The following is a 115,343-nucleotide window of genomic DNA, read 5'->3' on the forward strand; positions in this document are numbered from 1 at the left end:
TTGCCGCGGATCGCGGCGACCTGCACCATCCGGCCGAAGACGTGTGCGAGCGGCAGGAACAGCAGCGTCGCCGCCTCGTCGCCCTTCTTGGAGTGGAACACCGGCTCCCAGCGCTCGATGACGGTGTCCGCCTCGTACATGAAGTTGCCGTGCGAGATGACACAGCCCTTGGGGCGGCCCGTCGTCCCCGAGGTGTAGATGATCGTCGCGACGGAGTCGGGGGTGACCGCCTGCCGGTGGCGGTGGACCACCTCGTCGTCGAGGTGGGCGCCGGCGTCGTACAACTCCTGCACGGCGCCCGAGTCCACCTGCCACAGCTGATGCAGCCGCGGCAGCCGGTCGATGACCGTGGCGATCGTCATCGCGTGGTCCTCGTGCTCCACGATCGCCGCCGAGCACTCGGCGTCGTGCAGCATCCAGAAGCACTGCTCGGCCGAGGACGTGGGATAGACCGGCACCACCTGGGCGCCGATCGTCCACAGGGCGAAGTCGAAGAGCGTCCACTCGTACCGCGTACGGGACATGATCGCGACCCGGTCGCCGAACCGGATGCCCCGGGCGAGCAGGCCCTTGGCCAGGGCGAGCACCTCGTCCCGGAACTCGGCGGCGGTGACGTCCCGCCACTGCCCGCCCTCGTCCTTGCGGCCGAGGGCGACATACAGCGGGTCCTCCTGGGCATGCTGGAAGACGACGTCGGCCAGGCCGCCCACCGGCGGTGCCAATGCCAACGGAGGGTTGGTGAACTCGCGCAAACCCCGCTCCCCGCTCCCCGTCCCGATGCCTCGCTGACGCTCCTCTCAGCGCCGTGAAAGCTACCCCAACCGCGTTTCGGACGGGAGGGGGCCGGAAATCGACGGGCGCTGATGTATGCACAGGTCAGCGCGGGAAAATGCGCTCACATGGGGAAGGGTCGGACAGAAAACTGACGGTTGAGTAAGTTTCGGGACCGTAATCTCCACCGAATCTGTACGACGCGACTGCCCGGTCCGGGCCCGGTGGATCATGCCGTCCCCGGCGCACCGCGTCTCCTGTGTCAGCGTGTGAGGGGGCCAAGTTGTCACTCCCGCCCCGTCTGCCTACCGCCGGTGCAACCGGTCCCCGCCCGCCAGGATCGCCGCCGCGAGCGCGTCCGCCGCTCCCTGCGCGGCCGTCCGGCGCGGGCCGTGTACCAGTACGAAGTCGACCCGCCCCAGTTCCGGCAGCCCGGCCCGCTCCGGCACCCGCACCAGCCCCGGCGGGATCAGTCCCCGTGAGTGCGCCATCACCCCGAGCCCGGCCCGCGCGGCGGCGATCAGCCCGTTGAGGCTGCCGCTGGTGCACACGATCCGCCACTCACGCCCCTGCCGCTCCAGCGCCTCCAACGCAAGGGCCCTGGTGATGCCCGGCGGCGGATAGACGATCAACGGCACCGCACGCTCCGGCTCCAGGCGGAGCCGCTCCGCGCCGATCCACACCAGCCGGTCGTGCCAGACCAGCTCGCCACGCGGTTCCTCCGGGCGTCGCTTGGCCAGCACCAGGTCCAGCTTTCCGGCCGCCAGCTGCTCGTGCAGCGTGCCCGAGAGCTCGACCGTCAGCTCCAGGTCGACCTCGGGGTGGTCGTGGCGGAAGCCCTCCAGGATCTCCGGCAGCCGGGTCAGGACGAAGTCCTCGGACGCGCCGAAGCGGAGCCGGCCGCGCAGCCGGGTGCCGGTGAAGAACGCCGACGCCTGCTCGTGCACCTCCAGGATGCGGCGGGCGAAACCGAGCATCGCCTCGCCGTCCTCGGTCAGCTCCACGGAGTGGGTGTCCCGGGAGAACAGCGGCCGCCCGGCGGCATCCTCCAGCCGCCGTACGTGCTGGCTGACGGTCGACTGGCGCAGGCCGAGGCGGCGGGCGGCCTGGGTGAAGCTCAGGGTCTGCGCCACCGCCAGGAACGTACGCAGATGGGAGGGGTCGTACACGCCGCCCAGGCTACCCATGGTTATCGCGGAACGTGATGACAGTCAGAGTGGTATGCCGGATTCCCGATCGCTGGTCGCCGGAGGACGATGGAGAGGGCACGTCCGTGCCGGGAACCCGAAGTTCAGCGAACGACAGCCGCGTACGACAGCGAAGTAGTGGAGCACAGTGAAACGCCTGGAATGGCCGCGTTGGATGCCGATCGACCCGTACATACTGCTGCTGCTCGGGACCGTGGGCCTCGCGGCTCTCCTCCCGGCGCGCGGGACGGCCTCCGACGTGGCGTCCGGTGCCTCCACTGCCGCCATCGCCTTCCTCTTCTTCCTCTACGGCGCCCGGCTGTCCACCCGTGAGGCGATGGACGGACTGAAGCACTGGCGGCTCCACGCCACCGTCCTGGCCTGCACCTTCGTCATCTTCCCGCTCCTGGGCCTCGCCGCCCGCGGACTGGTCCCGGTGCTGCTGACCCATCCCCTCTACCAGGGCCTGCTCTTCCTCACCCTCGTCCCGTCGACCATTCAGTCGTCGATCGCCTTCACCTCGATGGCCCGCGGCAACGTGCCCGCCGCGATCTGCGCCGGCTCCTTCTCCTCCCTCGTCGGCATCGTCGTCACCCCGCTCCTCGCGGCGGCCGTGCTCGGCAGCGGCGCGGGCGGCTTCTCGGCCGACTCGGTCGTCGAGATCGTGCTCCAGCTGCTGGTGCCGTTCCTCGCCGGGCAGCTCCTGCGGCGCTGGATCGGCGGCTTCGTCGCCCGGCACAAGAAGGTCCTCGGGCTCGTCGACCGCGGCTCGATCCTGCTGGTCGTCTACACCGCGTTCAGCGAGGGCATGGTCCAGGGCATCTGGCACCAGGTGAGCCCGGCCCGGCTGGCCGGACTGCTCGCCGTCGAGGTGGTGCTGCTGGCCGTGATGCTCGCCCTGACCTGGTACGGCGCCAAGGCGCTGCGCTTCAACCGCGAGGACCGCATCGCGATCCAGTTCGCCGGCTCGAAGAAGTCCCTCGCCGCAGGCCTGCCCATGGCCAGCGTCCTGTTCGGCGCGCACGCCTCGCTGGCCGTGCTGCCGCTGATGCTCTTCCACCAGATGCAGCTGATGGTCTGCGCGGTCATCGCCAAGCGCCGCGCCCAGGACGCCGACATCGACGCCGACGCCGCCGCCGAGCCGGTCACCGCGTCGGAGCCACCCGTAGCGTCACGAACCGCGGCCGGTACAGGGACACGTTCCGGTTGAGCTGCGCCGCCGCGCCGCCCGTCTCCAGCCAGTTGACGTCGTAGCTCAGCACGAGCCGCCCGTCGCCGCTCAGTTCGGGATGCGTCTGCGGGTTGTAGGCGGCTACCTGGCCGCCCGCAGGCAGCGCCGGGCTGAAGTCCTTCGTCGGCCCGTGCCACGGGCCCACGGGGGAGCAGGCCCAGTACGACGTCACGGTCGTCAGCCCCTCGGTCCCGGCCGCCATCGTGAACAGCACGTACGTCCCCCGCATCCGCGCCACCGAGAACGCGCTGCCCACTCCCTTGCGCCGCCCGTCCCCGAGCACCGCGCGCGGCTCGGCCCCCGGCCCCGCCCACTTTGAGCCGTTCCAGTACCGCCAGGCCCCCGGCTCGGCGAGCCTGCCCTCCGGCACGCGCGCGACATAGGCGTGCGAGGCCGGCCGGGAGGCGGCCTGACCGTCGTCGCCGCCGAAGACGTACGTCCAGCCGTCCTCCTCCACCAGCGTCGTCCCGAACAGCACACGCCGGGACGGATCCGGCACCAGCTGCTGGTCGAGCACCTTGACGACCGACTCGACCCGCAGATCGGGCAGCGAGAGCGTGGCGACCTCGGTCGCGGCGGGCACGCCGTAGATCCACGGGGGCTGCCCGGCCGTACGCACCCACAGCAGCACCCGGACGACCCGCTCGTCCGAGCCGGGGGAGCGGGGCTCGACGCGCGCCGCGACCGGCCAGCGCCACTGGTGGGGAGCGGGGTCCGGGAACAGGGGAGCGGCGAGCGTGCGCTCCAGACGTCCGTCGCGCATGACGACCGCAGAGTTGCGCACCAGGGGAGCGGTGGTGTCCCGCCAGGTCGAGGACTCGCCGTAGGGGTTGGGCGGGGCGTACACCTGGCCGAGGTAGGTGTCCGAGAACAGCCACAGCAGCCGGCCGTCCGGCAGCCGCACCGAGTGCGTGCCGTCGCCGCCGGTCCAGTCGTCGGTGCGCGACGGGTCGTCGCCGTACCGGGCGAACTCACCGGTCAGGTCGCCGTCGGCCGACCAGGACGCCACCGAGTGCGGCCGGCACGCGGCACCGCCCTCCCGTTCGCCGTCGTCCGGGAGGGCGGTGAGCAGTACGGCCGCGAGAACCAGGGCCAGCAGGAGGCCGAGCCCGGTTCCCGTGCGCTGTCGTGCTCGTGTGTCGTCGGGCACGCCTGGGACGTTAGTGGTCTCAGCCCACCTGGTCCATGGGGAGCCACAGGACGGTGTCCGACGTGGCCGAACCCTTACGGGCGCCGACCCGCGTCGCGGCGCTGAGCTCCGCGTCGCCGAGCGCCCGGTTCCACACATGGACGTCGTCGATCGCGCCGGTGAGGTAGGCCCGGCTGTCCATGCGCTGCCCGACGTGCACGCCGAACGGCGAGTTCCGGCTGACCGAACCGGTCACGTCCGTGCTCCTGATCGCCCTGCCGTCGAGGAACAGCGTCAGCTCTCCGCCGCCGCGCCGTAGCGCGAGGTGGTGCCACTCGTCGTCGTTGTGGGCGTCCCCGGCCCACACGGACGAGGTGCGTACCGTCCCGGACCCCTCCCGTGTGGTGATCAGGGCACGCACCCGGTCGTTGTCGGGCTCACCGCGCAGCCACACCTGAGGCTGGGTGGAGCCTATCCCGCCCATCCACAGGAACGGCTGCTCACCGGACGCGGCGGAGTACCGGAAGAACAGCGAAACCGTGAACTCCCCTGTCCCGAGCGGCAGTCGGGACCGATACGGCAGCCGTACGGCGTCGTCGTCGCCGTCGAACTCCATGGCCCTGCCCAGCACGCCGTCCGTCACCCTGGCGCCCCCGAGGACGGTCGCCCGGGGTGCGCCCGGGGCGAGGTCGGCGGTGGTCGGGTCGGGGCCACGACGCGGCCCGAGCCAGCTCTCGGTGAAGCGGACGAAGCGGATCTCGTCCCGCGCGTCCACGGCGCCGCCCTCGTACAGCAGGCCGACCGTGGACGCGTCGATGCCCACCATGTCGGAGTAGCCCGACCAGTCCGTGGTGACGACCTTGCCGCGGTCCACGCTGTCCCAGGTGGTGCCGCCGTTCCAGGAGGACCGGATCATCATGGTCCGTCGACGGTCGGGGTCGCCGGGCGCGGACAGCAGCAGCCGCTTGCCCAGGCGGAGAGTGGCGCCCTGCACCTGGGGCGTGTAGAGGTCCGGAACATTCCGGAACGGGCCGGTGAAGGTGGTGCCGCCGTCAAGGCTGTACGTCTGGGAGCGATGCCCGAGGTCGGTGCCGTCCTGCTCCCGCCCGCTGATGAGGATCGTGCCGTCCGTACGCTCGGCGAGGGTCACTTCGGACGGCTTCTGCCGGAAGGTGCCGTCGGCCTCGGCGATGGGCCAGGAGTCGGTGGCGCCGATCCGCCAGTGGTCACCGCCGTCGTCACTGACGATGAGGGCGGCGTGGTTGGCGGTGACCCGACTGCCGTCCCAGGTCTCGGAGTTGACGCCGAAGACCAGCCGCCCCGCGTGCCTGCCCCGGGTGAGCTGGATGCCGTGCACGGGCCCTGTGGCGTACCAGGAATTCCAGTCCGCGGGCAGTATGTCGGCGCTCAGGTCACGTGGCGCGGACCAGGTCCGGCCGTCATCGTCGCTGTACTGGAGATGAGGTGTGCGGTCACAGGGCACCGAGCAAGGGCCGCTGTCCGTACGGCCGGTGTTGTACGTCTCCGCCAGCAGGACCCGCCCGGTCTCATGGTCCACGAGGGGCGCCGGGTTGCCGTGCGTGTCGCCGTTGCCCTCGTTGACGACCTGGAGCGGCCCCCAGGTGCGGCCACCGTCCGTCGACCGCTTGAGAACGAGGTCGATGTCGGCGGCGTCTCCGCAGTTGAGCACCCGCCCCTCGGCGAACGCCAGCAGCGTGCCGGCCTTGGTCTGCACGATCGCCGGGATACGGAAGCAGGCGTACCCGGGATCCTGGTCGGCCCTGAAGAGGGCCTGCTGCTCGAACGACGGTGCCGTGCTGCTCGGTTGGGACGGTGCCGAACCTAATGTCGCGGCCGTCGCCGTGAGGGCGACGGCCGCGACCAGGGCAGCTCTGAGACGTGCGCGAACTCTTGACGGCATGGTGCGGCCCGCCCTTCATCGTCTGGTCGGTGTCCAGGCATCCGAACATTCGGACATCCCACGTCCAAAGTGCGCATCACAGACGTTAGTTGGGCTATCGCACACATCACAAGAACCGTGCAGGTGTCACTTCACGGATGGAGTACTGCTTTCCCTCGATTGGCCCGCGCTCGAATGAAGCGGACCCTCGCCGCCTTCCAGGACACGGCCCGGAGAACCTGCTCCCGCCAACGCGGCATCATCACCGGGCTGTTCGGCGGCAGCACCATCGATCTGGGCGTAGGACGTGTGCTGCAAAGCCACCTGAGCGCGGCCGACCAGCCCACACGGACGCCGGGTGAGTGCCCACCAACCTGCACTGTCCGCCGGACACCGGCATGTGGCGCCCGCAGGCGACCGAGCCATCGAACAGCGGGGCCCCTACAGGCGCAGGGGGCGCTCCCCGCCGTTCAGGGCCCCGCCGGCGTGCCGCGGGGGAACCGTCTTCAGCCCTGGGCGGCCGCGGCCCGCAGGGCGATGCGGTCCTCACCCGCGTACACGTTCATGGAGCTGCCCCGCAGGAAGCCCACCAGCGTCAGCCCCGTCTCCGCGGCCAGGTCCACCGCGAGCGACGAGGGCGCCGAGACGGCCGCGAGGACGGGGATGCCCGCCATCACGGCCTTCTGGGCGAGCTCGAAGCTGGCCCGGCCGGAGACGAGAAGCACCGTGCGGGACAGCGGCAGGTCGCCGTTCTGAAGGGCGCGGCCGACCAGTTTGTCGACCGCGTTGTGCCGGCCGACGTCCTCCCGTATGTCGAGCAGCTCGCCGTCCTCGGTGAACAGGGCCGCCGCGTGCAGCCCCCCGGTCCGGTCGAAGACCCGCTGGGCCGCGCGGAGCCGGTCGGGGAGGCTCGCGAGCAGGTCGGGGTCGAGCCGGACCGGGGGAGTGTCGCCGCCGTGCGTGTCGTCGATGGGCCAGCGAGCTGTCGTACGGACCGCGTCCAGCGACGCCTTGCCGCACAGCCCGCAGGACGACGTCGTGTAGACGTTCCGTTCGAGGGTGATGTCGGGGACGGCCACGCCCGGCGCGGTCCGCACGTCCACCACGTTGTAGGTGTTCGAGCCGTCCACCGTGGCGCCCGCGCAGTAGACGATGTTCCGCAGGTCGGAGCCCTCGGCGAGCACGCCCTCGCTCACCAGGAACCCGGCGGCGAGCGCGAAGTCGTCGCCGGGTGTGCGCATGGTGATCGCCAGCGGCTTGCCGTTGAGGCGGATCTCCAGGGGTTCCTCGGCGACGAGTGTGTCCGGGCGGGTGGAGACCACCCCGTCCCGGATCCGGATCACCTTGCGTCGTTCCGTGACTCGTCCCATTTTCCCGTCCCCACCAGTCCTGATCAGTCCCGGTTCTGTACGTGCTGATAGCCGAAGCGGCCCTTGATGCACAGATTGCCGTGGGTCACCGGATTGTCGTGCGGCGAGGTGACCTTCACGATCTCATTGTCCTGCACGTGCAGGGTGAGGTTGCAGCCCACACCGCAGTACGCGCACACCGTGGTCGTCTCGGTCTGCGCCGACTCGTCCCACGTACCCGCCGCCCGCATGTCGAACTCGGACTTGAAGGACAGCGCCCCGGTCGGGCACACCTCGATGCAGTTCCCGCAGTACACGCACGCCGAGTCGGTCAGCGGGGCGTCGTGCTCCACGGCGATCCGGGCGTCGAACCCACGCCCGGCCACCGAGATCGCGAAGCTGTTCTGCCACTGGTCCCCGCACGCGTCCACGCACTTGTAGCAGAGGATGCACTTGCCGTAGTCGCGCACATACAGCTCGTTGTCGACTTTTGGCTCCTCGTCGAGCCGCGCCGCGTCCGGGCCGAACCGGTCCGGTTTCGCCTCGTACTCCTTGATCCACCCGGCGACCTGCGGGGTGGTCGACAGGTCGACCGACGACGCGAGCAGCTCAAGGACGATTCGGCGACTGTGCCGGGCGCGCTCGGTGTCGGTCCTCACCTCCATCCCGGCCTCGGCCTTGCGCGAGCAGGCCGGGACGAGCGTCCGCGAGCCCTCGACCTCGACGACACACACGCGGCAGGCGTTCTTGGGCCGCAGTGTGTCCCCCTCGCACAGGGTCGGGATGTCCTTCCCGGCCGCCCGGCAGGCGTCGAGGATCGTCGAGCCCTCCGCCCCGCGCACGGGCTCCCCGTCGATGGTGAACTCCAGCAGCCGGCGCGGGATCCCCAGCGGTACCACGGTCATTCGTACGCCCCCAGACGGTCGATGGCGGATTCCACGGCGTTCCACGCGGTCTGCCCCAGACCGCAGATCGAGGCGTCCCGCATCGCGCGGCCGACCTCCCTGAGCAGGGCGATGTCATCGGAGGCCGCCGCACCCGTGCGCTGAAGGATCCGGTGCAGCGCCTCCTGCTGCCGTACGGTCCCGACCCGGCACGGCACGCACTGCCCGCACGACTCGTCCCGGAAGAACTCGGCGATCCGCAGCAGCAGCCGCGGCAGCGGGACCGTGTCGTCGAAGGCCATGACCACACCCGAGCCGAGCGTCGTGCCCGCCTCCCGCGTGCCCTCGAAGGTGAGCGGGATGTCCAGCTCGTCGGGACGTACGAAGCCGCCCGCCGCGCCGCCCAGCAGCACCGCCCGCAGCCCGTCGCGGACCCCGGCCCGCTCCAGCAGCTCGCCGAGCGTCGCGCCGAAGGGCAGCTCGTAGATGCCGGGCCGCTCCACGCTCCCGGACACACAGAACAGCTTCGGCCCGGTGGACCGGTCCGTGCCGATCGCCGCGTACGCCCGGGCTCCCATCGTCAGGACGGGCAGCACATTGACCAGGGTCTCGACGTTGTTCTCCACCGTCGGCTTCCCGAACAGCCCCTTCTCCACCGGGAACGGCGGCTTGGAGCGCGGCTCGCCACGGTAGCCCTCGATGGAGTTGAAGAGAGCCGTCTCCTCACCGCAGATGTACGCCCCCGCGCCTCGCCGGATCTCGATGTCGAAGGCGTACCCCTGACCGAGGATGTCCTCCCCGAGCAGCCCACGCGCGCGTGCCTGCGCGACGGCGTGCTCCAGACGCCCCAGCGCTCGCGGGTACTCGCCCCGCAGATACAGGTAGCCCTTGTGGGCGCCGGTCGCGTACGCCGCGATCGTCATCGCCTCGACGAGCGCGTACGGATCGCCCTCCATGAGCACGCGGTCCTTGAAGGTGCCCGGCTCGGATTCGTCGGCGTTGCAGACGACGTAGTGCGGGTGGTCGGGCTGCGACGCCGTGGCCTGCCATTTGCGGCCGGTGGGGAAGGCGGCGCCGCCACGCCCGACCAGGCCGGAGTCGGTGACCTCGCGGATGACTCCGGCGGGGCCCAGCTCGAAGGCCCGGCGCAGTGCGGTGTAGCCACCGTGGGCGCGGTAGTCGTCGAGACTCAAGGGGTCCACGACACCGACACGGCCCAGCAGCACCAGCGACGGGTCCCCTGCCTGGGGAACCGCCATCGCCGCCGCCGGCTCCTCCGGCGCCGAGTCCGGCGCGCTCGCGGCGAGTACGGCGTCGTGCACGGTCGTCGGCGCCGACACCGCCGTACGCACCGGATCCCCGGCCTTGATCGCGAGCACGGCAGGAGCCCGCTCGCACAGCCCGAGACAGGGGCTGCGCTCGACACTCACCCCGCTGCCGAGGCCGAGCCCGGCCTCGATCCCGGCACACAGTTCGCTCGCCCCGGCCGCCGCGCACGCGAGGTCCGTGCACACGTGGAGGACGGTCGCCGGGCGGGGCTTGACCGAGAACATGGCGTAGAAGGTGGCCACGCCGTACGCCTCCGACGGCGGCACCGTCAGCCGTCGGCACAGGTAGTCGAGGGCGCCCTCGCTGATCCAGCCGATCCGGTCGTTGAGGGCGTGCAGCCCCGGCAACAGCAGGTCACGTCGGTCCCGGGCCGCGCGGCCGCCGCGTGCCCACCTCAGGTCGGCGTCGGTTCGGTCGGCGCCCTCCCAGGACGACTCGGGCGGGCCGAGCAGGGCGTCGACGGCGGCCCGTTCGTCGTCCGTCGGTTTGCTGTCGCCGAAGTGCAGGTCCACTGACGTCACCTCACGATGGTCGCGACGGGGAGCTTCTCGATCCGGATCGCCGACGCCTTGAACTCCGCCGTGCCCGCGATCGGGCAGTTCGCCTCGATCGTCAGCTGGTTGGTGTCCACCTCGTCGGGAAAGTGCATGGTCATGAAGGCGAGCCCGGGCCGCAGCGCGGTGTCGACCCACACCGGCGCGACGACCGAACCGCGCCGCGAGGTCACCTGGACCTCCTCGCCGACCACGACCCCGTACCGCTCGGCGTCCTCCGGGCACAGCTCGACGAACTCGCCGCGCCGCAGCGGGGAGGCGAAACTCCCGCTCTGCACCCCGGTGTTGTAGGAGTCGAGCCGCCGCCCCGTGGTGAGCCGGATCGGGTACTCCTCGTCGGTGAGATCGACCGGCGGATCGTGCTGGACGAGCCCGAACGGCGCCGGCATCCCGCGCTCGGCCGGGTTCTTCTCCCACAACCGGCTATGGAGGTAGGTCGGTTCGAGCTGCTCCGTGCTCGGGCAGGGCCACTGGATGCCCTGGTGTTCCTCCAGGCGTTCGTACGTCATCCCGTGGTGGTCCGGGGAGACCGACCTGAGCTCGTTCCAGACGGCCTCGGCGTCCGCGTACTTCCAGTCGTGGCCGAGCCGCGCCGCCAGCTCGCAGATGATGTCGATGTCCTCGCGCGCCTCGCCGGGCGGAGTGACCGCGCGCCGCACCCGCTGCACGCGCCGTTCGCTGTTGGTGGTGGTGCCGTCGGTCTCGGCCCACCCGGCGGTCGCGGGGAGGACGACGTCCGCGAGCTGGGCGGTCTTCGTCAGGAAGATGTCCTGGACGACGAGGAAGTCCAGCTGCCGCATCCGCCGTACGGCCTGCTCGCTGTCCGCCTCCGACTGCGCCGGGTTCTCGCCGATGCAGTACACGGCCTTGAGCGTGCCCTCCTCCATCGCCTCGAACATCTCCGTGAGGTTGAGGCCGTAGTGCGGCTGGATGACGGTGCCCCAGGCCGACTCGAACTTCAGGCGGGTGCTCGTGTCCAGGATGTCGTGGAAACCCGGCAGGCGGTTGGGGATGGCGCCCATGTCGCCGCCGCCCTGCACGTTGTTCTGCCCGCGCAGGGGCTGCAACCCGCTGCCGTAGCGGCCCACATGCCCCGTCAGCAGGGAGAGGTTGATCAGCGCGCGGACGTTGTCGGTGCCGTTGTGGTGCTCGGTGATGCCGAGGGTCCAGCACAGCTGGGCGCGCTCGGCGCGGGCGTAGGCGTGGGCCAACTCCCTTATGGCGGCGGCCGGTACGCCCGTCACCTTTTCGGCCAGCGACAGCGTCCACGGCTCGACCAGCGCCTTGTACTCCTCGAAGCCGCTGGTGGCCCGCTCGATGAACGCCTCGTTCGCGAGGCCCGCGTGGATGATCTCGCGGCCGATCGCGTGCGCCATCGGGATGTCGGTGCCGACGTTCAGCCCCATCCAGCTCTCCGCCCACTCGGCGGTGGAGGTGCGGCGCGGGTCGACGGCGTACATCCGGGCGCCGCGTCGGATCCCCTTCAGCACGTGCTGGAAGAAGATCGGGTGAGCGAAGCGGGCGTTGGAGCCCCACATCACGATGACGTCGGTGTGCTCGATCTCCTCGTAGGAGGACGTGCCCCCGCCCGACCCGAAGGCCGCGGAGAGGCCGGCGACGCTCGGGGCGTGACACGTCCGGTTGCAGGAGTCGACGTTGTTGGTGCCCATGACGACCCGGGCGAACTTCTGGGCCACGTAGTTCATCTCGTTCGTGGCGCGGGCGCAGGAGAACATGCCGAAGGCGCCGCGGTTGCGGGCCAGGCCCTCGGCCGCCCGGGTCAGGGCTTCCTCCCAGGTGGCCTGCCGGAACGGTTCGTCGCGGGAGTCGCGTACGAGCGGGTGCGTCAGCCGTGTGTAGTTCTTCGGTTGCCGTTTCCTCATGCGGCGCTCCTCAGCGCGAGCAGGTCCGAGATGGCGTGCACGGTGCGCAGGGTGGGCACTTGGACGCCGGTGATCTCCGCCAGCTCGACGACCGCCGCGAGGAGTACGTCGAGTTCGAGCGGCTTGCCGCGCTCCAGGTCCTGGAGCGTGGAGGTGCGGTGGTCGCCGACGCGTTCGGCGCCCGCGAGACGGCGCTCGATGGAGACGCCGACCTCGCAGCCGAGGGCCTCGGCGACCGCGAGCGTCTCGGTCATCATGATCTCGATGACCTTGCGGGTGCCGCCGTGCAGACACATCTGCCGCATGGTGGCGCGGGCCAGCGCGCTGATCGGGTTGAAGGAGATGTTGCCGAGCAGTTTGAGCCAGATGTCGTTGCGCAGGTCCGGCTCCACCGGGCACTTCAGGCCGCCGGCCACCATGGCCTCGCTGAGCGCGAGACAGCGCCGGGAGACGCTGCGGTCGGGTTCGCCGATGGAGAACCGGGTGCCTTCCAAGTGCCGTACGACACCGGGTCCTTCGAGTTCGGTGGCGGCGTAGACCACGCAGCCGACGGCCCGTTCGGGCGTGAGCACCGCACTGACGGCGCCGCCCGGGTCCACGCTCTCGACGCGGTGGCCGTCGTGCGGGCCGCCGTGCCGGTGGAAGTACCACCAGGGGATGCCGTTCTGGGCGGCCACGACCGCCGTGCCGTCGTCCAGAAGGGGCTCGATGAGCGGCCCGCACGCCGCGTACGAGTTGGCCTTCAGGCCCAGGAAGACGTAGTCGGCCGGGCCGACTTCGGCCGGGTCGTCGGTCGCGTGGGCGCGGGCGGTGAAGTCGCCGCGCGGACTGAGCACCCGCACCCCGTGCCGCCTCATGGCCGCGAGATGCGGTCCACGGGCGATGAGGTGCACGTCGGCGCCGGCGCGATGCAGTGCGGCTCCGACGTAGGCGCCGATCGCACCGGCGCCGAGGACTGCAACTTTCACTTCGGAACGCTCCGTTCGGTCGAGGGAGTACCGCGGAGGTGGCTGGGAAGTAACGCCCGATCAGGGTCGAATTTCGTCGACTGAATATTGTCTACAGTATGGATGAGGGGTCAGCAAGGGGTCGCGCACGCCGTTCGGCAGGGTCGTCCGCCCGGCGCTCGACGTGGTGTTCCGGACACTGTTCGACCGTTCGTCGCGCCCTGCATACCGCTCACCGCATACGGTCGACGCGCCGACTTCTCAACTCCGCGCTCGGTCCCTACCGTTCGGGATCATGAGTCCCCCTGTCGCTCCCCCGGGATGGAGCCGCTGGCTGGTTCCGCCCGCCGCTCTGTCGGTTCATCTGTCCATCGGCCAGGCCTACGCCTGGAGCGTGTTCAAGCCGCCGCTCGAATCCGCCCTCGATCTGAGCGGCACACAGAGCGCGCTGCCGTTCCAGCTCGGCATCGTCATGCTCGGCCTGTCGGCCGCGTTCGGCGGCACGCTGGTGGAGCGCAACGGGCCGCGCTGGGCCATGACGGTCGCCCTGATCTGCTTCTCGTCCGGCTTCCTGCTCTCCGCGCTGGGCGCCGCCACCGAGCAGTACTGGCTGATCGTCCTCGGTTACGGCTTCGTCGGCGGCATCGGCCTCGGCATCGGCTACATCTCGCCCGTGTCGACGCTCATCAAGTGGTTCCCGGACCGGCCCGGCATGGCCACCGGCATCGCCATCATGGGCTTCGGCGGCGGTGCGCTCATCGCCTCGCCCTGGTCGGCGCAGATGCTGGAGTCGTTCGGCAGCGACAGCTCCGGGATCGCGCTGGCGTTCCTGGTGCACGGACTCTCGTACGCCGTCTTCATGCTGCTGGGCGTGCTGCTGGTCCGCGTGCCGCGCACCGAGAAGCCCGCCGGCGACGGACCCAGTGCGGTCGACGGGCCGCAGGTGTCCGCCCGCAGCGCCGTGCGCACCCCGCAGTTCTGGTGCCTGTGGGTCGTGCTCTGCATGAACGTGACCGCGGGAATCGGCATCCTGGAGAAGGCCGTGCCGATGATCACGGACTTCTTCACGAACACCTCCACACCGGTGTCGGTGTCGGCCGCGGCCGGCTTCGTCGCGCTCCTGTCCGCCGCCAACATGGCCGGCCGGATCGGCTGGTCGTCGACGTCCGACCTGATCGGACGCAAGAACATCTACCGGCTGTACCTGGGCGCGGGCGCGCTGATGTACGGCCTGATCGCGCTGGCCGGCGATTCGTCGAAGCCGCTGTTCATCCTGTGCGCACTGGTGATCCTCTCCTTCTACGGCGGCGGCTTCGCGACGATCCCCGCCTATCTGAAGGACCTCTTCGGCACCTACCAGGTCGGCGCCATCCACGGGCGGCTGCTCACCGCCTGGTCCACGGCCGGCGTCCTCGGGCCGCTGATCGTGAACTGGATCGCCGACCGGCAGGAGGAGGCGGGCAAGGACGGCGCCTCCCTCTACACGATGTCCCTGTTCATCATGATCGGGCTGCTCGCCGTCGGCTTCGTCGCCAACGAACTCGTCCGGCCCGTCCACCCGCGCCATCACGTTCCCGTTCCGGCGTCGGAGGAGAAGCCGAAGGAGAAGGAGGCCGCCGATGTCCAGCAGCAGTAGCACTCCGCCGGGCCGACGGGGGCTGATCGCCTTTGCCTGGGTATGGGTGGGGGTACCGCTCGCGTACGGGCTCTACGAACTCGTACAGAAGGCGGCCCAGCTGTTCACCAGGTAGGTGCGGGGTAGGTGTTCGGAAGTTGTCCGGGCGTCCGATGGTCTGAGGGAAGCTGACAAGACGGGCGCCTGTTTCCTGTGGCATCACCTGCACCCGTACCCGTGAGTCACTGATCAGACTGGTGAATCCCGCTACCCAAGGCCCGAGGGGATCACCAAGCATGAACGGCTCGCGCATCGCCGCAGTCGGCCACTATCAGCCCGCCAAGGTACTCACCAACGAGGACCTGGCGGGCATGGTCGACACCAGTGACGAGTGGATCACATCCCGGGTGGGCATCCGTACGCGCCACATCGCCGGGCCCGACGAGCCGGTCGACGAGCTGGCCGCGCACGCCGCCGCGAAGGCGCTCGCCGCCGCGGGACTCGCGCCCGGCGACATCGACCTGGTCCTGGTCGCCACCTCCACCGCGATCGACCGCTCCCCGAACATGGCCGCCCGGGTCGCGGCCCGGATCGGCATCCCCTCGCCGGCCGCGATGGACGTCAACGTCGTCTGCGCCGGTTTCACCCACGCGCTGGCCACCGCCGACCACGCCGTCCGGGCGGGGGCCGCGGCCCGGGCGCTGGTGATCGGCGCGGACAAGATGTCCGACGTGACCGACTGGAGCGACCGTACGACCTGTGTGCTGGTCGGCGACGGAGCAGGCGCGGCCGTCGTGGAGGCCTCCGAGGAGGCCGGCATCGGGCCGGTGCTGTGGGGGTCGGTGCCCGAGATGGGGCACGCGGTGCGCATCGAGGGGCAGCCGGCGCGGTTCGCCCAGGAGGGACAGAGCGTCTACCGCTGGGCGACCACGCAGCTTCCGGCCATCGCCCGCCGGGCCTGCGAACGCGCCGGCCTCGCGCCCGAGGACCTCGCCGGGGTCGTCCTGCACCAGGCCAACCTGCGCATCATCGAGCCCCTCGCGCTCAAGCTCGGCGCGGTCAACGCCGTCGTCGCGCGCGATGTCTCCGAGTCCGGGAACACCTCGGCGGCGAGCATTCCGCTGGCGTTCTCCAAGCTCGTGGAACAAGGGAGGATCTCGTCCGGGGACCCGGTGCTGCTGTTCGGGTTCGGCGGAAACCTGTCGTACGCCGGGCAGGTCGTGCGCTGCCCCTGACGTCGCCGCCGTCGGCCTCCGGCGGTCCCTGACGCGGATGTGACGTGGCCGACTCCACGGTTCCCTGGCCTTTGTGCGCCGTAGACTGTAGACGAAAGACAATCGATACTGGCCTTCCGTGACGGTCGGCTACCGGATGCAGTCGCCCGGCGTTCGCCCAGGAGGGGGACCGATGTTGTCGACAGGACTGCCGCAGGGTGCGGTGCCCAAGCTCGAACGGCCCGGCCCGCTGCGCGACCGTGTCTACGAGGCGCTGCTCGAACTCATCACCACCCGCGCCCTCCAGCCGGGCCAGCATCTGGTCGAGAGCGAACTGGCAGGTCACCTCGGTGTGTCGCGGCAGCCGGTGCGCGAGGCGCTCCAGCGGTTGAACACCGAGGGCTGGGTCGATCTGCGGCCCGCGCAGGGCGCGTTCGTGCACGAGCCGACGGAGGAGGAGGCCGACCAGCTCCTCACCGTGCGTACGCTGCTGGAGGCCGAGGCCGCCCGGCTCGCCGCCGCCCATGCCGACAAGGCCGGCATCGCGGCCCTGGAGGAGCTGTGCGCGGAGGGCGAGAAGGCCGTCGCCGCCGATGACGTGGACGCCGCCGTCGCCCTCAACGCCCGCTTCCACGCGAAGATCATGGACCTCGCGGGCAACACGGTCCTCGCCGAGCTGGCCACCCAGGTCGACCGCCGCGTCCGCTGGTACTACACGCCGGTCGCCCGCCGGCGCGGGCAGCAGTCCTGGATCGAACACCGGGGCATGATCGCCGCGATCACCGACCGGGACGAGCGGCGCGCCACCGAGCTGATGCGGGAACACACCGAGCACACGCGACGGTCGTACCACGCACGGGCCAAGTCCTGAGATCCGCAGCGGTGTTCAGGACCGCAGCGGTGTTCAGGACCGCAGCGGAGCTGTGTTGCACAGCCCTCTGCGTCTGAGCCTGGCCCCCTGCGTCTGAGCCTGCATCCGTGCCCGCGCCCTACCGGTTCGTCGGACGGGCTCGATCTCGCCTTTGTCCTGTGAGTGGAGAAAGTTGACGGCAATCTCTGCGCAACTTCTTCCCACTCCGTGCGGCCGCTGCTACGTTCCCCTCGAAAGCAGGCCACCGAGGTGGCCGAAACCCGGCGCGCACAGGCCGAATGAGGCGGGGAGGGGCTCGTGAGACGTATGACCGCGCGACCCGCGAACGCCCATCAGGCACGACTGCTCAAGCTGTTGCGCGACGGCGGACCCAACTCCCGGGCCCAGCTGGGCGATCAGATCGACCTCTCACGGTCCAAGCTGGCCGTGGAGGTGGACCGGCTGCTGGAGACGGGCCTGGTCGTGGCCGACGGACTCGCCGCCTCGCGCGGCGGGCGCCGCTCCCACAACGTCCGGCTCAACCCCGGGCTGCGTTTCCTCGGCGTCGACATCGGCGCGACCTCGGTCGACGTCGCCGTCACCAACGCCGAACTGGAGATCCTCGGACACCTCAACCAGCCCATGGACGTCCGCGAGGGCCCGGTCGCGGTCTTCGAGCAAGTCCTGTCCATGGCAGCGAAGTTGAGGGCCTCCGGGCTCGTGGAAGGGTTCGACGGCGCCGGCATCGGCGTCCCCGGCCCTGTCCGCTTCCCCGAGGGCGTCCCCGTGGCGCCGCCGATCATGCCGGGCTGGGACGGCTTCCCCGTGCGGGAGGCGCTCAGCCAGGAGCTCGGCTGCCCGGTCATGGTCGACAACGACGTGAACCTCATGGCGATGGGGGAGCAGCACGCGGGCGTCGCACGCTCCGTGGGCGACTTCCTCTGCGTCAAGATCGGCACCGGCATCGGCTGCGGCATCGTCGCGGGCGGTGACGTCCACCGCGGTGTCACCGGCAGCGCGGGCGACATCGGGCACATCCAGGCCGTGTCCGACGGACGGCCCTGCGCCTGCGGCAACCGGGGCTGTCTGGAGGCCCACTTCAGCGGGGCGGCCCTCGCCCGGGACGCCGTGGAGGCGGCCCAGCAGGGGCTGTCGGAGGAACTCGCCTCGCGACTGGAGGCGAACGGCACCCTCACCGGCGTCGACGTCGCCGCCGCGGCCGCCGCCGGTGACGCCACCGCGCTCGACCTGATCCGAGAGGGCGGCAACCGCGTCGGCCAGGTCATCGCCGGACTCGTCAGTTTCTTCAACCCCGGCCTGGTGGTGATCGGCGGCGGGGTGACCGGCCTCGGCCACAACCTGCTCGCCGCGATCCGCACCCAGGTCTACCGCCAGTCGCTGCCTCTGGCGACCGGCAACCTCCCCATTGTCCTGGGCGAGTTGGGCCCCACCGCCGGCGTCATCGGCGCGGCCCGGCTCATCAGCGACCACCTGTTCTCACCCGCGTAAGCCACCCGTTCGGCACGGCTCACCCGCACCACCCGCTGCTCCGCCCTGCCCTGCTCTGCTCCGCTCTGCTCTGCTCTGCACCGCTCTGCTCTGTCTCGTCCTGCTCTGCCTCGCCCTGCCCTGAACCGGCCCGCACGCCCGCCAAGGGGACCTCATGGCACCAGAACCAACGCTGCTCAGCATGAACGGCATCACCAAGTCGTTCCCCGGAGTCCGCGCCCTCGACGGCGTCGATCTCGACGTCCAGGCCGGTGAAGTGCACTGCCTGCTCGGCCAGAACGGCGCCGGCAAGTCCACCCTCATCAAGGTCCTGGCCGGCGCCCACCAGCCCGACACCGGCACCATCCGCTGGCGCGGCGAGGAGGTCACCCTCCGCTCGCCGATCGCCGCGATGCGCCTCGGTATCGCCACCATCTACCAGGAACTCGACCTGGTCGAGCACCTGTCGGTGGCCGAGAACGTCCACCTCGGCCATGAACCCACGGCCGCCGGCTTCGTCGTACGCGGAAAGGTCGCGCGAGAATCAACCGCCGCGCTGCTCAAGCGACTTGGGCATCCCGAGATCGACCCCGCACGCCTGGTCGGGGACCTGTCGGCGGCCCAGCAGCAGATCGTGTCGATGGCCCGGGCGCTCTCCCACGACGTACGGCTGATCGTGATGGACGAGCCGTCCGCCGCCCTGGACCCGGACGAGGTCGACAACCTCTTTCGCATCGTCGGCGACCTCACCTCCGCCGGCGTCGCCGTCGTCTACATCTCCCACCGCCTCGAGGAGATCCGCCGGATCGGCGACCGGGTGACGGTGCTGAAGGACGGGCGGGCCGTGGCGGGCGGGCTTCCGGCGAAGACGACGCCGACACGGGACGTCGTGGCGATGATGACGGGACGCAACGTCGAGTACGTCTTCCCCGAGCGGCCGAAGAAGGACGCGACGGGCGGCAAGACGCTGCTGGAGGTGCGGGGACTCGCCCGGCACGGGGAGTTCGAGCCCCTCGACCTGAGCGTGCGACCCGGGGAGATCGTCGGTCTCGCGGGCCTGGTCGGCTCGGGGCGTTCCGAGATCCTGGAGACGATCTACGGGGCCAGGAAACCCAGCGCCGGTCAAGTCCTCGTGGACGGACGGGCGTTGAAGCCCGGCAGCGTGCGGGCCGCCGTGCGCGCCGGACTCGGGCTCGCCCCCGAGGAACGCAAGGCGCAGGCGCTGCTGATGCTGGAGTCCGTCACCCGCAACGTCTCCGTCTCCTCCATGTCCCGCTTCTCACACGGCGGCTGGGTCGACCGGGCCGCCGAACTGGGAGCCGCACGGGCCGCGACCCGCGAGCTGTCGCTGCGGCCCGACAACCCGAACGTGCCCGTGCGCACGCTCTCCGGCGGCAACCAGCAGAAAGCCGTCCTGGCCCGCTGGCTGCTGCGCGGCTGCCGCGTCCTGTTGCTCGACGAACCCACCCGCGGGGTCGACGTCGGCGCCCGTGCCGAGCTGTACGCGGTCGTCCGACGACTGGCCGACGAAGGCCTCGCCGTCCTCCTGGTCTCCAGCGAGGTGCCCGAAGTGCTGGGCCTCGCCGACCGCGTCCTGGTCCTGCGCGAAGGCCGCGTCGTCCACACGGCACCGGCCCGCGAACTCGACGAACACCGCGTACTCGACCTCGTCATGGAAGGAAGCCCGGCGTCATGACGCAGCACGCCTCCCCGCCCCGGGACAGCACCGGCAAGGTGCCGTCGGCCGGAGCGCCGCCCGCCTGGCGGGGCCTGATGGCCCGCGCCGACGTGCGCACCCTCTCCCTGCTCGGCGTCCTCGCCGCGCTGATCGTCATTGGCGGCATCACCAAGCCGGACCAGTTCCTGGACACCCGCAACCTCCAACTCGTCCTCACCCAGGCCTCCGTGATCGGCGTAGTCACCGTCGGCATGACCTTCGTCATCATCTCCGGCGGCATCGACCTGTCCGTCGGCGCGATCGTCGCACTGGCCTCGGTGTGGGCGACGACGGTGGCCACCCAGGAGTACGGCTTCGCCGGCATCCTCTTCACCGCGGTGATCGTCGGCGTGGGATGCGGCCTGGTGAACGGAGTGCTGATCGCGTACGGCGCGATGGTCCCGTTCATCGCCACGCTCGCCATGCTGGCCTCCGCGCGCGGCCTGGCGCTCCAGATCACCGACGGCAAGACACAGATCGTCAGTGTGCCCTCGGTGCTGGACCTCGGCGAGCGCGACGCGTATGTGCTCGGCATTCCGCCGCTGGTCATGGTGTTCGCGGTCGTGACGATCATCGGCTGGCTCGTCCTGAACCGCACGACCTTCGGACGGCGCTCGGTCGCCGTCGGCGGCAACGCGGAGGCGGCCCGGCTCGCCGGTATCGACGTCCGCCGCCAGCGGCTCTACCTCTATCTGCTGTCCGGCCTGTGCTGCGGCATCGCGGCCTTCATGCTGATCATCCTGTCCGGCTCGGGCCAGAACACCAACGGCAACCTCTACGAACTCGACGCCATCGCGGCCGCGATCATCGGCGGCACCCTGCTCAGCGGGGGCCGCGGCACCATCACCGGCTCGGTGCTCGGCGTCCTGATCTTCACCACGATCACCAACATCTTCGCCCTGAACAACCTGCAGAGCGACGTCCAGCAGATCGCCAAGGGCGCGATCATCGTCGCCGCCGTGCTGGTCCAGCGCCGTACCGCGAGCACGACCTGAGGAAAGGGTTCACCGTCATGCCAGAGCTCACCAGTCGCAGAGGGCTGCTGTTCGGAACCGCCGCGATAGGCGCCGGTGCCCTCCTCACAGGTTGCACCAGCAACGAGTCCGGCGACGAGCCGGCCGCCAACGACCAGTCGGCCGCCGACGACAAGCCCGGCAAGGCCGTCACCATCGGCTTCGCCGGCCCGCAGGCCGACCACGGCTGGCTCAACGCCATCAACGACAACGCCAAGAGCCGGGCCAAGAAGTACTCGGACGTCACCCTGGAGATCACCGAGGGGTCGAACGACACCGCCGCGCAGATCGGCCAGATCGAGACGCTGATCAACAAGAAGGTCGACGTGCTGGTGGTGCTGCCCGCCGACGGCAAGGCGCTCACCCAGGTCGGCCTGAAGGCGATGCGCGCGGACATCCCGGTCATCAACCTCGACCGGATCTTCAACACCCCGCAGGCCTACCGCTGCTGGATCGGCGGCGACAACTACGGCATGGGCCTCAACGCCGGCCACTACATCGGCGAGAAGCTCAAGGGGAAGTCCAACGCCACGGTCATCGAACTGGCCGGCCTGGACAACCTCGAACTGACCCAGCAGCGTACCCAGGGCTTCGACGACGCCCTGAAGAACTACCCGAACATCAAGAAGGTGGCCCGGCAGGCGGCCGAGTTCACGGTCGAGTCCGGGCAGGCCAAGATGGCCCAGCTCCTCCAGGCCCAGTCTAAGTTCGACGCCCTGTGGAACCACGACGACGACCAGGGCGTGGGCGCGCTGCGGGCCATCGAGCAGGCAGGGCGCGACGACTTCCTCATGGTCGGCGGCGCGGGCGCGCTGTCCGCCTTCCAGGCGATCAAGAGGGACGACGGCGTCCTCAAGGCCACCGTCCTGTACCCGCCGACCATGGCGGCGTCCGCGATCGACCTGGCCCGTGCGCTGGGTCAGAGCAAGGGCGTCGGCGGGATGGCCGAGTTCGAGATCCCGGCTTCGATCACGCTCTACTCGGCGGTGGTCGACAAGGACAACGTCGACCAGTACATGGCCACCGGCTTCAAGTGAGGCGCACCCTGCCCGACGGGGGCGACGCGTCTGTCGGGCAGGGCCGGGAGCGTTCAGGGGATCGAGCCTGCCTGGGCTCGGCAGGTGGATGCGGAGCACGCGGGTGGATGTGGATGCCGGGGCCTTCGTGCGGTGGGGGTCGTGGGGCCGTGCGGCCGGGGGCAGTTCGGGAGCCCGGACGCCGTGGCACGGGGGGTCACGGCGGACGGGGCCGCGGAGTCGAGGTGGACAGTGCCTCGGCGCCGGGGCGGCCGAAGTGGCCGGGATCCGGAAGCCGGAGTGGCGCGGCGGTCTGGGAACCCGGGCGGCCGCTGGGAAGCCGGGGCGGCCGGGTCTCGAGGGCTCAGGTACCCGAGTCGGCAACTCGGGCGCCGAGCCTGGGGGCCTCAGATGGCCGGCCCCGCGGGCCTCGGATGCCCGAGCTTGGCCACCTCGAGTGGCCGCCCCGGGAGCCGTTGGCCTGCGACGGCCATCGCCGTGGGCCAAGCGGCGGCGGACCCCGCACAACCCACCCGACGACGACCACCACACCGCCAGGGACTACAGCCGCAGACCCACAGACCCACAGACCCACAGCCCCGCAGACCTGTAGACCCACAGGCCCACCGGTCCGCAGACCCGCAGACCCGCAGATCCGCAGACCCGCGAGCCAGAGCCAACAGGACGGCAGACGATCCGCTGAACGCGCCCGCAACCCCCCACCGCTGCACGACGACGAGGAGGACTATCGCATGGGACAGCCGCAGCAGCCCGACGAGGCCGAGGCGCAGGCAGGGGCCATGGCCGACGGGGCGGGCGTGTCCGGACCAGTGACCGGGACCGGGACCGGCCCCGAGGTGTCCCCGCCCGGCACGGCAGCAGGAAGGCCACCGCTGCGCGTCGGCATGGTCGGCTACGCCTTCATGGGCGCCGCGCACTCGCAGGGCTGGCGCACCGCGGGCCGGGTCTTCGACCTGCCCCGCACCCCGGTCCTGGCCGCGATCTGCGGACGGGACGCCACCGCCGTGCGCGCGGCGGCCGAGCGGCACGGCTGGGCGTCGGCCGAGACCGACTGGCGTGCCCTGATCGCGCGGGACGACATCGACCTCGTCGACATCTGCACCCCCGGCGACAGCCACGCCGAGATCGCGCTCGCCGCGCTGGCCGCCGGCAAGCACGTCCTGTGCGAGAAGCCCCTCGCGAACAGCGTCGAGGAAGCCGAGGCGATGACGCATACGGCCGAACAGGCGTATCAGCGCGGCCAGTTGGCCATGGTCGGCTTCAACTACCGGCGAGTGCCGGCCGCCGCCCTCGCCCGCAGCATGGTCGCCGAGGGCCGCCTCGGCCGCCTGCGCCACGTACGGGTGACGTATCTTCAGGACTGGCTCGTGGACCCGCAGTTCCCCCTGACCTGGCGGCTGCGCAAGGAGCTGGCGGGCTCGGGCGCGCTCGGCGACCTGGGCGCGCACATCATCGACCTCGCGCAGTACCTGACGGGGGAACGGCTGAGCGGTGTGTCCGCGCTGACGGAGACCTTCGTACGGGAGCGCCCGCTGCCCGGCGGAGCCGTGAAGGGACTGTCCGCGGTGGCGGCCGAGACCGCCACGGGACAGGTCACCGTCGACGACGCCGCCGTGTTCACCGGCCGCTTCCCCTCCGGCGCCCTCGCCTCCTTCGAGGCGACCCGCTACGCCACCGGCCGCAAGAACGCCCTGCGGATCGAACTCAACGGCGAGCGCGGCTCGATCGCCTTCGACCTGGAGCGTCTCAACGAACTCTCCTACCACGACGGCACCGAACCGGGCGCGCACGCCGGCTTCCGCCGCATCCTCGTCACCGAACCCGACCACCCCTACCTGGACGCCTGGTGGCCCCCGGGCCACGGCCTCGGCTATGAGCACACCTTCGTCCACCAGGCCCGCGACCTGGTCCACGCCATCGCCGCGGGCCGGCGGCCCGAACCCTCCTTCGCGGACGGGCTGCATGTGCAGCGCGTGCTCGCGGCGGTGGAGGAGAGCGCCGAGAAGAACTCCGTCTACACCCCGATCGCGGTCTGAGGAGGCTGACGCGCAATGCCGCGTACGTTCACGCTGTTCACCGGCCAGTGGGCCGACCTGCCGCTGGAAGAGGTCTGCCGGCTCGCCCGCGACTTCGGCTACGACGGTCTCGAACTCGCCTGCTGGGGCGACCACTTCGAGGTCGACAAGGCCCTCGCGGACCCGTCCTACATCGACTCCAGGAAGGCCCTGCTCGACAAGTACGGACTCAAGTGCTGGGCGATCTCCAACCATCTGGTCGGCCAGGCGGTCTGCGACGCCATCATCGACGAGCGCCACCAGGCCATCCTGCCGGGCGAGGTGTGGGCCGACGGCGACCCGGAGGGGGTCCGGCAGCGGGCTGCTGCCCGGATGAAGGACACCGCCCGGGCCGCGGCCGCCTTCGGCGTCGACACGGTGATCGGCTTCACCGGCTCCGCGATCTGGCACCTCGTCGCGATGTTCCCGCCCGCGCCCGAGTCGATGATCGAACGCGGCTACGAGGACTTCGCGACCCGCTGGAACCCCATCCTGGACGTCTTCGACGAGGAGGGCGTGCGGTTCGCACACGAGGTCCATCCCAGTGAGATCGCCTACGACTACTGGACGACCTGGCGGGCACTGGAGGCGGTCGGGGGGCGGCCGGCCTTCGGCCTGAACTTCGACCCGTCGCACTTCGTCTGGCAGGACCTCGACCCGGTCGGGTTCCTCTGGGACTTCCGCGACCGCATCTACCACGTCGACTGCAAGGAGGCCCGCAAGCGCCTGGACGGCCGCAACGGCCGCCTCGGCTCCCATCTGCCGTGGGGCGACCCGCGCCGGGGCTGGGACTTCGTGTCGGCCGGGCACGGAGACGTCCCCTGGGAGGACGTCTTCCGGATGCTGCGTTCCATCGACTACAAGGGCCCGATCTCCGTGGAGTGGGAGGACGCCGGCATGGACCGGCTCCAAGGTGCCCCGGAGGCTCTCACTCGTCTCAAGGCATTCGACTTCGAGCCGCCCACCGCGTCCTTCGACTCCGCGTTCAACAGCTGAATCGGACACCCGGCGCAGGTCGGGGACGGGGGCCGGCCGCACCCGCCGGTCCGTCCCCCCTCCGACCTGCACGGATCCCGCTTTGTCCTGCGCTGAGGGAAAGTTCGGCCGAGTCCGACGCAAGGGGTGTTCGCCCCGGACGGACGCGGTTACCTTCCCTGAAGTGTTCAGGACACACACGAAAGTGTTCATGACATACACGCCTCCGGGGTGACGGCGCACCCCGGCGCCCGCACCGCACGTCTACGCATCCACCCTGTACGGCCCACCCGTTCCCGGAGGGACTTCGTGCACAGAACCAGATCCCGCAGCGCCCGCACCCCCAGACGTCCCGGACTGCGCGCCACTCTCGCCTTGTTCACCGGCCTGCTCCTGACCGTGGGCGCCCCGGCCACCGTCGCCGGCGCCCAGCCGGAACAGGCCGAACCGGCCGCCGCCGAAGGGCAGTTCCAGCAGGTGCCGCTCGCCAAGGGCGAACCCGAGACGGGCGAGCCGATGTCGCTCGCCGTGCTCCCGGACCGCAGCGTCCTGCACACCTCGCGCGACGGCACCCTGCGCCTCACCGACCAGGGCGGCGTCACCAAGGTCGCCGGCAAGCTCGACGTCTACAGCCACGACGAGGAGGGCCTCCAGGGCGTAGGCATCGACCCGGACTTCAAGAACAACCGGGCGATCTACCTCTACTACGCCCCGCCGCTCGACACCCCGGCGGGCGACGCCCCGGAGTCCGGCACCGCCGAGGAGTTCGCCAAGTTCGACGGCGTCAACCGCCTCTCCCGCTTCACCCTGAACGCCAACGGCACGCTCAACATGGCCAGCGAGAAGAAGGTCATCGACGTCGCGGCCTCCCGCGGCACCTGCTGCCACGTCGGCGGCGACATCGACTTCGACGCGGCCGGCAACCTCTACCTGTCGACCGGCGACGACACCAACCCCTTCTCCTCCGACGGCTACACCCCGATCGACGACCGGCCGAACCGCAACCCGGCCTTCGACGCCCGCCGCAGCTCCGGCAACACCAACGACCTGCGCGGCAAGATCCTGCGCATCAAGGTCGCCGAGGACGGCTCGTACACGGTCCCGGAGGGCAACCTCTTCGCCCCGGGCACCGACAAGACCCGGCCCGAGATCTACGCGATGGGCTTCCGCAACCCCTTCCGGATGAGCGTCGACGACAAGACCGGCATCATCTACGTCGGCGACTACGGCCCCGACGCGGGCGCTGCCGACCCGAAGCGCGGCCCGGGGGGACAGGTCGAGTTCGCCAAGGTGACCAAGGCCGCCAACTTCGGCTGGCCGTTCTGCACCGGGAACAACGACGCTTACGTCGACTACGACTTCGCCACCGGCACCTCCGGCGAGAAGTTCGACTGCGCTGCCCCGAGGAACACCTCCCCGTACAACACGGGCCTCACCGACCTGCCGCCCGCGCAGGCCGCCTGGATCCCGTACGACGGCGGCTCCCTGCCCGAGTTCGGCAGTGGATCCGAATCCCCGATGGCCGGGCCGGTCTACCGCTACGACCCCGAACTCGACTCCAAGGTGAAGTTCCCCGAGGCCTACGACGGCGACTTCTTCGCCGGTGAGTTCGGCCGCCGCTGGATCAAGCGGATCGAGCAGAACCAGGACGGCTCCGTCGCGAAGATCAACGACTTCCCGTGGACCGGCACCCAGATCATGGACATGGAGTTCGGCCCCGACGGCGCGCTCTATGTCCTCGACTACGGCATCTCCTGGTTCCAGGGCGACGAGCACTCCGCGCTGTACCGGATCGAGAACGCCGAGGACGGCTTCTCCCCGATCGCCGAGGTCAGCGCCGACAAGACGTCCGGAAAGGCCGGTCTGAACGTCAAGTTCACCGCATCCGCCAAGGACGCCGACTCCCCGAACCTCACCTACAGCTGGGACTTCGGCGACGGCACCAAGGGAGAGGGCCTCAACCCCACCCACCGGTACAAGAAGGTCGGCACCTACACCGCCACCTTCACCGCCAAGGACCCCGAGGGCAACACCGGCAACGCCAGCACCCGGATCGTGGTCGGCAACACCGAGCCCAAGGTGCGCATCGACGTCCCGGGCAACGGCACCCTGGCCGAGTTCGGCAAGCCCGTGCCGTTCAAGGTGACCGTCACCGACCCCGAGGAGACGGTCGACTGCTCCAAGGTCAAGGTCGCCTACAGCCTTGGCCACGACTCCCACGCCCACGAACTGACCAGCGAGATGGGCTGTGAGGGCACGCTGACGCCGCCCGCCGGTGACGGCGGCCACGACCCCAACGCCAACATCTACGGTGTCGTCGGCGCCAGCTACACCGACGGCGGGGCAAACGGCCAGGAGGCCCTGACCGGCACCGCCCGCACCGTGCTCCAGCCCCTGCACCGCCAGGGCGAGCACTTCACCACCCAGTCGGGCGTGTCGGTCATCGAGAAGACCGGCGCCAACGGCGGCAAGACCATCGGCAACGTCAACGACGGTGACTGGATCTCCTTCACCCCCTACCGGTTCGACGGCCAGAAGAAGATGACCGTGCGGGCCTCCTCCGGCGGCGCGGGCGGCTTCATCGAACTGCGCACCGGCTCGCCCGACGGACCACTGCACGGCTCGGCATACATCCCGCCCACCGGCGGCTGGGAGACCTTCCAGAACGTCGACGTGCCGCTGCGGGCGCTGCCCAAGCGCACCACGGAGATCTACCTGGTCTTCAAGGGCGGTGAGGGCGCGCTCTACGACGTGGACGACTTCGAGTTCTCCACCCAGCCGTTCAAGGGCGGCAAGAAGGTCCTGGTCTTCTCCAAGACCGCCGGATTCCGCCATGACTCCATCCCGGCCGGCATCGCGGCCCTGAAGGAGCTCGGTGGTCCGGCCGGCATCACGGTCGACGCGACCGAGGAGGCCCGCCAGTTCACCACGACCAACCTCGCCAAGTACGACGCGGTGGCCTTCCTGTCCACCACCGGTGACGTGCTCAACGCCGAGCAGCAGAAGGCGTTCGAGGACTACGTCGCGGGCGGCGGTGGCTACATGGGCATCCACGCCGCGGCCGACACCGAGTACGACTGGGCCTTCTACGGCGGCCTCGTCGGCGCCTACTTCGACTCGCACCCGGCCATCCAGAAGGCCACCGTCCGCGTCGAGGACCACGACCACCCGTCCACCGCCCACCTCGGCGACGCCTGGGAGCGCACCGACGAGTGGTACAACTACCGCACCAACCCGCGCGAGCAGGCCAAGGTCCTGGCCACCCTGGACGAGACCACCTACCAGGGCGGGAACATGAAGGGCGACCACCCGATCGCCTGGTGCCAGAGCTACGGCGGCGGCCGGTCCTTCTACACGGGCGGCGGCCACACCAAGGAGTCCTACGCCGAGGAAGCCTTCCGCGCCCACCTGCTCGGCGGCCTGCGGTACGCCACCGGCCAGGTCAAGGCGGACTGCAAGCCGAGCAAGGACTACCGGAAGATCTTCAACGGCCAGACCCTGGACGGCTGGAAGCAGGCCGGCCCCGGCAAGTTCAACGTCAAGGACGGCACCCTGGAGACCGAGGGCGGCATGGGTCTGCTCTGGTACCAGGCCAAGGAGCTGAAGTCGTACTCGCTCAAGCTCGACTGGAAGATGCGGGGCGACGACAACTCCGGGATCTTCGTGGGCTTCCCGGCCTCCGACGACCCCTGGTCCGCCGTGAACAAGGGCTACGAGATCCAGATCGACGCCACGGACGCGCCCGAGCGCACCACGGGATCCGTCTACTCGTTCAAGTCGGCGAACATCAAGGCCCGTGACCAGGTCCTGCGGCCGCCCGGCCAGTGGAACTCCTACGAGATCAAGGTCCAGGGCGAACGCCTCCAGGTGTTCCTCAACGGAGTCAAGATCAACGACTTCACCAACAAGGACCCCGAGCGGAGCCTGACCGACGGCTACATCGGCCTTCAGAACCATGGCGCCGAAGACCAGGTCTCCTTCCGCAACATCCAGTTGAAGGAACTGCCCACCACGGGCGGCTGAGCGGCGGCGGGCGGGGGACGCCGGACCCCCGCCCGCCGTCTTTGTCCCTCCCCCAAGGGTTCGCGCACGACAAGGAGGCTGCCCATGTCCGCGTCCCTCTCCCGACCGCGTGTGGGAGTGTGGCTGATCGGAGCCCGAGGCTCCGTCGCCACCACCGTCGTCACGGGGTGCGCCGCCATCACCGCGGGACTCCACCCGCCCACCGGCATGGTCACCGAGACCCCGGCGTTCACCGACAGCGCCCTGCCCGCCCTTTCGGACCTCGTCTTCGGCGGCCACGACACCGTCGACTGCCCCCTGCCCAAACGCGCCGAGACCCTGACCGCCGGCGGCGTCCTCCCACCGGGCACCGCCACTGCCGTCGCCGCCGAACTCGCCGCCGCCGACCGGGAGATCAGACCGGGCGGCCCTACCCCGGGGGACACCAGGAGCGAGGCCGAACTGATCACCGCGTTCGCCGACGACATACGCGACTTCATGCACCGCCACGAGCTGGAGCGAGCCGTGGTCGTGAACGTCGCATCCACCGAACCCGCGTCCCACGGGCCCGACGCCCCACTCCCGGCGAGCACCCTGTACGCACTGGCGGCCCTGCGCACTGGCTGCCCCTACGTCAACTTCACCCCCTCCGAGGGCATGCACCATCCCGTCGCCGCCCGCGAGGCCGAGCGCAGCGGCCTGCCCTACGCCGGCCGTGACGGCAAGACCGGACAGACCCTGCTGCGGGCCGTGCTGGGTCCGATGTTCGCGCAGCGGGCGCTGAACGTACGGGCCTGGTCCGGCACGAACCTGCTGGGCGGCGGCGACGGCGCCGCCCTCGCCGACCCGGCCGCCGCGGCGGCGAAGAACGCCGGCAAGGAACGCGTCCTCGCCGACACCCTGGGCACGGTCCCCGAGGGCGAGGTACACATCGACGACGTCCCCGCCCTCGGCGACTGGAAGACCGCCTGGGACCACATCGCCTTCGACGGCTTCCTTGGCACCCGCATGATCCTCCAGACCATCTGGCAGGGCTGCGACTCCACGCTCGCGGCACCCCTGGTCCTGGACCTGGCCCGGCTCACCGCCCGCGCCCACGAGGCCGGCCTGACCGGCCCGCTCGGCGAACTCGGCTTCTACTTCAAGGACCCGGTGGGAGAGGGCCCGGCGGCACTCGGAGAGCAGTACGCGACCCTGACCGGATTCGCCGAACGACTGGCATCGGCGAACCCCGACGACTCCGCACCACGCCCGGGTCCCGACGAGGAGACACAGTGAACCGGCGCCGGGCAACCCACACATCGCCCACCGGCGTACGTCACCGGAGCCGCCCCACTGCCGTCCCACCCCGGCCGACCGGCTCACCGAGGCCCGGCGGTAGCCCGCACGGCACCAGCACCGAGCACGCCACGCCCGTCTCCGAAACGCCCTTCGCCCATCCGCTCCGCTTCGGCTACGGCACCAACGGCCTCGCCGACCTCCGCCTCGACGACGCCCTGGCTCTGCTCGCCGACCTCGGCTACGCCGGCGTCGGCCTGACGCTCGACCACATGCACCTCGACCCGTACGCCCCCGACCTCAGTGCCCGCACCGAACGCCTGGCCCAACGACTCGACACACTCGGCCTGGACGTCACCGTGGAGACCGGCGCCCGCTATGTCCTCGACCCGCGCCGCAAGCACGGCCCCTCCCTCCTCGACCCCGACCCGGACGACCGCGCCCGCCGCATCGACCTGCTGATCCGCGCCGTCCGCGTGGCGGCCGACCTCGGCGCCCACGCCGTCCACTGCTTCAGCGGAACCACGCCGCCGGGAACCGCCCCGGACACGGCCTGGCCCCGCCTGGCCGACGCCCTCACCCCGGTCCTGGACGCCGCCGCCACCGCAGGCGTCCCCCTCGCCGTCGAACCCGAACCCGGCCACCTCCTCGCCACCCTCTCCGACTTCCACCGCCTCCGCCGCACCCTCGGCGACCCGGACCTTCTCGGACTGACCCTCGACATCGGCCACTGCCAGTGCCTCGAACCCCTCCCTCCCGCCGACTGCGTACGTGCCGCCGCGCCCTGGCTGCGCCACGTCCAGATCGAGGACATGCGCCGCGGCGTCCATGAACACCTTCCCTTCGGCGACGGCGAGATCGACTTCCCACCCGTCCTCGCCGCCCTCTCCGCCACCGGCTATCAGGGTCTGACCGTCGTCGAACTGCCCCGTCACTCCCACGCGGGCCCTCACTTCGCCGAACTCTCCCTCCCGTTCCTCCGCACGGCCGAGGCCGCGGGCACGCGCTCACCCAGACCTGTCCCACCACATGGCGATCCCTCCGCCACCCCCGAAGGGAGCACCTCATGAGCCAACCCCGCACCAACCCGGCACCCCCGGGCGCGGCCACGGAGAACCGAACGGGCGCCGAAACCCGGACCGGCGCCGAGTCCCGAACGGGCGAGGAGAGCCCAGCCGGGACCGGAGCCGACGCCGGTGGCAGAGCGGACCTCGAAGCACTGGCCGGCAGCGACGGCCGGATGGGCGCCGAGAGCCGAGCGGGCAGTGCGGGCCGAGCCGACGCCGGGTCCGGAGCCGACGCCGAAGACCGAGACCGCGCCGAGCACGGACCGGGCGTCGAAGGCCACGCAGATGCCGCGAACCCGTCCATCGCCCCAGGAACCCCCCTCGCCCTCGTCCCGCCGCCCGCCCTGCGTGCCCACCTCACCGCCCGCCTCGACCCAGCCCCCCGCGCCTGGCTCCACCGCGCCCTCCACGAGGCCGCCGCCCACCCCGGCACCCACGGCCCCATCTCCGTCTGGGAGCTGCGCATCGCCGAGGCCGGCCGCCGCTGTGGGTCCGAGTACGCCGATGCCGCCCGCGTCCTCATCCTGCACGCGGCCCGTGCCGACGCGGACGCCGTCACCCGCGTCTACTCCCAGGGCACCGCCGCCGAACGCCGCGCCGTCCTGCACGCGCTGCCCCATCTCGTGCCCGGCCCCGACGCCCTCCCGCTCGTCGAGGACGCCCTGCGGACCAACGACACCCGCCTCCTCTCCGCCGCCGTCGGCCCTTACGCCGCCCGGCACCTCGACCCCCACCAGTGGCGCCACGCCGTACTGAAGTGCCTGTTCACCGGTGTGCCGGTCGACGCCGTGGCCGAGCTGGACCGCCGCGCCCACCGAGACGCCGAACTCGCCCGCATGCTCGGCGACTACGCCGCCGAACGCGCCGCCGCGGGCCGCCCCGTACCCGAAGACCTGCACCGCGTCCTGACCCTGACCGACCCCACAGCCACTCCGCCGGCCCCCGACGGCCCCCGCGGCACCGACGGCAAGGAGTCCTGATGCGCCTCTTCGACCCCCACATCCACATGACCTCTCGGACCACCGACGACTACGAGGCCATGCACGCAGTCGGCATCCGCGCCGTCGTCGAGCCCTCCTTCTGGCTCGGCCAGCCCCGCACCTCGGTCACCTCCTTCCTCGACTACTTCGACTCCCTTCTCGGCTGGGAGCCCTTCCGTGCCGCCCAGCACGGCATCACCCATCACTGCACGCTCGCCCTCAACCCCAAGGAGGCGAACGACCCACGCTGTGTCCCCGTCCTCGACGAACTGCCCCGGTATCTCGTCAAGGACCAGGTCGTCGCCGTCGGCGAGATCGGCTATGACTCGATGACCGCCGCCGAGGACATCGCGCTCGCCGCCCAGCTCCAGCTGGCCGCCGCCCACGAACTGCCGGCGCTCGTGCACACCCCGCATCGTGACAAGCTCGCGGGCCTGCGCCGCACCCTCGATGTCGTCCGGGAGTCCGCGCTGCCCCCGGACCACGTCCTGGTCGACCACCTCAACGAGACGACCGTCAAGGAGGCCAAGGACAGCGGCTGCTGGCTCGGCTTCTCCGTCTATCCCGACACCAAGATGGACGAGGAACGGATGGTCGCGATCCTCCGCGAGTACGGGACCGAGCAGGTACTGGTGAACTCCGCCGCCGACTGGGGCAGGAGCGATCCCCTGAAGACCCGCCGGGTCGCCGACCTGATGCTGGCCGAGGGCTTCGACGCGGACGACGTCGATCTCGTGCTGTGGCGCAACCCGGTCGCCTTCTACGGGCTCAGCGGCCGCCTCGACCTCGACATCACGACCCCGGAAGCCACCCACGAGGGCAACTCCATCCTCCGCGGCGCCCCGAAGGACCCTGACGGGCCGGCAGGCACACCGAGCGAGGGGCACGACCCCGCCGGCGCCCCGGCCACGGGGGCGTGAGCCATGCGCTTCCGCCACCCCGACGGCTCCACCGTCCACCTCGCCTACTGCACCAACGTCCACCCGGCCGAGACCCTCGACGGTGTCCTCGCCCAACTCCGCGACCACTGCGAGCCCGTCCGCCGACGGCTCGGCCGCGACCGCCTCGGCATCGGCCTGTGGCTCGCCAAGGACGCCGCTCACGCCCTCGTCAGCGACCCGTCCGCCCTGCGCGGACTGCGCACCGAACTCGACCGGCGAGGCCTCGAGGTCGTCACCCTCAACGGCTTCCCGTATGAAGGCTTCGGTGCCGAAGAGGTCAAGTACCGCGTGTACAAACCGGACTGGGCCGACCCCGAGCGTCTCGACCACACCACTTCCCTGGCCCGTGTCCTCGCAGGACTCCTCCCCGACGACGTCACCCAGGGCAGCATCTCCACCCTGCCCCTCGCCTGGCGCACCGCCTACGACGAGCACCGCGCCGAGACCGCCCGCACCGCGCTGCTCACCCTTGCCGAACGCCTCGACGCACTCCAGGAGCTGACCGGCCGCGACATCCGCGTCGGCCTCGAACCCGAACCCGGCTGCACCGTCGAGACCACGGCCGATGCCATCACCCCACTCGGCGCGATCGCTGACGACCGCATCGGCATCTGCGTCGACACCTGTCACCTCGCCACCTCCTTCGAAGATCCGCACGCCGCCCTGGACGCACTCGCCCAAGCCCGCGTCCCCGTCGTCAAGTCCCAGCTCTCAGCCGCTCTGCACGCCGAACACCCTCATCTCCCCGAAGTCCGCGAGGCCCTTGCCGCCTTCGACGAACCCCGCTTCCTGCACCAGACCCGCACCGCCACCGCCGCCGGCCTGCGCGGCACCGACGACCTCGGCGAGGCCCTCAAGGGCGACGCCCTGCCCGATGCCTCGCCATGGCGGGCCCACTTCCACGTGCCGCTCCACGCGGCTCCCGCCGCACCCCTCACCTCCACACTCCCCGTCCTCAAGACCGCGCTGACCCGCCTCGTCGGCGGGCCGCACCCGCTCACCCGCCACCTCGAGGTCGAGACCTACACCTGGCAGGCCCTCCCACCCGAACTGCGGCCCCGGGCCCGTAGCCAGCTCGCCGACGGCATCGCGGCAGAACTCACCCTCGCCCGCGATCTGCTGACCGACCTCGGCCTGAAGGAGCTGCCATGACCGAGCCACTCGACCCGGCGGACCCTACAGCCCCAGCAGCCCCGGCCACCTCGCCCCGAGGCCGCCCAGCACCCCGACCGGACGCCACCGCCAAGCGCCGACCCACCCCGCTCCTCGTCCTCGACGTCGTCGGCCTCACCCCCCGTCTCCTCGACCACATGCCCCACCTCAAGAGACTGGCCCAGTCGGGCTCCCACGCCCCGCTCGGTACCGTTCTGCCCGCCGTCACCTGCGCCGCCCAGTCCACCTTCCTCACCGGCACCCACCCCTCGGAGCACGGCATCGTCGGCAACGGCTGGTACTTCCGCGACCTCGGCGACGTACTCCTGTGGCGCCAGCACAACGGCCTGGTCGCCGGCGACAAGCTCTGGGACGCCGCCCGCCGCGCCCACCCCGGCTACACCGTCGCCAACATCTGCTGGTGGTACGCCATGGGCGCCGACACCGACATCACCGTCACCCCCCGTCCGATCTACTACTCCGACGGCCGCAAGGAACCCGACTGCTACACCCGGCCGCCCGCCCTGCACGACGAACTCACCGGGAAACTAGGCACCTTCCCGCTCTTCCACTTCTGGGGCCCCGGCGCCGACCTCGTGTCCAGCCGCTGGATCATCGACGCGACCCGCCACATCATCCGCACTCGCCACCCCGACCTGGCCCTGTGCTACCTCCCTCATCTCGACTACGATTTGCAGCGCTTCGGCCCCGACGACCCGCGCTCCCTGAAGGCGGCCGCAGACCTCGACGCCGCCATGGCCCCGCTACTGGACGACGCGCGCTCCGAGGGCCGTACCGTCGTCGCACTGTCCGAGTACGGCATCACACGCGTAAGCCGCCCCGTCGACATCAACCGCGCCCTGCGGCGGGCAGACCTGCTCGAGGTACACACCCAGGACGGCATGGAGTACCTGGACCCGATGGCGTCACGTGCCTTCGCGGTCGCCGATCACCAGATCGCCCATGTCTATGTACGCCGGCCGGAAGACCTCGACGCGACCCGGGCCGCCCTGGACGGTCTGCCCGGCATCGAGCAACTCCTCGACGACGAGGGGAAGAAGGCCCACCACCTCGACCATCCGCGCTCCGGCGAACTCGTCGCCGTCGCGGAGCCGGATGCCTGGTTCACGTACTACTACTGGCTCGACGACGCCCACGCGCCCGACTTCGCGCGACTCGTCGAGATCCATCGCAAACCCGGCTACGACCCGGTCGAACTTTTCATGGATCCCCTCGACCCCTACGTCAAGGTCAAGGCGGCGACCGCGCTCGCCCGCAAGAAACTCGGCATGCGCTACCGCATGGCGGTCGTGCCCCTGGATCCGTCACCTATTCGCGGCAGCCATGGCCGCATACCAGCGAGCGACGACGACGGTCCGCTCCTCATTTGCTCCACCCCCCGCGCTGTCGGTGACCGCGTCGCGGCCATCGATGTGAAGTCACTTCTGCTCCAACTCGCCGGTCTCGGCTGAGTGGTTCAGCCGCTCAGCTCCGACTGGTCACCAGTGAAGCACTCACCACTGACAACGGCCTTCGACCACAGGGAGTTCCAGGCATGAGCCGTTTTTCCCAGACCGACCCCGAACTCACGCACCGCCTCAGCAGACGAGGCATGCTCGGCGTCGCCGCGGGCAGCACGGCCGCCGCGCTGCTGGGTGCCGCCGCTGCCCCCGCGACCGCCACGTCGAGCACCGCCTCCACCACCGACGCGGCCTCCCGCGGCGCCGGCCGCGGCCGTCCCGTCCTGCCGCCCGGCCGCCTCGGCATCCAGCTCTACAGCCTGCGTGACAAGGTCTCCACGCTCGGTTTCGCCCCCGTGTTCGCCGAGTTGAAGAAGTACGGTTACGACGAGGTCGAGTTCGCCGGATACACCCAGGGCTCGGCCGGACCCATCACCTTCGCCCAGCTCAAGCGGCTGGCGAGGAACCACGGCCTGAACCCGATCGGCAGCCACGTCGGCTACTACTCCGACGACCCGAACGCCTACACCTTCGCCCAGAACCTCACCAAGGTCCTCGACGACGCCCAGGCCCTCGGCCTGAAGCACATAGGCACCGCCTCCGGTCCGTTCCGCTACGGCGCAACCGTCGATGCCTGGAAGCGTGCCGCCGAGGAGTTCAACACCTACGGCGCCGCGGCGAAGGCGCGCGGCATGAAGTTCTACCAGCACAACCACTCCGAGGAGTTCTCCTTCGCCACCGACAACCCCAATGTCCGCCTCTACGACGTGCTGCTCGCGGAGACCGACCCCGACCTCGTCTACCTGGAGATGGACATCTTCTGGGCGTACTCGGGCCAGTTCCGCTTCTCGAAGCGGCCCGACGGATCGGCTGCCCCCTTCGAGCCACTGGACTACGTACTCAAGCAGCCGCACCGCTATCCGCTCTTCCACGTCAAGGACGGCGTGAGCGATCCGACCAACCAGTACGGCTACGACATGGTCGACGTGGGTGACGGCGACATCGACTACAAGCGGTTCATCTCCGCCGTGACCAGGCTGCGCGGACAGCGGTTCGCCCACCACTGGCAGGCGGAGCACGACAACCCGACCGAGTCCTTCACCTTCGCACGTCGTTCGAGCGCGCACCTGCACTCCCTGCGGGAGAAGTGCTGACAGCCCTCGAACCGACATGAGGAGGCCCTCCCGAAGCGGGGAGGGCCTCCTCAGATGCGCGACCTGTCAGTGCGCGGGTTGCGGGAGCGCCGCACTCCGCCCCGGCTGTCGTAGCAGCAACGCGATGACCGCGGCCACCATGGAGCCCAGTCCGTCGCCGAAACCGGAGAGGCAGGCGAAGAACAGGAACGGCCACTGGCTCCTGAGGTCGCCCGCCCAGAGTCCTTGGCGAAGCCGACCCTGCCGCGTTCTTCCGGTTACCCGTGTGGGTCAGCGGATCGACGTCCGCGCGCCCCCAGTTCTTCGGGGCCCCTGAAGAAGAACGCGCATCCGAGGACGACGACCATGACGTAGCAGCCGATCAGGTCCAGCACCCGGTGGTAGTTCGCGGTGTCGAACCGTAGATGAAGATGAAGATGAACGGCAGTGATCCGTACGCGAATCCGCCGTTGACGAACCCGGCCCGGGCGCCGCGCCGCTCGGGGAACCACTGGCCGACCACGTTGATGCAGGTCGCGTAGACCAGGCCGGCCCCGAGGCCGCCGATGACGCCGAAGCCGAGGATCGCCAGCAGGACGTTGTTCAGGTGCGAGAGGGCGAGAAACCCCAGCAGGTACATGCCCGAGCCCAGGTACATGGCCCTGCGGGCCGTCAGGATGCCCCTCTCAGGCAGCCAGCCCGGGAGATACACCATGATCTTGCGGGAGTGGCCGAGGATGTCGCGGTCGGTCTCGCCGATGCGACAGACCCGCCCGCGCGCGTCGGTCACCTCATGGTAGGGACGGTGTGCGGCGTCGGATGGTGCGGACGAACTGCTTGCTGCGTACGGATCTGCCGTCATGTCAGGCCATGTCCTCGCCGAGCGGCCGTGGGTTGGGAGCGATGCGCGGGGTGTCCTTGTCGCGTCCCGGTGGGCTGAGGAACAGCGCCACGCAGCCGGCGAAGAGCGAGATGGAGCCGGCCAGGATGAAGGCACCGGAGTGTCCCCAGGCGCTGACGACCACGGCGCCCATACCCGCGCCCAGACCGGAGACGAGCTTGGCGCTGTAGACCATGCCGTAGTTGGACGCGTTGTTGTTCTCGCCGAAGTAGTCGGCGGTGAGCGCCGCGAACATCGGGAAGATGGCGCCGCCGCCGAAGCCGGAGATCGCGGAGAAGATCAGGAACAGGGTGAGGTTCTTGCTGTCCGCCGACCAGAGGATGCCGAACTGGGCGAGACCCAGGATGACGCATACGGCGAGCAGGCACCGCTTGCGGCCGTAGAGGTCGGAGAGCCAGCCGATGACGCCACGGCCGGTACCGTTGACGATCGCCTTGAGGGACATGGCCGTGGCCACGATCCCGCCCGCGAATCCGGCCTCCTCGCCGATGTCCACCTGGAAGGCGATACCGAAGATGTTCACGCCGGACGTGCACGCCAGACAGAACCACATCAGCGCCACCCGGCCGGTCTTCCACGCCTCCTTGGGGGAGTACTGGCGGACCGCCGGCGGGTTCATCCTCAGCGAGCGGGCCGCGCGCGGGTCCTTCGGCGGGTTGAGCGGGTCGATCGAGGCGGGCCACCAGTTCTTCGGCGGGTCCTTGAAGAAGTAGCCGGAGCACGCGACGATTCCGGCCAGGAACACACCGACCGAGACCAGGACCCAGCGGAAGTTGGTCAGGTCCATGTAGCCGTTGAAGATGAAGACGAAGGGGACCGAGCCGTAGGCGAAACCGCCGTTGACGAACCCGGTCTTGCCGCCCTTGCGCTCCGGATACCACTTGCCGACCATGTTGACGCAGGTGGCGTACACCATGCCCGCGCCCATGCCGCTGAACATGCTGAAGCCGAGGTAGGCGAAGACGACATGCGGCGCGAAGGCGAGCGACAGATAGCCGAGCAAGGTTCCCGTCGCGCCGCACATCATGGCCCAGCGGGCCGGCAGTTTTCCGCTCTCACGCAGTTTGCCCGCGGGGAAGGCCACCGCGGCCTGGAAGAAGACCCACACGGTCATCATCCAGAAGATGTGCATGCTGTTCCAGTGATGCGCCGTGTGCAGGGTGTCCTCGGCGGACGCGAACGCGTACTCGGCGGAGGAGATGCCCATCATGCCGATCCAGGGCAGGATGACCATCCACTTGCGTTTGCGCCCCATGATGTCGATGTCGGACTCACCGACGCGGTAGACGCGTCCGTTCTTGTCGGTCACCTCCCGACAGGCGGCGACCCTTGGAACGTCGGTTGTGGTCACGTTAGTTGCACCCCTTGCGTCGAAAGTTCTGGCCAGCGCCCCCTGTCCAATGCCTTTCGTGTGCGCACGGGTCCCGGGGCCGGCCGACGCGCACCGTCGGCCGACCCGTGCTGCCTCACCTCATGAACCGCCCCCCAACAACCCCGCCGCCCGCGCCCACCGGTACTTGGCACCCAGCACGGCCACCGGCTTCTCGGTCGTGTACGGATACGCCACGACCCCCCGCTCGTACAGGTACTGGCAGGCCTCCTCGACCTCGACGTCACCCGCGAGCGAGGCGACGACGGGCTTCTCGATACCGCGCTCCCGGAACTCGGCCACCACGCGCGCGGTGAGCTCCGCGAAGACCATCGGGGGAGTGACGATCGTGTGCCAGTAGCCCAGGACCAACGCGTGGATCCGCGGGTCCTCCAGACCGAGACGGATCGTCGCCTCGTACGTCGACGGCGGCTCGCCTCCGGTGATGTCCACGGGGTTGCCCGCAGCCCCGAAGGGCGGGATGAACTCCCGGAAGGCCTCGTCGAGGTCCGGCGGGATCTCCATCAGGGACAGGCCGTTGTCGGTCACGGCGTCCGACAGCAGCACACCGCTGCCGCCCGCCCCTGTGATGATCACGATGTTGTCGCCCTTGGGGCTGGGAAGCGCCGGCAACGCGCGCGCGTACTCCAGCATCTCGTTCAGCCCGGGTGCCCGGATGACCCCGGCCTGCCTGAGGATGTCGTCGTACACGGCGTCGTCGCCGGCGAGGGCTCCGGTGTGCGAGCCCGCGGCCTTCGCGCCCGCCGCCGTACGGCCCGCCTTAAGGACGACGACCGGCTTCTTCGGCACCGTCGCCCGCGCGGCCTCGACGAAGGCGCGCCCGTCCTTGAGGTCCTCCAGGTGCATCGCGATGCACTCGGTGTGCGGGTCCTCACCGAACCAGGTCAACAGGTCGTCCTCGTCCAGGTCCGACTTGTTGCCGAGGCCGACGATCGCCGACACGCCCGTCTTGGTCGTGCGGGCGAAGCCCAGGATGGCCATGCCGATGCCGCCGGACTGCGAGGTCAGCGCCACCCCGCCCTTGACGTCGTACGGTGTGCAGAACGTGGCGCACAGGTCCTGCCACGTCGAGTAGTAGCCGTAGATGTTCGGCCCGAGCAGCCGGACGCCGTGCCGCTCGGCGATCTCCACGATCTCCGCCTGGAGTTCGTGCTCACCTGTCTCCGCGAACCCTGAGGGGATCAGGACGGCGTTCGGGATCTTCTTGCGTCCCACCTCCTGAAGGGCCGAGGCCACGAACTTGGCGGGGATGGCGAAGACCGCCACATCCACCTCACCGGGAACATCCGTGACACTCTTGTACGCCTTGCGGCCCAGAATGTCATCGGCCTTGGGGTTCACCGGGTGGATGTCCCCGGCGAAGCCGCCGTCGATGAGGTTGCGCATAACCGAATTGCCGATCTTGCCCTGTTCGTTGGACGCCCCGATGACGGCCACCGACGACGGCTGCATCAGCCGGCGCATGGAGGTGAGGATCTCGTCGCGCGAGTAGCGGCGACGCTGCTTTGCCGGCGCTTCGGAGAGGATCACGCGGATGTCGGCGGCGACCGCGCCCTCCGCGGTGGCGATCACCGGGTTGAGGTCTACCTCGGAGATCTCCGGGAAGTCCGTGACCAGCTGCGACACCCGGCGGATCTGCTCGGCCACCGCCCACCGGTCCACGGCCGCCTGGCCGCGCACCCCGCGCAGGATCTCGGCCGACCGGATCGAGTCCAGCATGGACAGCGCCTCGTCGGCGTCCACGGGGGCCAGCCGGAAGGTGACGTCCTTGAGGACCTCGACGAGCACTCCGCCGAGTCCGAAAGCCACGACCTTCCCGAACGTCGGGTCGGTGACCGCGCCGACGATGACCTCCTGCCCCTGCGGGAGCAACTCCTGCACCTGCACGCCCTCGATACGGGCATCCGCGTTGTACGCGCGTGCGTTCTCGACGATTCTGTGGAACGCGGCGCGCACGTCAGTCGCGCCCTCGACGCCGACGATCACCCCGTCGGCGTCGGTCTTGTGGAGGATGTCCGGCGAGACGATCTTCATGACGACCGGTCCGCCGAAGCGCGCCGCATACGCCACGGCCTCGTCGACGTCGGTCGCGAGCTCCTCGCCCGGTACGGCGATTCCGTACGCGTCGGCGATCACCTTGCCCTCGGGCGCGGTCAGCGCCGTACGGCCCTCGGCCCGTACGGAGTCGAGGAGTGTCCGCACCCTCAGGACGCGGTCTTCGGTCATCACGTCAGATCACTCCGTTCGACTTGAGCAGGCGCAGCTCCTCGTCACCGAGGCCGAGCTCGCCGATGTAGACCTCTTCGTTGTGCTGGCCGAGCAGCGGCGAACTGCTCACCTCGACGGGGGAGTCGGAGAGTTTCAGCGGGCTGCCCACGGTCACGAACTCGCCCCGCTCGGGGTGCGGCACGGTGACGACCATGTCGTTGGCGACCAGCGAGGAGTCCTCGATGATCTCCTTGGTGGACAGGATCGGCCCGCACGGGATGTTGTGGGCGTTGAGCCGCTCCAGTACCTCCCACTTGGGCAGGGTCGAGGACCACTCCTCGATCAGCTGGAACATCTTGTTGAGCTTGGGCAGCCGGGCCTCCGGCGTCGCCCACTCGGGATCGTCGGCGAGTTCGGGCCGGCCGATGAGCTCGCTGACCGGCCGCCAGCCGACGGGCTGCACGATGACGTACACGTAGTCGTTCGGCCCGCCCGGCGCGCACTTGACCGCCCAGCCGGGCTGACCGCCGCCGGACGCGTTTCCCGAGCGGGGAACTTCCGTGCCGAAGTCCTCGTTCGGATATTCAGCAAGCGGCCCATGTGCCAGGCGTTGCTGGTCCCTCAGCTTCACCCGGCACAGGTTGAGTACAGCGTGCTGCATGGCCACGTTGACCCGCTGCCCACGCCCGGTGTTCTCGCGCTGGAACAGCGCCGCGAGAATCCCCGCGACGGCGTGCACACCCGTTCCCGAGTCCCCGATCTGGGCTCCGGTCGCCAGCGGCGGCCCGTCCTCGAAACCGGTGGTCGACATCGACCCGCCCATGGCCTGAGCGACGACCTCGTACGCCTTGAAGTTGGTGTACGGACCGTCCCCGAACCCCTTGATGGAGGCATAGACGATACGCGGATTGATCTCCCGGATGCGGTCCCAGGTGAAGCCCATCCGGTCGACCGCGCCCGGTCCGAAGTTCTCGACCATGACGTCGGAGCGCCGGATCAGCTCGGTGAGGATCTCCTTGCCGCGCTCGGTCTTGGTGTTGAGGGTGATGCTCCGCTTGTTGCAGTTGAGCATCGTGAAGTAGAGGGAGTCGACGTCCGGGAGGTCGCGCAGCTGCTTGCGCGTGATGTCCCCGGTCGGCGCCTCCAGCTTGACGACGTCCGCGCCGAGCCAGGCGAGCAGCTGGGTCGCGGAGGGACCGGACTGGACGTGGGTCATGTCCAGGACACGGATGCCTTCGAGAGCCTTGGACGGGGTATCCGTCGTGCCGGTCATGCAGGCCTCCTCACTTGTACATGGTCTGGTTCATGGTTCCGGGGGCGTACGCGTCCGGGTCGACCCAGACGTTGATCAGCGACGGCTTGCCGGACTCGCGGGCGCGCCGCAGCGCGGGGCCGATGTCGGCGGGGTCACGGACCTCCTCGCCGTAACCGCCCAGCATCTGCGCGAACCTGTCGTAGTGGACGTCGCCGAGGGTGTTGCCGACTCGCTCGCGCTCCAGGCCGTACTTCTGGGCCTGGCCGTAGCGGATCTGGTTCATGGAGGAGTTGTTGCCGACGATGCCGACGAAGGGGAGGTTGTAGCGGACGAGAGTCTCGAAGTCCCAGCCGGTCAAGGAGAATGCGCCGTCGCCGAAGAGCGCGACGACCTCCTTGTCGGGCCGCGCCTGCTTGGCCGCGAGCACGAACGGCACCCCGACGCCGAGCGTGCCCAGCGGTCCCGGGTCCATCCAGTGCCCGGGTGACTTGGGCTGCACGACCTGACCGGAGAAGGTGACGATGTCGCCGCCGTCGCCGATGTAGATCGAGTCCTCGGTGAGGAAGTCGTTGATCTCGCTGACCAGCCGGTACGGGTGGATCGGTGAGGCGTCCGACTTCAGGCTCGGCAGCCGCTTCTCCAGCGCGGTCTGCTCGGCCGCGCGCAGCTCGTCGAGCCACTCCTTGCGCTTCGACGCCCCGCCGTTGACGCGCCCGGAGGCCGCCTCGGTCACCGACTTCAGCACCAGCCCGGCGTCGCCCACGATCCCGAGGTCGATGTCGCGGTTCTTGCCGACGGTGCGGTAGTCGAGGTCGATCTGCACGACTGTCGCGTCCGGGGAGAGCCGCTTGCCGTAGCCCATGCGGAAGTCGAAGGGCGTGCCGACGATGACGATGACGTCGGCGCCCGAGAAGGCGTACCGGCGCGACAGTTGGAAGTGGTGCGGGTCGCCGGGCGGCAGGGTGCCGCGGCCGGCGCCGTTCATGTAGGCCGGGATGTTCAGCGTGCGCACGAGTTCGATGGCCGACTCGGTGCCACGGGTCGTCCAGACCTGGCTGCCGAGCAGGATGGCCGGCTTCTCGGCGTGGACGAGCAGGTCGGCGAGCTTCTCGACGGCCTCGGGGTCACCGGCCGAGCGGGTGGAGGCACGGTAGGCGCCCTGCTTCGGCACGCGCGCCTTGCTCACCGGCACCTTGGCGTCGAGGACGTCGCGCGGGATCTCCAGGAAGGAGGGCCCAGGCGCTCCGTGGTAGCACTCGCGGAACGCCATCGACACCATGTCGGCCGCGCGCGCCGTGTCCGGCACGGCCGCCGCGAACTTGGTGATCGGCGTCATCATGTCGACGTGCGGGAGGTCCTGGAGGGAGCCCATCTTGTGCTGGGTGAGGGCGCCCTGGCCGCCGATGAGCAGCATCGGTGACTCGGCGCGGAAGGCGTTGGCGACGCCGGTGACGGCGTCGGTGGTGCCGGGACCCGCGGTGACGACCGCGCAGCCGGGCTTGCCGGTGATGCGTGCGTAGCCGTCGGCGGCGTGGGCGGCGACCTGCTCGTGACGGACGTCGACGACCTCGATGCCCTCGTCGACGCAGCCGTCGTAGATGTCGATGATGTGGCCGCCGCACAAGGTGTAGATGCGGTCGACCCCCTCGGCCTTCAGAGCCTTGGCAACGAGATGACCACCGGAAATGACGTCCTGGGTGTCGTCGGGCATGGCGAAGTCCTGTCCCTTCGTAGGAGGTTGGAACGGCTCTCGCGGTACATTGCATACAGTCGACGAATACTGTATGAACCTTGTTATCCCGCATCCGGTGGGTGGTGTCCAGGGGGCGTGCGGCACTTTTGAGTCAGGAGCCGGAATGGACCTGTATGAACACCAGGCAAGGGAACTCCTCGAGGAAAACGGCATCTTGGTGCCGCGGGCAGAGGTGACGGACTCACCCAAGAAAGCCCGCGAGATCGCACGTCGGCTCGGCGGCCGGGTCGTGGTCAAGGCCCAGGTGAAGACCGGTGGCCGCGGCAAGGCGGGCGGCGTGAAGCTCGCTGCGGACCCGGCGGCAGCCGAGATCACGGCACGCCAGATCCTCGGCATGGACATCAAGGGCCACACGGTCGGCAAGGTGATGCTGGCCCAACCGGTCGACATCGAGACCGAGTTCTACGTGTCCTATGTACTCGACCGCGCAGTCGGCGGCTTCCTCGCCGTCGCCTCGGCCGAAGGAGGCATGGAGATCGAAGAGGTCGCGGCCACCCGGCCCGAGGCCGTGGCGCGCATCCCGATCGACCCGGCCGAGGGCGTCACCTCGGCGAAGGCGGGCGAGATCGCCGAGGCGGCCGGACTGCCGCAGCAGACCGTGGACGTCCTCGTGCGCCTCTGGGAGGTGCTGGTCCGCGAGGACGCCCTCCTCGTCGAGGTGAACCCGCTCGTGCGCACCGCGCAGGGACAGATCCTCGCCCTGGACGGCAAGGTCACTCTCGACGACAACGCCCGCTTCCGGCAGGCACGTTGGGGCGCCGGCACAGTGGAGCACGACGACGCGCTGGAGGCGGCGGCCGCCGCCAAGGGCCTCAACTACGTCAGGCTCGACGGCGAGGTCGGCATCATCGGCAACGGGGCGGGCCTCGTCATGTCGACCCTCGACGTCGTCGCGGGTTGCGGCGCCCGTCCCGCCAACTTCCTCGACATCGGCGGCGGTGCGTCGGCGCAGATCATGGCCGACGGGCTGTCCGTCATCCTCTCCGACCCGGCCGTGAAGTCGGTCTTCGTCAACGTCTTCGGCGGGATCACCGCATGTGACGCGGTCGCCGACGGCATCGTGCGGGCCCTGGACAGCATCCGGTTGACCAAGCCGCTCGTCGTACGCCTCGACGGCAACAACGCCGCCCGGGGTCGAGCCATCCTCGACGACCGCGCGCATCCGCTGGTCCAGCAGGCCACCACCATGGACGGCGCCGCGCAACGCGCCGCCCACCTCGCCGCCGCCACAGCCTGAGGAGACATGACGACATGGCGATCTACCTCACCAAGGAGAGCAAGGTCCTCGTCCAGGGCATGACCGGCGGCGAGGGCATGAAGCACACCCGGCGCATGCTCGCCGCCGGCACGAACGTCGTCGGCGGCGTGAACCCGCGCAAGGCGGGCCGCACCGTCGACTTCGACGACCGCACCGTCCCGGTCTTCGGCTCGGTCGTCGACGGCATCCGCGCCACCGGCGCCGACGTCACCGTCGTCTTCGTGCCGCCCGCCTTCGCCAAGGCGGCCGTCGCGGAGGCCGCCGACGCCGGCATCGGACTCGCCGTCGTGATCACGGAGGGCATCCCGGTCCATGACTCCGTCGCCTTCACCACGTACGCGAAGGCCAAGGGCACCCGCATCGTCGGCCCCAACTGCCCCGGCCTGATCACCCCGGGCCAGTCCAACGCGGGCATCATCCCGGCCGACATCACCAAGCCCGGCCGGATCGGCCTGGTCTCCAAGTCCGGCACGCTCACCTACCAACTGATGTACGAACTCCGCGACATCGGCTTCTCGACGTGCGTCGGCATCGGAGGCGACCCGGTCGTCGGTACGACCCACATCGACTGCCTGGCGGCCTTCCAGGACGACCCGGACACCGAGCTGATCGTTCTCATCGGGGAGATCGGCGGGGACGCGGAGGAGCGTGCGGCCGCGTACATCAGGGACCACGTCACCAAGCCGGTCGTCGGCTACATCGCCGGGTTCACCGCGCCCGAGGGCAGGACGATGGGGCACGCGGGCGCGATCGTGTCCGGTTCGTCCGGCACGGCGGCCGCGAAGAAGCAGGCGCTGGAAGCGGTGGGCGTCCGGGTCGGACGTACGCCCACCGAGACCGCTCGCCTCGTGCTGGACCGTCTCGGCGTCGACGCGTGACGTCACTCATAGGCGACGCGAGGTTACTTACGGCAGTGCCCGAGCCTCGGCAGCGTCCGCCGCAGCCATGTACGACCGCCCCGACTGTGCACCGTGAGCGGAGAACCGATGGCAACCACCCTCACCCTCAAATCACGCACCTCCTGGACCGACACCTGGCAGCGCTGCCTCACCGTCGCCCCGGAGGCCTTCCGGGAAGACCGGGTCCTCAACCTCTGGAACGCCACCTGGCAGGCGGACGGCCGACCGCTGCCCGCCACCAGCCCCGTCGACGGCAGCCCGATCGCCGGCCCGCCGCGCCTGGACCGGACCACCGTCCACCAGGCCGTCCGCGCCTCGCTCGACCAGCACCGCGCCTGGCGGCACATCCCCCTGGACGAGCGCCGCGCCCGGGTCGCGGCCACCCTCGACGCCCTGACCCAGCACCGCGACCTGCTCGCCCTGCTCCTCGTCTGGGAGATCGGCAAACCCTGGCGGCTCGCTCAGGCGGACGTCGACCGCGCCGTCGACGGCGTGCGCTGGTACGTCGACGGGATCGAACCGATGGTCGCGGACCGGGCTCCGCTGGACGGCCCCGTTTCCAACGTCGCGAGCTGGAACTACCCGATGAGCGTGCTCGTTCACGCAGTGTTGGTACAAGCATTGGCAGGCAACGCGGTCATCGCCAAGACCCCGACCGACGGCGGTGTCGCCTGTCTGACCGTGGCCTGTGCGCTGGCCGCCCGTGAGGGCATACCCGTCACCCTTGTCAGCGGCAGCGGAGGCGAGCTGTCGCAGGCGCTGGTGCGGGCGCCCGAGATCGGCTGTGTCTCCTTCGTCGGCGGCCGCGACACCGGCGCCGCGGTGGCCACGGCCGTCGCCGACCTCGGCAAACGACATGTACTCGAACAGGAGGGACTCAACACCTGGGGCATCTGGAACTACACGGACTGGGACGCACTCACGGCGGTCGTGCCCAAGCTCTTCGACTACGGCAAACAGCGCTGCACGGCGTACCCGCGCTTCGTCGTCCAGCGTGAGCTGTTCGACGAGTTCCTGGCGGCGTACCTCCCGGCGGTAGGCGGGCTGAGGGTCGGCCACCCGCTGGCGGTCGACGAGCCGGACGACCCCTACCCCCAGCTGGACTTCGGACCGGTGATCAACGCGGCCAAGGCGAAGGAACTCCAGGACCAGGTCGCCGAGGCCATCGACCGCGGCGCCGTCCCGCTGCACCGGGGCCGGCTGTCGGACGCCCGCTTCCTTCCCGGCCAGGACACCTCGGCATACGTCCAGCCGGTCACCCTGCTGAATCCGCCGCCGTCCTCTCCGCTCCACCACGCGGAACCGTTCGGCCCGGTCGACACCATCGTCCTGGTCGACACGGAGGCGGAGCTGCTGGCGGCGATGAACGCGTCCAACGGCGCGCTCGTCGCCACCCTGTCCACCGATGACCGGGCGACGTACGACCGCCTGGCCCCACAGATCCGTGCCTTCAAGGTCGGCCATGGCAAGCCGCGCTCCCGCGGGGACCGCGGCGAGCTCTTCGGCGGCTTCGGCGGGTCCTGGCGCGGGGCGTTCGTCGGCGGCGAGCTGCTGGTGCGTGCGGTGACGCAGGGGCCGGCGGGGGAGCGGCTGCCCGGGAACTTCCCGGACTACCACCTCATGCCGTGACGGGGCCCGCGGTGGCGCCCGACCCGCGCGGGCGCCACCGCGGACCGGTCCGTGCGGGAGCCCGAGGCCAGGACCGCCCTTGCCCTTCTGTGACCGTTCTGTCACCTGCCGTGAGGGGTCACGGGTCGGTCCGCGGGACGCCCGGCGCAGGGCCCGCAGCGGCCGTCCAGCGTGCGGATATGCAGGTGAAAGGCACTCCGAAACCTTGGTATTGTTGTCCACGTCGCCGAGGGGAAGACCCCCGGCAAGGCGGCAGACACCTAGTCCGGGTGGCGGAATGGCAGACGCGCTAGCTTGAGGTGCTAGTGCCCTTTATCGGGCGTGGGGGTTCAAGTCCCCCCTCGGACACAGATTGTTTCCAGCTGATGCGGGTCGAGGGTTTCCTCGGTCCGCATCAGCTGTTTGTGCGGCCTATTGATCGGTGCCACCTCCGGGCTTGACCTCACCGCAAAAATCAGCTGCTTCGCCACCGCCCGGCTCCCTAGACTCACCACACCATCACGCGCCGCCCACCACCCGGCGGCGCGTCGTCGTGACGAGTCGAGGGGAGCCGGGCCGTGCGTGACCGCACCGCTGTCGTCCTCTCCCCGTCCCGGTACGACCGGTACGACGTGATCCTCGTGTCCTCGTCCGCCCGGTGCCCGCTGCGCGGCCGGCACCGGATGCCCGTGACGAACGCCTGAGAGCGCCCGAGTACGCCATTGCGCCTGCCCTGATCCGGCTTTGGGCCGGGCGGCAGGTCACGCTCGCGTGCCCGCGCCCGCGTACCGTCCGGGAATCGCGCTGACCCCATTTCGCATCCGGACCATCCGGATCGTCCGAAAGGCCACGGGCCGTGCGCACCAACCCGAACCCCAGCCCCAACCCCCTCGCCGTCGTCCGCAACCTCGGCATCCTCGCCCACGTCGACGCCGGCAAGACCACTGTCACCGAGCGGATCCTCTACAGCACCGGGACCACGCACAAGCGCGGCGAAGTCCACGACGGCACCACCGTCACGGACTTCGACCCGCAGGAGCGCGACCGTGGGATCACCATCTTCGCGGCGGCGGTGAGCTGTTCCTGGGACGGTCACCGGATCAACCTCATCGACACCCCCGGTCACGTCGACTTCGCCGACGAGGTGGAGCGTGCGCTGCGCGTCCTCGACGGCGCGGTCGCCGTGTTCGACGCCGTCGCGGGCGTAGAACCACAGAGCGAGTCGGTGTGGCGGCAGGCAGACCGGCACGGCGTGCCGAGGATCGCCTTCGTCAACAAGCTGGACCGCGCCGGGGCCGACCTCGACACCGCCGTCGAGTCGATCCGGGGACGGCTCCATCCGGCGCCCCTCGTCGTGCAGTTGCCCATCGGCGCGGAGGACGGATTCCGCGGCGTCGTGGACCTCGTACGGATGCGGGCGCTGGTGTGGGCCGACGGTGCCGACACCGCTGTGGAGCAGGCCGTGCCGGAGGAACTGCGGGACGAAGCCACCCGGCGTCGGCGGCTGCTGGAGGAGGCCGTGGCCGAGCTGCACGCCGGGGCGCTCGAGGAGTTCTGCGCGCGGTCGACACTCTCGCCGTCGACCCTTCGGCTCGCCCTGCGTGAGCTGACCCGCAGCGGCGACGGCGTGGTCGTGCTGTGCGGCTCGGCCTACCGCAACCGGGGGATCGAGCCGCTGCTGGACGCGGTGGTGGCGTATCTGCCGTCGCCGCTGGACGTGCCGGCCGTACGTGGCCTGCGTGACGGCGCCCACGAGGAGCGGCCCGCCGACCCGCAGGCGCCGTTCGCGGCACTGGCGTTCAAGGTGAGCGCCACGCCGACGGGCCGGTTCACCTATCTGCGCGTGTACTCGGGAACGATCGAGAAGGGAGACACGGTGTTCGACGCGAGCGCACGGCGTACCGAGCGGATCGGGCGCATCCTGCGGGTCCAGGCCGACCGGCACGCCCAGGTGGACCGGGCCGTCGCCGGGGACATCGTGGCCGTGGTCGGTCTGAAGTCGGCCCGCGCGGGCTCCACCCTGTGCGCACCGGCCGCTCCGGTCGTCCTCGAACCGCCCGATGTCGCCGACCCGGTGGTGTCCGTGGCGGTCGAGGCCCGCACGTCCACCGAGACGGACCGGCTGGCCCCGGCGCTGGCACGGCTGGCGGAGGAGGACCCCTCGCTCGTCGTGCGGACCGACGCCGAGACCGGGCAGACCGTGCTGTCCGGCATGGGCGAACTGCATCTGGAGGTCGCGGTGGAGAAGATCCGGCGCGACACCGGGCTGGAGGTCAACGTCGGGCGCCCCCGGGTGTCCTACCGCGAGACGGTCGGACGAGGCGTGTCCGGTTTCGTGTTCCGGCACGTCAGACAGGACGGCGGGGCAGGGCAGTTCGCGCATGTCGTCCTCGACGTCGAGCCCCTGGACACGGAGTCCGGCTTCGAGTTCCGCTCGGCCGTCGTCGGCGGAAGCGTGCCCCAGGAGTACGTCCGTGCCGTGGAGGCCGGCTGTCGCGACGCCCTCGCCGAGGGCCCGCTCGGCGGCCACCCGGTGACCGGGCTGCGCGTCACGCTCACCGACGGGGCGACCCATGTGAAGGACTCCTCCGACACGGCGTTCCGCACCGCCGGCCGACTCGGCCTGCGCGACGCCCTGCGCGCCTGCGCGATGCTCCTGCTGGAGCCCGTCGTCGAGGTCACGGTCACCGTGCCCGAGGAAGTCGTGGGCGGAGTCCTCGGCGACCTGGCGTCCCGGCGGGGTCGGGTCTCGGGCTCCGTCACCCGGGCGGGCGCGGCGGTCGTCACGGCGACCGTGCCGCTGGCCGAACTCTTCGGCTATGCGACGCGGTTGCGCAGCCGAACCCAGGGCCGCGGCACGTTCACCGCCCGACCGACCGGGTACGCCCCGGCGCCGGTCACGACGCCGACCCGGTGAGTGACCGGGCGGTCCCACCTGTTCGTGGGTGGGGCCGCCTTCGCCCTGTGTTCGAGCCGGGCACCAGGGGACGCGGGGCGCTCAGGGGTACGACACCACGGTCGACGGCACCGTGGACGTTCCCGAAGCCGCCCCGGCGTCGTTGATGACGCACTCGTACTGCCCGTTTCCGCCGAGCGAGACGACGAGCAGGTTGTGGAAGCGAACCCCGGGCCGGACCGGGGCGGCGAAGCCGTGGTGCTGCACGATCGACGGGTCGACGTCGTGTGGCTGCCGAGCCGCCGGGCCGGGCGACGGGTGCGCACGATCAAGGGCACCGGCCACCGGTACGCGGACATCGTCCGCGCGCACGCAGCAGGGGCGGAGCGGACGGCGGCCTGACACCGACCGCGGAGGGCGTGGGCCGGAGCCCACGCCCCCGCAGCTGAACGACTCACCAGCCCGGTCGTCGAGGCGTCGTCGGCGAAGTCGCCGGTTGCTTCATCTGCTCGCGAGCAGGGACTCCAGGGCGTCCGCCGTCGCCGGATGGCGGGCCGGGAGCATGGCCCCGCCCGACGGGGACGGACCGGCCGCCGCCACTGCCCATCCGCCGTCGCAGCCCAGCAGATCCGCCACCGCGTCGCAGGTCGCCGGGTGCTCGGCCAGCAACCTCACGCCGGACAGGGCCGGGGTGTCGGGCTGTGCCCATCCCCCGTCGCAGCCGAGCAGTTCCGCCACCGTGTCGCACGTCGCCGGGTGTGTCGTGAGCAGCGCGGCGCCACGGCGGACGTCGGGCGCGGGCTTCGACCCTGCGGCGGCGAACGGATCCATCTCCGGCATCCGCCACGGCGGTATCCACGCGTCCAGAGCCGCCAGCCGACCTGGGAAGATGCGACCGGCCTCGCGGATCAGCAGCGGGGCGAGGTCCGCCGCGCCGGAGCGCAGCGTGGTGATCAGCAGCGGCAGCCACGGCAGCAGCACTGTGTCCGGCAGCCGCCCGAACGCGTTCGACACCGCCTCCACGACCACGTCCGCCAGCCCCGGCACGGGCTCCAGCGCGTGTACGAAGCCGCTCAGATAGCGCGGATAGGCGGGCACCACCAGCGGGTTGTCCAGCAGAGCTTCGCACCGCGCACGCAGCTCGGCCCGGGACAGAGCGCCGAGCTGGACCTGCGCCGCCCACAGCAGTGCCGTCCTCGACGGCTCGTCGGGGTGCGACTGGGCGACCGCGAGCTCCAGCTGGGTCCGGTCGCAGCCCAGCGACAGGGCCAGGCTCTCCATGCTGAACAGGAAGCCGAGCATCGCGGCGACCTGCCCGACCGTCGCGTCCTCGTCCCGGAACGCCGTCGGCAGCAGTGTGCAGTAGTGGGCGTAACCCGTCTTGACGAAGGACTCGATCCACGACGGCAGCACCGGCTCGCTGGTGCGGTAGTACGCCAGCAGCGCACGCACCCGCCGCAGCACCTCCGGCGCGCCGTCCACGCTGCGCTCGGTGGCGAGCAGCTTCAGCGCTTGCGTGCCCAACTCGTCGGAGAGGCGGCGGCTGCGCAGGTACAGGGTGGCGTCCTCGACCGCGGCGAGCACCGTCGCCGTCGTCGCCCGCGGCCCGTACGCGTCGCGCCGCAGCCGCTGCTCCAGGACCTGTTCGAGGCTGACACCCTCGTAGCCCAGCTCGATCAGAGCCCGCTGATGCGTGCCGAGCGCAAGGTCCCACGACTCCTGGATGGACCGCTCTCCGAGCTTGCGCTCACCCATGATCGGCCGTGCAGCACCTTGCGGCATCAGCCGCCGCAGCATCCACAGCACGTCGGAACACGCCTGGAGTTCCGGCCGGGAGGCCATGTCCAGCAGCGCTCGGCGCACCCCGCGCTGCTCGAGCTTCAGCTCCAGCGGTGCGAGCCGGTCGTACACATCGCGTGCCAGCGGCGGCAACGAGTCGTAGCCGACCTGGCCGATCCGGTCCCCGCCCATCATGATCTCGACCAGGCGCCGCACGTCCCGCCGCCCCGGCACGCTGTCCTTCTCGATGCAGGTGACCGCCGCGTCCTGGAAGTCGTACGGCGTCGGCTTGGCCCGGTCCCGCATGCCGGCGAGCAGGATCGACGTCTCGAAGACGGCGATGGCGTCGGCGGTCGAGGCGAGATAGCCGTTGCGCCGGGCCGCGCGCACGATGTCCACCGACCAGCCGAGCAGTTCGGCCTCGTCCAGACCGTCGAGCACGGGCGGACGGCGCAGGAAGCCGGACAGTTTGTCCGCGGCGACCGGGGACTCCGGTGCCGGGGTGACGGCGGTGGCTGCCGTCTTCTTCCTCCCGGACTTCTTCGTCCCTGCCTGGCCCTCCAGCCGGAACGGCTTCACCCGGGTCCGCTTCAGGCCCTTCGCCCACTCCGTCGCAGCGATCGACACCGAGCCCGCGGCGATCCCGAACTGCGCCTCGATCGCCGCGTGACTGGACGGGATCAAGCCGTACTGCCAGCTGGTCGCGGTACGAGGGGAGATCGTGAACGTGTCCGCGCTGCCGTGCACGCCGAACTCCTCGACGCGGCTGGCCGCGTGGAACGCCCCGCACACGTACAGGCAGTCCTCCGGGTCCGTGCCGGTGGCCGTCAGGTGCTCGCGCATCCGCGTCCACATGTACCGCTCGCGGTCCTCGTCCACCCGGACGCGGGAGCCGTCGCCGGGGGCGAGCCGCCGGAACAGGCTGCCGATGAGGAACATGACCTGGCGGTAGGTGTCGTGGTCGCTGTCCCCGAGCGGGACTTCGACGTACTGGTGCCACCACTCCGACCAGTGCCGCACCTTCCCGTGGCGCAGCAGGTGCTCCTCCAGCTCGGCGAAACGCGGCCGCAGGTCGCCGATCTCGACGCCGACGGCCTCGCCGTGCAGCGCGGCCTCGGCCTCCTGCGGAGGCTCGGCCCCCTCCTGGGCGTGCTCGCCCCTCCTGTCCCACTGGAAGACGTGGTCCGAGGACCGGTCGACGAGCACCAGCTCGACGCCCGGGGTGTCCAGGGCGTAAGCGATCGCCTGGTACTCGGCGGACGCCTCCGTGACCGGCGCCACGACCGACAGCGGGGCCCAGTCGGCGGGGAATCCGTCGACCTCGCCGGCGAACGCCTGCACCGCCACCGGCAGCCGGCAGTTGCGCAGCTCGGTCAGAAGCGGCGCCATGTCCTCGCACAGCTCCAGGTACACCACCTTGGGCTGCTTGTCGCGCAGCCGACGGGCCATGGCGAGCGCCGAGGCGGGGGAGTGATGACAGACGGGGAAGATCTCCAGCGGCTCGCGCACCGCGCGGTCGACGTCGTCGACCATGCCGAGGAGGATGCCCTCGAGGGCGTCGGGCCCGCCCGCGAACGTGGCCGCGGCCTCCTGGAGTTGACCGCGGAGCGCGGCGAACGACGTGCTCTCCTGAGGCCCGCTCATGACAGTGTGGCGATCGCGTCGCGGCCGCCCTCCAGGAACTCGGGCCAGGAACCGCCCTCCTCCTTGCTGCGCGGCTCGACGACACCGTGCAGGTACTTGTTGAGGATGGCCAGATCCTCGGGCTCGCGCCGGGTGAGGGAGCCGACGAGGGAGGAGGCCAGGGTGCGGGCGGTCAGGGCGCGCTCACCGAAGAAGTTGCTGTGCAGGACGGCGTCCTCCAGCACGCCGATCTGCTCGGCCGTCGACAGCGCCGACTCCAGCTTCTCGTCGTCGCTGCCGGCCGCGGCTGCGGACGCCCTCAGGTCGGCGAAGCTCTGGAGGAGCACGTCGAGCAGGGTCGGGGGCACGTCGAGGTCGATCGAGTGCCGGCGCAGCAGCTCCTCGGTGCGGAAGCGGACGATCTCCGCCTCGCTCTTCTTGTTCGTCACGACTGGGATGCGGACGAAGTTGAAGCGGCGCTTCAGCGCGGAGGACAGATCGTTGACGCCCCGGTCGCGGCTGTTGGCCGTGGCGATGATCGAGAAGCCGGGCTTGGCGAAGACGATGTTGTCGTCCCCGCCGCCGCTCTCCAGTTCGGGAACGGAGATGTACTTCTCGGAGAGGATCGAGATCAGCGCGTCCTGGACGTCACTCGTCGACCGGGTCAGCTCCTCGAAGCGGCCGATCGAGCCGCCCTCCATCGCGGTCATGATCGGCGAGGGGATCATCGACTCCCGCGACTGGCCCTTGGCGATGACCATCGACACGTTCCAGGAGTACTTGATGTGGTCCTCGGTGGTGCCGGCCGTGCCCTGCACCACCAGCGTGGAGTTGCGGCAGATTGCGGCGGACAGCAGCTCCGCCAGCCAGCTCTTGCCGGTGCCGGGGTCACCGATGAGCAGCAGACCGCGGTCGGAGGCGAGGGTGACGATGGACCGCTCGACGAAGCTCCGGTCACCGAACCACTTCTGCGCCACCTCCCGGTCCAGTCCGTCGGCCCGCTCGGAGCCGAGGACGAACAGGCGGACCATCTTCGGTGACAGGCGCCATGAGAACGGCTTGGGGTTGTCGTCGATCGACTCCAGCCAGTCGAGTTCCTCGGCGTACTTGATCTCGGCAGGGGCGCGCAGCAGGTCGGACATGAGGGGAAAGCCTTTCCGTACGGTGATCACAACGGGACGTGGGCGTACGCCGGTTGATCAGGTGAGGAACGTCTTGAGCTCGTGCACGAGCTTCTTGATGTGGCCGGAGATCACCGGCGTGCCGAGGTCCTTGAACTTCTCCCGGAACCACGGGTTGACGCTGCCGCGCCCGGAGCTGGTCACCGACCCCACCGGGATGAACTTGGCCCCCGAACGGTGGACGGCGGCCATGCTCTCGAACAGCTCGTCCGTACGCCATTCGTAGAAGTCGGAGATCCACACCACGACGGTGTTGCGCGGCTCGGCGATCTTCGGCTGGGCGAGCGCCATGGCGACGGTGCCGTCGGTGCCGCCGCCGAGCTTCGTGCGCAGCAGCGTCTCGAACGGGTCGTGCGCCCAGGGCGTGAGGTCCAGCGCCTGTGTGTCGTACGCGATGAGGTGGACGTCCACCTTCGGCAGCCCGGCGAATATGGACGCCAGGATGGTGCAGTTGACCATCGAGTCGACCATCGAACCCGACTGGTCCACGACCACGATGAGCCGCTGGGGTGTCGTCTTGCGGCTGGTGTGCCGGTAGTAGAGACGGTCGACGTAGAGCCGCTCCTCCTGCGGATCCCAGTTGGTGAGGTTCTTCCAGATGGTGCGGTCGAGGTCGAGGTTCCGGAAGACCCGCTTGGGCGGGACGGACCGGTCGATGTCACCGACGGTGGCCTTCTCCACCTGGGTGCGCAGCACCTGGGCGACCTCGTCGACGTAACGCCTGATAAGCGCCTTGGCGTTGGCCAGCGCGACACCGGAGAGGTTGTCCTTGTCGCGCAGCAACTGCTCGATCAGGGACATGCTCGGCGTCAGCCGCGAGGCCAGCGCGGGGTCGGCCAGCACCTCGCGCAGCTGCATGCGTTTGACGAGACCGGCCTCGATGGAGCCGAGCTCCGGCCCGATCTCGGGGATCAGGCGGCTGAGGTCGGGCGTGGGTCCGCCGAAACCGGTACCGGTCGGGCTGACGCCCTGCCCGCCTCCCGCACGGTTGGCACCGGCACGTCCGCCGCGCAGTTCGCCGGGCCGGCAGCCCAGCGCCCGCTCCAGCCATCCCGCGTCGGACTGCCAGCGAGCCAGCTGCTCGGCGGTGACGGTGCCGGAGCCGGTCGCGAAGACGTTCAGCAGCACCTTCGACACGAGCGCCGCGCGCCGCACCTCGGCGGCCCGGTCACGCCCACCGTCCTCGTCCGGCTCGGGCGTCATCAGCCCGTCGAACTCGGCGGCCAGCTCCGGGTGCCGCTGCACGACGGAGTCGACGGACGCCCCCGGGTCCAGCAGCGCGGACGGCAGGCCGATGTCCTCGACCACGGCCAGACTCGCCGACTCCAGGCCGGCCTGCTCCTCGGGGTCGAAGAGCCGGGCCAGCAGCCGCCAGTACAGCACCTGCCGCCGGTTCTCGTCCGGGTCGGGCGCCGGGGCGCCTTCGATGGTCCGCTCGCTCATTTCCGCAGCAGCCTTCCGGCGCGCTCGCGCAGCACGGTGACGGCATCTGTGGCGGCCTTCTCGGCCCGCACACCGGCCTTGTCGGTCGTACCTCCGGCCCAGGCCCCGGCGTGCACGGCCACGGACTTCTTCCGTACCGTCCGCTCGACGGCGAGCGGCTGCACCAGAAACTCCCCGGCGTCCCAGCGGAGCAGCCCGACACACGCACCGGACGAGGCCACCACCTCGGGGGTGAGCGGACCGGCGGCCGGAACCCGGTCGGTGTCGACGGCGAGACGCTGCCCGGCGACCTCGAACGCCACCCCGTCCTCGCCCTCCTCCACGGCATACCCCTCCAGCAGGACGGGCACGGCGATCCGGGCCGGATGCCGGTCGAGCGGCGCGGTCGGGAAAGCGGCAGCGGTGGGCAGCGCCACCCGCGCGGTGGCGAACACCTCCGCGGGCTCGCCCGTCCGGGCCCGAGCGTCGTCCCAGATCAGATCACCCTCACCGGTGACGGGCATCGCGTCGAGCTCCATGGCACGCCCCTCGCTCACCGCGGCCAACAGGGACATGTGCGGCCGCAACAGCTGCCACAGCCCCGCACCGACGACGGTGTCGGGCTTCGGCGCCGACACCGAGGCCCGTACCAGCCGCGGCGTGCCACCGTCCGCCGGTTCGAACACGGCATGAACCTGCGCCTGTACGGCGGTGGCGTGCTCCTGCACGTCGACACCGAGCGTCAGCAGACGGCCGGTCGCTTCGGCGACGGCGGGTGCGGAGGTGGCCGCTCCGGGCACCGTCAGCACCATGGCACGCGACCACAGGTCGGCCCACCGCCGTACCGGAACCCGTTCCAGGGCCGCCCCCGGGCAGGAGGCGGCGAGTTCGGCGGCGAAGCCGTCGAGCAGTGTGGCCAGGCGGCGCAGCGCGGGGTCGGGCAGCATCGCGGACACGACGGGCGCGGCCCCGCCGACGAGTTCGTGGTCGATGCCCTGCCATCCGGCCCGCGCGACGTCGCACAGCCAACTGCGCGCGGCAGCAAGCAGATTGACCGCACACTCCGCACCGCCGGCCGAGGCGGCGCTCTCCTCGGCCCGCACCCGCCCGAGGGCCTCCTCGGCACGCAGGACCAGCGCATCGTGCACGGAACCGAGCAGCGCGGTGCGAGCGGCGGCGAGCGCGACGAAGTGGTCCTCGCCGGCGGCCCCGGCAGCGGTCTTCTCGGCCGCCTCGGCGACCCGCGTGGCCAGCGGCGACCCGGCGACGGCCTCGGCGAGAGCGGCCAGCCCGCCCGCCTGGGCGGGCTGCGGACGCAACAGACCGGCGACCAGCACCTCGTCGAAGCCGTCCACCGCGGCAAGGACCTCGTCGAGCCCGTCGACGGCGTCGGTCAGCAGATCGGCACGCATCAGGCCACCGCCCTCGTCGTCGGGAACCACTGCATCTCCGGCAACGGGCCGGTACTCGGGGCCAGTTCGAGATAGGCCAGATGGCGCAGGAACCGGCTGAACACCTGCGCCGCGGCCGAACTGTCCCCCTGCACAGGCCGGGTGGCGGTCATCGCGTCGGTGAGGGAGCCCGCATCGGCGGGAGCGCCACCGGCGACCTCGGCCTTCAGATACCGGCCCACACGCTCGCCGCCGTACTGCAACACCGCCTCACTGATCAGCGCACGTATGTGATTGCAGAACCACCCGCGCGCACCTCCGCAGGGACGGTTGTTGTTGGTGCTGCATGCGAACGCGAACGTCCCCGCCTCGACCGACGACACATACACGCGGCCGATGTCCGACCCACTGGACACCACACCCTGTAGCCGCCCGTCGGCCAGCTCCACGAAGGGCACCTTCGCGAGCTTCCGCGGCCGCGCCGACGGCACGACCCGCGCCGTACTCGACTTCTCCCAGACCGACAACGCGCCATCTCCCATGCATGCGAAAGGGGACGTCAACGCCAGAGCGGCGCAACGAGATCAAGGTATCGGCAGCCACTGACAACGCCGCCGACACCGGACGACGGCCGCGCCTGTCCCTCGAAAATGTGTATGCCTGGCGGCCGCGGCCTGGCACCATGAGGCGCTGCACCAATCGTGGCTCGCCGCGGGCCGAGTGTCCTGACCGAAGGGGATTCCATGGCGGACTGGATCTACATCCTCAATCCGCGCAGGGACACGTTGGACGGGGAGCCGTCCGACAAGGAGACGATGCGGCAACTGGCGGAGGAGGAGCCGGAACTGGAGCTCTGGCTCAGCCGTCGCTACCGGATGCAGCAGGGCGACCGCCTCTGGTTGTTCTTCTCCCAGCCGGAATCGGCGGTCGCCGCGGTGGCCGAGGTCGACGAGGAACCCCGGGCGGACGACGAGGACCCCGACGTTCCCTACCTGGTCGCCGTGACCATGATCACCGAGGCGACGAAGGCGCTGTACCGCGAGCCGGTGAGCCGCGAGGAACTCGGCCTGGGCCAGGTGCGGTCGGTGCAGAAGGTCAAGCCGGAGGCGTTGCCTGCGCTGCTGGCACGGGCGGGGCTGTGAGACAGCCGGGATGAACGCCGGCGACCGGGGTGTGCGTCAGGGCACCTCGGGGCGGACGAGTGCCCGTGCGAAGGGTTCGCCGGTACGGCGCGCGCAGGCCATCCGCTCACGCACCTCCCGCAGAGTGCGCGGGGCGGTAACCCGGCCCGCCGCGACAACTCTTGTGGAACGGCAGGCAGACGTACGAGGTCTAGGCGTGGGCCATGCCGCCAGAGTAGGCGGACGACGGTCCGGACTCGACGGAATTCCAGGCTGCTCGGCCACCGTCGCGCGGGCCTGATCCGGCTACTCGACGCGACGGGCATCCAGTAGCCGAATCAGCGAGGGTGCGGGTTCAGGTCAGCAGTCCCGAAACTCCGGCGACTGGTTCAGCACCTGCGACCGCACGGACGTGAACCGCGCATACGTCTCCCCGTCCCGTGCCTCCGGCCGGAACGCCGCCACCCGGTGGCAGTTCTGGAAGGCGAGGGTCACGCCGAAGTGACGCTCCAGGCTTCCGCGGATCGCGTCGCTGGCGAGGGCACGCAGGAGTTGGCCGCGTTCCTGCTCGGACGGGGGAGGGGTCTGGTTGTCCGTGAAGTCGGCCGTGCCTTCGCGGAGTTCGGTGGCGAGGGAGGCGATCAGGTCGTAGGCGTACGGCAGCGAGGTGCGGACGGTGTCCACGAAGTCCTCCTCGCGGATGTCGCCGTGTTCGGCTTCGGCGAGGAGCTTCGGGGAGACGTCGAGAGACATGGCGTGCGTTCCTGTTCAGTGGGGTGGTGCCGGGGGCTGGGGTTTGTGCCGGGAGGCGGGGGCGTCGTCAGGCCAGTGCCGCCGGGCCCGGTACGAAGTCCGGGTCGACCTGGGCGGCCAGGTCCCCGCCCGTCCTGTCGTCCGCCCACGCACGGGCGTTGCGCAGGTGGAACTCCACGGCGTGGCCGTGCATCGTGGCCCAGTCCTTCGGCAGTGCGTCGACCGTCTCGCGCAGGATGTTGAGGGCGTGGAGGTTCTGAGGCTCCAACTCTCCCTGTTCCCGGCCCTGTTCGGCGGCGCGGACCCAGGAGGACTGGACCAGGTGGGTGAGGAGGTCGTCGCCGACCTCCTCCTTGAGGAAGAGCAGGTCGTCCTCGCCGGTCACCTTGTTGCCGATGACCGCGACGCGGATGCCGAACTCGCGGGCGTGGTCGCGGTACTGGCGGTAGACCGAGACGCCCTTGCGGGTGGGTTCCGCCACGAGGAACGTCATGTCGAAGCGGGTGAACAGGCCCGAGGCGAAGGCGTCAGCGCCGGCCGTCATGTCGACCACGACGTACTCGCCGGGGCCGTCGACCAGGTGGCCGAGGTAGAGCTCGACCGCGCCGAGCTTGGAGTGGTAGCAGGCCACCCCGAGGTCGCTCTCGTCGAACTCGCCGGTGACCATCAGAGGTACGTCCACGCCCTGGGCGTCCACGCGCCGGACGTGCCGCGTGTGCAGTTCGTCGTCGCCGAGCAGGGTCAGCAGACGGGAGCCGCGGCCGGGCGGGGTGGTCTTGATCATGGCGTCGGCGGAGGGGATGCGCGGGTTGGTGCCGCGCAGGAACTCCTTGATGTCCCGCACATGGGCGCCGAGCGGCGGGGCGTCCAGGGAGTCGCCGTCGTGGCCCAGCGCCTCGGCGAGGTGCTGGTTGATGTCGCCGTCGACGGCCAGCACGGGCGCACCGGAACGGGCCAGGTGACGGGAGAAGAGCGCCGACAGGGTGGTCTTGCCGCTGCCGCCCTTGCCGACGAACGCGATGCGCATCAGCGGCACCCCGCCTTCGCCGCCAGGATATCCTTTTTGAAAATGGATGTCATGTGGAAAGGTTGGCGTTGATCTTCGATCACTGTCAAATCGCCTGAGGTGCAAGGAGGTTGCACGCAAGGGCGGGGCGGGCTGAAAGACCTTTCGCGCTTGATGCATATGATGTGCAAGTGCACAACTACAGCATCAGGGCGGCGAGCCCGGACGACCTCGACGGTGCGCGAGCCCTGATGCTCGACACCGTCTACCACGACCTCGGCACCGGCTATGTGCCGCGCTGGCACGCGGACATCATCGACCCGGCCGGCGCCTACCTCGCCCCGCCCCGGCACACCCTCCTCGTCGCGCTCGACCCGCACGACAACGGTGTCGTCGCCACCGCCGCCCTCGACTCCCGTGGCCCGGCCCACCCGCCGAACCCGCGCGACCTCGCCGAGCGCTATCCCTCGGGCGACACCGCGCAGCTGCGCCGCGTCTACGTCCGCCCCGAGCACCGCAGGCGCGGCCTCGCCGGGCGGCTGGTCGACGAGCTGCTCGCCTTCGCGGCGGCGGACGGCGGCTATCAGGCCGTCTACCTGCACACCGACCCGACAGTGCCCGGCGCCGAGGCCTTCTGGCGCTCGCGCGGCAAGGTCGTGCTGGACGAGCGCGTGGACCCCGACGGCGCCCTCGGCGTCGTCCACTTCGAGATACCGATGGAGCGATAACCCGTGCGACACCGACTCCGCCCGCTCCTCGCCCTCGTACTGGCCCCGGTTCTCGCCGGCTGCTTCGCCTCCGACGGCGGATCCGACTCCGCCGGCAGCGCCGACGGCGGCTCCCGCCTGCGCGTCGCCCTCGCCTTCCCGCCCGCCGAGAACCTCTCGCCATACGGCGCCGACTCCACCATCCTCAGTCGCCTCGGCGTCACCGAGGGCCTGACCGCGCTGGACGCCAACGGCGCCGCGGCCCCCGCCCTCGCCGCCTCCTGGCGCCAGGAGAACGACCGCACCTGGCTGTTCACCCTGCGCGAGGCCACCTTCCAGGACGGCTCCGCCGTCACCCCGGCCGCGGTCGCCACCGCGCTCACCCACACCGCGCAGGCCAAGCCGGCCCCCGCCGCCCTCGCCGGCGTCACGTTCACCGCGAAGGCCGACGGCGCCGGCGGCGTACGGATCACCACCGGGACCCCCGACCCCGTCCTCCCACTGCGCCTGTCCAGCCCGTCCCTCGCCATCCTCTCCGGCAAGGCGTACGGCACGCAGGACAAGGCCGACCCGGTCGGCACCGCCACCGGGCCCTTCGAGCTCACCAAGGTGCTCGGTTCCACGGCCGTCACCCTCGACCGCTACGACGACTACTGGGGCGGCCGCGCCCAGGCACCCGGCATCGACGTCAAGTTCGTCGCCGACGGCACCGCACGCGCAAGCGCCCTGCGTACCGGCCAGGTCGACCTCGCCGAGGCGATCCCCGTCGCCCAGGCCGCCACCCTCGACAAGGCCATCCGCGAGGCCACCGCGACGACCCGCACCACGAGCCTGCTCCTCAACACCGAGAAGGGCGCCTTCAAGGACGCCGCGCTGCGGGCCGCCGCCCGCGAGGCCGTCGACACCTCCGTGCTCGCCAAGGGCGTCTACGAGGGATACGCCGACCCCGGCGCCGGCATCTACGGGCCCGCAGTCACCTGGGCCGCGGGCAAGCGGACCGAGCCGGTCGGACGCGCGAAGGCGGGCAAGCCCGACGGGACGCGCGTCACGATCGCCACGTACGACAACCGGCCCGAGCTGCCGGAGGTCGCCCAGGTGCTGAAGCAGCAGCTGGAGAAGACCGGGTTCGAGGTCACCCTGGAGGTGCGCGAGTACTCGCGGCTGGAGAGCGACGCGCTGGAGGGCAAGTTCGACGCGTTCGTCGGCGCCCGCAACAGTCTGGTCGACACCGGCGACCCCGTCGGGGTCCTCGCCAGCGACTACACCTGCGACGGCACCTACAACCTCGCCCTGCTCTGCGACAAGGACGTCGACCGGGCCGTGGCCAAGGCCGCGGACATCGCCGACACCGCCGAGCGGCAGGACGCGGCGATGGCGGCCGAGGCGGAGATCCTCGGCACCGACGCCGTCGTACCGCTCGTCCACCAGCGCATCATCACCGGCGTAGGCGGCTCCGTCCGCGGCGCGCTCCTCGACCCGTACGAGCGCACCCTCGTCGGCATCGGCACCCGGCGCTGACCCGTGCGGCGTCAGGCAGTCACGCTCCTGTGGCGTGCGGGCATCGCGGCCGCCCTGGTGTGCGCCATCGGCGTACTGCCGTGGCTCACCCACACCGACCCGGCGTTCACCGTGCTCAAGGCCCGCTCGGCGGACCGCGACCCCACTCCCGAGGTGCTGGCGGACATCCGCGCCCAACTCGGCCTGGATCACGGCCCGTTCCACCTCCTCGGCGACTGGCTGGGCGGGCTGTGGCACGGGGACGCCGGCCGGTCCTGGATCTCCGGCGGTGAGGTCACGCCCGCCGTTCTCCAGGCCCTGGGCGTCTCCCTGTTGCTGATGGCGGTGGCCCTCGCGGTCGCCGCCGTCACCGCCGCGCTGATCTGCGCCCGCACCCTGTGGCTGGGCGCCCACCGCCGACTCGACGGACGGCGCGCAGCAGGCAGCGGCTCCGCGGTCCTCGCCGCACTGCCCGAGTTCCTCACCGCGTCCGTACTGGCCACCGTCGTCGGCGTCCAACTCGGCTGGCTGCCCGCCCTCGGCTGGTACGGCCCCGAGTGGACGATCCTCCCCGCCCTCGCCCTCGGCCTGCCCGCCGGGGCCGTGCTCGGCCGACTCCTCGACGACCTGCTGCCCGGAGCGTTCGCCGAGCCCTGGGCGCTGGCCGCCACCGCACGCGGACTGCCCGGCCGCACGGTCGCCCGCCAGGCCCTGCGCCGCTGTCTGCCAGGACTCCTCCCCAACACCGGCCTGTTCGTCGTAGGTCTGACCGGCGGATCGGTCACCGTCGAGCAGATCTTCGACATCCCCGGCCTCGGCCGCACCACCCTCCAGGCCGCCCTCGCCCAGGACCTGCCCGTCCTCCAGGCCGGCACCCTCGCGCTCATCCTGCTCGCCGCGGCCGCCGCCGGACTGGCCCACACCCTCGCCCGAACGCTGATCGGCCCCGCCCTGCGCGACGGCGCGCTGCCGTCCCCGCACCGCCCGACACCACCAGCCCACACGATCCTGCCGTTCGTCTACGCCGGTCTGCTCCTCACCGTCATCGCCCTCGGCCTGCCCCGCGACCCGCTGACCCTCGACACCACCGAACGCCTGGCCGCCCCCTCCCCGTCCCACCCGTTCGGCACCGACGCCCTCGGCAGGGACATCCTCGCCCGCGTCGCCCACGGCGCCCTCGACACCCTGCTGCTCGCCCTCGCGATCACCGCCGCCACCCTGCTCACCGGCCTGGCTCTCGGCCTGCTGCCCCGGCTGTCCGGCCCGCTCGTCGACACCGTCACCGCGCTGCCGCCGGTCCTCGTCGCCCTGCTCGTCACCGCGGTCGTCGGCAGCGGAACCGCCACACCCGCGCTCGCCGTGGCCGCCGTGGCCTGGGCGCCGCTCGCCGCCCACACCTCCGCACTGCTCCGCCAGGAACGCGCCGCCCTCCACCTCACGGCCACTCGAGCCCTGGGTGCCGGCCCCTGGTACCTCCTACGCCAGGAACTCCTCCCCGCCGTGATACCACCCGTCACCCGCCACGCCCTGCTCCGCCTCCCCGGCATCGCCCTCGCCCTCGCCTCACTCGCCTTCCTCGGCCTGGGCGCCCAGCCACCCTCCCCGGAATGGGGCCTGCTCCTCGCCGAGAACCAGCCCTACGCCGAGCGCGCCCCCTGGGCGGTCCTCGCCCCCGCCGCCGTACTCGCCCTGCTGGGTGCGCTGGCGGTGACGGCGGCCGGAGGCGTCCGGCGCGGCCGACGAAGGCCCGGTGCCTCGGAACTCGTGCCACCGTCCGAAAGCCGCCCACCGGCCAGGGAGTTGGTGAAGACCCGATGATGACCTCTCTCTTGACCCGCGGCCCACGTCGCAAGGCCCCGCCCCACCGCCCCCTCTCCCCGCTCCTCCGCCTCCTCATCCTCACCCAACTCGCCTTCAACATCGGCTTCTTCGCCGTCCTGCCCTTCCTCTCCGAGCACCTCGGACAGGCCGTCGGCATGGCGGGCTGGATGGTCGGGTTCGTGCTGGGGTTGCGGACCTTCAGCCAGCAAGGCCTGTTCGTGGTGGGCGGGGCGCTGGCCGACCGGTACGGCATACGGCCGGTCGTCCTCACGGGCTGCGTCCTGCGGATCGCCGGGTTCGCCTGGCTCGGGTACGCGCGCGAGACCTGGGCGGTCATCGGTGCGGTGCTGCTGATCGGGTTCGCCGCAGCGCTGTTCTCTCCCGCCGTGGAGTCCGAGGTCGCCCGGCAGGCCGTGGTGTGGGAGGAGTCGGGCGGCGGTTCCCGTACCCGGGTCCTCGCGCTGCTGACCGTGGCAGGGCAGGCGGGTGCCTTCGTCGGGCCGCTGCTCGGGGCGCTGCTGCTGTCGGTGGACTTCCGTACGGTCTGCCTCGCCGGCGCCGGAATCTTCGTCCTCGTCCTCGCCGGGCACGCGTGGCTGCTGCCGCAGCACATACCCGGGCGCGGCGGTGTCCGGTTCCGCGGTGGCATGGGGAAGCTGCTGCGCAACCGCCGTTTCCTCGCCCTTTGCTGCGCGTACGGCGCCTACCTGCTCGCCTACAACCAGCTCTACCTCGCCCTCCCCGACGAGGTGGAGCGCGCCACGGGCTCCCAAGCACCGCTGGCCTGGCTGTTCGCCCTGTCCTCGCTGCTGGTGGTGACGGCCCAGCTGCCGGTCACCCGGTGGGTGGGGGAGCGGCTCACCCTGCGCCGGTCCATGGTGATCGGCCTGCTGCTGATCGCGGCGGGCTTCACAGTCGTGGCCGCCGCCCGGCCCGCCGACTGGACGGGCACGGCAGGTCTGTTGCCCGCGGCCGGCTTCGTCGTCCTGCTCACCCTCGGTCAGATGCTCGTCGCCCCGGTCGCGCGCGCCTGGGTTCCCGACCTCGCCGAGGAGGGGCGACTCGGTCTCTACACCGGCGCGTTGTCCTCCGTCTCGGGCCTGATCGTCCTGGTCGGCAGCTCGGCAACCGGCATGCTGCTCGACCCCGGCCTCCCGGCGGCTGTGCCCTGGCTGGTGCTGGCGGCGGTACCCGTTGTGGCGATCGGGTTGCTACCGCGCAGATGAGTCAGCGGACACCCAGTCGCACCGCGTCGGCCTGTGGCACAGCGGCGGCGGCTCCTCCTGGCAGTTCCTCGCCCCCGCCGCCCCTACCCGTCCCATCCCCAGGGGCTCCGCCCCTTCAACCCCGCTGGGGGCTGCGTCCCCAGACCCCGCCATCGGCCCGAAGGGCCTCGTCCGCAAACGCCGGACGGGCTGAGGGTGCCTGGCCCGGCGGAGTCCAGGACGCAACCGGGCCGGCCTTGGACCGTGACCGTGGGAAGGTCGAACCGATCGGGCCGTGAAGCGACCGTATGCCCGACACCTGGACGGTGTACCCCCGTGGCCGGCCGCCGGACCGAGGACGGACACCCCCCGGCGCGGCCCCGAGCCACCCCTCACCGAACCGCGCTACGCGCACCCCCACCCACCGCAACGGGCCGCCGCAGGCATCCGCTCAGGACGCCACCAGCTCCCGAACCTCCGTCACGCGCGCCCCGCGCCGCGTACGCGACGTGCGGTACAGCCACAGGACGTCCCGGCCGAACGACCAGACCAGCGCCGCAAGTGCCGTCGCGGTGACCGCGAACGTCGCCGCGTACGGGAAGAAGCCGGAGGCGGCCAGGAGCAGGAACACGCCCTGCGTGGCGGCGACCGTCTTGCGGGCCGTGCTCGGCGGGAGCGGGGCGTTCAGCCACGGCCAGACGCGGGCGGCGGCGACGAAGGCGTAGCGCATGGCCCCGATCAGGAGGACCCAAGGGCCCAGCGGCATCGAGACGTACACACTCAGAACCAGGATCAGGAACGCGTCGACTTCCATGTCGAAGCGCGCGCCCAACGCCGTGGACGTGCCGGTACGCCGGGCCACCTTGCCGTCCACGCCGTCGAGGATCAGCGCCACCGCCGTCAGACCGACGAACAACGTCACCGGCGGCGAGCTCTCGAAGGAGTCCGCGACCAGCGCCGTCACACCGCCCACCAGCGTCGCGCGACCGAGGGTGACCCGGTTCGCCGGACCGAAGGAGCGCAGCCCGGACCGGTGCAGGGCCAGCGAGAGTATCGCCCACGTGGCGATGGCGAAGGCGAGACCGGTCAACCAGCCCGCCGGCCCCATGCCGATCGCCGAACCGAGCAGGGCCAGCAACAGGATCTGCACGCCCGCTCCCACAGCGGTCTCCTGCTGGACCAGCCTTGCTTCGTACGTGTTGTTCAGGGCCACCGCACTATCCTCCGGCCAGATGACAGAGTCGATCAAGGCCGCGTACTGTGCGCGACCTGTGCACACCTCGGTACGTGAACAGCTTCCCGATCGTTCAGGAGGATTCCGATGAACCGCACCGCACGTGCGTTCTGGCTCAGCTCTCCGGGTGAAGGAGAGATCCGGGAGGTCACGCTGCCGGAACCGGGCGAGGGCGACGTCCTGGTGCGGTCGCTGTACTCCGGAGTCAGCCGGGGCACGGAGACACTCGTGTTCCGCGGCGGCGTCCCGGAGAGTCAGCACGCGGCCATGCGGGCGCCGTTCCAGGAGGGCGAGTTCCCCGCGCCGGTGAAGTACGGGTATCTGAGTGCCGGGGTGGTGGAGGAGGGGCCGGACGCGCTCGTCGGGCGTACCGTCTTCTGCCTCCATCCGCACCAGACCCGCTATGTCGTCCCCGCGAGCGCCGTCACCGTCGTACCGGACACCCTGCCCGCCGAACGGGCCTTCCTCGCCGGCACCGTCGAGACCGCCGTCAACGCCCTCTGGGACGCCGCGCCCCTGGTCGGCGACCGGATCGCCGTGGTCGGCGGCGGCATGGTCGGCTGCTCGGTCGCCGCGCTGCTGGCCCGCTTCCCGGGCGTACGGCTCCAGTTGGTCGACGCCGATCCCGGCAGGGCCGACGTCGCCAAGGCACTCGGTGTCGCCTTCGCCCCGCCCGAGGAGGCGCTCGGCGAGTGCGACCTGGTCGTCCACGCCAGCGCCACCGAGCAGGGCCTCGCAAGCTCCCTCGAACTGCTCAGGGCCGAGGGCACGGTCCTCGAACTCAGCTGGTACGGCGACCGGCGCGTCGGCCTGCCCCTCGGCGAGGCCTTTCACTCCCGGCGGCTGAACATCCGCAGCAGCCAGGTCGGCACCGTCTCCCCGGCCCGCAGCGGCAGCCGTACGTACGCCGACCGGCTCGCCCTCGCACTCGACCTGCTCGCCGACCCCGCACTCGACGCGCTCGTCACCGGGGAGAGCGCCTTCGAGGAACTGCCCGAGGTGATGCCGAAGCTCGCCTCCGGGGAGATCCCGGCGCTCTGCCACCGCGTCAGGTACGCGGACACGCCCTGACGGAGTCGTTCAACTGGGGACGACAAGAGCGCCTGACCTGAGAAAAGAGTGAGAGACGACTGAACACGGGGAAGCGAAGAGCCGTACTACACGGCATCCCCGGCAGCGATGAGCCGGGGACTAGGCGTACCGCACCTGGAGGGTCGTCCGTTGTTCAGCATCACCGTCCGCGATCACATCATGATCGCCCACAGCTTCCGCGGCGACGTCTTCGGGCCCGCGCAGCGACTGCATGGAGCGACGTTCCTGGTGGACGCCACGTTCCGGCGCGAACAGCTGGACGACGACAACATCGTCGTCGACATCGGACTGGCCACGCGGGAGCTCGGTGCCGTCGTCGGCGAGCTCAACTACCGCAACCTCGACAACGAGCCCGACTTCGCCGGGATCAACACCTCCACGGAGTTCCTGGCCAAGGTCATCGCAGACCGGCTGGCCGAGCGGATCGAGAAGGGCGCGCTGGGCGAGGGCGCCAAGGGTCTCGCGGGTCTGACGGTCACGCTGCACGAGTCGCACGTCGCGTGGGCGAGTTACGAGCGTGCGCTGTGACCGACGTGACCCTGGAGCAGAGGGCCGTGCATCAGCCGGGCCCCGAGAAGACCAGTAAGACCGATAAGACGGGCAAGGCAGACAAGACGGACAAGGTGGGGACGGCCAAGCTCGGCTATGTGCCGGTGCAGCACTCCGTCCTGAAGAACGCCGAGATCATCCCCATGTCCCTGCGCTCCGTGCACTTCGTGATGCCGGGCGGCGTCGACGACCTGACCGTGCCGAGCGGCGGCAACGCCTATGACCGGCGCGTGAGTCTGGACCTGCCCGGCTTCGGCTGGCAGGTGCACAAGCACGCCGTGGCCGGCAGCTGGCCCCGCCCCGACGCCGCCGCCCGTACGGAACTCGCCCGCACGCTGCGGGAGTTCCCCGACGGCACGGTCGTCCTGCTGGACGGGCTGGTCGCCTGCGGAGTGCCCGAGGTCATCGTCCCGGAGGCGGAGCGGCTGCAACTCGCGGTCCTCGTCCACCTCCCGCTCGGCGACGAGACGGGGCTCGACCCCGCCGTCGCCGCGGAGCTGGACGCCCGGGAACGCACCGTGCTGCGGGCCGTCCCCGCGGTGATCGCCACCAGCGACTGGGCGGTCCGCCGCCTCGTCTCCCACCACGGCCTCGCCCCCGAACGGGTCCATGTCGCCGCCCCCGGCGCCGACATCGCGCCCCTCGCGTCCGGCACCGACGGCGTGTCGCGCCTGCTGTGCGTCGCCGCCGTGACCCCGCGCAAGGGACAGCACCGGCTGGTGGAGGCACTGGCGACGGTGACCGACCTGCCGTGGAGCTGCGTCTGCGTGGGCGGGCTGAACCAGGATCCCGAGTACGTGGCCGCACTGCGGTCCCTGATAGCGGAGCACGGCCTCCAGGACCGGCTGGTGCTGGCGGGCCCGCAGGCCGGCGCCGAACTCGACGCCAGCTACAACTCCGCCGACCTCATGGTGTTCACCTCCTACGCCGAGACGTACGGCATGGCGGTGACGGAGGCGCTCGCGCGCGGCATTCCCGTACTGGCGACGGACGTCGGGGGAGTGCCGGAGGCGGTCGGTCGGGCCCCTGACGGAGGCGTCCCCGGCATCCTCGTCCCGCCGGAGAACCCCGCCGCCATCGCCGCCGAACTGCGCGGCTGGTTCGGCGAGGCGGACGTACGACGCCGACTGAAGGCGGCGGCCCGGGGACGCCGGGCCGCCCTGAACGGCTGGGCCGGCACGGCCCGCAGCCTGGCCGCGGTACTGGGCCGGCTGCCGAACGAACCCCGGAGGGCGGCATGAGGAAGACGGCGACGACACCGGCCGGGGGGACGATTCCGACCCAACCGGGACCGAGGGACGCCACGGGCGCGTCGGCTCCGGCGCAACCGCCCGGGCCGCAGAGCGGGATCGTTTCGGCGGACGGTTTGGACGGTGCGGAGGGCGACATGAACGGTGTGGCCGGACCGGCGGGACCCGACACGGACGCCGTCATTCTCGGCGCCGGGCCCAGCATCCGTCCCGGGGAGCGGGCCACCGTACGCCTCCGGGACGCGGGGCCCGACGACCCGCCCCGCTACGCCCCCGAATGGTTGGAGCTGCGCGAAGGCGCCGACGCCGCGGCGCGGGCCCACGACCTGCTCGATCCGCTGCGGATCCGGCTCGCCAACCTGCCGGGACGCGCCGGGCTGGTCATCCATGACGTGGGCTGCGGCACCGGCTCCATGGGCCGCTGGCTCGCGCCGCACCTGGACGGTGCCCAGCACTGGATCCTGCACGACCGCGACCCCTACCTGCTGCACTTCGCCGCCGTGGCCTCCCCGCGCTCCGGCGCCGACGGCAGCCGCGTCACCGTCGAGACCCGCCGCGGCGACATCGGCCGTCTCACCGCGGACGCCCTCAAGGGCGCCTCGCTGGTGACCGCTTCCGCGCTGCTCGACGTCCTCACCCGCGAGGAGGTCGACACCCTCGCCGCCGCCTGTGCGGGCGCGGGCTGCCCGGCCCTGCTGACGCTCTCCGTCGCCGGGCGGGTCGAACTCACCCCGTCCGACCCGCTGGACCCGGAGATCGCCGACGCGTTCAACGCCCACCAGCGCCGCTCGGGCATGCTGGGCCCGGACGCGGTCACGGCTGCCGCCGAGGCGTTCGCCGAGCACGGCGCGACCGTGCAGGTGCACCCGAGCCCCTGGCAGCTCGGCCCCGGCGAGTCGGCGCTCAGCGCCCAGTGGCTGCGCGGCTGGGTCGGCGCGGCGGTCGAGGAACGCCCCGAACTCCGCGAGCGCGCCGACCGTTACCTGTCCGAACGTCTCGCCGCCTGTGCGGCCGGAGAACTGCACGTCGTGGTCCACCACAGCGACCTGCTCGCACTGTGCCGGCCGACGGGCGGAGCGTCATGAGCGTGGCGACGGTGGCAAGGTTGCGCGTCACCCGGCGCACGGCGGCACCTACGTCGGCCCCCGCCCTCGCGCCTGCCCTGGCCCCCGCGTCGGCCCCCGCCCCTGTCCCCGCCGCCATGGCCGTCTCCCCTTCCCGTATCGGCGTCGTCGTCACCGAGCCCCGCCCGGAAGCGCTCGACCCCGACGCGCCGCGCCCCCGTTCCCGCCCCCTCCGCGCCCTGCTGTCCCGCCTCAACACCCCTGCCGTCCGCACCCACGTGGGAACGGCCGTCGGCGTAGCCATCCTCGTCGTGCTGTTCTGGCGGCTCGGCACCGGCGTCTTCCTCGACGGGCTGCGGCGGATCGACGCGACAGCGCTGGTCGTGGCGCTCGGGATCGGGGCCGTCACCACCGTGTTCAGCGCCTGGCGTTGGCAGTTGGTGGCCCGGGGAGTCAGGATCCGGCTTCCACTCGGGGCGGCCGTCGCCGACTACTACCGCGCACTGTTCCTCAACGCGGCCCTCCCGGGCGGTGTCCTCGGCGATGTGCACCGGGCGGTGCGGCACGGGCAGAGCGCCGGTGACCTGGGGCGCGGGGTCCGTGCGGTCGTCCTGGAGCGGACGGCGGGTCAGGTCGCCCTCGCGGCCGTCGGCGCCGTCGTGCTGCTGACCATGCCGTCCCCGGTGCTGGACGAGGCCCGCGACGTCACCCCGCTCGTCCTGTTCGCCGCCGTGGGCACGCTCGCCGTCGTGGCCGCCGTACGCATGAACCGTGCGCCCTCCCGCCGCGACCGGACCAGGATGACGGCCCTGGGCACGACCCTCGGCGAGGCACGCGAGGCCCTGCTGTCCCGTCGCAACGGCCCCGGCGTCGCCGTTTCCTCGGTCGTCGTCCTCGCCGGCCATCTCGCGATGTTCGTGCTGGCCGCGCGGATCGCCGGGTCCGCCGCCTCCGTGGCCGTCCTGCTGCCGCTGGCCGTCCTGGCCCTGCTCGCCATGGGACTGCCCCTGAACATCGGCGGCTTCGGCCCCCGGGAGGGCGTCACCGCCTGGGCGTTCGGGGCCGCGGGCCTCGGCGCCGACACCGGGCTCGCCGTCGCCGTCGTGTACGGCGTCCTCAGCTTCGTGGCCGCCCTGCCCGGTGCCCTCGTCCTCGTCGCCCGCTGGTACACCGGCCTGCGCGCGGACTCCGGGTCCGCCGCCACCATGGCGGACCCGGAACCCAGCCGCTATTTTCGTGCGTCTCCCGTGTCCCGTACGGAATCGTCCGCGGAGGTCAGCAGTGACACATATGCGCCGAAGGAATCCGCGAGGCTCGCCAGCAGCCGCTTCCCCTTTTCCGCGGAGCCCAGCGAAGGACGTCCGATGACACCCGAATCGGTATAGCCGGACATACCGAGGGTGAGCAGATGACGGCGGTCGTCCGATACGAAATCGGAAGTCTCATAACCGGGTCGGATCAATTCGGGATGAGCGTGCAGAAGGATGGAGGTCTCGATTTCTCCGGCGTGCATGTCGGTGAGCAGCGAGGTCTCCACCCCCGCCCGCTCCCGCGCCGCCTCCCAGTCCTCCGGGGCCGGGAACAGCGCCATTCGCTCACCGCGCGCGGAGGACTCCTGAACGACGTTGCCCAGTACGTAGTTTCCGCCGTGCCCGTTGACCAGCACCAGGGCGTCGACGCCGGACCGGCGGAGCGAATCCGCTATGTCCCGTATCACCGCATGAAGGGTCACGGAGGAGATGCTGACGGTCCCCGGCCAGGCCGCGTGCTCGTGCGAGCACGAGATGGTCACCGGTGGAAGGAGGTGCACCGGATACGCCGCGGCTATCTCGCGCGCGACGGCGCAGGCCACGAGCGTGTCGGTGGCCAGCGGGAGGAACGCGCCGTGCTGCTCGAAGCTTCCGACGGGAAGGACCGCGACCTGCCGTGAAACGCCCGCTCCTCGCGTCCGTACGTCTTCGCTGGTGTCCGCCGGCACCAGCGAGTGTGCCGCCGGCCGCGTTTGTGAACCACTCATCTTTTCACGGCCTTTCGTCTCTGCTTAGGAACTGAAGAATCATGACAGAAAAAGTTGGTGTACTCGGCAAGAAGTCCGGACAGCGGACGCAGCGTTCCGGAGTGGAACGCATGGTGAATGCCCCCTTGCCCACCGTGTACGGGGAATTCCGCGCGATCGGCTACCTCGACCACGACCGCGGTGACGAGCAAGTGGCCCTGGTCTACGGCGAGATAGGCACGGACGACGTTCTCACCCGGCTGCACTCCGAGTGCCTGACCGGCGACGCCTTCGGCTCCCAGCACTGCGAGTGCGGCGATCAGCTCGCCTCCGCGCTGCGTGCCGTCGTCACCGAAGGAAGCGGCATCGTCGTCTACTTGCGGGGCCACGAGGGCCGCGGCATCGGTCTGCTCGGCAAGCTGCGGGCGATGGCCCTCCAGGCGGAGGGCCTGGACACCGTCGAGGCCAACCTCGCGCTCGGTCTGCCGGTGGACGCCCGCGACTACGGCGTCGCCGCCGGGATCCTGCACGACCTCGGCGTGAACAGCGTCCGTCTGATGTCGAACAACCCGCGCAAGCGCGAGGCGTTGGTGCAGCACGGCATCCAGGTGGCCGAGCAGGTACCGCTGCTGATCCCGCCGTGCGAGAACAACATCACCTATCTGCGCACAAAGCGGGAGCGCCTGGATCACCACCTGCCCCATCTGGACGCGGTCGCGCACCTGTCCTGACGAGGCGCTCCGCGGGAAATGCCGCGATGTGCCGTCGTCCGTCGCGCCGTCGTGGAAGGTAGGCCCGTGAACACCCGGGTGTACGGGACGTCGTGCTCGTCGAGCGGGACGAACTCGCGTCCGGGTCCATGTCCAAGGCGGCCGGCGGTTCGGAGGTCGCCGCCTTCGAGGCGGGCGTCCGGATGCACCGGCGGATCGGCGAGGTCGTCCGCGATCTCTGCCTCGGCCGCGCATCCTTCGTGGTCGTCAGCCCGCTGAGCGCCGGCCGTTTCGCGGCCGACGCCTTCTGTCCGCGGGCCCACCGCGTATGACCGGCGGCGGGGCTCAGGCCTCCGTGAGGGACTCGTTGACGAGCCGCTTGAGGTCCTGGAACAGCGTGTGCGACGTCTTGGGCCGGACCTGTGTCATGAACTGCACCGTCAGGTCGTGGCGCGGGTCGACCCAGAAGGTGGTGGTCGCCGCCCCGGTCCAGCCGTAGGAGCCGAGGACGGTCGGTGCCTTCGTGCGGGTCGGGTCGATCACCACGGAGACGCCGAGACCGAAGCCCATGCCGTCCTTGCCGGGCTCGTCATGGGCGGGGCGGCTGCCGAAGGAGCGCAGGTCGGCGCCGTCCGGCAGGTGGTTGGACGTCATCAGGTCCACGGTCTCGGGGGCCAGCAGACGGGTGCCGTCGAGTTCGCCGCGGCGGCGCAGCAGCTCCATGAAGCGGTGGACGTCGTGCGCGGAGGCGGCCATGCCGCCGCTGCCGGACAGGAAGCGGGGCCGGCCGCGCAGCGGGAGACCCGGGATCGGCTCGATCCCGCCGCCCTCGGTCTCCCCGTACAACTCGGCGAGCCTGCCCGCCTGTTCGTCACTCACACAGAACCCGGCGTCGGTCATCCCGAGCGGCCCGAAGATCCGCTCGGCGAAGAACTCGTCGAGCGGCTGCCCGGACACGACCTCGATGACCCGGCCCAGGACATTGGTGGCGACGGAGTAGTTCCACTGCGTCCCCGGCTCGAACTGCAACGGCAGGCTCGCGTACACGTCGACCGTCGTCGCCAGGTCGGAGCCGGGCAGCACGGCCGACTCCAGGTTGGCGTCGCGGTAGAGGGCGTCGACGGGATGGGTGTGGTAGAAGGCGAAGGTCAGTCCGGCGGTGTGGGTCATCAGATGCCGGACGGTCATCGGCCCGGCGGCGGGGCGGGTCACCGTGTCGGCGCCGGATCCGCTGACGTACACCCGAGGCTGGGCGAAGGCGGGCAGATGGCGGCCGACCGGGTCGTCGAGCGACAGCTTGCCCTCCTCCACCAACAGCAGCGCGGCGACCGAGGTGACCGGCTTGGTCATGGAGTAGATCCGCCACAGCGTGTCGGCCTCGACGGGCAGCCCGGCCGCGACGTCCCGATGGCCGTGCGTGGCGAGGTGCGCGACGCGTCCACCGCGGGCGACGGACACCAGGAAGCCGGGTATCCGCCCCTCGTCGACGTAGTGGGCGAAATGCTGGTCGAGGCGGTCCAGTACCTTCGCGTCCAGCCCGACCTCACCCGGGTCGACCTCTTGTGTCAGCAGTGCCATCGCTCTCCTCCACCTACGTACGACGAGGGTGCGCTCCGGCATACCCCGACGGAACGGCCTCTGATCTCATCGTCGCGCAGGAACACGTGTACGGTCCCGCGATTGGCCATGATCGTCGATCGTCGGGGCCCGCCGCCCGGGCAGCGCCCGGCCCAGCCCCGCACCTGCCAGGGCCAGGGAGGCGAACACCCCCAGCGGCAGCCCGGAGCCGCCGTCCGCTCCCATGAGCGCGGTCGCGGCGGCGACCCCGAGCACCGGCCCGACGTTCATCGCGGTCTGCTGGAGCCCGCCCGCCACCCCGGCCGACCCGATGTCGGCCTCCCGTACGACGACATGGGTCGCCGCCACCATCACCGTGCCGAACCCGGCCCCCACCAGGGCGAACCCGGCGCAGAGGGCAGCCACGGCCGACGCACGGGAGAGGACCAGGACCCCCAGCGCCAGCACCGCCATCGCCGCCACGGTCGTCCGGCGGGCACCGGCCCGGCGCAGCAGCACCGCGCAGGTCGGCGCCGCGAGCACCATCAGCAGGGCCAGCGGCAGACTCACCAGGGCGCTGCGGAACGGGTCCAGGCCGAACCGGCCCTGCAACAGGAACGTGCCGACGAACAGCGTGCCCGACAGCGCCGCCGACGCGGCCACCAGCATGCCGAGCGCCGAGCCGACGGCCGCCGATCCGATGACGTCGGGCGGCAGCAGCGGGCTCGCGGTACGGCGCTCGTGCCGGACGAAGGCCACGCCGGTGATCATGGCGCTCGCGGCGGTGAAGGCCCACCCCGGCATCGCGACGAGGGCGTGCACGAGACAGGCCAGGGTCACTGCGAGCAGGAGTGCTCCGGGCAGGTCGAGCCGGGCGGGGGAGGCCGTGGGCTCGGGCGGTACGGCGAGAGCGAGCAGGCCGAGGAGGAGGGCGGGGACGACATTGAGCAGGAAAACGGCCCGCCACCCCGGCCCCGCCACCAGCGCACCGCCCGCCACCGGCCCGACGGCGGCAGCCACCCCGATCGCGGCGGTCCGCACGGCGATCGGCGCCCGCAGCCGGTCGGGCGGGAACGCGGCCCGCAGCATTCCGAGCGTGGCCGGTTGCAGCAGCGCACCGAACACGCCCTGTACGACCCGCAGCCCGATCACCCAGCCGACGCCGGACGCCGCCCCGATCCCGGCCGACGCGGCCCCGAACCCGAGCATGCCGATCCCGAAGACCCGATGATGCCCGTACCGGTCGCCCAGCCGCCCGCCGAACACCAGCAGGCTTGCGACCGCGACGAGATAGCCGGTGCTGGTCCACTGGACCTGGGCGAAGGAGGCGTCCAGGTCCCGTCGCAGGGCGGGCTGGGCGACGGTCAGGACGGTGCCGTCCAGCGCGACGATCACAGCCCCGACGACACTGCTCGCGAGAGTGAGGCGAGGGTTCACGCGCCCACCGGCCCGAGGTGCGCGTCCACGGCAGACCGCAGCAGGGGTACGAAGTCGTCGGCGTCCGTGGCGAGTTGCAGGCTGCCCCAGCCCCACAGCTGCGCGATCCCGTGCAGGTTGGCCCACAACGCCCCCGCGACGAGCCGTGCGTCGGCGTCCGGGCGTACCAGGCCGACCAGGTCCACCAGCCGGCCGAACAGGGGAAGACTGGTGTTCCGCAGCCCCAAGTGACCGCTTTCCAGCAGATCGTGACGGAACATCAGCTCGTACATGCCGCGGTTGCCCAGCGCGAACTCCAGATAGACCCGCGCCAGCACGGTCACCTGAGCCCGCGGGCCCGTCGCGCCGCCCTCGACGGCTGCCGCCGCCCGCCGGCCCAACTCCTCGAAGCCCCGCCCTGCGATGGCCGACAGCAGCTCCAGATGGGTGGGGAAGTAGCGACGCGGGGCCCCGTGCGAGACGCCCGCCCGGCGGGCGATCTCCCGCAGGGTGAGCGCCTGGGCGCCCTCGCGGGCCACGAGATCCACGCCGACGTCGATCAGCCGGGCTCGCAACCCGGTCGCGTTCTCCTGCATAGACAGTGTCTACCATGATCGAGTAGACAGTGTCTACGGGCGAGGGCCGGGACGGGCAGTGCCGGGCGGGCAAGGGGGGAATGGCCGGGCTCCCCGCCACCGTTGCTCCAGACATGACTCAGGACGCCACCCAGAACGCACTGCTCGCGCTGCTCTCCGAGGGCCACGGCGGGGTGCTGGTCACCCTCAAGCGCGACGGCCGGCCGCAGCTGTCGAACGTCAGCCACGCCTACTATCCGGACGAGCGGATCATCCGCGTCTCGATCACCGACGACCGCGCCAAGACCCGCAACCTGCGCCGGGACCCCAGGGCGTCGTACCACGTCACGTCCTCGGACCGGTGGGCGTACACCGTCGCCGAGGGCACGGCCGAGCTGTCGCAGGTCGCGAAGGACCCGTACGACGACACGGTCGAGGAGCTGATCCGCCTCTACCGGGACGTCCTGGGCGAGCACCCCGACTGGGAGGACTTCCGGGCGGCGATGGTCCGCGACGGGCGGCTGGTCCTGCGGTTGCGGGTGGATCGGGTGTACGGCATCCCGAAGGCCGCCAACCGCGGCTGAGCCCCCGCCGCCTCCCCTGTCTGTCGCTGGGGTTGATCACCTGGTGCGCGACTCGGTGACACGGACAGGGGGTGCGCGGCGAACGCCCACTTCGCGTACGCCGGCCGCCCCTGAATCCGGCCGGTGCACGCGAAGCTCTGTCCTGCTGTTCTTTTCTGTTCGTTCTGGCCGATGTTCTTGCGTGAAACGTCAACTGTCAACGGTGCGTACGGCGGGCGACGGGGCCCAGGACGCAATCGGGTGGAGCCAGGGGATCAGGCCGCGACCGTCTGCCGATCCGCGGTCTTGCCGGAGACCCGTTCGCCGAGCTGTTCCGTCGGGATCCTGGCGGTCTCGCGGGCGGAGAGGGCGGCCACGATCGGCGGCACGCACAGGGCCGCCGTGAACAGGGCCACCGCGGACCAGTCGTCGCCGTCCGGGCCGGCGATCTGTGCGGCGAAGGTGACCGCGAAACCGGCGACCGCGAAGCCGATCTGGGTGCCGACGGCCATGCCGGACAGCCGGACCCGGGTGGAGAACATCTCGCCGTAGAAGGAGGGCCACACACCGTTCGCGGCGCTGTAGACCACACCGAAGGCGAGAATGCCCAGCACCAGGATCAGCGGGTAGGAGCCGGTGGAGATCGCCCACAGGTAGAGGAACATCGTCACGGCGCTGCCCGCCGCGCCGATCAGGTACACCGGGCGACGGCCGATGCGGTCGGACAGCGTGGCCCACAGCGGGATCGCGGCGAGCGCGACCAGGTTGGCGAGCGCGCCCACCCACAGCATGGCGGACCTGCTCATCCCGACCGAGTCGCTGGTGGCGTACGACAGCGCCCACACGGTGAAGATCGTGCTGACCGAGGCGACCAGCGCACCTGCGATCACCCGCAGCACATCCGCCCAGTGCTCCCGCATCAGCACCGCGAGGGGCAGCTTGACGACGCCCTCGGCGGCGGCCTGCTGCTCGAAGGCGGGCGTCTCGTCCAGCTTGCGGCGGATGACGTAGCCGACGACGGCGACCGCGATGCTCATCCAGAACGGCACCCGCCAGCCCCACGACAGCAGCTGCTCCTCCGGCAGCGCGGCGACCGGGATGAAGACCAGGGTGGCCAGCAGCTGCCCGCCCTGCGTGCCGCTCAGCGTGAAGCTGGTGAAGAAGCCGCGCCGGTTGGGCGGCGCGTGTTCCAGCGTCATCGAGTTGGCGCTGGCCTGCTCACCCGCCGCCGAGATGCCCTGGAGCACGCGGCACAGCACCAGCAGGACGGGCGCGAGGGTGCCGACCTGGTCGCGGGTGGGCAGACAGCCGATGAGGAACGTCGACACGCCCATCAGGATCAGCGTGAAGACCATGATCTTCTTACGTCCCAGCCGGTCGCCGTAGTGACCGAGGAACAGCGCGCCGACCGGACGGGCCGCGTAGGCCACGCCGAACGTGCCCAGCGACAGCAGGGTGGCGGTCGCGGGGTCGGACTCGTCGAAGAAGACCTCGGGGAAGATCAGCGCGGCGGCGCTGCCGTAGATGAAGAAGTCGTAGTACTCCAGGGCGCTGCCGATCCAGGCAGCCATGGCCGCCTTCTTCGGCTGGCCGACGGCGGTGTCGGGGACGGACACAGGGGTGCTCCTTCGAGGGAACTCCACCATAGGGGGAGTGAGTGCAGAGGAGAGGTGCCGGATCCCTGGGGTGATGGGGCGGCCGACCGGGAGCTACCCGGTTAATTAACCCACTGGATAGTTAGTAGCGGATGGCTACGGATGGTGCGCCGAGGTTTCCCGAGTGTCAAGAGGCCGAGCCGAAGGATCTTGCCCGCGGCCCGCGGTCAGTCTTCCGCGCGCGGAGCCGTCAGGTACGCGATCACCATGTCGCCCAGCATCGTGCGGTAGTGCTCGCGCTGTGCCGGATCCACCAGGTCGCGGCCGAACAGGGCGCCGAAGGTGTGCCGGTTGGAGACCCGGAAGAAGCAGAAGGAGCTGATCATGGCGTGCAGGTCGACGGCGTCGACGTCGGCCGTGAACAGGCCCGACCGCTGCCCCGACTCCAGGATCCGGCGGATCACGTCCAGCGCCGGTGAACCGATCTTGCCGAGCTTCTCGGAGGCGGCGATGTGCTCGGCCCCGTGGATGTTCTCGATGCTGACCAGGCGGATGAAGTCGGGGTGCTGCTCATGGTGGTCGAAGGTCAGCTCCGCCAGCCGGCGGATGGCCGCGACCGGGTCCAGATGCTCGACGTCGAGCTGCTGCTCGGTCTCCCGGATGACGCCGTACGCCCGCTCCAGCACGGCCGTGAACAGCTGCTCCTTGCCGCCGAAGTAGTAGTAGATCATCCGCTTCGTGGTACTGGTGCGGGCGGCGATGTCGTCGACCCGCGCCCCGGCGAAGCCGACCCGGGCGAACTCCTGCGTCGCGACGTCGAGGATCTCGGCCTGGGTGCGGGCGGCGTCACGGGTCCGCCCGTTGCTGCGTGCCGGTTCTTCGACGCTGGTCATCGGCTTCCTTCGGCGAGGGGCGGGCGCGCTCCGGTGGCCCGCCCGCGTGCCGGTGATTGTAGAAGCCCGGTCGCCCGGCGTGGCGGGACGGGCCTTCCCAAGCGCCGATCCGGCTGCTAGTACTAACTCACCAGTTCGTACATTAGTGCCCCGCTCAGGAGGTCCCCGGTGGCCAAGGACGCCAAGGACTCGTATCTCGTCGGGCTGATCGGCTCCGGCATCGGCCCCTCGCTCAGCCCGGCGCTGCACGAGCGGGAGGCCGACCGGCAGGGCCTGCGCTGTCTGTACCGGCTCATCGACATCGACACACTCGGCGTCCCGCCACAGGCAGTGGGCGACCTGGTGCGGGCCGCCCGCGACCTCGGATTCGACGGGCTCAACATCACGCACCCCTGCAAGCAGCTCGTCATCGAGCACCTGGACGCGCTCGCCCCGCAGGCCGAGGCGCTGGGCGCGGTCAACACCGTCGTCTTCGAGGACGGCCGGGCCGTCGGCCACAACACGGACGTCACCGGCTTCGCCGCGTCGTTCGCCCGCGGTCTGCCGGACGTGCCGTTGGAGCGGGTCGTGCAGCTGGGCGCCGGGGGCGCGGGTGCGGCCGTCGCGCACGCCATGCTCACGCTGGGCGCCGAGCAGGTCACCGTCGTCGACGCTCTGAGCGACCGGGCCGCGGACCTCGCCGGGGCGCTGAACCGGCACTTCGGCGCGGGGCGTGCTGCCGCTGAAACACCGGATCAGTTGGCCCGGCTGCTCAGCTCGGCCGACGGCATCGTGCACGCCACCCCCACCGGCATGGCCGCCCACCCGGGCCTGCCCTTTGCCGCGGAACTGCTTCATCCCGGGTTGTGGGTTGCCGAGGTGGTCTATCGCCCGCTGGAGACCGAGCTGCTGCGTACCGCGCGTGCGGTTGGCTGCGCCACGTTGGACGGGGGCGGGATGGCTGTCTTCCAGGCCGCCGACGCGTTCCGCCTGTTCACAGGGCGTGAGGCCGACAGTGGCCGAATGCTCGCGGACATCGCGGAGATGGTCGGCAGGGCCGAGAGCCCGGCGGGCCAGGAGGTGTGACCGCTGCGGGCCGTCCGTGGTGCTCGCGCCCACGCGGCGGAGCCGCATATCGACACAGGCCCCGCGCCCCTTACGGGGCGCTGCGGTACGGCAGCTTGAAGGAGCATCTCCATGCGCACATCCATCGCCACCGTCTCCCTCAGCGGATCCCTCACCGAGAAGCTCACGGCCGCCTCCCGGGCCGGCTTCGACGGGGTGGAGATCTTCGAGAACGACCTGCTGGCCAGCCCGCTGACCCCGGAGGAGATCCGGGCGCGCTGTGCGGATCTGGGGTTGAGCATCGACCTCTACCAGCCGATGCGGGACATCGAGGCCGTGCCCGCCGACGAGTTCACCCGCAATCTGCGGCGCGCCCGGCACAAGTTCGAGCTGATGCGGCGGCTCGGCGCCGACACCGTCCTCGTCTGCTCCAGCGTCCATCCGCTGGCCGTGGACGACGACGCGCTCGCCGCCTACCACCTGCGCCAACTCGCTGACATCGCCCAGGAGTTCGGCATCCGGGTGGCGTACGAGGCGCTCGCCTGGGGCCGGCACGTCAGCACGTACGACCACGCCTGGCGCATCGTCGAGGCGGCCGACCACCCCGCGCTCGGCACCTGCCTGGACAGCTTCCACATCCTCTCCCGCGGCTCCGACCCCAAGGACCTCGAAGGCATCGCGGACATCCCCGGCGAGAAGATCTTCTTCCTCCAGCTCGCCGACGCCCCCCTGCTCGCGATGGACGTCCTGCAATGGAGCCGGCACTACCGCTGCTTCCCCGGCCAGGGCGGCTTCGACGTCGCAGGCCTCGTCCGGCACGTGCTGCACACCGGATACGACGGCCCCCTCTCCCTGGAGGTCTTCAACGACGTCTTCCGCCAGGCCGAGGCCGGCCCGACCGCCGTGGACGCGCTCCGCTCCCTCCTGGTCCTCCAGGAGACCCTCGGCGTCACCACCCCGCCCGCACCCGTCGTCCCCACCGGCGTCGCCTTCGCCGAACTCGTCACTCCCGACGCCGAACCCGTCTCGGCCGTACTCGGCGCCCTCGGCTTCGCCCGCACCGCACGGCACCGCAGCAAGCCGGTCGACCTCTGGCAGCAGGGCGAGGCCCGAGTCCTCGTCAACACCTCGGGCGCCGCCCGCCGCGACGGCACCGGACTCGCCGCGATCGGCCTGGAGTCACCCGACCCGACCGCCGCCGCCCGCCGCGCCGAGGCCCTCCTCGCCCCCGTCCTGCCCCGCCGCCGCGCCCTGGAGGACGCCCCGCTCGACGCGGTCGCGGCACCCGACGGCACGGAACTCTTCTTCTGCGCGACGGAACGGAACGAACTGCCGAACTGGCGCGCCGACTTCACAGACGTCGAACACGAGGCGAGGACCCCCGGGGTGCACGGCATCGACCACCTCGCCCTCACCCAGCCCTGGCACCACTTCGACGAGGCGACCCTCTTCCACCGCAGCGTCCTCGGCCTGCACGCCCAGGAGAGCGTGGACGTCGCCGACCCGTACGGCCTGATGCGCAGCCGCGCCGTCACCAACGCCGACGGGAGCGTGCGGATCGCGCTGAGCGTGGGTGCGGCGCCGACCGACGACACGGTGCATGCCCAGCACATCGCGCTGGCCACCGACGACGTGGTAGCCGCCGCGCGCCGCTTCCGGGACGCGGGCGGCCGGCTGCTGCCGATCCCCGCGAACTACTACGACGACCTGGCGGCGCGGTACGCGTTCGCGGACGGCGAGCTGGAGACGTACCGCGAGCTGGGCATCCTCTACGACCGTGACGCGCACGGCGAGTTCCGGCACTGCTACACCGTCACGGTCGGCCGCGTCTTCTTCGAGCTGGTGCAGCGCGACGGCTACCGGGGCTACGGCGCCCAGAACGCGCCGGTTCGGCTGGCCGCCCAGCACGCCGGGCGGCCGCTTCGATGACGGGAGTCACTGGCGGCTGACGGTCCGGGTGACGCCGGCGACGACCGTGGTGGCCAGGATCCAGCCGGCCAGTACCAGGACGTACGACAACCACTGCTGCCCACCGTCGGGGGCGTACGCCGGTTCCTGTCCGAAGGAGATCACCGGCAGCAGCAGATCGAGCGTGTAGAAGACCGGGTTGAAGTGCGGTGCCTCGTCCGGCTTCAGCGGCGGGGGCGCGTGCACCGCGAACGTGACGGAGCCGACGGCGAGCAGCGACAGCAGCCAGCCGAGCGCTCGCATCGGGCGGAACCCGTAGCCGACGGTGGCGTCCTGGACGTGGCCCCACAGACGGCCGTACCAGGGCAGAGTCGTGCGGTGGTGGCGCTGCTTGGCGAGCTGGACGAGGCGGGCGGCGTGTTCGTCTCCGGTACGGCGGTAGGAAGCCGTCAGTTGCTCGTATCCGTGCGGGTCGAAGGTGTCCTCGTCCCGCTCCAGCATGGGCAGGCGGCGCTCGGGCGGCTCGTGCGGGGTCAGGGAGCCGTAGGTGAGGTCGAGCAGGCGGACCTGCCCCGGCAGCATCTCCGGCTCCAGGTTGAGGTGCTCTATCTGGGAGCGGCGCAGGTTGAGCATGCCCTCGATCGGCGGGCCCTTGCGCAGCCACAGTTCGCCGATGACACAGCTGCTCGCCCGCATTGCCGTGCCGCCGGGGTTGGACAGCCGGCTGTACAGCAGATCGAACCGCCCGGGTACGCGGGCGCCGCGCATGTCGATCCGGCCGTGGGCGCGCAGCCGTCGCCCCAGTAGATTGGCGCCCACCTCCAGTGCCTCCGCGTCGACGACGTTGCCGCCGGGGTTGCTGAGGTCGGCGTTCTCCAGGTCGATCGAGCCGGTCACGGTGGCACCGTCCAGCCGGACCCGCCCCCGGGCGCGCAGACCGCGGGCGCACAGGTCGTCGTCCACGGACGCCTGGTTGAGCTGGAGGGCGGGCTGCACGGAGTCGCCGACCGCCACGCTCGCGTCGTCGAGGAAGAGGACGCCGGCGATCTGGGTGCCGTCGAGGCGCACCGCCCCGTCGAACCGGCAGCGCGTCAGCCTCAGGCTGCCGTCGATCCGGGCGCGCGTCACCGAGAGGCCGGGCAGTTCGGAATCCCGCAGGCTGACGTAGCGCAGCTGGGCACCGACGAGGTCCGGGGCGCTCTCGAAGCGGCAGTGGGTGAGGTGGATGACGCTGTCGACCGTCGCGTACCTCAGGTCCAGAAGACCGGTGACGAGGGCGCCTCTGACCTTGAGGGCCACGATCTCCCCGGGTTCCCGTGGGCCGTTGAGCAGCAGTGTCCGCAACACCCCTGCGCGGAGGGTGCGTTCGGGGGCCCCTTCCGGTTCGGCCCCTTCACGGAAGTCCACCTCCGCGCCCGTGGCGAAGGCCTGCCACACGCGCAGCTCGGCCGGCGTCAGATCGTTGATCTCCATCAGCCGGGACTCTGACGCCGGGCCGCCGCACCTGTCAACTCCGTCCCGGAGTCACGGCCGGGTGTTCAACTCGGCGATCACCGGGCGCCCGTGCTCCGTCGACAGCCGGCTCACCGTCCCCGTCGCCAACTGGAACAGCCGCCCGTCCGCCGGGGCCAGCCCCAGCCGGCGGGCCGTCACCACGCGCAGGAAGTGACCGTGGGCCACGAGGACGACATCGCCGTCCAGCAGGGCCACGTCCACCCGGGACAGCAGCCGGTCGGCACGCGCCCCCACTTCGGCAGGCGACTCGCCAGGGTGGCCGTCCGGTCCCGGTGGAACGCCGTCGGTCCACAGGTACCAGTCGGGGCGCGAGCGGTGGATGGTGTCGGTGGTGATGCCCTCGTAGCCGCCGTAGTCCCATTCGTGCAGTTCCGGATCCGGTACGGCCCGCGTCAGGCCGGCCAGTTCGGCGGTGCGTACGGCGCGGCGCAGCGGGCTGGTGAGGGCCAGGGAGAAGGAACGGCCGGACAGGAGCGGAGCCAGGGTCTTGGCCTGCTCCTCTCCGGCCTGGGTGAGGGGCAGGTCGGTCCAGCTGGTGTGCTGTCCCGACCTGCTCCACTCGGTCTCACCGTGTCGGACCAGAAGGAGATCCCCCACGGCCGGCTACTCCTTCGACTCGACGGCGTGGCCGCCGAACTGGTTGCGCAGCGCCGCGATCATCTTCATCTGCGGGGAGTCGTCCTGCCGGGACGCGAACCGGGCGAAGAGGGACGTGGTGATCGCGGGCAGCGGCACCGCGTGGTCGATGGCCGCTTCCACGGTCCAGCGGCCCTCACCCGAGTCCTGCGCGAAGCCCTTCAGCCGCTCCAGGTGCTCGTCCTCGTCGAGGGCGTTGACCGCGAGGTCCAGCAGCCAGGAACGGATGACCGTGCCCTCCTGCCAGGAGCGGAACACCTCCCGGACGTTGTCCACCGACTCGACCTTCTCGAGCAGCTCCCAGCCCTCGGCGTAGGCCTGCATCATGGCGTACTCGATGCCGTTGTGGACCATCTTCGCGAAGTGCCCGGCGCCCACCTTGCCCGCGTGGACATAGCCGTACGGCCCTTCCGGCTTGAGCGCCTCGAAGATCGGCTTGAGCCGGTCGACATGCTCCTTCTCGCCGCCGACCATCAGGGCGTAGCCGTTCTTCAGGCCCCACACGCCACCGGACACGCCCGCGTCGACGAAGCCGATGCCGTGCTTGCTCAGTTCCTGGGCGTGCTTCTCGTCGTCCGTCCAGCGGGAGTTGCCGCCGTCGACCACCGTGTCGTACGGCTTGAGCAGGCTCCCCAGCTGGTCGATGACCAGCTGGGTGGGGTGGCCGGCCGGGACCATGACCCACACCGTGCGCGGCGCGTCGAGCTGGTCGACGAGGTCGGCCAGGCTCGCGACGTCGGACAGGTCGGGGTTCGTGTCGTAGCCGATGACGGTGTGGCCGGCGTTGCGCAGGCGCTCGCGCATGTTGCCGCCCATTTTGCCGAGACCAACAAGGCCGATCTGCATGTCAGTTCACTTCCTCCCGGACGCCTGCGCGTCCGATGCGTTCTTGAGCGAGCGGTACGCGGCCACGAGGGCGGCGGTGGAGGGGTCGAGACCGGGGACGGCGGCCCCTTCCGTCAGGGCGGGCTCGACCCGCTTGGCGAGGACCTTGCCCAGCTCGACGCCCCACTGGTCGAAGGAGTCGATGTTCCAGACGGCGCCCTGCACGAACACCTTGTGCTCGTAGAGGGCGACCAGCTGGCCGAGGACCGACGGGGTCAGCTCGGGGGCGAGGATCGTGGTGGTGGGGTGGTTGCCGAGGAACGTGCGGTGCGGGACCTGCTCCTCGGGCACGCCCTCCGCGCGCACCTCGGCCGCGGTCTTGCCGAAGGCGAGCGCCTGGCCCTGCGCGAAGAGGTTCGCCATCAACAGGTCGTGCTGCGCCTTGAGTTCGTCGCTCAGCTCGGCGACCGGCCGGGCGAAGCCGATCAGATCGGCCGGGATCAGCCGGGTGCCCTGATGGATCAGCTGGTAGTAGGCGTGCTGCCCGTTGGTGCCGGGTGTGCCCCACACCACCGGACCGGTCTCCCAGCCCACGACCTGGCCGTCGCGGTCGACCGACTTGCCGTTGGACTCCATGTCCAGCTGCTGGAGATACGCCGTGAACTTCGACAGGTAGTGCGAGTACGGCAGCACCGCATGCGACTCGGCGCCGAGGAAATTGCCGTACCAGATGCCCAACAGGCCCAGGATCAAAGGGGCGTTGGTCTCGGCGGGCGCGGTGCGGAAGTGCTCGTCGACGGTGTGGAAGCCGTCCAGCATCTCCCGGAAGCGGTCCGGGCCGATGGCGATCATGAGCGAGAGCCCGATGGCCGAGTCGTACGAATACCGTCCGCCGACCCAGTCCCAGAACTCGAACATGTTGTCCGGGTCGATGCCGAAGTCCGTCACCTTCTCGGCGTTCGTCGACAGGGCGACGAAGTGCTTGGCGACCGCCTTGTCCTCGCCGCCGAGCCCGGCCAGCAGCCAGGAGCGGGCCGACGTGGCGTTGGTGATCGTCTCGATCGTGGTGAACGTCTTGGACGCCACGATGAACAGCGTCTCCGCCGGGTCCAGGTCCCGGACCGCCTCGTGCAGGTCGGCGCCGTCGACGTTGGACACGAATCGGAAGGTCAACTCCCGTGCCGTGAACGGGCGAAGAGCCTCGTAAGCCATCGCGGGCCCGAGGTCGGAGCCGCCGATGCCGATGTTGACGACGTTGCGGATACGGCGGCCCGTGTGGCCGGTCCAGTCGCCGGAGCGGACACGGTCCGCGAACGCGCTCATCTTGTCGAGCACCGCGTGCACCCCGGGCACGACGTTCTCGCCGTCCACCTCGATCACGGCGTCGCGCGGTGCCCGCAGCGCCGTGTGCAGCACCGCACGGTCCTCGGTGACGTTGATCCGCTCGCCACGGAACATCGCGTCCCGCAGCCCGGACACATCGGTCGCGGTGGCCAGTTCCCGCAGCAGGGCGAGCGTCTCGTCGGTGATCAGATGCTTGGAGTAGTCGATGCGCAGATCACCGACGCGTACGACGTACCGCTCGGCGCGGGAGGGGTCGGCCGCGAACAGCTCACGCAGCCGCGGACGCTGGAGCGCGTCCGCGCGATGGTCCTCCAGGGCCGCCCACTCGGGGCGCCGGGTGAGCCTGGCAGTCTCAGACATGAGAGGGGTTCTCCTTGGTGGCCTCGCCCCGCAGGGCGATGGCGTACATCTCGTCCGCGTCGAGGCGCCTGAGCTCCTCGGCGATGAGTTCGGAGGTGGTGCGGACCTTCAGCGCCAGGGTGCGCGACGGCTGGTCCGGAAGGTGCAGGGTGGCCAGGGGGCCCTCGGGACGGTCGATGACGATCTCGCCGTTCTCGGTGCCCAGGCGCACACCGGTGACGACCGGTCCGGCGGTGACCACCCGCTCGGCGGTGACGTGCAGACGGGCCTCCAGCCAGCGGGCCAGCAGCTCGGCGGCCGGGTTGTCGGCCTCGGCCTCCACGACGGCCGAGATGACCGGCACCCGGGCCTGGTCCAGGGCAGCGGCCAGCATGGAACGCCACGGGGTGAGCCGGGTCCAGGCGAGGTCGGTGTCGCCGGGCGCGTAGGAACGGGCCCGGGCCTCCAGGTCCACCAGCGGGTTCTCGGTCGTGTACAGGTCGGTGATCCGGCGCTGGGCCAGCGCCCCCAGGGGGTCCTTGGCCGGGTTCTCCGGCGCCTCCACCGGCCACCACACGACGACCGGCGCGTCCGGCAGCAGCAGCGGCAGCACCACCGAGTCGGCGTGCTCGGACACCTCGCCGTACATCCGCAGCACGACCGTCTCGCCGGTGCCGGCGTCGGCGCCCACCCGGACCTCGGCGTCGAGGTGGGAGCGGGTGCGGTCGCGCGGGGTGCGGGCGTGCCGCTTGATGACGACCAGGGTGCGCGAGGGGTGCTCGTGCGAGGCTTCCTCGGCGGCCCTGATCGCGTCGTACGCGTTCTCCTCGTCCGTGACGATCACCATCGTCAGGACCATGCCCACGGCCGGCGTGCCGATCGCGCGGCGGCCCTGCACCAGCGCCTTGTTGATCTTGCTTGCCGTGGTGTCGCTCAGGTCGATCTTCATGGCCTGCGCCAGCTCCGTCCGTCTCGTGCGAGCATCTCGTCGGCTTCCTCGGGTCCCCAGCTCCCGGCCGCGTACTGCGCCGGCTTGCCGTGCGTGTCCCAGTACTCCTCGATCGGGTCGAGGATCTTCCAGGACTCTTCCACTTCCTGGTGACGGGGGAACAAGTTGGCGTCACCGAGGAGGACATCCAGGATGAGCCGCTCGTACGCCTCCGGGCTGGACTCCGTGAACGACTCGCCGTACGCGAAGTCCATCGTCACGTCCCGGATCTCCATCGAGGTGCCCGGCACCTTGGAGCCGAACCGCACCGTCATGCCCTCGTCCGGCTGGACACGGATGACGATCGCGTTCTGACCGAGCTCCTCGGTGGCGGTCGAGTCGAAGGGGGAGTGCGGCGCCCGCTGGAAGACGACCGCGATCTCGGTGACCCGCCGACCGAGCCGCTTGCCGGTGCGCAGATAGAACGGCACGCCCGCCCAGCGCCGGTTGTCCACGTTCAACTTGATCGCGGCGTACGTGTCGGTCTTCGACCGCGCGTCGATACCGTCCTCCTGGAGGTACCCGAGGACCTGCGCGCCGCCCTGCCAGCTCGCCGCGTACTGCCCGCGCACGGTGTGCCGCCCCAGGTCCTCCGGCAGCTTCACGGCCTTGAGCACCTTCAGCTTCTCGGTGAGCAGCGAGGCGGCGTCGAACGCGGCCGGCTCCTCCATGGCGGTCAGCGCCATCAGCTGGAGCAGGTGGTTCTGGATGACGTCACGGGCCGAGCCGATGCCGTCGTAGTAGCCCGCCCGGCCGCCGATGCCGATGTCCTCGGCCATCGTGATCTGCACGTGGTCGACATACGACCGGTTCCAGATCGGCTCGAACATCTGGTTCGCGAACCGCAGCGCCAGGATGTTCTGGACGGTCTCCTTGCCCAGGTAGTGGTCGATCCGGAAGACCTGCTCCGGGTCGAACACGTCGTGCACGATCGCGTTCAGCTCCCGGGCGCTCGCGAGGTCGGAGCCGAACGGCTTCTCGATGACCGCCCGCCGCCACGACCCCTCCGGCGCGTCCGCCAGGCCGTGCTTCTTCAGCTGCTGCACGACCTTCGGGAAGAACTTCGGCGGTACGGAGAGATAGAAGGCGTAGTTGCCGCTCGTACCGCGGGCCGCGTCCAGCTCGTCCACCGTCTGGCGCAGCTGCTTGAACGCCTCGTCGTCGTCGAAGTCACCCGGGATGAACCGCATGCCGTCGGCGAGCTGCTGCCAGACCTCCTCGCGGAACTCCGTACGGGCGTGCTCGCGCACCGAGTCGTGCACGACCTGCGCGAAGTCCTGGTCCTCCCAGTCCCGGCGGGCGAACCCGACGAGGGAGAAGCCCGGCGGCAGCATCCCGCGGTTGGCCAGGTCGTACACGGCCGGCATGAGCTTCTTGCGGGACAGGTCGCCGGTTACCCCGAAGATGACGAGGCCGGACGGGCCCGCGATCCGGGGCAGACGGCGGTCGCGCGCATCGCGCAGGGGGTTGTCCCAGTCGGGGGTGTCGGAGGTCATTCTGCGTCAGCTCCCTTGCTGCCCAGCGACTTCTTGACGGCGTCCAACAGGTCCTGCCACGCCACCTCGAACTTGGCGACGCCCTCGTCCTCCAGCCGGGTGACGACCTCGTCGTACGAGATTCCGAGCGCTTCTACGGCGGCGAGGTCGGCGCGGGCCTGCGCGTAGCCGCCGGTGACGGTGTCGCCGGTGATCTCGCCGTGGGCGGCGGTGGCGTCGAGCGTGGCTTCGGGCATCGTGTTGACAGTGCCCGGCGCGACCAGCTCATCCACGTACAGGGTGGACTTGTACGCCGGGTCCTTCACGCCGGTCGAGGCCCACAGCGGGCGCTGCTTGTTGGCCTTGGCGCCGGTGAGGGCGGTCCAGCGGTCGCCCCGGAAGACCTCCTCGTAGGCCTCGTAGGCGAGGCGGGCGTTGGCGAGCGCGGCCTTGCCCTTGAGCGCGAGGGCCTCGTCCGTGCCGATCGCGGTCAGCCGCTTGTCGATCTCGCTGTCGACGCGGGAGACGAAGAAGGAGGCCACGGAGTGGATGGCGGAGAGGTCCAGGCCCTTGGCGGCGGCCTTCTCCAGACCGGCCAGGTAGGCGTCCATGACCTCGCGGTAGCGCTCCAGGGAGAAGATCAGCGTGACGTTGACGCTGACGCCCTGGGCGATGACCTCCGTGATGGCGGGCAGGCCGGCCCTGGTCGCCGGGATCTTGATCATCACGTTGGGCCGGTCGACCAGCCAGGCCAGCTGCCGGGCCTCGGCGATGGTGGCCGCCGTGTGGTGGGCGAGCCGCGGGTCGACCTCGATGGAGACCCGGCCGTCGCGGCCGTCGGTGGCGCCGTACACGGGCCGCAGGATGTCGGCGGCGGCGCGGACGTCGGCGGTGGTCATCATCCGTACGGCCTCGTCGACCGTGACGCCCCGCACCGCGAGGTCGGCGAGCTGCTCCTCGTAGCCCTCACCGGAGCCGATGGCGGCCTGGAAGATGGACGGGTTGGTGGTGACGCCCACGACGTTCCTGTTCGCGACGAGTTCGGCGAGGTTGCCGGACTCGATCCGCTTGCGGGACAGATCGTCCAGCCAGATCGAGACGCCTTCGTCGGAGAGGCGCTTGAGGGTGCCGGCGGTCGCGGTGGCCGCGGTCGCTTCGGTGGTCACAGAGATCAACTTCCTTCTGGCGTTCGGATCAATCGCGGGCGGCGGCAAGGCCCGTAGTCGAATTCAGTGCAGCCCGCGCGGCGGCGGCGACGTTCTCGGGGGTGAAGCCGTACTCGGCGAACAGGGTCCTGGCGTCGGCGGAGGCACCGAAGTGCTCCAGGGAGACGATGCGCCCCGCATCGCCTACGAAGCGGTACCAGGTGAGCCCGATCCCGGCCTCGACGGCGACCCGAGCCTTCACGGCCGGCGGCAGGACACTGTCGCGGTACTCGCGCGGCTGCTCCTCGAACCACTCCACGGACGGCATCGACACCACCCGGGTACCGATCCCGTCGGCCTCCAACCGCTCCCGCGCGGCGACGGCCAGCTGGACCTCGGAGCCGGTGGCGATGACGACCACGTCGGGCGTCCCGGTCGAGGACTCCTCGAGGACGTAACCGCCCTTCGCCGCATCGGTGTTGACCGGGAGGGTCGGCACGCCCTGGCGGGTGAGCGCGAGCCCGTGCGGGGCCGGGGCGGTGGCGTGCCGCCTGAGGATCTCGGCCCAGGCGACCGCGGTCTCGTTGGCGTCGGCGGGGCGGACGATGTTCAGGCCCGGGATCGCGCGCAGCGAGGCCAGGTGCTCGACCGGCTGGTGGGTCGGGCCGTCCTCGCCGAGTCCGATGGAGTCGTGCGTCCACACGTATGTCACCGGCAGCTGCATCAGCGCGGACATGCGTACGGCGTTGCGCATGTAGTCGGAGAAGACGAGGAAAGTGCCGCCGTAGACACGGGTGTTGCCGTGCAGGGCGATGCCGTTCATCTCCGCGGCCATCGAGAACTCGCGGATGCCGAAGTGGATGGTGCGGCCGTACGGGTCGGCCTCCGGCAGCGGGTTGCCCTTCGGCAGGAACGAACTCGTCTTGTCGATGGTGGTGTTGTTGGAGCCGGCCAGGTCGGCCGAGCCGCCCCACAGCTCCGGGAGGACCGTGCCGAGGGACTGGAGCACCTTGCCGGAGGCGGCACGGGTGGCGACCGACTTGCCCTCCTCGAAGACCGGCAGCGCGTCCTGCCAGCCCTCGGGGAGCTGCCCGGCGACGATCCGGTCGAACAGCCGGGCGCGCTCGGGGTTGGCGGCACGCCAGGTGCCGAGCTGCTTGTCCCAGGCCGCGTGCGCCTCGGCGCCACGGTCCAGGGCGCGGCGGGCGTGGGCGAGGACTTCGCCCGCGACCTCGAAGGTCCGCTCCGGGTCGAAGCCGAGGAGGCGCTTGGTGGCGGCGATCTCGTCGGCGCCGAGGGCGGAGCCGTGGGAGGCCTCGGTGTTCTGCGCGTTGGGGGCGGGCCAGGCGATGATCGTGCGCATGGCGATGATCGAGGGGCGCTCGGTCTCGGCCTGCGCCGCCCTGAGCGCCGCGTACAGCGCGTGGACGTCGATGTCGCCGCCCAGCGCGGGCTCGATCCGCTGCACATGCCAGCCGTACGCCTCGTACCGCTTCAGCACGTCCTCGGAGAACGCGGTCGCCGTGTCGCCCTCGATGGAGATGTGGTTGTCGTCGTAGAGGAAGACCAGGTTGCCGAGCTTCTGGTGGCCGGCGAGCGAGGACGCCTCGGCGGAGACGCCCTCCTCCAGGTCGCCGTCGGAGACGATCGCCCAGATGGTGTGGTCGAACGGGGACTCGCCCTCCGGGGCCTCAGGGTCGAAGAGACCGCGCTCGTAACGGGCGGCCATCGCCATCCCGACGGCGTTGGCGACACCCTGGCCCAGCGGGCCGGTGGTGGTCTCCACGCCAGCGGTGTGCCCGTACTCGGGGTGACCCGGCGTCTTCGAACCCTGGGTCCGGAAGGACTTGAGGTCGTCGAGCTCCAGCTCGTACCCGGCGAGGAAGAGCTGGGTGTAGAGGGTCAGCGAGGTGTGGCCGGGGGAGAGGACGAAGCGGTCACGGCCGGTCCACTCGGGGTCGGCGGGATCGTGCCGCATCACCTTCTGAAAGATCGTGTACGCGGCCGGTGCCAGGCTCATCGCGGTGCCCGGGTGGCCGTTCCCCACCTTCTGCACGGCATCCGCCGCCAAGAGGCGCGCGGTGTCGACGGCACGCCGGTCCAAGTCGGTCCATTCGAAGCTGTCCGGTGTCTGCGTGCGCATCTTCAAAAGTCCTCGATCGCGGCGAAGTGACTGGTCCAACGCGTTCAAAAGTAAAAGTCTGACTTTTAAGAGGGAAGGTCGTCGTGTGTCACGCTGTGGTGAAAGTGGGACACCGCGAGGAGTGCTGCGCACGGCTGAGCGAGGGGCGCGCACGAGTGAGACGGCACGAGACGGACATGGCGGATATGGCGGACGTGAGGGCTGACGGCGGCGACGGGATACGGACGTTCCCGTTCCCGGTCGATCTGAGCGTCCTCGGCGTCGGCATGCAGGTCGGTCAGATGGGCACGGGGCGCACTTGGCACGCCGCCGAAGCGCCACTGGAGCGCGTGCACCGCATCGACTTCCACATCGTGATGCTCTTCGAGGAGGGCCCGGTACGCCACATGATCGACTTCGCCGAGTTCGAGGCGAACGCGGGTGACGTGCTGTGGATCCGGCCGGGTCAGGTTCACCGTTTTTCCGGAACCGGCGGCTACCGGGGCACCGTCCTGACCATGCAGCCGGGCTTCCTGCCCCGCGCCACGGTGGAGGCGACCGGGCTCTACCGCTACGATCTTCCGCCCCTGCTCCACCCCGACGAGGCCCAGCTGACCGCCTTGCGTTCGGCGCTGGCCCAGCTCCAACGCGAGTACGAGGACACGACCACCCTGCCGCTGAGTCTGCACACGGCGGTGCTGCGGCACTCGCTCACGGCGTTTCTGCTGCGGTTGGCCCATCTCGCGGCGAGTTCGGCGGAGGCCGCGCGGCAGCAGGGGGATACGACGTTCACGTTGTTCCGGGATGCGGTGGAGAAGGGGTTTGCCACCAACCACAGCGTCAGTGCGTACGCCGATCAGCTCGGGTACTCGCGGCGGACCCTTGTCCGTGCGGTGCGTGCCGCGACCGGGCTCACGCCCAAGGGGTTCATCGACAAGCGGGTGATTCTGGAGGCGAAGCGGCTGCTCGCCCATACGGATATGCCGATCGGACGGGTGGGGGTGGCCGTCGGGTTTCCGGATGCCGCGAACTTCTCGAAGTTCTTTCATCAGCACACCGATGTCACGCCTGCGGTGTTTCGGGCGGAGGTTCGTTGAGCGTCCCGGGGCGGGCCTTCTTGACAGGGCCGGCTCGCTTGTCTAGGAGTGCTGAATGACCGACCACGAGGAGAACCCCGCCGCCGTGTCACTGCCGGACACGGAGACCTCCGCGACGCATGCCGCGGACGCCCTTCTGGAACACCTGGCCGACAGACTCGGAGGCAGTGCCTCGGTCACCGCCGTCTACGGCGAACCCGTCACCGCTGACGGCGTCACCGTCATTCCGGTCGCCAGGGTCGCCTTCGGGCTGGGCGGCGGAGCCGGGTGGGGCGGTGATGCCGGGGGTCGTGAGGGCGGCGGTGGTGGCGGAGGCGCGGATGCCAGACCGGTCGGCTACATCGAGATCAGCAACGGCGTCGCGACATACCGGCCCATCCGCCGCAACTGGACCGACGTCGCGGTTCCACTCGCCGCCCTGGTTGCCGGAGCAGCGCTCCCGCAAGTCGTCCGGATGCTACGGCGGCGACGCTGAGCGCGGCGGGTGACATGACGATGCCCCGCGGGCCGGTGGGCTCGCGCGGGGCATCGACAAGGCGGGGGCCGCTGTGCAACGCACCTGTCAGCGGCCGAAGTTGAACCAGTTCACGTTCACGAAGTCCGACGACTGGCCGCTGGTGAAGGTGAGATAGACGTCGTGCGTGCCGGTCACCCCGCCGATGTTCGCAGGGATGGTCCGCCACGACTGCCACCCACCGGTGTTGCCCACCGCGAAACTGCCCACCGGCGCGTTGCCACGGCTGTCCAGGCGCACCTCGACCAGGCCGCTGACCCCGCCCGCCGCGCCGCTCGCCACCCGGGCGACGAACTGGGTGGCCGCCGTTGAACCGAAGTTGACGCCCTTGTACAGCGCCCAGTCGCCGTTCGCCACGGCACCGATGTTCTGTCCGCCGCCCGAGTCGGAGGTGGTCTCGGCGCTCACGCCGCCCTGGCTGTCGTACGACTCGGCCTGGATCGCGCTGTAGGCGTCACGGTTGCCGGTCGGCGGGGGTGTGGTGCCGCCCCCCGTGGCCGACAGCACCTGGACGTAGTCGACGACCATGGCGTGGCCGGGCTGAGTCCCGCTGTCCGGGCCGCCGCCGAACGCGTCCGGGAAGCCGCCGCCCATGGCCACGTTGAGGATGATGAAGAAGCCGTGGTTCGTGGCGTTCGCCCAGGTCGTCGCGTCGACCTGGTTGGCCCGCACGGTGTGGAAGTTGGTGCCGTCGAGGTAGAAGCGGATCTCCTCGGGGCTCGTCGAGCGGTCCCACTCCATCCGGTAGGTGTGGAAGCCCGCCTGGCAGGTGGCGCCGGAACAGGTGGTGTTGCCGCCGATACCGCTGGTCTCGTTGCAGGGGCCGCCCGGTGAGGTGCCGCAGTGCATGGTGGCGAACACCGTGTTCATGCCCTGTGTGTTCTCCATGATGTCCAGCTCGCCGACGGCGGGCCAGTTCCAGTAGTTGCCCCGGTAGGGCGCGCCCAGCATCCAGAACGCGGGCCAGTACCCCTTGGCGGCGGCCCCGGCCACGTTCGGCACCTGGATCCGGGCCTCCACGCGGAGCTTGCCGCCCGCCGGGGGCTGGAAGTCGGTGCGGTTGGTCTCGATGCGGCCGGAGGTCCAGTTGCCGGACGCGTCCCGCCGCGGGGTGATGCGGAGGTTGCCGTTGCCGTCGAGCGAGACGTTGTCGGTGCTGTTGGTCATCGTCTCGATCTCGCCGGTGCCCCAGTTGGCGGGACCACCGGGATAGCCCTTGCCGGTCGCGTACTGCCAGTCGGAGGTGTTCACACCGGTGCCGGCGGCGCCGTTGAAGTCGTCCAGGAAGACCTGCGTCCAGCCCGACGGCGGTGTGGGCGCGGAAGCGTTGGCGGAGGGGACGGCGACGGTGGCGGTGGCCGCCGCGAGGCCCAGGGTGCCGAGCAGGGCGACGAACGTCCGCCGGAGGGAGCGGTGTCTGCGGTGTATGCCGGAGGGTTCACTCATGGGGGGTGCTGCCTCTCGGTGTACGGGGTGGGGGTGCGGGGTGCCTTGGGCGTGAGAGCGCTCTCAAAGTGTCGCCAATGTGCTCCCCGCTCCTCCGGTCGTCAAGAGGTGAAGCAGAGAAAACCCTTCCGGCACAGGGGAGTTCACCCTGTGAATGCGGAAATGTGCTGGAGCGCGCTGCTCCCCTTCCAGGACCTTGTCCGGCGCCTAGGGGGTGTTTCGAAAGTCCCGCACAGCACCCACGGCGCCCGGCACGCACTCTCGCCACACCGGCCGAAACCCCAAGTACGTCCAGTACGAGGGCTTTCGTCCGGCGCGCCGAGAGCACGCACCGGACACCGCGGGCGCCGCACAGGACTTTCGAAACACCCCCTAAGCCCCCTTCTCCGGCTGCCACCCCAGCCCCCGCGAGATCCCGCGCGCCGCGATCCGTACCGCGGGTACCAGCGCCGGGACCTGCGCGTCGGCCTGGGGTACGACGACGGATACGGCGGCGACGACCGCGCCGCCCGGGCCGCGCACCGGGGCGGCCACCGACAGTGCGTCGGCGGTGACCTGGCGGCTGCTCACCGCCGCCCCCGTGCGGCGCACCTCGGCCAGCACGCGGCGCAGTCGGGCCGGTTCGGTGACCGTGTACGGCGTGAAGGAGGCGAGTGGTCCGGCGCAGTACTCCTCCTGGAACTCGGGGTCGCTGTGCGCGAGCAGGGCGAGCCCGACCCCCGTGGCGTGCAGCGGCCAGCGCGCCCCGACGCGGATGTGCACGCCGACCGCGGAGCGTCCCGACAGCCACTCGATGTAGACGACCTCGGCCCCGTCCCGCACCGCCAACTGCACGTTCTCGTGCGTCGCTTCGTACAGGTCCTCCAGATACGGCAGCGCGATCTGCCGCAGCGCCGGCCCGCGCGGCGCCAGTGCCGCGAGCTCCCACAGCCGCAGCCCGACGTGGTAAAGGCCGGAGTCGTCGCGCTCCAGGGCGCCCCACTCGGTGAGGGCGTTCACCAGTCGGTGCGCGGTGCTCAGGCTGAGCCCGGCCCGGCGGCTGATGTCCGTCAGACACAGCGCCGGATGTTCGAGGTCGAAGGCCCCGAGCACGGACAGCAGCCGGTCGGGTGCGGAACGCGTCCCTTTGGCGGGCGCGGACGGCGCGGACGGTACGGCGTCGGCGGTCATAGGCACCTCGTCACCCCACTACCCCTCCCTCGTCACCCCAGCCCGGCCTCGGTGACCCGCTGGAGCAAGCCGTGCAGCTGCTCCCGTTCGGCCGGGTCGAGGGGCCGGAGCAGTTCGTTGGTCACGCGCTGCCCGGCCTCGTCGGTGTCCCGCAGGAACGCCCGGCCGCCCTCGGTCAGGACGATGATCCGGCTGCGGCGGTCGTCGGGGGAGGGGCGCCGCTCGGCGAAGCCCAGCTTCTCCAGGTCGTCGACGAGGCCGACGATGGCGCTCGGGTCGTAGCCGAGCGACGCGCTCAGCTCGCGCTGGAGGGCGCCCGGGGACGTGGCCAGGAACCGCAGCAACGCGTAGTGGCGCAGCCGCAGCCCCGACTCCTGGAGGAACGTGTTGAACAACTGACCCGAGCGCAGGCCCAGGCGGTACAGCAGATACCCCGTGTCCGCGTGCAGTCCGCGCATCCACGGTTCGCTCGCGTCGATGGGTGCCGGGTTCTTGGCGTGCTGGCGGGCGATGGCGGACTCCCTGGTCTCGGCCCCGGTGGTGGGGGTTCCTCTGTGCAGATTCCAGCATGGCGCACCCGAAGGTCACCAACAACTATTGACGACAACAATTATTGCTCTTAACGTCGATCTCGTAGCCGCACCCCGCGTCGAAGCACCCCACGTCGAAGGGACCCCCCCGTGCCCAGCATCGATCTCACCGGCAAGGCCGCCGTCGTCACCGGCAGCGGCCGGGGCCTCGGCCTCGCCTATGCCCACGCCCTGGCCGCCCGCGGCGCCTCCGTGGTCGTCAACGACGTCGACGAGGCCGTGGCCGATGCGGCCGTGAAGTCCATCACCGAGGCCGGCGGCACCGCCGTCGCCGAGGTCGTCCCGGTCGGCACGACCGAGGCCGCCGAGCGGCTGGTGAACCGCGCGGTCGAGGAGTTCGGGCGGCTCGACATCCTGGTGACCAACGCGGGCATCCTGCGCGACAAGGTCCTGTGGAAGATGACCGACGACGACTTCGACGCGGTGATCACCACGCACCTCAAGGGCACCTTCACCTGCGCCCGCGCAGCCGCTGTCCGGATGCGCGAGCAGGGCGAGGGCGGCACCCTGATCCTGGTCGGCTCCCCGGCCGGCCAGCGCGGCAACTTCGGCCAGACGAACTACGCCGCCGCCAAGGCCGGCATCGCCGCCATGGCCCGCACCTGGTCCATGGAGCTGGGCCGCGCGAACATCACCGTCAACGCGATCGTGCCGGTCGCCGCGACCGCCATGACCGAGACCATCCCCGCCTTCGCCCCGTACATCGAGGCCCTGAAGAACGGGCAGCCGTTCCCGGACTTCCTGCGCAAGGGCGAGGGCTTCGGCACCCCCGAGGACTGCGCCGCCCTCGTCCCGTTCCTCGCCTCCGAGGCCGCCCGGGGCATCACCGGCCAGGCCATCGGCATCGGCGGCGACAAGGTGGCACTCTGGTCGCATCCGCAGGAGATCGCGGCGGCCTACGCCGACGGCGGCTGGACCCCCGACACCCTGGCCGACGTGTGGCCCACCTCGGTCGGCGCCGCACTCCAGTCGGTCGGTATCCCGGCGCCCAAGTTCCCGGAGGCGTGATGGCCCTGTCCATGAAGGTCGACGACCTCGTCGCGATCGACGTCCACACCCACGCGGAGGTGTCCTCCAAGGGCCATGCCTCCCTGGACGACGACCTGCACGACGCCTCCTCCGCCTACTTCAAGGTCGAGGGCAAGCGGAAGCCGACCCTGGAGGAGACCGCCGCGTACTACCGCGAGCGGAAGATGGCAGCCGTGATCTTCACGGTCGACTCCGAGTCCGCGACCGGCACGCCACCGGTCCCGAACGAGGAGGTCGCCGAGGCCGCCGCCGCCAACCCGGACGTCCTGATCCCCTTCGCCTCCATCGACCCCTTCCGGGGCAAGGCGGGCGTGAAGCAGGCCAGGCGCCTGGTCGAGGAGTACGGAGTGCGGGGCTTCAAGTTCCACCCCAGCATCCAGGGCTTCTTCCCCAACGACCGCTCGGTGGCGTACGACCTCTACGAGGTGATCGAGGAGACGGGCACCATCGCCCTCTTCCACACGGGCCAGACGGGCATCGGGGCGGGGGTCCCGGGAGGCGGCGGCATCCGCCTGAAGTACTCCAACCCCCTCCACGTCGACGACGTGGCGGCCGACTTCCCGCATCTGAAGATCATCCTGGCGCACCCGTCCTTCCCCTGGCAGGACGAGGCGCTCGCCGTCGCCACGCACAAGCCGGGCGTGCACATCGACCTCTCCGGCTGGTCGCCGAAGTACTTCCCGCCGCAGCTGGTGCAGTACGCCAACACGCTGCTCAAGGACAAGGTCCTCTTCGGCTCCGACTTCCCCGTCCTCACCCCCGACCGCTGGCTCGCCGACTTCGAGAAGCTGTCGATCAAGGACGAGGTCAAGCCGAAGATCCTCAAGGAGAACGCCGCCCGGCTGCTCGGGCTGACGAAACCGTAAGGGGCGTGACATGCGCAACGAGGGACTGGGGTCGTGGCCCGCACGCCGGGCCCGCAAGACCCCGCACCGCACCGCCCTGATCCACGGCGGGACGTCCACCGACTACCGCACCCTGCACACCCGCACGACCCGTCTCGCCCACGCCCTGCGCGTCAGGGGCGTGCGCCGCGGCGACCGCATCGCCTACCTCGGCCCGAACCACCCCTCCTACCTGGAGACCCTGTTCGCGGCCGGCACGCTCGGCGCGGTCTTCGTCCCGCTCAACACCCGTCTGGCCGGCCCCGAGATCGCCTACCAACTCGCCGACTCCGGCGCCAAGGCCCTCGTCTACGGGCCCTCGCACGCCGGGCTCGTGGCCGGACTGCCGGGCAGCACGGACGTCCGCATCTACGTCGAAGTGGGCGCCGAGTACGAGGAGGCGCTCGCCTCGGCCTCCGAGGAACCCATCGACACACCGGTCACCCCGGACGACACCTGCATCATCATGTACACCTCGGGGACGACCGGCCGCCCCAAGGGCGCCATGCTCACCCACGGCAACATCATCTGGAACGCGATCAACGTCCTCGTCGACACCGACCTGATCGCCGACGAACGTGCGCTTGTGTCAGCCCCGTTGTTCCACACGGCCGGCCTGAACATGCTGACGCTCCCGGTCCTCCTCAAGGGCGGCACCTGTGTCCTGGTCGAGGCCTTCGACCCGGACGCCACCTTCGACCTGGTCGAACGGCACCGGATCACCTTCATGTTCGGCGTGCCGACCATGTTCGACCAGATCGCCCGCCACCCCCGCTGGCCCGAGGCCGACCTGTCGTCCCTCCGCATCCTGACGTGCGGCGGCTCCCCGGTCCCCACCCCGCTCATCGCCGCCTACCAGGAACGCCGGCTGACGTTCCTCCAGGGCTACGGCATGACGGAGGCCGCACCCGGCACCCTGTTCCTGGACGCCGAACACGCGGTGAGCAAGGCCGGTTCGGCGGGCGTACCGCACTTCTTCAGCGACGTCCGCGTCGTACGGCCGGATCTGGCGCCGGTCGACGTGGGCGAGACCGGCGAGGTCGTGGTCCGCGGCCCGCACGTCATGCCCGGCTACTGGGGGCTGCCCGAGGAGACGGCCGCCTCCTTCGCGGACGGCTGGTTCCGCAGCGGGGACGCGGCCCGGATCGACGAGGACGGCTATGTCTTCATCGTCGACCGCATCAAGGACATGATCATCTCCGGCGGCGAGAACATCTACCCCGCCGAGATCGAGGACCTGCTCCTCGCCCACCCGGACATCGTCGAGTGCGCGGTGATCGGGGTGCCGGACGAGAAGTGGGGCGAGGTGCCGCGCGCGGTCGTCGTCCCCCGCGAGGGCACCGCGCCCGACCCCGACGCGATCCTCGCGTCCCTCGCCGGCCGCCTCGCCAAGTACAAGATCCCGAAATCGGTGGTCGTCGCGGACGAGCTCCCGCGCACCGCCTCAGGAAAACTCCTCAAGTCCCGAGTCCGTACCCGGTACGGCAACAGTTAAGGAACCCCATGAGCATCACCGTGAACGGCCTCGACGAACTGAAGAAGCTCGTGGGCAGCGACCTCGGCACCAGCGAGTGGATCGAGGTCACCCAGGAGCGCATCAACACCTTCGCCGACGCCACCGGCGACCACCAGTGGATCCACGTGGACCCGCAGAAGGCGGCCGAGGGTCCGTTCGGCGCCCCCATCGCCCACGGCTACCTCACCCTCTCCCTCTTCATCCCCCTGTTCACCGAGCTGTTGGACGTCCAGGGCGTCACCACCAAGGTCAACTACGGCCTGAACAAGGTGCGTTTCCCCTCCCCGGTGAAGGTCGGCTCCCGCATACGGCTGGTCGGGAAGCTGGCGGAGGTCGAGGAGGTGCCGGGCGGGGTGCAGATCACCGTCGACGGGACCATCGAGATCGAGGGCGGCGGGAAGCCGGCGGCGGTGCTACAGAGCCTGTCCCGGTTCTACGCCTGACCCTCAGCCCTGCCGGTACGAGTACACAGCCGTCCCCGCCGCACACACCCCGGGCGGGATCATCTGGGCGCGCAGGGTGCCGCTGTTCACGTCGTAGTCGACGCCCTCCGTCTCGAAGGTGCCGAAGCTGCCCGTGCACACGCTTCGCTGCGGCAGCGCGAACAGGCTCGTCACCGAGCCCGTCATCGGCTGACCGTCCACCTTGCGCGGCAGGTCGACCTGGAGGAGCGGGCGGATCTCCGTGAAGAGCGTTCCCGAGGCGTCGTTCGAGGCGCACACCAGGCGGGTGTCCGTGACGAAGTCGCAGCCCTGGATGTCGCGTACGGGTCTGTCCAGGGTGATCTGCCAGGCCTCCTTCAGGTCGCCGCCGGACTGCGGTGTGGAGGGGTTCAGCAGGGGTGCGGGGAACACCTGGAGTCTTCGCTGCTCACCCCACTCGCCCGACACCAGCCACTGCCCGTCGGGCGAGACCGTGGCGAAGGAGTTGTTCAGCTTCTCGCCCGGGTTGAGCCGGTGGACGTACTCGTAGCGCTTCCCGGCCGGGGTCGTCACCGCGAACATCTTGGACGCGGCCGTGTCCGGGCCCTGATAGGCGTCGAAGAGGTGGCCGCGGGCGATGTCCGGGTCGCCGACGTGGTTCCAGCCCTTGATGCGCAGGTCCAGTGGGATGGAGGCGAGCCCGCGGTACAGCAGTGAGCCGTCCGCGCGGCTCGCCAGACCCTGTCCGCCGCCGAGCGTGTCCGTGTACGCCGTGCCGGTCTCGGCCCAGCGCGGGGCACCGGCGGCGGACGCCGTCCCCGCGCCGAGGGTGAGTGCGCCCAATAAGCAAGCGAGGGTGCTGAGATGACGTTTCATCAGGCTCCTGCCACGTCGACGAATACCGGGTTCGAATAGAACCACGTATCCGCCCACGGGTCACCGTCTCCGGGCGCGTGCGGGATCGGCCCGTGCGGGTCGACCGAGGCACCGAGGTAGCCGGTCCCGTTGCGGTTGCCGTCGCTGCCGCGCAGCCGCACATAGAAGGACTCGTCCCCGGCGGTCAGCGGGATGCGCAGGGTGTACGTCCCCTTGCGGCCGCTCACGTCCGTCGTCCGCACGACCCTGGTGTCGGGGGCCTGCCAGGTGTCCCGGTCGGTCACCGGGCCGCGCACCGTGCCCCGGACGACGTCCACGTGCGCCAACTCCGGCAGGATTCCCTGGGGGTTGGGCCGGGAGGCGGTCGTGACCGTCACGTTCAGCGTGAGCTTCTCGCCCTTGCGCACCCGCAGCCGGCCGCCCAGCGTGACACCCCGGCCGTGGTCGCAGTCCCGCTTGAGGCGCACGTCGAGGCCGTCGAGCAGATGCCCGTGGTCCAGCCAGACCCGGCCCGCGCGCAGACCCGCCATCACCGCGCGGTAGCCGTAGCGGGTCACCCCGACGTGGGTGCGGCTGAACTGGCCCGGCCAGAAGTCGCTGCCCGGCTGCGGGGTGGTGGTGTTCACCGGGTCGGGCAGTTTGCCGGTGGTGTCGAAGTTCTGGCCCGCCGGCCAGTCGCCGTTCTTCCAGGTGTCGAAGACGATGCGGTGCGCGTCGGAGTTCGTGGTGATCGAGAACAGGCGGCCCTCCGCCAGCATCGAGTCCCACAGACCGCCGACCGTCGCGGTCGCCCAGTCGAAGCCGCCGTAGGTCAGATACGCGTCCGCCGGGTAGCCGGCCCACGACTGCGCCGACGGCTTGTTCTCGTACTCGCCGCGGATCGAGGTCTTTCCGCGCCAGCCGGGGATGGCCGCGCCCTGGGCGCCGGGGGCGCCCTCCATGCCGATCATGATCTCGGGGGCCGCGTCCCGCCAGGCCCGCATCTCGTGCGGGGAGTCGATGCCGAGGCGCATCGGGTGGTTGGCGAGGACGAGGACGTCGTCCACGTAGCCCGTGCGGCGCTGCTCGGCCAGCCACTTGAGGGCCTTGACCGCATGGGCCTCGTTGCGGGCGGTGTCCGCGTCGGCCGCGCCGCCCTTGTCGTAGCCGAGCAGCTTGCCGTCGTAGGCGCTCTCGAACCGCGTGAGGAGGTCGACCTCGTGCGCGCCGGGCGCCGTGAAGACCGTGCAGTGCTCGGCGGCCGGGATGTACCACTCCAGGCCCTGGAAGATCAGCTGGCGCGGGTTCTCGGCGCGCGCTCTGCGGATCTCCTCGTGCTCCAGCGCGGCGCCGAACCTGGCGTGCCCGAAGTTGGAGTGCTCGGTGAACACCATCCAGTCCAGGCCGAACTCGGCGCTCGCGGCGGCCAGTTGGGAGAACGTGTACTTGGCGTCGTGACTGTAGACGGAGTGGATGTGGTGGTCGCCCACGAGGTAGGCGAGGCGCGGGTCTTCGCCGCCCGGACGCCGGCCGGAGGCGGCCGGAGCCGGTGCCGCCACCGCGGGTACCGCCGCGCCGCCGAGCGCGAACGCGGCGCCGAACAGACCCGCGCGGCGCAGGAGCCCGCGTCTGGAGACGCCCTGCGGGTCGAGGTCGGCGGGGGAGACGGAAGGGTCGGCCCAGGTGGGCAGCTGCTGCTCGGTCATGGTGGTGGTCCTCCTGAAGGTCAGTGGTTCATGAAGGACTTGACGGGCAGCGCCCGCGCGGCGATCCGGACGTCGCCGAGACGGCCGTGCAGGATCTGGTCGATCTTCCCGCCGTACTCGTATCCGCCGAGCAGCCACGGCAGCCCGACGGAGGTGATGCCGGTCGAGCGTGCCTTCGGATTGCGGACCACCGGGCAGCCCTCGACATACATCGTGGTGTGCTCGCCGTCGTTGACGACCGCCAGGTGCCACCAGGTCTCCAGCGGCGTCTCCTGGGCCCAGTTGGTGGCGATGCCCTCCTGGTTCAGCGGGCGCATCGCCCACTGCGGCTCCCGGTCGTTCGACAGGGAGAGCGTGGCGAGCGGCTCGTCGGGGTCGTCGGCGGTCTTCCCGGCGGCGCCGCCCGTGCCGGTCCGGCTCACCAGGCCGGACCAGGCGTGGTGATCGGGGTCCCAGTCGGCGGGGAGGCGGTAGAACGCCTCGATGGTGTAACCGTCCCTGAATGTCGCCGAGTTGAGCGGTGCCCCGTCGACCGTGCGCAGATACGCGCCCTTCAGCGGCGACTTGTCGCCCTGGAACTCCAGGCTGCCGTGACCGGGCTGGTCGGGGTGGTGGTCGGCCGACCAGGCGAGCTTGCCGCCGCCGACCGAGACGAGGGAGAGGTCGTTGCCGCGCCCGGACAGATCACGGACCGTGGCGCCCTCCACCGGCTGCTCGAAGCGCCAGTACGCCACCGTGCCCGGGATCAGCAGCCGCGACGCGGGGCGCGCCGGGCGGGTCGGCACCGGGGCGAAGCCGGAGAACCGGTCGGCGAAGTCGATCCCGACGCTGAACCGGTCGGCGTCACCGCTGAGTTCGATCTCCTGCCGTTCCAGCTCGTTGAGGCCCTTGGCGGCCCGGCCGAGGATCCACGGGGAGACCGTCTCCACGTCGATGACGTTCCGGTCGAGGTCGAAGCGGTACAGGCGGATCATCGCCGCGCCGCCGAAGTAGCGGTTCTGGTAGTTCGTCAGATGCAGATGGACGTCGTTGCCCGCCGCGTTCTTGCGGGTCGCCCGGCCTGCGGGCCAGTAGTGGCCGTTGAGGGTGAGGAAGATCTGGTCGTGCTCCTCGATGAGCTGGTCCCACAGCTGCTGTCCGTACGCCGACAGCGAGTCGTCCTCGACGACCAGCTCATGGGTGGTGAGGACGACCGGCGTCTTCGGGTGCCGGGCCAGGACGTCCTTCGCCCACGCGTACCCCTTCGCCGACAGCCGCCAGTCCAGCGCGAGCACCATCCACTCACGTCCGGCGGCCCTGAACAGGTGGAAGCTGTTGTAGCCGTCGGGGGAGGCGCCCCCGAAGGTCTTCTTCCCCTGGAACCGCTTCGGCCCGAAGGCGTCCAGATACGGCGTCGCACCGCGCTGGTCGTCGGTGGACGACTTCACGTCGTGGTTGCCGGCGAGGACGCTGTAGCCCACGCCCCGCCGGTCCAGGAGCCGGAACGCCTCGCTGATCGCGGCGACTTCGGGCTGGGTACCGTTCTGGGTGAGGTCGCCGAGGTGCGACAGGAAGACGATGTTCTCCTTGCGGCCGTGCTCCAGCAGATACCGCAGGGACGCCTCGACCGGTGCCTTGTCGATGCTCGGCCCGTCGAAGAGGTACTGGGTGTCGGGCATCACGGCGAGCGTGAAGCGACGGCTGTCCGGGTCGGGCCGCCAGCCGGAGGCCGTGGCCCCGGCGGGCGTGGCCTCGGCGAGGGCCGGCATGGCGACCGAGGCGGTGGCGGCGGCGCCGATCAGCGCCGTGGCCCGCAGAAAACCGCGTCTTCCGGCGGCGGCCTGCGCGGCCTCGCCCTGGTCGTGGGCAGGCGAAGTACACATGGGTGCTCCATGGAGAGAGGGAGAGCGAGAGAGGTCAAAGGACGCGCAGGGTCCAGCTCCAGCGATGGATGCCCGGTGCGACGCGATACGAGGGGAAGGTGTCGGGGCCGCACGACGCCGTGCCGAGCCCCCGGTGCGCCGCGTCGAGATGGACGACACAGCCGGGGCGCGGCACCAGTTCGTCGTGGTGCGTGGCGGCGGTCAGGTCCTCGGCGCGGTATCGGGTGACGGAGACCTGGCGCGGCTCGTCCAGCGCGACCGTGAGGCCGGTGGCGTCCGGTGCGGACAGCGTGAACCGCCGTACGCCGTGTCGGCCGCCGCTCTCCTGGGGGCGCAGGTAAGGGGTGAACAACTCGTCGACGGGGACCGAGTGATGGCCGACGGGCGCGCCCGCGCGGCGGTCGGGATACGACTCCCAGGGCCCCTGCCCGAACCACTCCAGCAGGTCGAGTCCCGCGACCGTCTCGAAGACCGTACCGACCCGCGCCACGTCGTCGAAGGCCTCCGGCACCTCGGCCTCCTCCTCGACGCGGACGCCGCCTTCGACGGGTGTGAACACCTGCCGGTGCCGTACGACTCCGGCCGCGCCCGCGTACTCGGCCCGCACGGTCACCTGTCCGGCGTCCTCCCGCACGGACACGACCTTGCGCACCAGCGCGTCGAGGCCCCAGCTCCGCCAGCGCCGCGCCATGCCGCCCAACTCGTCGTTGTCGGTGGGCGCCCGCCACAGAGACAGGGTGGGTGCCACCGTCAGCAGCGGGTGGACGAGGAGACCCTCGCCGTCGACCTCGACCTGCCGGGTCACGGCAGCGACATCGACCGGGGCGGGCCCGCGCAGCCGCACCTGCGGCACGCACACCTCCGTGCCGCGCGGCGCCCACGGCAGGTCCCGCGCCGTCGTCACCCGCAGCGTCAGCCACGCCTCGCCGCCGTCCTCCGGCAGCGCGAACGGCAGCGGCACCGCCGCCGTCTCACCCGGGCACAGCTCGGGCAGTTCGGCCGGCGCGGTCAGGGTGCGTCCGTCCGCCAGCGACAGCTCCCACACGGCGGCCAGCCAGTCGAAGCCGCGGAAGTGCTGGTGGTTGGTCAGGACGACGCCCTCGTGCCGGAAGCACTCGATGCGCACCGGCGCCGCGATCTCCCGGTGCTCGTACAGAGCCGGTTTGGGCGTGCGGTCGGGAAACACCACGCCGTCCGCGATGAACGCGCCGTCATGGATCGTCTCGCCGAAGTCACCGCCGTACGCCCAGCGGTACCCGGGCGCGGCGACACCGTTGTCGTAGAGCCCGGCGCCCCCACGCCCGGCCGGTCTTCCGTCGCTCACGCGTTGCAGGATCCCGTGGTCCCAGAACTCCCAGATGAACCCGCCCTGAAGACCTGGGGTGGCCTCGATGGCAGCCCAGTGGTCGGCCAGCGTGCCGTTGCTGTTGCCCATGGCGTGCGAGTACTCGCACTGGATGAGCGGCCTGGTCTGCTCTCCGGAGAGGGCATGCGCGACGCAGTCCTCCAGCGGGGCGTACATCGGGCACGCGATGTCGGAGGCGAGGCCCGGGTCCGCCCAGCCGAGCTTGGCCGCGCCCTCGTACTGGATCGGCCGCGTCGGGTCGTGCCGGCGCACCCAGCCCGCCGCGGCGTCGTGGCCCGCGCCGTAGTCGGACTCGTTGCCCAGCGACCAGATGATCACCGACGGATGGTTCTTGTCCCGCAGCACCATCCGCGAGACCCGGTCCACGAAGGCGTTCAGATAGCGCGGGTCGTCGGCGATCTCATGGGCGTGGTCGTGGGATTCGATGTCCGCCTCGTCGACCACGTAGAACCCGAGCTCGTCGGCGAGGTCGTACAGCGTCGGGTCGTTCGGGTAGTGGGCGGTGCGGATCGCGTTGAAGCCGAACCGCTTGAGCAGGACCAGGTCGGCGCGCATGTCGTCGAACGACACCGTCCGGCCGGTCAGGGGATGGAAGTCGTGCCGGTTGACGCCCCGGATGAAGACCCGCTCGCCGTTGACCAGCAGGTCCCGGCCGACGATCTCGACGTCCCGGAAGCCGATCCGGTGCCGGGAGGTGTCGGCGACCGTGCCGTCGGCGCGGTGCAGGCGCACGGTGAGGTCGTACAGCTCGGGCGTCTCCGCGTTCCAGGTGCGCACCTCGGGGACGGTGGTCAGCAGCCGTGCCTCGCCGAGGAAGTCGGAGACGCGTTCGTCCTCGATGTTGGCGCGGTCGTACTCCGCGTCCTGCGCGAGCGGCTGCCCGTCCAGGTCCCCCGTGACGTACCACCCCTGGGGCAGCGCACCGCCCGTGTCCCGGACCCGGCACTCCACCCGCAGCTCGCCGCTGTACCGGGCCCGCACGGTCACGTCCGCGAGGTGCAGCGGGTCCGTCGCGTACAGCAGCACCGAGCGGGTGATCCCGCCGTGCCACCACTGGTCCTGGTCCTCGATGTGCGAGGCGTCGGACCACTTGACGACCGTGAGCCTCACGGTGGCCTGCGCGCCGGGCCGCACGACCGGCGTCAGATCGAACTCGGCCGCCAGGTGCGAGTCCTTGGAGACGCCCACCGGCCGTCCGTCCACGTGCACCACCAGCACGCTCTCCGCGGCCCCCACCTGGAGCACGATCCGGCGTCCGGCCCAGTCGCCGGGGACGTCCACCTCACGCTCGTACACGCCCGTCGGATTCGCCGAAGGGGAGCCGGGCGGGAACTCGGCGAACGGCATCCGGACGTTGGTGTACTGCGGGAGGTCGTCGGTGCCCTGCATGGTCCAGACGCCGGGGACGTGCGACGTCGACCAGGCACCGCCGACCGGCGCGTCCGGAGCGGACAGCAACCGAAAGCGCCAGTCGCCGTCCAGGGGGAGTGCTCCGGTGCGCCGGTCGACGGCGTTCATGGGGAGTCGCCCCCAGGAGGTCACCTCGGGTGCCTCCCAGGGGCGCAGGGCCAGCAGCGGATCGCCGGTCATCCGCGGACGGCTCCCTTCGCGAGGTCGCCGATGATCTGCTTCGCGCCGACCGCGAACACGATCAGCAGCGGGACGAGGGCGAGCAGTGCGCCGGTCATCACGATGCCGTAGTCGGTGGTGCCGTGGGTGCCGTTGAGCTGGGACAGCGCGACCTGGAGGGTCACGTTGTCGGGGTTGGTGAGGGCGATCAGGGGCCAGGCGAAGTCGTTCCACTGGCCCATGAAGGTGAAGATGCCGAGGAAGGCGAGGCCGGGGCGGACCACCGGCAGCGCCACGTGCCAGTACTGGCGCAGGAAGTTCGCGCCGTCGAGCTTGGAGGCGTCGAGCAGCTCGTCGTGGATGGCCGTCTTCATGTACTGGCGCATCCAGAAGATGCCGAAGGCGTTGGCCGCGGCCGGCACGATCAGCGCGGTCATCGAGCCGATCCAGCCGATCTTCGCCATGAGGACGAACTGCGGGATGACCGACAGCTGCGCCGGCACCATGAAGATGACCATGAGCAGCCCGAACAGCAGCCCCTTGCCCGGGAACTCGAACTTGGCGAAGACGAAGGCCGCCAGGGAGTCGAAGAGCAGGACCAGGAACGTCACCGCCGTCGCGACCAGCAGCGAGTTCCACATCGACCCGAAGAAGTCGATGGCGTCGAACAGGCCCCGGACGTTCTCCAGGAAGTGCGTGCCGGGGAGCAGCTTCGGCGGGTACGAGAAGATCTCCGCGGAACTGTGCGTCGACATGATCACGGCCCAGTAGAACGGGAAGGCCGAGATCACCGTGCCGGTGATCAGCGGGAGGTGCAGCGCGATCCCTCTGCGGCGGGACCCCTTGATGGATGCCATGATGCGCGCCCTTCCTAGTCGCCGCGGCGCTGCACGAGGCGCCAGTTGATGATCGAGAACAGGACCACGACGAGGAAGATGCCCCACGCCACCGCGGCGCCGTACCCGAAGTCGTTGTTGTCGAAGGTCTGCTGGAAGAAGTAGAGGACCATCGTCTGGCCCGAGTGGCCCGGACCGCCCGCGAACGTCGAGTCGTTGGACGAGGTCTGGAGCAGGACCTGTGGTTCGGAGAAGCTCTGAAGGCCGGTGACCGTCGAGACGACGAGCACGAACAGCAGGGTGGGCCGCAGCAGCGGCAGCGTGATCCGGAAGAAGGTCTGGATCGGTCCGGCGCCGTCCATGCGCGCCGCCTCGTACAGGTCGCTGGGGATGGTCTGGAGCCCGGCGAGGAAGATGATGGCGTTGTAGCCGGTCCACTGCCAGGTCATCAGGGCCGCGATGGTGACCTTGATGCCCCAGGGCGTGTTCAGCCAGGCCACCTGGTCGATCCCCACCGCGTGCAGGACGGCGTTCACCATGCCGGCGTTGGTGGAGAAGATCGAGCCGAAGACGATGGCGATGGCGACGACCGAGGTGACGTTCGGCAGGAAGTACGCGACGCGGTACAGGCCCTTGAACCGGACCGCGGAGTTGAGCATCACGGCCGTGACCATCGCCAGGAGGATCATGGGAAAGGTGGCCAGCGCCCAGATGATGACCGTGTTGCCGATCGAGTTCCAGAAGTCGCCGTCGCTCAGCAGGTACTGGTACTGCGAGAGCCCGGCCCACTCCATGGAGCCGAGGCCGTCCCAGCGGTGAAAGGACAGATAGAGCGAGAAGCCGACCGGGAAGAGGCCGAAGCCGAGGAAGATCAGGTAGAAGGGGGAGATCGCGGCGTAGAGGTGCCAGTACTTGCGCAGGCCCTTCTTGGGCTGCGTGGGCGAGGGCTGTGCCACCGCGGGCGGGGTCTGCTCCAGGACGGCCATCAGTAGCTCACCCCCAGGTGCTTCGCGATGCGACGGCATTTGCTCATGGCGTCACTCCAGGCCTTCTTCGGGTCCTTGCCGAGGACGCCGACGTTCTTGATCTCGTCCTTGAGGGGCTGCCCGAGCGCGATGTCGAACGGGCTGTTGTAGGCGACCGCGATCTTCTGCGCGGCGGGCCCGAAGACGTCGGTCGTGACCTGGCCGCCGAAGAAGTCGTCCGGCTCCTGCATCTGCTTCAGGCCGTACGAGGCGGGCGTTGAGGGGAAGAGTCCCGCGTCGACGTAACCCTGCGCCTGGTTGGCCGCGTTGAGGATCCAGGTGATGATCTCGAAGGCCTGCTCGGGCTCCCGGCACGCCTTGGTGACCGACAGGAACGAGCCGCCGCTGTTGGCGGGCCGCACCGGCATCTGCGCCACCCGCCACTTGCCCTTGGTCTTCGGTACGCCGTTCTTGATGTCGAAGGAGGCCCAGGAGGCGTTCAACTGGCTGGGCAGCTTGCCGTCCTGGACGGCCGACTGCTGGTCCGGGGTGCCGCTGACCAGGTCCGAGACGATCCCGCGCCGCTTGGCCTCAACGGCGAGTGCCCAGGCCCGGCGCACATGCTCCTGGTCGCCGATGAAGTGGCGGTCCTTGTCGACGTATCGCTTCGCACCCTGCTGCACGACGTTCTCGAAGACCGAGTTGACGTCGGTGAGGAGTTTTGCGTGCGGCACGCGCCTGCCGAGCTGCACACCCGCGTCGAAGAACTTCTCCCAGGTGTTCAGTTCGTTCGTCACGTCGTCGGGCTCGTACGGCAGCCCGGCCCTGCGGAAGATCTCGTACTGGTAGTAGTGCGCGACCGGCCCGCAGTCGATCGGGAAGCCGACCATCGTGCCGTCGTCGGCGATGCCCTGGTCCCACTTCCAGGGCAGGTACTGGCTCCGGTACTTCTCCGCGCCCAGCGTCCGCAGGTCGATGAACTGGTCCGCGTTCGGCAGGTAGGCGGCCATGTCCTCGCCCTTCAGCCCCGCGATGTCGGGGATGTGGGCCCGGCCGGTGATGGTGGTGATGAGCTTGGAGCGGTACTGGCCGCCGATCTGGATGGCGTCCAGGTCCACGGAGCTGTCGTAACGCGCCTTGGCGTTCTTGACGACCGTGTCGCTCAGTCCGCCGCTCCAGTACCACAGGACCATGTTCCGGCCGGTCGAGCCGGTCGGAACGGCACAGCCGGACGCCAGGCCGCCGAGCGCCGTGGCGGCCGTACCGGCCAGGCCCGCGCGGAGCAGGCCTCTTCGTGAGAGCCGCACAGCTCCCACCGCCTTTCGGATCTTTTCGGGACTTCGCATGAGAGGGGCGTGGGGGGAGGTCAGTTCTGCCGCGCGGGCGGGGTCACGGGGGCGTACGCGACGGGCGGCCCCGGACGGTGGGGGAGCCGGTCCGCCAGGAAGCCGTACGCCAGCTTCAGCTCGGGGTCGGTCAGGGAGCGCCACCAGCGGTCGACGCCGTACCAGCCGGGGGCGGCCAGGGCACCGCCGTGCCGCTGGACCGACAGGCCGGCGGACAGGACGGCGAACCTCAGCCGTTCCTCCAGTGGCCAGCCGGCCAGCGAGGCCGCTACGAAGCTCGCCCCGAACACGTCCCCGGCGCCCGTCGCGTCGAGGACGTCGACGTCCAGGGCGGACACCTCCGCGTACTCGCCGGTGGTCTGGTCGACGGCGACCGCGCCGTCCCCGCCGCGCGTGACCACGGCCACCGGCACCAACTCGCTGAGCGTCCACAGGGCCGCGACCGCGCTGTCGGTGCGGGTGTAGGCCATCGCCTCGGTCTCGTTGGGGAGGAAGGCATGGCACAGGCGGAGCTGTTCGAGGAGGCCGGTGGACCACTGCTGGGTGGGGTCCCAGCCGACGTCGGCGTAGATCCGGGTGCCGTTCGCGGCGGCCTTGGCGAGCCACTCACGGGGTTCGGCCTCGATGTGCACGAGGGCCGTGCGTGCCTCGGGCGGGTCGCCCATCAGCGCGTCCTGCGAGTACGGGGGCTCCTGGCCGTGGGTGACGAGGGCCCGGTCGTGGGCGTAGGCGAGGGAGACGGTGACCGGGGTGGGCCAGCCGTCCGCCGTGCGGGAGAGCGAGAGGTCGATGTCCTCCTGGTCGCACAGGACGTCCCGGCAGTACTCGCCGTAGAGGTCGTCGCCGAACACCGTGGCCAGCGAGGTCCTCAGGCCGAAGCGGGCGGCGGCCACCGCCAGGTTGGCGATGCCGCCCGGGCCGCAGCCCATGCCGCCGGTCCAGATCTCCTCGCCCGGGGTCGGCGGCTTCCCGAGCCCCGTGAGGACGAGGTCGTAGAAGAGCAGCCCGGTCAGCAGCACATCGGGCCGGTCGTCGTCCACCGCAACGTCCTCTCGTCAAAACTCTTCATTTCGGTGAGCGGAATCGTGCGCCGATCGGGGAGATTGGTCAATACCCGAGCAGAAATGAGCATGGCGATGATTGAAGATGACGAGTAGTGTTCACGTCGTGCTGGCAGAACGACGACACCAACTCATCCTGCGGGCCCTGCGCGCCGGTGGCCCCGCGGCCGTGACCGATCTCTCCGAACAGCTGGGTGTGAGCCCCGCCACGATCAGGCGTGACCTGGTCAAACTCGAGGAGGACGGGCTGCTCACGCGGGTGCACGGCGGGGCGGTCGTGGAGGAGGGCGACCAGCCCTTCGCCGAGGTCGCCGAGATGCGCGTGCCCGAGAAGGACGCCATAGCCGCGCACGCCGCCGCGATGATCGAAGATGGTCAGTCGGTGCTGCTCGACATCGGCACCACCGCCTTCCGGCTGGCCCGCCAGCTGCACGGCCGCCGCCTCACCGTGATCACCAGC

The 115,343-nt window shown here is 70.7% G+C and carries 91 protein-coding genes, 1 tRNA gene and 5 pseudogenes (2 of these 97 cut by a window edge); 48 read left to right on the forward strand and 49 right to left on the reverse strand.

Annotated features, from left to right (window positions below):
- Together KUM44_RS12000 and KUM44_RS12005 are read right to left on the reverse strand one after the other, a co-directional pair.
- Positions 1-752: the beginning of a long-chain fatty acid--CoA ligase gene (locus KUM44_RS12000; RefSeq protein WP_217207811.1), read on the reverse strand. Its footprint begins 1,075 nt before the window's first position; only the first 752 of its 1,827 coding nucleotides appear in the window; its start codon is at positions 750-752; its stop codon lies beyond the left edge, outside the window.
- A gap of 324 nt (positions 753-1,076) precedes the next feature.
- Positions 1,077-1,940 carry a LysR substrate-binding domain-containing protein gene (locus tag KUM44_RS12005; RefSeq protein ID WP_217207812.1) on the reverse strand — a complete coding sequence of 288 codons (864 nt, stop codon included), beginning with the start codon at positions 1,938-1,940 and terminating at the stop codon, positions 1,077-1,079.
- Positions 1,941-2,133: 193 nt separating this feature from the next.
- Here KUM44_RS12005 and KUM44_RS12010 point away from each other — a divergent pair, with 193 nt between their 5' ends.
- Positions 2,134-3,168 carry a bile acid:sodium symporter family protein gene (locus KUM44_RS12010; RefSeq protein ID WP_217207813.1) on the forward strand — a complete coding sequence of 345 codons (1,035 nt, stop codon included), beginning with the start codon at positions 2,134-2,136 and terminating at the stop codon, positions 3,166-3,168.
- Here KUM44_RS12010 and KUM44_RS12015 read toward each other — a convergent pair.
- From KUM44_RS12015 to KUM44_RS12045, 7 genes are all read right to left on the reverse strand, one after another.
- Positions 3,104-4,339 carry a DUF4185 domain-containing protein gene (locus tag KUM44_RS12015; RefSeq protein ID WP_217207814.1) on the reverse strand — a complete coding sequence of 412 codons (1,236 nt, stop codon included), beginning with the start codon at positions 4,337-4,339 and terminating at the stop codon, positions 3,104-3,106. The genes KUM44_RS12010 and KUM44_RS12015 overlap by 65 nt on opposite strands.
- Before the next feature lie 19 nt (positions 4,340-4,358).
- A complete protein-coding gene (locus tag KUM44_RS12020) occupies positions 4,359-6,239 on the reverse strand; it encodes a sialidase family protein (protein ID WP_217207815.1) in 1,881 nt (626 codons plus the stop codon).
- Between the two features lie 485 nt (positions 6,240-6,724).
- Positions 6,725-7,588, reverse strand: a complete 864-nt coding sequence (gene fdhD, locus KUM44_RS12025; protein ID WP_217207816.1) for a formate dehydrogenase accessory sulfurtransferase FdhD — start codon at positions 7,586-7,588, stop codon at positions 6,725-6,727.
- Between the two features lie 23 nt (positions 7,589-7,611).
- Positions 7,612-8,472 (reverse strand): 2Fe-2S iron-sulfur cluster-binding protein, encoded by an 861-nt coding sequence (locus tag KUM44_RS12030; RefSeq protein ID WP_217207817.1) that lies wholly within the window; start codon positions 8,470-8,472, stop codon positions 7,612-7,614.
- Positions 8,469-10,292, reverse strand: coding sequence for an NAD(P)H-dependent oxidoreductase subunit E (locus tag KUM44_RS12035; RefSeq protein WP_217208127.1), 1,824 nt, complete (start codon positions 10,290-10,292; stop codon positions 8,469-8,471). Before KUM44_RS12035 ends, KUM44_RS12030 begins: the two co-directional genes overlap by 4 nt.
- 5 nt (positions 10,293-10,297) lie before the next feature.
- Positions 10,298-12,217, reverse strand: a complete 1,920-nt coding sequence (locus KUM44_RS12040) for a molybdopterin oxidoreductase family protein (protein WP_217207818.1) — start codon at positions 12,215-12,217, stop codon at positions 10,298-10,300.
- A complete protein-coding gene (locus tag KUM44_RS12045; RefSeq protein WP_217207819.1) occupies positions 12,214-13,185 on the reverse strand; it encodes a 2-dehydropantoate 2-reductase in 972 nt (323 codons plus the stop codon). Before KUM44_RS12045 ends, KUM44_RS12040 begins: the two co-directional genes overlap by 4 nt.
- 274 nt (positions 13,186-13,459) lie before the next feature.
- Between KUM44_RS12045 and KUM44_RS12050 the strand changes: the two genes are divergently transcribed.
- From KUM44_RS12050 to KUM44_RS12130, 18 genes are all read left to right on the forward strand, one after another.
- On the forward strand, positions 13,460-14,800 hold the full coding sequence (locus KUM44_RS12050; protein ID WP_217207820.1) for an OFA family MFS transporter: 1,341 nt from the start codon (positions 13,460-13,462) through the stop codon (positions 14,798-14,800).
- Positions 14,784-14,915, forward strand: a complete 132-nt coding sequence (locus KUM44_RS46760; RefSeq protein ID WP_302185991.1) for a hypothetical protein — start codon at positions 14,784-14,786, stop codon at positions 14,913-14,915. Before KUM44_RS12050 ends, KUM44_RS46760 begins: the two co-directional genes overlap by 17 nt.
- Before the next feature lie 160 nt (positions 14,916-15,075).
- Positions 15,076-16,014, forward strand: coding sequence for a beta-ketoacyl-ACP synthase III (locus KUM44_RS12055; RefSeq protein WP_217207821.1), 939 nt, complete (start codon positions 15,076-15,078; stop codon positions 16,012-16,014).
- 172 nt (positions 16,015-16,186) lie between these two features.
- Entirely contained in the window at positions 16,187-16,864 is a 678-nt protein-coding gene (locus tag KUM44_RS12060; RefSeq protein ID WP_217207822.1) for a GntR family transcriptional regulator, read from the forward strand.
- 306 nt (positions 16,865-17,170) lie between these two features.
- A complete protein-coding gene (locus KUM44_RS12065) occupies positions 17,171-18,352 on the forward strand; it encodes an ROK family transcriptional regulator (RefSeq protein WP_217207823.1) in 1,182 nt (393 codons plus the stop codon).
- A 154-nt stretch (positions 18,353-18,506) separates the two neighbouring features.
- Positions 18,507-20,027, forward strand: coding sequence for a sugar ABC transporter ATP-binding protein (locus KUM44_RS12070; RefSeq protein ID WP_217207824.1), 1,521 nt, complete (start codon positions 18,507-18,509; stop codon positions 20,025-20,027).
- Complete coding sequence (locus KUM44_RS12075) at positions 20,024-21,043, forward strand: ABC transporter permease (protein ID WP_217207825.1); 1,020 nt, start codon at positions 20,024-20,026, stop codon at positions 21,041-21,043. The genes KUM44_RS12070 and KUM44_RS12075 overlap by 4 nt, the downstream gene beginning before the upstream one ends.
- Positions 21,044-21,060: 17 nt before the next feature.
- Positions 21,061-22,098 (forward strand): substrate-binding domain-containing protein, encoded by a 1,038-nt coding sequence (locus tag KUM44_RS12080; RefSeq protein WP_217207826.1) that lies wholly within the window; start codon positions 21,061-21,063, stop codon positions 22,096-22,098.
- 731 nt (positions 22,099-22,829) lie between these two features.
- Positions 22,830-24,134, forward strand: a complete 1,305-nt coding sequence (locus KUM44_RS12085; RefSeq protein WP_217207827.1) for a Gfo/Idh/MocA family protein — start codon at positions 22,830-22,832, stop codon at positions 24,132-24,134.
- Positions 24,135-24,149: 15 nt separating this feature from the next.
- Positions 24,150-25,148, forward strand: a complete 999-nt coding sequence (locus KUM44_RS12090; protein ID WP_217207828.1) for a sugar phosphate isomerase/epimerase — start codon at positions 24,150-24,152, stop codon at positions 25,146-25,148.
- A gap of 288 nt (positions 25,149-25,436) precedes the next feature.
- Positions 25,437-29,150, forward strand: coding sequence for a ThuA domain-containing protein (locus KUM44_RS12095; protein ID WP_217207829.1), 3,714 nt, complete (start codon positions 25,437-25,439; stop codon positions 29,148-29,150).
- An 84-nt stretch (positions 29,151-29,234) separates the two neighbouring features.
- A complete protein-coding gene (locus KUM44_RS12100; RefSeq protein WP_217207830.1) occupies positions 29,235-30,407 on the forward strand; it encodes an inositol-3-phosphate synthase in 1,173 nt (390 codons plus the stop codon).
- Positions 30,404-31,477 carry a sugar phosphate isomerase/epimerase gene (locus tag KUM44_RS12105; RefSeq protein WP_217207831.1) on the forward strand — a complete coding sequence of 358 codons (1,074 nt, stop codon included), beginning with the start codon at positions 30,404-30,406 and terminating at the stop codon, positions 31,475-31,477. The genes KUM44_RS12100 and KUM44_RS12105 overlap by 4 nt, the downstream gene beginning before the upstream one ends.
- A 299-nt stretch (positions 31,478-31,776) precedes the next feature.
- Positions 31,777-32,454, forward strand: coding sequence for an EboA domain-containing protein (locus KUM44_RS12110; RefSeq protein ID WP_374202034.1), 678 nt, complete (start codon positions 31,777-31,779; stop codon positions 32,452-32,454).
- Complete coding sequence (locus KUM44_RS12115; protein ID WP_217207832.1) at positions 32,454-33,374, forward strand: TatD family hydrolase; 921 nt, start codon at positions 32,454-32,456, stop codon at positions 33,372-33,374. The genes KUM44_RS12110 and KUM44_RS12115 overlap by 1 nt, the downstream gene beginning before the upstream one ends.
- A 3-nt stretch (positions 33,375-33,377) precedes the next feature.
- Positions 33,378-34,547, forward strand: coding sequence for a metabolite traffic protein EboE (eboE, locus tag KUM44_RS12120; RefSeq protein ID WP_217207833.1), 1,170 nt, complete (start codon positions 33,378-33,380; stop codon positions 34,545-34,547).
- A complete protein-coding gene (locus KUM44_RS12125; protein WP_217207834.1) occupies positions 34,544-36,019 on the forward strand; it encodes a nucleotide pyrophosphatase/phosphodiesterase family protein in 1,476 nt (491 codons plus the stop codon). The genes eboE and KUM44_RS12125 overlap by 4 nt, the downstream gene beginning before the upstream one ends.
- Before the next feature lie 83 nt (positions 36,020-36,102).
- Positions 36,103-37,161, forward strand: a complete 1,059-nt coding sequence (locus KUM44_RS12130) for a sugar phosphate isomerase/epimerase (protein ID WP_217207835.1) — start codon at positions 36,103-36,105, stop codon at positions 37,159-37,161.
- Positions 37,162-37,333: 172 nt separating this feature from the next.
- On the opposite strand, the pseudogene KUM44_RS12135 reads toward KUM44_RS12130, so the two are convergent.
- The 5 genes and pseudogenes from KUM44_RS12135 to KUM44_RS12155 all read right to left on the reverse strand — a co-directional run.
- A pseudogene (locus KUM44_RS12135) lies at positions 37,334-38,002 on the reverse strand (MFS transporter); the annotation flags it as partial.
- Between the two features lies 1 nt (position 38,003).
- On the reverse strand, positions 38,004-39,392 hold the full coding sequence (locus KUM44_RS12140) for an OFA family MFS transporter (protein ID WP_217207836.1): 1,389 nt from the start codon (positions 39,390-39,392) through the stop codon (positions 38,004-38,006).
- 120 nt (positions 39,393-39,512) lie between these two features.
- Positions 39,513-41,657, reverse strand: a complete 2,145-nt coding sequence (locus KUM44_RS12145; protein ID WP_217208129.1) for an acetate--CoA ligase family protein — start codon at positions 41,655-41,657, stop codon at positions 39,513-39,515.
- A gap of 4 nt (positions 41,658-41,661) precedes the next feature.
- Entirely contained in the window at positions 41,662-42,912 is a 1,251-nt protein-coding gene (gene frc / locus KUM44_RS12150) for a formyl-CoA transferase (protein WP_217207837.1), read from the reverse strand.
- A gap of 10 nt (positions 42,913-42,922) precedes the next feature.
- Positions 42,923-44,605, reverse strand: a complete 1,683-nt coding sequence (locus KUM44_RS12155) for a thiamine pyrophosphate-binding protein (RefSeq protein ID WP_217207838.1) — start codon at positions 44,603-44,605, stop codon at positions 42,923-42,925.
- Positions 44,606-44,750: 145 nt separating this feature from the next.
- Here KUM44_RS12155 and sucC point away from each other — a divergent pair, with 145 nt between their 5' ends.
- From sucC to fusA, 6 genes are all read left to right on the forward strand, one after another.
- The gene (gene sucC, locus KUM44_RS12160) at positions 44,751-45,884 is read left to right on the forward strand and encodes an ADP-forming succinate--CoA ligase subunit beta (protein ID WP_217207839.1); all 1,134 of its coding nucleotides are present in this window, start codon (positions 44,751-44,753) and stop codon (positions 45,882-45,884) included.
- Positions 45,885-45,898: 14 nt separating this feature from the next.
- Positions 45,899-46,783, forward strand: a complete 885-nt coding sequence (gene sucD, locus KUM44_RS12165) for a succinate--CoA ligase subunit alpha (RefSeq protein ID WP_217207840.1) — start codon at positions 45,899-45,901, stop codon at positions 46,781-46,783.
- 108 nt (positions 46,784-46,891) lie between these two features.
- Complete coding sequence (locus tag KUM44_RS12170) at positions 46,892-48,433, forward strand: aldehyde dehydrogenase family protein (protein ID WP_217207841.1); 1,542 nt, start codon at positions 46,892-46,894, stop codon at positions 48,431-48,433.
- A 263-nt stretch (positions 48,434-48,696) separates the two neighbouring features.
- Positions 48,697-48,781: transfer RNA gene (locus KUM44_RS12175), tRNA-Leu, on the forward strand.
- A gap of 209 nt (positions 48,782-48,990) precedes the next feature.
- On the forward strand, positions 48,991-49,116 hold the full coding sequence (locus KUM44_RS46765; RefSeq protein ID WP_302185992.1) for a hypothetical protein: 126 nt from the start codon (positions 48,991-48,993) through the stop codon (positions 49,114-49,116).
- A 152-nt stretch (positions 49,117-49,268) separates the two neighbouring features.
- Positions 49,269-51,329, forward strand: coding sequence for an elongation factor G (gene fusA / locus KUM44_RS12180; RefSeq protein WP_217207842.1), 2,061 nt, complete (start codon positions 49,269-49,271; stop codon positions 51,327-51,329).
- Positions 51,330-51,410: 81 nt separating this feature from the next.
- On the opposite strand, the pseudogene KUM44_RS12185 reads toward fusA, so the two are convergent.
- Positions 51,411-51,596, reverse strand: a pseudogene (locus KUM44_RS12185) (coagulation factor 5/8 type domain-containing protein); the annotation flags it as partial.
- Between KUM44_RS12185 and KUM44_RS12190 the strand changes: the two are divergent.
- Complete coding sequence (locus KUM44_RS12190) at positions 51,567-51,710, forward strand: hypothetical protein (protein WP_217208160.1); 144 nt, start codon at positions 51,567-51,569, stop codon at positions 51,708-51,710. The pseudogene KUM44_RS12185 and the gene KUM44_RS12190 overlap by 30 nt on opposite strands.
- A 99-nt stretch (positions 51,711-51,809) precedes the next feature.
- Here the strand turns inward: KUM44_RS12190 and KUM44_RS12195 are convergent, their stop codons facing one another.
- From KUM44_RS12195 to KUM44_RS12215, 5 genes are read right to left on the reverse strand one after another with little or no spacing between them, the layout of a single operon-like run.
- Positions 51,810-54,731: a DUF5682 family protein gene (locus tag KUM44_RS12195; RefSeq protein WP_217207843.1), complete on the reverse strand. Its 2,922-nt coding sequence runs from the start codon at positions 54,729-54,731 to the stop codon at positions 51,810-51,812.
- Positions 54,728-55,852 carry an AAA family ATPase gene (locus KUM44_RS12200; protein ID WP_217207844.1) on the reverse strand — a complete coding sequence of 375 codons (1,125 nt, stop codon included), beginning with the start codon at positions 55,850-55,852 and terminating at the stop codon, positions 54,728-54,730. Before KUM44_RS12200 ends, KUM44_RS12195 begins: the two co-directional genes overlap by 4 nt.
- A gap of 57 nt (positions 55,853-55,909) precedes the next feature.
- Positions 55,910-57,334, reverse strand: coding sequence for a VWA domain-containing protein (locus tag KUM44_RS12205; protein WP_217207845.1), 1,425 nt, complete (start codon positions 57,332-57,334; stop codon positions 55,910-55,912).
- Complete coding sequence (locus KUM44_RS12210; RefSeq protein ID WP_308402590.1) at positions 57,331-58,755, reverse strand: hypothetical protein; 1,425 nt, start codon at positions 58,753-58,755, stop codon at positions 57,331-57,333. Before KUM44_RS12210 ends, KUM44_RS12205 begins: the two co-directional genes overlap by 4 nt.
- A complete protein-coding gene (locus KUM44_RS12215; protein WP_217207846.1) occupies positions 58,725-59,246 on the reverse strand; it encodes a hypothetical protein in 522 nt (173 codons plus the stop codon). The genes KUM44_RS12210 and KUM44_RS12215 overlap by 31 nt, the downstream gene beginning before the upstream one ends.
- A 201-nt stretch (positions 59,247-59,447) precedes the next feature.
- Here KUM44_RS12215 and KUM44_RS12220 point away from each other — a divergent pair, with 201 nt between their 5' ends.
- The gene (locus KUM44_RS12220; RefSeq protein ID WP_217207847.1) at positions 59,448-59,846 is read left to right on the forward strand and encodes a hypothetical protein; all 399 of its coding nucleotides are present in this window, start codon (positions 59,448-59,450) and stop codon (positions 59,844-59,846) included.
- A 36-nt stretch (positions 59,847-59,882) separates the two neighbouring features.
- Here the strand turns inward: KUM44_RS12220 and KUM44_RS47540 are convergent.
- The 3 genes and pseudogenes from KUM44_RS47540 to KUM44_RS12230 all read right to left on the reverse strand — a co-directional run.
- Positions 59,883-60,015 (reverse strand): annotated as a pseudogene (locus KUM44_RS47540) (deoxyxylulose-5-phosphate synthase); the annotation flags it as partial.
- A 170-nt stretch (positions 60,016-60,185) separates the two neighbouring features.
- On the reverse strand, positions 60,186-60,578 hold the full coding sequence (locus KUM44_RS12225) for an SCO5389 family protein (protein ID WP_217207848.1): 393 nt from the start codon (positions 60,576-60,578) through the stop codon (positions 60,186-60,188).
- Positions 60,579-60,645: 67 nt separating this feature from the next.
- Positions 60,646-61,605 (reverse strand): AAA family ATPase, encoded by a 960-nt coding sequence (locus tag KUM44_RS12230; protein ID WP_217207849.1) that lies wholly within the window; start codon positions 61,603-61,605, stop codon positions 60,646-60,648.
- A gap of 170 nt (positions 61,606-61,775) precedes the next feature.
- On the opposite strand from KUM44_RS12230, the gene KUM44_RS12235 reads away from it, so the two are divergent.
- From KUM44_RS12235 to KUM44_RS12250, 4 genes are read left to right on the forward strand one after another with little or no spacing between them, the layout of a single operon-like run.
- Entirely contained in the window at positions 61,776-62,312 is a 537-nt protein-coding gene (locus tag KUM44_RS12235; protein WP_217207850.1) for a GNAT family N-acetyltransferase, read from the forward strand.
- A gap of 3 nt (positions 62,313-62,315) precedes the next feature.
- The gene (locus tag KUM44_RS12240) at positions 62,316-63,809 is read left to right on the forward strand and encodes an ABC transporter substrate-binding protein (protein ID WP_217207851.1); all 1,494 of its coding nucleotides are present in this window, start codon (positions 62,316-62,318) and stop codon (positions 63,807-63,809) included.
- A 3-nt stretch (positions 63,810-63,812) separates the two neighbouring features.
- The gene (locus KUM44_RS12245) at positions 63,813-65,606 is read left to right on the forward strand and encodes an ABC transporter permease subunit (RefSeq protein ID WP_217207852.1); all 1,794 of its coding nucleotides are present in this window, start codon (positions 63,813-63,815) and stop codon (positions 65,604-65,606) included.
- Positions 65,606-66,835 (forward strand): MFS transporter, encoded by a 1,230-nt coding sequence (locus tag KUM44_RS12250; protein WP_217208131.1) that lies wholly within the window; start codon positions 65,606-65,608, stop codon positions 66,833-66,835. Before KUM44_RS12245 ends, KUM44_RS12250 begins: the two co-directional genes overlap by 1 nt.
- A gap of 430 nt (positions 66,836-67,265) precedes the next feature.
- Here the strand turns inward: KUM44_RS12250 and KUM44_RS12255 are convergent, their stop codons facing one another.
- Positions 67,266-68,027: a CDP-alcohol phosphatidyltransferase family protein gene (locus tag KUM44_RS12255; protein WP_217207853.1), complete on the reverse strand. Its 762-nt coding sequence runs from the start codon at positions 68,025-68,027 to the stop codon at positions 67,266-67,268.
- Between the two features lie 108 nt (positions 68,028-68,135).
- Between KUM44_RS12255 and KUM44_RS12260 the strand changes: the two genes are divergently transcribed.
- From KUM44_RS12260 to KUM44_RS45325, 5 genes and pseudogenes are all read left to right on the forward strand, one after another.
- Entirely contained in the window at positions 68,136-69,119 is a 984-nt protein-coding gene (locus KUM44_RS12260) for a zinc-binding alcohol dehydrogenase (RefSeq protein WP_217207854.1), read from the forward strand.
- Positions 69,120-69,269: 150 nt separating this feature from the next.
- Positions 69,270-69,668: a 6-carboxytetrahydropterin synthase gene (locus KUM44_RS12265; protein ID WP_093747920.1), complete on the forward strand. Its 399-nt coding sequence runs from the start codon at positions 69,270-69,272 to the stop codon at positions 69,666-69,668.
- 95 nt (positions 69,669-69,763) lie between these two features.
- Entirely contained in the window at positions 69,764-70,930 is a 1,167-nt protein-coding gene (locus tag KUM44_RS12270) for a glycosyltransferase family 4 protein (protein WP_217208132.1), read from the forward strand.
- Positions 70,927-72,024, forward strand: coding sequence for a class I SAM-dependent methyltransferase (locus tag KUM44_RS12275; protein ID WP_217207855.1), 1,098 nt, complete (start codon positions 70,927-70,929; stop codon positions 72,022-72,024). Before KUM44_RS12270 ends, KUM44_RS12275 begins: the two co-directional genes overlap by 4 nt.
- Before the next feature lie 116 nt (positions 72,025-72,140).
- Positions 72,141-73,085: pseudogene (locus KUM44_RS45325) on the forward strand (lysylphosphatidylglycerol synthase transmembrane domain-containing protein); the annotation flags it as partial.
- Between the two features lie 146 nt (positions 73,086-73,231).
- Here KUM44_RS45325 and KUM44_RS12280 read toward each other — a convergent pair.
- Positions 73,232-74,020, reverse strand: a complete 789-nt coding sequence (locus KUM44_RS12280; protein ID WP_217207856.1) for a creatininase family protein — start codon at positions 74,018-74,020, stop codon at positions 73,232-73,234.
- 41 nt (positions 74,021-74,061) lie between these two features.
- Between KUM44_RS12280 and ribA the strand changes: the two genes are divergently transcribed.
- Both ribA and KUM44_RS47545 read left to right on the forward strand, forming a co-directional pair.
- On the forward strand, positions 74,062-74,730 hold the full coding sequence (gene ribA, locus KUM44_RS12285; RefSeq protein WP_217207857.1) for a GTP cyclohydrolase II: 669 nt from the start codon (positions 74,062-74,064) through the stop codon (positions 74,728-74,730).
- Positions 74,731-74,924: 194 nt separating this feature from the next.
- A pseudogene (locus KUM44_RS47545) lies at positions 74,925-75,041 on the forward strand (sarcosine oxidase subunit beta); the annotation flags it as partial.
- 13 nt (positions 75,042-75,054) lie between these two features.
- Here the strand turns inward: KUM44_RS47545 and KUM44_RS12295 are convergent.
- From KUM44_RS12295 to KUM44_RS12305, 3 genes are all read right to left on the reverse strand, one after another.
- Positions 75,055-76,287 (reverse strand): serine hydrolase, encoded by a 1,233-nt coding sequence (locus KUM44_RS12295; protein ID WP_217207859.1) that lies wholly within the window; start codon positions 76,285-76,287, stop codon positions 75,055-75,057.
- Between the two features lie 66 nt (positions 76,288-76,353).
- Positions 76,354-77,703: an MFS transporter gene (locus tag KUM44_RS12300; protein WP_217207860.1), complete on the reverse strand. Its 1,350-nt coding sequence runs from the start codon at positions 77,701-77,703 to the stop codon at positions 76,354-76,356.
- A complete protein-coding gene (locus tag KUM44_RS12305) occupies positions 77,700-78,278 on the reverse strand; it encodes a TetR/AcrR family transcriptional regulator (RefSeq protein ID WP_217207861.1) in 579 nt (192 codons plus the stop codon). The genes KUM44_RS12300 and KUM44_RS12305 overlap by 4 nt, the downstream gene beginning before the upstream one ends.
- Positions 78,279-78,391: 113 nt before the next feature.
- Here KUM44_RS12305 and KUM44_RS12310 point away from each other — a divergent pair, with 113 nt between their 5' ends.
- Complete coding sequence (locus tag KUM44_RS12310) at positions 78,392-78,841, forward strand: PPOX class F420-dependent oxidoreductase (protein ID WP_217207862.1); 450 nt, start codon at positions 78,392-78,394, stop codon at positions 78,839-78,841.
- Between the two features lie 254 nt (positions 78,842-79,095).
- Here KUM44_RS12310 and KUM44_RS12315 read toward each other — a convergent pair whose 3' ends face one another.
- Both KUM44_RS12315 and KUM44_RS12320 read right to left on the reverse strand, forming a co-directional pair.
- The gene (locus KUM44_RS12315; protein WP_217207863.1) at positions 79,096-80,436 is read right to left on the reverse strand and encodes an MFS transporter; all 1,341 of its coding nucleotides are present in this window, start codon (positions 80,434-80,436) and stop codon (positions 79,096-79,098) included.
- A gap of 206 nt (positions 80,437-80,642) precedes the next feature.
- Complete coding sequence (locus tag KUM44_RS12320) at positions 80,643-81,308, reverse strand: TetR/AcrR family transcriptional regulator (protein WP_217207864.1); 666 nt, start codon at positions 81,306-81,308, stop codon at positions 80,643-80,645.
- Positions 81,309-81,476: 168 nt separating this feature from the next.
- Here KUM44_RS12320 and KUM44_RS12325 point away from each other — a divergent pair, with 168 nt between their 5' ends.
- Positions 81,477-82,373 (forward strand): shikimate dehydrogenase, encoded by an 897-nt coding sequence (locus KUM44_RS12325; RefSeq protein WP_217207865.1) that lies wholly within the window; start codon positions 81,477-81,479, stop codon positions 82,371-82,373.
- 111 nt (positions 82,374-82,484) lie between these two features.
- Positions 82,485-84,281: a bifunctional sugar phosphate isomerase/epimerase/4-hydroxyphenylpyruvate dioxygenase family protein gene (locus KUM44_RS12330; RefSeq protein WP_217207866.1), complete on the forward strand. Its 1,797-nt coding sequence runs from the start codon at positions 82,485-82,487 to the stop codon at positions 84,279-84,281.
- Positions 84,282-84,287: 6 nt separating this feature from the next.
- Here KUM44_RS12330 and KUM44_RS12335 read toward each other — a convergent pair whose 3' ends face one another.
- Genes KUM44_RS12335 through tkt form a run of 8 tightly spaced genes read right to left on the reverse strand, consistent with a single transcriptional unit; the run spans position 84,288 to position 94,670 of the window.
- A complete protein-coding gene (locus KUM44_RS12335; protein WP_217207867.1) occupies positions 84,288-85,733 on the reverse strand; it encodes a membrane-associated oxidoreductase in 1,446 nt (481 codons plus the stop codon).
- 51 nt (positions 85,734-85,784) lie between these two features.
- Positions 85,785-86,372 (reverse strand): histidine phosphatase family protein, encoded by a 588-nt coding sequence (locus KUM44_RS12340; protein WP_217207868.1) that lies wholly within the window; start codon positions 86,370-86,372, stop codon positions 85,785-85,787.
- A 6-nt stretch (positions 86,373-86,378) separates the two neighbouring features.
- Positions 86,379-87,257 (reverse strand): phosphogluconate dehydrogenase (NAD(+)-dependent, decarboxylating), encoded by an 879-nt coding sequence (gene gnd, locus KUM44_RS12345; protein WP_217207869.1) that lies wholly within the window; start codon positions 87,255-87,257, stop codon positions 86,379-86,381.
- 6 nt (positions 87,258-87,263) lie between these two features.
- The gene (gene pgi, locus KUM44_RS12350) at positions 87,264-88,940 is read right to left on the reverse strand and encodes a glucose-6-phosphate isomerase (protein WP_217207870.1); all 1,677 of its coding nucleotides are present in this window, start codon (positions 88,938-88,940) and stop codon (positions 87,264-87,266) included.
- A complete protein-coding gene (opcA, locus tag KUM44_RS12355) occupies positions 88,933-89,868 on the reverse strand; it encodes a glucose-6-phosphate dehydrogenase assembly protein OpcA (RefSeq protein ID WP_217207871.1) in 936 nt (311 codons plus the stop codon). The genes pgi and opcA overlap by 8 nt, the downstream gene beginning before the upstream one ends.
- A complete protein-coding gene (gene zwf, locus KUM44_RS12360) occupies positions 89,865-91,403 on the reverse strand; it encodes a glucose-6-phosphate dehydrogenase (protein WP_217207872.1) in 1,539 nt (512 codons plus the stop codon). Before zwf ends, opcA begins: the two co-directional genes overlap by 4 nt.
- Entirely contained in the window at positions 91,400-92,548 is a 1,149-nt protein-coding gene (gene tal / locus KUM44_RS12365) for a transaldolase (protein ID WP_217207873.1), read from the reverse strand. Before tal ends, zwf begins: the two co-directional genes overlap by 4 nt.
- 28 nt (positions 92,549-92,576) lie before the next feature.
- A complete protein-coding gene (tkt, locus tag KUM44_RS12370; RefSeq protein WP_217207874.1) occupies positions 92,577-94,670 on the reverse strand; it encodes a transketolase in 2,094 nt (697 codons plus the stop codon).
- Positions 94,671-94,855: 185 nt separating this feature from the next.
- On the opposite strand from tkt, the gene KUM44_RS12375 reads away from it, so the two are divergent.
- Both KUM44_RS12375 and KUM44_RS12380 read left to right on the forward strand, forming a co-directional pair.
- Entirely contained in the window at positions 94,856-95,746 is an 891-nt protein-coding gene (locus tag KUM44_RS12375) for an AraC family transcriptional regulator (RefSeq protein WP_217207875.1), read from the forward strand.
- A gap of 55 nt (positions 95,747-95,801) precedes the next feature.
- Entirely contained in the window at positions 95,802-96,221 is a 420-nt protein-coding gene (locus KUM44_RS12380; protein ID WP_217207876.1) for a spore germination protein GerW family protein, read from the forward strand.
- Between the two features lie 87 nt (positions 96,222-96,308).
- Here the strand turns inward: KUM44_RS12380 and KUM44_RS12385 are convergent, their stop codons facing one another.
- The 3 genes from KUM44_RS12385 to KUM44_RS12395 form a co-directional block, all read right to left on the reverse strand.
- Positions 96,309-97,706: a glycoside hydrolase family 16 protein gene (locus KUM44_RS12385; RefSeq protein WP_217207877.1), complete on the reverse strand. Its 1,398-nt coding sequence runs from the start codon at positions 97,704-97,706 to the stop codon at positions 96,309-96,311.
- A gap of 372 nt (positions 97,707-98,078) precedes the next feature.
- Positions 98,079-98,876 (reverse strand): IclR family transcriptional regulator, encoded by a 798-nt coding sequence (locus KUM44_RS12390; protein ID WP_217207878.1) that lies wholly within the window; start codon positions 98,874-98,876, stop codon positions 98,079-98,081.
- Positions 98,877-98,908: 32 nt separating this feature from the next.
- The gene (locus tag KUM44_RS12395; RefSeq protein WP_217207879.1) at positions 98,909-99,334 is read right to left on the reverse strand and encodes a MarR family winged helix-turn-helix transcriptional regulator; all 426 of its coding nucleotides are present in this window, start codon (positions 99,332-99,334) and stop codon (positions 98,909-98,911) included.
- 222 nt (positions 99,335-99,556) lie between these two features.
- On the opposite strand from KUM44_RS12395, the gene KUM44_RS12400 reads away from it, so the two are divergent.
- Genes KUM44_RS12400 through KUM44_RS12415 form a run of 4 tightly spaced genes read left to right on the forward strand, consistent with a single transcriptional unit; the run spans position 99,557 to position 103,338 of the window.
- Positions 99,557-100,474, forward strand: a complete 918-nt coding sequence (locus tag KUM44_RS12400) for an SDR family oxidoreductase (RefSeq protein WP_308402592.1) — start codon at positions 99,557-99,559, stop codon at positions 100,472-100,474.
- A gap of 11 nt (positions 100,475-100,485) precedes the next feature.
- Positions 100,486-101,361 carry an amidohydrolase family protein gene (locus tag KUM44_RS12405; RefSeq protein ID WP_217208134.1) on the forward strand — a complete coding sequence of 292 codons (876 nt, stop codon included), beginning with the start codon at positions 100,486-100,488 and terminating at the stop codon, positions 101,359-101,361.
- A 10-nt stretch (positions 101,362-101,371) separates the two neighbouring features.
- The gene (locus KUM44_RS12410) at positions 101,372-102,874 is read left to right on the forward strand and encodes a long-chain fatty acid--CoA ligase (RefSeq protein WP_217207880.1); all 1,503 of its coding nucleotides are present in this window, start codon (positions 101,372-101,374) and stop codon (positions 102,872-102,874) included.
- 8 nt (positions 102,875-102,882) lie between these two features.
- Positions 102,883-103,338, forward strand: coding sequence for a MaoC family dehydratase (locus KUM44_RS12415; protein ID WP_217207881.1), 456 nt, complete (start codon positions 102,883-102,885; stop codon positions 103,336-103,338).
- A 3-nt stretch (positions 103,339-103,341) separates the two neighbouring features.
- On the opposite strand, the gene KUM44_RS12420 is transcribed toward KUM44_RS12415, so the two are convergent.
- The 8 genes from KUM44_RS12420 to KUM44_RS12455 are packed head-to-tail and all read right to left on the reverse strand — an operon-like array spanning position 103,342 to position 114,862.
- The gene (locus KUM44_RS12420) at positions 103,342-104,193 is read right to left on the reverse strand and encodes a hypothetical protein (protein WP_217207882.1); all 852 of its coding nucleotides are present in this window, start codon (positions 104,191-104,193) and stop codon (positions 103,342-103,344) included.
- Positions 104,193-105,878 (reverse strand): PHP domain-containing protein, encoded by a 1,686-nt coding sequence (locus tag KUM44_RS12425; protein ID WP_217207883.1) that lies wholly within the window; start codon positions 105,876-105,878, stop codon positions 104,193-104,195. The genes KUM44_RS12420 and KUM44_RS12425 overlap by 1 nt, the downstream gene beginning before the upstream one ends.
- Positions 105,879-105,898: 20 nt before the next feature.
- Complete coding sequence (locus tag KUM44_RS12430) at positions 105,899-107,740, reverse strand: LamG-like jellyroll fold domain-containing protein (protein ID WP_217207884.1); 1,842 nt, start codon at positions 107,738-107,740, stop codon at positions 105,899-105,901.
- A gap of 34 nt (positions 107,741-107,774) precedes the next feature.
- On the reverse strand, positions 107,775-110,696 hold the full coding sequence (locus KUM44_RS12435) for a glycoside hydrolase family 2 TIM barrel-domain containing protein (RefSeq protein WP_217207885.1): 2,922 nt from the start codon (positions 110,694-110,696) through the stop codon (positions 107,775-107,777).
- The gene (locus tag KUM44_RS12440; RefSeq protein ID WP_217207886.1) at positions 110,693-111,532 is read right to left on the reverse strand and encodes a carbohydrate ABC transporter permease; all 840 of its coding nucleotides are present in this window, start codon (positions 111,530-111,532) and stop codon (positions 110,693-110,695) included. The genes KUM44_RS12435 and KUM44_RS12440 overlap by 4 nt, the downstream gene beginning before the upstream one ends.
- A 14-nt stretch (positions 111,533-111,546) precedes the next feature.
- A complete protein-coding gene (locus KUM44_RS12445) occupies positions 111,547-112,497 on the reverse strand; it encodes a carbohydrate ABC transporter permease (RefSeq protein WP_217207887.1) in 951 nt (316 codons plus the stop codon).
- Positions 112,497-113,783 carry an ABC transporter substrate-binding protein gene (locus tag KUM44_RS12450; RefSeq protein WP_217208135.1) on the reverse strand — a complete coding sequence of 429 codons (1,287 nt, stop codon included), beginning with the start codon at positions 113,781-113,783 and terminating at the stop codon, positions 112,497-112,499. Before KUM44_RS12450 ends, KUM44_RS12445 begins: the two co-directional genes overlap by 1 nt.
- 59 nt (positions 113,784-113,842) lie before the next feature.
- The gene (locus KUM44_RS12455; RefSeq protein ID WP_217207888.1) at positions 113,843-114,862 is read right to left on the reverse strand and encodes a carbohydrate kinase family protein; all 1,020 of its coding nucleotides are present in this window, start codon (positions 114,860-114,862) and stop codon (positions 113,843-113,845) included.
- A gap of 127 nt (positions 114,863-114,989) precedes the next feature.
- On the opposite strand from KUM44_RS12455, the gene KUM44_RS12460 reads away from it, so the two are divergent.
- Positions 114,990-115,343 carry the 5' end (the start) of a DeoR/GlpR family DNA-binding transcription regulator gene (locus KUM44_RS12460; protein ID WP_217208136.1) on the forward strand. Its footprint extends 411 nt past the window's final position, so the window shows 354 of its 765 coding nt (coding positions 1-354); the start codon lies at positions 114,990-114,992; the stop codon falls past the right edge of the window.

Source organism: Streptomyces sp. AC550_RSS872 (genome assembly GCF_019049285.1).
Lineage (GTDB): Bacteria > Actinomycetota > Actinomycetes > Streptomycetales > Streptomycetaceae > Streptomyces.

Coding starts and splice junctions, on each gene's coding strand:
- KUM44_RS12010 (WP_217207813.1), top strand. CDS start 2,134: ATGCCGATCGACCCGTACATACTGCTGCTGCTCGGGACCGTGGGCCTC.
- KUM44_RS12020 (WP_217207815.1), bottom strand. CDS start 6,239: ATGCCGTCAAGAGTTCGCGCACGTCTCAGAGCTGCCCTGGTCGCGGCC.
- fdhD (WP_217207816.1), bottom strand. CDS start 7,588: ATGGGACGAGTCACGGAACGACGCAAGGTGATCCGGATCCGGGACGGG.
- KUM44_RS12030 (WP_217207817.1), bottom strand. CDS start 8,472: ATGACCGTGGTACCGCTGGGGATCCCGCGCCGGCTGCTGGAGTTCACC.
- KUM44_RS12040 (WP_217207818.1), bottom strand. CDS start 12,217: ATGAGGAAACGGCAACCGAAGAACTACACACGGCTGACGCACCCGCTC.
- KUM44_RS12050 (WP_217207820.1), top strand. CDS start 13,460: ATGAGTCCCCCTGTCGCTCCCCCGGGATGGAGCCGCTGGCTGGTTCCG.
- KUM44_RS46760 (WP_302185991.1), top strand. CDS start 14,784: ATGTCCAGCAGCAGTAGCACTCCGCCGGGCCGACGGGGGCTGATCGCC.
- KUM44_RS12055 (WP_217207821.1), top strand. CDS start 15,076: ATGAACGGCTCGCGCATCGCCGCAGTCGGCCACTATCAGCCCGCCAAG.
- KUM44_RS12060 (WP_217207822.1), top strand. CDS start 16,187: ATGTTGTCGACAGGACTGCCGCAGGGTGCGGTGCCCAAGCTCGAACGG.
- KUM44_RS12065 (WP_217207823.1), top strand. CDS start 17,171: ATGACCGCGCGACCCGCGAACGCCCATCAGGCACGACTGCTCAAGCTG.
- KUM44_RS12070 (WP_217207824.1), top strand. CDS start 18,507: ATGGCACCAGAACCAACGCTGCTCAGCATGAACGGCATCACCAAGTCG.
- KUM44_RS12075 (WP_217207825.1), top strand. CDS start 20,024: ATGACGCAGCACGCCTCCCCGCCCCGGGACAGCACCGGCAAGGTGCCG.
- KUM44_RS12080 (WP_217207826.1), top strand. CDS start 21,061: ATGCCAGAGCTCACCAGTCGCAGAGGGCTGCTGTTCGGAACCGCCGCG.
- KUM44_RS12085 (WP_217207827.1), top strand. CDS start 22,830: ATGGGACAGCCGCAGCAGCCCGACGAGGCCGAGGCGCAGGCAGGGGCC.
- KUM44_RS12090 (WP_217207828.1), top strand. CDS start 24,150: ATGCCGCGTACGTTCACGCTGTTCACCGGCCAGTGGGCCGACCTGCCG.
- KUM44_RS12100 (WP_217207830.1), top strand. CDS start 29,235: ATGTCCGCGTCCCTCTCCCGACCGCGTGTGGGAGTGTGGCTGATCGGA.
- KUM44_RS12115 (WP_217207832.1), top strand. CDS start 32,454: ATGCGCCTCTTCGACCCCCACATCCACATGACCTCTCGGACCACCGAC.
- eboE (WP_217207833.1), top strand. CDS start 33,378: ATGCGCTTCCGCCACCCCGACGGCTCCACCGTCCACCTCGCCTACTGC.
- KUM44_RS12125 (WP_217207834.1), top strand. CDS start 34,544: ATGACCGAGCCACTCGACCCGGCGGACCCTACAGCCCCAGCAGCCCCG.
- KUM44_RS12130 (WP_217207835.1), top strand. CDS start 36,103: ATGAGCCGTTTTTCCCAGACCGACCCCGAACTCACGCACCGCCTCAGC.
- KUM44_RS12145 (WP_217208129.1), bottom strand. CDS start 41,657: ATGACCGAAGACCGCGTCCTGAGGGTGCGGACACTCCTCGACTCCGTA.
- frc (WP_217207837.1), bottom strand. CDS start 42,912: ATGACCGGCACGACGGATACCCCGTCCAAGGCTCTCGAAGGCATCCGT.
- KUM44_RS12155 (WP_217207838.1), bottom strand. CDS start 44,605: ATGCCCGACGACACCCAGGACGTCATTTCCGGTGGTCATCTCGTTGCC.
- sucC (WP_217207839.1), top strand. CDS start 44,751: ATGGACCTGTATGAACACCAGGCAAGGGAACTCCTCGAGGAAAACGGC.
- sucD (WP_217207840.1), top strand. CDS start 45,899: ATGGCGATCTACCTCACCAAGGAGAGCAAGGTCCTCGTCCAGGGCATG.
- KUM44_RS12170 (WP_217207841.1), top strand. CDS start 46,892: ATGGCAACCACCCTCACCCTCAAATCACGCACCTCCTGGACCGACACC.
- KUM44_RS12195 (WP_217207843.1), bottom strand. CDS start 54,731: ATGAGCGGGCCTCAGGAGAGCACGTCGTTCGCCGCGCTCCGCGGTCAA.
- KUM44_RS12200 (WP_217207844.1), bottom strand. CDS start 55,852: ATGTCCGACCTGCTGCGCGCCCCTGCCGAGATCAAGTACGCCGAGGAA.
- KUM44_RS12205 (WP_217207845.1), bottom strand. CDS start 57,334: ATGAGCGAGCGGACCATCGAAGGCGCCCCGGCGCCCGACCCGGACGAG.
- KUM44_RS12215 (WP_217207846.1), bottom strand. CDS start 59,246: ATGGGAGATGGCGCGTTGTCGGTCTGGGAGAAGTCGAGTACGGCGCGG.
- KUM44_RS12220 (WP_217207847.1), top strand. CDS start 59,448: ATGGCGGACTGGATCTACATCCTCAATCCGCGCAGGGACACGTTGGAC.
- KUM44_RS12225 (WP_217207848.1), bottom strand. CDS start 60,578: ATGTCTCTCGACGTCTCCCCGAAGCTCCTCGCCGAAGCCGAACACGGC.
- KUM44_RS12230 (WP_217207849.1), bottom strand. CDS start 61,605: ATGCGCATCGCGTTCGTCGGCAAGGGCGGCAGCGGCAAGACCACCCTG.
- KUM44_RS12250 (WP_217208131.1), top strand. CDS start 65,606: ATGACCTCTCTCTTGACCCGCGGCCCACGTCGCAAGGCCCCGCCCCAC.
- KUM44_RS12260 (WP_217207854.1), top strand. CDS start 68,136: ATGAACCGCACCGCACGTGCGTTCTGGCTCAGCTCTCCGGGTGAAGGA.
- KUM44_RS12275 (WP_217207855.1), top strand. CDS start 70,927: ATGAGGAAGACGGCGACGACACCGGCCGGGGGGACGATTCCGACCCAA.
- KUM44_RS12280 (WP_217207856.1), bottom strand. CDS start 74,020: ATGAGTGGTTCACAAACGCGGCCGGCGGCACACTCGCTGGTGCCGGCG.
- ribA (WP_217207857.1), top strand. CDS start 74,062: ATGACAGAAAAAGTTGGTGTACTCGGCAAGAAGTCCGGACAGCGGACG.
- KUM44_RS12295 (WP_217207859.1), bottom strand. CDS start 76,287: ATGGCACTGCTGACACAAGAGGTCGACCCGGGTGAGGTCGGGCTGGAC.
- KUM44_RS12305 (WP_217207861.1), bottom strand. CDS start 78,278: ATGCAGGAGAACGCGACCGGGTTGCGAGCCCGGCTGATCGACGTCGGC.
- KUM44_RS12310 (WP_217207862.1), top strand. CDS start 78,392: ATGACTCAGGACGCCACCCAGAACGCACTGCTCGCGCTGCTCTCCGAG.
- KUM44_RS12320 (WP_217207864.1), bottom strand. CDS start 81,308: ATGACCAGCGTCGAAGAACCGGCACGCAGCAACGGGCGGACCCGTGAC.
- KUM44_RS12330 (WP_217207866.1), top strand. CDS start 82,485: ATGCGCACATCCATCGCCACCGTCTCCCTCAGCGGATCCCTCACCGAG.
- KUM44_RS12335 (WP_217207867.1), bottom strand. CDS start 85,733: ATGGAGATCAACGATCTGACGCCGGCCGAGCTGCGCGTGTGGCAGGCC.
- gnd (WP_217207869.1), bottom strand. CDS start 87,257: ATGCAGATCGGCCTTGTTGGTCTCGGCAAAATGGGCGGCAACATGCGC.
- pgi (WP_217207870.1), bottom strand. CDS start 88,940: ATGTCTGAGACTGCCAGGCTCACCCGGCGCCCCGAGTGGGCGGCCCTG.
- opcA (WP_217207871.1), bottom strand. CDS start 89,868: ATGAAGATCGACCTGAGCGACACCACGGCAAGCAAGATCAACAAGGCG.
- zwf (WP_217207872.1), bottom strand. CDS start 91,403: ATGACCTCCGACACCCCCGACTGGGACAACCCCCTGCGCGATGCGCGC.
- tkt (WP_217207874.1), bottom strand. CDS start 94,670: ATGCGCACGCAGACACCGGACAGCTTCGAATGGACCGACTTGGACCGG.
- KUM44_RS12375 (WP_217207875.1), top strand. CDS start 94,856: ATGGCGGACGTGAGGGCTGACGGCGGCGACGGGATACGGACGTTCCCG.
- KUM44_RS12380 (WP_217207876.1), top strand. CDS start 95,802: ATGACCGACCACGAGGAGAACCCCGCCGCCGTGTCACTGCCGGACACG.
- KUM44_RS12385 (WP_217207877.1), bottom strand. CDS start 97,706: ATGAGTGAACCCTCCGGCATACACCGCAGACACCGCTCCCTCCGGCGG.
- KUM44_RS12390 (WP_217207878.1), bottom strand. CDS start 98,876: ATGACCGCCGACGCCGTACCGTCCGCGCCGTCCGCGCCCGCCAAAGGG.
- KUM44_RS12395 (WP_217207879.1), bottom strand. CDS start 99,334: ATGCGCGGACTGCACGCGGACACGGGGTATCTGCTGTACCGCCTGGGC.
- KUM44_RS12405 (WP_217208134.1), top strand. CDS start 100,486: ATGAAGGTCGACGACCTCGTCGCGATCGACGTCCACACCCACGCGGAG.
- KUM44_RS12410 (WP_217207880.1), top strand. CDS start 101,372: ATGCGCAACGAGGGACTGGGGTCGTGGCCCGCACGCCGGGCCCGCAAG.
- KUM44_RS12415 (WP_217207881.1), top strand. CDS start 102,883: ATGAGCATCACCGTGAACGGCCTCGACGAACTGAAGAAGCTCGTGGGC.
- KUM44_RS12420 (WP_217207882.1), bottom strand. CDS start 104,193: ATGAAACGTCATCTCAGCACCCTCGCTTGCTTATTGGGCGCACTCACC.
- KUM44_RS12425 (WP_217207883.1), bottom strand. CDS start 105,878: ATGACCGAGCAGCAGCTGCCCACCTGGGCCGACCCTTCCGTCTCCCCC.
- KUM44_RS12430 (WP_217207884.1), bottom strand. CDS start 107,740: ATGTGTACTTCGCCTGCCCACGACCAGGGCGAGGCCGCGCAGGCCGCC.
- KUM44_RS12435 (WP_217207885.1), bottom strand. CDS start 110,696: ATGACCGGCGATCCGCTGCTGGCCCTGCGCCCCTGGGAGGCACCCGAG.
- KUM44_RS12440 (WP_217207886.1), bottom strand. CDS start 111,532: ATGGCATCCATCAAGGGGTCCCGCCGCAGAGGGATCGCGCTGCACCTC.
- KUM44_RS12445 (WP_217207887.1), bottom strand. CDS start 112,497: ATGGCCGTCCTGGAGCAGACCCCGCCCGCGGTGGCACAGCCCTCGCCC.